Annotated in this window: 97 protein-coding genes; 46 read left to right on the plus strand and 51 right to left on the minus strand. The window is 62.0% G+C overall.

Annotated features, from left to right (window positions below; genetic code table 11):
• From CRO75_RS24690 to CRO75_RS24780, 19 genes are all read right to left on the minus strand, one after another.
• On the minus strand, window positions 1-317 hold a 317-nt coding region (locus tag CRO75_RS24690), incomplete at its 3' end, for a phage baseplate assembly protein V (RefSeq protein WP_143504051.1).
• The gene (locus CRO75_RS24695; RefSeq protein ID WP_097138836.1) at window positions 314-847 is read right to left on the minus strand and encodes a hypothetical protein; all 534 of its coding nucleotides are present in this window, start codon (window positions 845-847) and stop codon (window positions 314-316) included. The genes CRO75_RS24695 and CRO75_RS24690, both read right to left, overlap by 4 nt.
• Entirely contained in the window at window positions 840-1502 is a 663-nt protein-coding gene (locus CRO75_RS24700) for a hypothetical protein (RefSeq protein ID WP_097138838.1), read from the minus strand. Before CRO75_RS24700 ends, CRO75_RS24695 begins: the two co-directional genes overlap by 8 nt.
• Window positions 1499-1819 (minus strand): hypothetical protein, encoded by a 321-nt coding sequence (locus CRO75_RS24705; protein WP_097138929.1) that lies wholly within the window; start codon window positions 1817-1819, stop codon window positions 1499-1501. The genes CRO75_RS24700 and CRO75_RS24705 overlap by 4 nt, the downstream gene beginning before the upstream one ends.
• A gap of 1 nt (window position 1820) precedes the next feature.
• Window positions 1821-2000, minus strand: a complete 180-nt coding sequence (locus CRO75_RS24710) for a hypothetical protein (protein ID WP_097138840.1) — start codon at window positions 1998-2000, stop codon at window positions 1821-1823.
• A gap of 1 nt (window position 2001) precedes the next feature.
• Window positions 2002-3033, minus strand: coding sequence for a major capsid protein (locus CRO75_RS24715; protein ID WP_097138842.1), 1032 nt, complete (start codon window positions 3031-3033; stop codon window positions 2002-2004).
• A gap of 11 nt (window positions 3034-3044) precedes the next feature.
• Window positions 3045-3395, minus strand: a complete 351-nt coding sequence (locus tag CRO75_RS24720; protein WP_009047514.1) for a head decoration protein — start codon at window positions 3393-3395, stop codon at window positions 3045-3047.
• Between the two features lie 11 nt (window positions 3396-3406).
• Window positions 3407-4600 carry a S49 family peptidase gene (locus CRO75_RS24725; protein ID WP_097138844.1) on the minus strand — a complete coding sequence of 398 codons (1194 nt, stop codon included), beginning with the start codon at window positions 4598-4600 and terminating at the stop codon, window positions 3407-3409.
• A 2-nt stretch (window positions 4601-4602) separates the two neighbouring features.
• Entirely contained in the window at window positions 4603-6210 is a 1608-nt protein-coding gene (locus tag CRO75_RS24730; protein WP_097138846.1) for a phage portal protein, read from the minus strand.
• A gap of 2 nt (window positions 6211-6212) precedes the next feature.
• Window positions 6213-6428: a hypothetical protein gene (locus tag CRO75_RS24735; RefSeq protein ID WP_097138848.1), complete on the minus strand. Its 216-nt coding sequence runs from the start codon at window positions 6426-6428 to the stop codon at window positions 6213-6215.
• Between the two features lie 12 nt (window positions 6429-6440).
• Window positions 6441-8327, minus strand: coding sequence for a terminase gpA endonuclease subunit (locus tag CRO75_RS24740; RefSeq protein WP_177323797.1), 1887 nt, complete (start codon window positions 8325-8327; stop codon window positions 6441-6443).
• A 43-nt stretch (window positions 8328-8370) separates the two neighbouring features.
• Window positions 8371-8892 carry a terminase small subunit gene (locus CRO75_RS24745; protein WP_097138850.1) on the minus strand — a complete coding sequence of 174 codons (522 nt, stop codon included), beginning with the start codon at window positions 8890-8892 and terminating at the stop codon, window positions 8371-8373.
• 130 nt (window positions 8893-9022) lie between these two features.
• Window positions 9023-9367: a phage holin family protein gene (locus CRO75_RS24750; protein ID WP_097138852.1), complete on the minus strand. Its 345-nt coding sequence runs from the start codon at window positions 9365-9367 to the stop codon at window positions 9023-9025.
• A 207-nt stretch (window positions 9368-9574) separates the two neighbouring features.
• Window positions 9575-10033 carry a hypothetical protein gene (locus CRO75_RS24755; RefSeq protein ID WP_097138854.1) on the minus strand — a complete coding sequence of 153 codons (459 nt, stop codon included), beginning with the start codon at window positions 10031-10033 and terminating at the stop codon, window positions 9575-9577.
• A 10-nt stretch (window positions 10034-10043) separates the two neighbouring features.
• Window positions 10044-10418, minus strand: coding sequence for a hypothetical protein (locus tag CRO75_RS24760; protein WP_097138856.1), 375 nt, complete (start codon window positions 10416-10418; stop codon window positions 10044-10046).
• Window positions 10419-10673: 255 nt separating this feature from the next.
• Window positions 10674-13238, minus strand: coding sequence for a bifunctional DNA primase/polymerase (locus CRO75_RS24765; RefSeq protein ID WP_097138858.1), 2565 nt, complete (start codon window positions 13236-13238; stop codon window positions 10674-10676).
• Window positions 13235-13438, minus strand: a complete 204-nt coding sequence (locus CRO75_RS24770) for a TraR/DksA C4-type zinc finger protein (protein WP_097138860.1) — start codon at window positions 13436-13438, stop codon at window positions 13235-13237. Before CRO75_RS24770 ends, CRO75_RS24765 begins: the two co-directional genes overlap by 4 nt.
• The gene (locus CRO75_RS24775) at window positions 13431-13919 is read right to left on the minus strand and encodes a phage regulatory CII family protein (protein WP_097138862.1); all 489 of its coding nucleotides are present in this window, start codon (window positions 13917-13919) and stop codon (window positions 13431-13433) included. Before CRO75_RS24775 ends, CRO75_RS24770 begins: the two co-directional genes overlap by 8 nt.
• Window positions 13920-14045: 126 nt before the next feature.
• Window positions 14046-14270: a YdaS family helix-turn-helix protein gene (locus CRO75_RS24780; RefSeq protein ID WP_097138864.1), complete on the minus strand. Its 225-nt coding sequence runs from the start codon at window positions 14268-14270 to the stop codon at window positions 14046-14048.
• Between the two features lie 97 nt (window positions 14271-14367).
• Here CRO75_RS24780 and CRO75_RS24785 point away from each other — a divergent pair, with 97 nt between their 5' ends.
• From CRO75_RS24785 to CRO75_RS24810, 6 genes are all read left to right on the plus strand, one after another.
• On the plus strand, window positions 14368-15072 hold the full coding sequence (locus CRO75_RS24785) for a LexA family transcriptional regulator (RefSeq protein WP_097138866.1): 705 nt from the start codon (window positions 14368-14370) through the stop codon (window positions 15070-15072).
• A 300-nt stretch (window positions 15073-15372) separates the two neighbouring features.
• Window positions 15373-15882: a hypothetical protein gene (locus tag CRO75_RS24790; protein ID WP_097138868.1), complete on the plus strand. Its 510-nt coding sequence runs from the start codon at window positions 15373-15375 to the stop codon at window positions 15880-15882.
• Window positions 15879-16124, plus strand: coding sequence for a pyocin activator PrtN family protein (locus tag CRO75_RS24795; protein ID WP_097138869.1), 246 nt, complete (start codon window positions 15879-15881; stop codon window positions 16122-16124). Before CRO75_RS24790 ends, CRO75_RS24795 begins: the two co-directional genes overlap by 4 nt.
• Before the next feature lie 85 nt (window positions 16125-16209).
• On the plus strand, window positions 16210-16818 hold the full coding sequence (locus CRO75_RS24800) for a hypothetical protein (protein WP_345789171.1): 609 nt from the start codon (window positions 16210-16212) through the stop codon (window positions 16816-16818).
• 53 nt (window positions 16819-16871) lie between these two features.
• A complete protein-coding gene (locus CRO75_RS33335; RefSeq protein ID WP_345789172.1) occupies window positions 16872-17180 on the plus strand; it encodes a DNA cytosine methyltransferase in 309 nt (102 codons plus the stop codon).
• Between the two features lie 325 nt (window positions 17181-17505).
• Window positions 17506-17778: a pyocin activator PrtN family protein gene (locus tag CRO75_RS24810; protein WP_097138871.1), complete on the plus strand. Its 273-nt coding sequence runs from the start codon at window positions 17506-17508 to the stop codon at window positions 17776-17778.
• A 133-nt stretch (window positions 17779-17911) separates the two neighbouring features.
• On the opposite strand, the gene CRO75_RS32665 is transcribed toward CRO75_RS24810, so the two are convergent.
• Together CRO75_RS32665 and CRO75_RS24815 are read right to left on the minus strand one after the other, a co-directional pair.
• Complete coding sequence (locus tag CRO75_RS32665; RefSeq protein ID WP_143504054.1) at window positions 17912-18799, minus strand: hypothetical protein; 888 nt, start codon at window positions 18797-18799, stop codon at window positions 17912-17914.
• Window positions 18800-18963: 164 nt separating this feature from the next.
• Window positions 18964-20055, minus strand: a complete 1092-nt coding sequence (locus CRO75_RS24815; protein ID WP_097138874.1) for a site-specific integrase — start codon at window positions 20053-20055, stop codon at window positions 18964-18966.
• Window positions 20056-20157: 102 nt separating this feature from the next.
• On the opposite strand from CRO75_RS24815, the gene dusA reads away from it, so the two are divergent.
• The gene (gene dusA / locus CRO75_RS24820; RefSeq protein WP_097138876.1) at window positions 20158-21177 is read left to right on the plus strand and encodes a tRNA dihydrouridine(20/20a) synthase DusA; all 1020 of its coding nucleotides are present in this window, start codon (window positions 20158-20160) and stop codon (window positions 21175-21177) included.
• Window positions 21178-21366: 189 nt separating this feature from the next.
• Window positions 21367-22293, plus strand: a complete 927-nt coding sequence (gene tal / locus CRO75_RS24825) for a transaldolase (protein WP_025804199.1) — start codon at window positions 21367-21369, stop codon at window positions 22291-22293.
• Window positions 22294-22367: 74 nt separating this feature from the next.
• Here tal and rssC read toward each other — a convergent pair whose 3' ends face one another.
• On the minus strand, window positions 22368-22850 hold the full coding sequence (gene rssC / locus CRO75_RS24830; RefSeq protein ID WP_007926970.1) for an anti-sigma factor antagonist RssC: 483 nt from the start codon (window positions 22848-22850) through the stop codon (window positions 22368-22370).
• The gene (gene rssB / locus CRO75_RS24835) at window positions 22850-24031 is read right to left on the minus strand and encodes a two-component system response regulator RssB (RefSeq protein WP_062823089.1); all 1182 of its coding nucleotides are present in this window, start codon (window positions 24029-24031) and stop codon (window positions 22850-22852) included. The genes rssC and rssB overlap by 1 nt, the downstream gene beginning before the upstream one ends.
• Window positions 24032-24308: 277 nt before the next feature.
• Between rssB and CRO75_RS24840 the strand changes: the two genes are divergently transcribed.
• The gene (locus CRO75_RS24840; RefSeq protein WP_097138878.1) at window positions 24309-24608 is read left to right on the plus strand and encodes a PilZ domain-containing protein; all 300 of its coding nucleotides are present in this window, start codon (window positions 24309-24311) and stop codon (window positions 24606-24608) included.
• A 57-nt stretch (window positions 24609-24665) separates the two neighbouring features.
• Here CRO75_RS24840 and CRO75_RS24845 read toward each other — a convergent pair whose 3' ends face one another.
• Entirely contained in the window at window positions 24666-25349 is a 684-nt protein-coding gene (locus CRO75_RS24845) for a VacJ family lipoprotein (protein WP_062823091.1), read from the minus strand.
• A gap of 198 nt (window positions 25350-25547) precedes the next feature.
• Here CRO75_RS24845 and CRO75_RS24850 point away from each other — a divergent pair, with 198 nt between their 5' ends.
• Window positions 25548-26168 (plus strand): phosphatase, encoded by a 621-nt coding sequence (locus tag CRO75_RS24850; RefSeq protein WP_085530308.1) that lies wholly within the window; start codon window positions 25548-25550, stop codon window positions 26166-26168.
• Window positions 26169-26281: 113 nt separating this feature from the next.
• Complete coding sequence (locus CRO75_RS24855; protein ID WP_007926964.1) at window positions 26282-26545, plus strand: DUF4404 family protein; 264 nt, start codon at window positions 26282-26284, stop codon at window positions 26543-26545.
• 46 nt (window positions 26546-26591) lie between these two features.
• Here the strand turns inward: CRO75_RS24855 and queF are convergent, their stop codons facing one another.
• Window positions 26592-27422 carry an NADPH-dependent 7-cyano-7-deazaguanine reductase QueF gene (queF, locus tag CRO75_RS24860; RefSeq protein ID WP_053278166.1) on the minus strand — a complete coding sequence of 277 codons (831 nt, stop codon included), beginning with the start codon at window positions 27420-27422 and terminating at the stop codon, window positions 26592-26594.
• A 68-nt stretch (window positions 27423-27490) separates the two neighbouring features.
• Window positions 27491-28045 (minus strand): cupredoxin family protein, encoded by a 555-nt coding sequence (locus CRO75_RS24865; RefSeq protein WP_097138880.1) that lies wholly within the window; start codon window positions 28043-28045, stop codon window positions 27491-27493.
• Between the two features lie 155 nt (window positions 28046-28200).
• Here CRO75_RS24865 and CRO75_RS24870 point away from each other — a divergent pair, with 155 nt between their 5' ends.
• Together CRO75_RS24870 and CRO75_RS24875 are read left to right on the plus strand one after the other, a co-directional pair.
• Window positions 28201-28881: a heavy metal response regulator transcription factor gene (locus CRO75_RS24870; protein WP_007926961.1), complete on the plus strand. Its 681-nt coding sequence runs from the start codon at window positions 28201-28203 to the stop codon at window positions 28879-28881.
• Window positions 28881-30242 (plus strand): heavy metal sensor histidine kinase, encoded by a 1362-nt coding sequence (locus CRO75_RS24875; RefSeq protein WP_097138882.1) that lies wholly within the window; start codon window positions 28881-28883, stop codon window positions 30240-30242. Before CRO75_RS24870 ends, CRO75_RS24875 begins: the two co-directional genes overlap by 1 nt.
• Window positions 30243-30304: 62 nt before the next feature.
• Here the strand turns inward: CRO75_RS24875 and CRO75_RS24880 are convergent, their stop codons facing one another.
• From CRO75_RS24880 to CRO75_RS24890, 3 genes are all read right to left on the minus strand, one after another.
• On the minus strand, window positions 30305-31549 hold the full coding sequence (locus CRO75_RS24880) for a lipoprotein-releasing ABC transporter permease subunit (protein ID WP_097138884.1): 1245 nt from the start codon (window positions 31547-31549) through the stop codon (window positions 30305-30307).
• Window positions 31550-31613: 64 nt separating this feature from the next.
• Window positions 31614-32297 carry a lipoprotein-releasing ABC transporter ATP-binding protein LolD gene (gene lolD / locus CRO75_RS24885; protein WP_164485326.1) on the minus strand — a complete coding sequence of 228 codons (684 nt, stop codon included), beginning with the start codon at window positions 32295-32297 and terminating at the stop codon, window positions 31614-31616.
• Window positions 32298-32304: 7 nt separating this feature from the next.
• Window positions 32305-33555 (minus strand): lipoprotein-releasing ABC transporter permease subunit, encoded by a 1251-nt coding sequence (locus CRO75_RS24890; RefSeq protein WP_097138886.1) that lies wholly within the window; start codon window positions 33553-33555, stop codon window positions 32305-32307.
• Window positions 33556-33649: 94 nt separating this feature from the next.
• Between CRO75_RS24890 and CRO75_RS24895 the strand changes: the two genes are divergently transcribed.
• Together CRO75_RS24895 and CRO75_RS24900 are read left to right on the plus strand one after the other, a co-directional pair.
• On the plus strand, window positions 33650-34237 hold the full coding sequence (locus CRO75_RS24895) for a PilZ domain-containing protein (protein ID WP_007926941.1): 588 nt from the start codon (window positions 33650-33652) through the stop codon (window positions 34235-34237).
• Between the two features lie 61 nt (window positions 34238-34298).
• On the plus strand, window positions 34299-35021 hold the full coding sequence (locus CRO75_RS24900; RefSeq protein ID WP_007926940.1) for a glycerophosphodiester phosphodiesterase: 723 nt from the start codon (window positions 34299-34301) through the stop codon (window positions 35019-35021).
• 42 nt (window positions 35022-35063) lie between these two features.
• Here CRO75_RS24900 and sthA read toward each other — a convergent pair whose 3' ends face one another.
• On the minus strand, window positions 35064-36458 hold the full coding sequence (gene sthA, locus CRO75_RS24905; RefSeq protein WP_007926939.1) for a Si-specific NAD(P)(+) transhydrogenase: 1395 nt from the start codon (window positions 36456-36458) through the stop codon (window positions 35064-35066).
• Between the two features lie 209 nt (window positions 36459-36667).
• Window positions 36668-37636, minus strand: a complete 969-nt coding sequence (locus CRO75_RS24910) for an FAD:protein FMN transferase (protein ID WP_097138887.1) — start codon at window positions 37634-37636, stop codon at window positions 36668-36670.
• Between the two features lie 373 nt (window positions 37637-38009).
• Here CRO75_RS24910 and CRO75_RS24915 point away from each other — a divergent pair, with 373 nt between their 5' ends.
• Window positions 38010-39308, plus strand: coding sequence for an MFS transporter (locus CRO75_RS24915; protein WP_097138889.1), 1299 nt, complete (start codon window positions 38010-38012; stop codon window positions 39306-39308).
• A gap of 92 nt (window positions 39309-39400) precedes the next feature.
• Here CRO75_RS24915 and CRO75_RS24920 read toward each other — a convergent pair whose 3' ends face one another.
• Window positions 39401-40864 (minus strand): glyceraldehyde-3-phosphate dehydrogenase, encoded by a 1464-nt coding sequence (locus CRO75_RS24920; RefSeq protein WP_007921292.1) that lies wholly within the window; start codon window positions 40862-40864, stop codon window positions 39401-39403.
• Window positions 40865-41214: 350 nt separating this feature from the next.
• On the opposite strand from CRO75_RS24920, the gene mfd reads away from it, so the two are divergent.
• Genes mfd through CRO75_RS24935 form a run of 3 tightly spaced genes read left to right on the plus strand, consistent with a single transcriptional unit; the run spans window position 41215 to window position 47943 of the window.
• Complete coding sequence (mfd, locus tag CRO75_RS24925) at window positions 41215-44664, plus strand: transcription-repair coupling factor (RefSeq protein WP_007921294.1); 3450 nt, start codon at window positions 41215-41217, stop codon at window positions 44662-44664.
• Window positions 44665-44674: 10 nt separating this feature from the next.
• Complete coding sequence (locus tag CRO75_RS24930; protein WP_097138891.1) at window positions 44675-45238, plus strand: CsiV family protein; 564 nt, start codon at window positions 44675-44677, stop codon at window positions 45236-45238.
• An 11-nt stretch (window positions 45239-45249) separates the two neighbouring features.
• Window positions 45250-47943: a DEAD/DEAH box helicase gene (locus CRO75_RS24935; RefSeq protein ID WP_097138894.1), complete on the plus strand. Its 2694-nt coding sequence runs from the start codon at window positions 45250-45252 to the stop codon at window positions 47941-47943.
• Window positions 47944-48067: 124 nt separating this feature from the next.
• Here the strand turns inward: CRO75_RS24935 and CRO75_RS24940 are convergent, their stop codons facing one another.
• From CRO75_RS24940 to CRO75_RS24950, 3 genes are all read right to left on the minus strand, one after another.
• On the minus strand, window positions 48068-48811 hold the full coding sequence (locus CRO75_RS24940) for an S-methyl-5'-thioinosine phosphorylase (protein ID WP_097138896.1): 744 nt from the start codon (window positions 48809-48811) through the stop codon (window positions 48068-48070).
• Between the two features lie 11 nt (window positions 48812-48822).
• Window positions 48823-49821, minus strand: a complete 999-nt coding sequence (gene nagZ, locus CRO75_RS24945) for a beta-N-acetylhexosaminidase (RefSeq protein WP_175534822.1) — start codon at window positions 49819-49821, stop codon at window positions 48823-48825.
• A gap of 204 nt (window positions 49822-50025) precedes the next feature.
• On the minus strand, window positions 50026-50733 hold the full coding sequence (locus CRO75_RS24950) for a TetR/AcrR family transcriptional regulator (protein ID WP_009042982.1): 708 nt from the start codon (window positions 50731-50733) through the stop codon (window positions 50026-50028).
• A gap of 252 nt (window positions 50734-50985) precedes the next feature.
• Here CRO75_RS24950 and lexA point away from each other — a divergent pair, with 252 nt between their 5' ends.
• Complete coding sequence (lexA, locus tag CRO75_RS24955) at window positions 50986-51594, plus strand: transcriptional repressor LexA (RefSeq protein WP_097138898.1); 609 nt, start codon at window positions 50986-50988, stop codon at window positions 51592-51594.
• 10 nt (window positions 51595-51604) lie between these two features.
• Window positions 51605-52078 carry an SOS-induced cell division inhibitor SulA gene (gene sulA / locus CRO75_RS24960; RefSeq protein WP_097138901.1) on the plus strand — a complete coding sequence of 158 codons (474 nt, stop codon included), beginning with the start codon at window positions 51605-51607 and terminating at the stop codon, window positions 52076-52078.
• Between the two features lie 104 nt (window positions 52079-52182).
• Here sulA and CRO75_RS24965 read toward each other — a convergent pair whose 3' ends face one another.
• The 9 genes from CRO75_RS24965 to CRO75_RS25010 all read right to left on the minus strand — a co-directional run bounded on the left by CRO75_RS24965 (window position 52183) and on the right by CRO75_RS25010 (window position 62245).
• On the minus strand, window positions 52183-52416 hold the full coding sequence (locus CRO75_RS24965; protein ID WP_009042980.1) for a hypothetical protein: 234 nt from the start codon (window positions 52414-52416) through the stop codon (window positions 52183-52185).
• A 110-nt stretch (window positions 52417-52526) separates the two neighbouring features.
• Window positions 52527-53081 (minus strand): LemA family protein, encoded by a 555-nt coding sequence (locus tag CRO75_RS24970; RefSeq protein ID WP_062823098.1) that lies wholly within the window; start codon window positions 53079-53081, stop codon window positions 52527-52529.
• Window positions 53082-54116: a hypothetical protein gene (locus tag CRO75_RS24975; protein WP_097138903.1), complete on the minus strand. Its 1035-nt coding sequence runs from the start codon at window positions 54114-54116 to the stop codon at window positions 53082-53084. It lies immediately after the preceding gene.
• 51 nt (window positions 54117-54167) lie between these two features.
• Window positions 54168-54692: a DUF6586 family protein gene (locus tag CRO75_RS24980; RefSeq protein WP_097138905.1), complete on the minus strand. Its 525-nt coding sequence runs from the start codon at window positions 54690-54692 to the stop codon at window positions 54168-54170.
• 143 nt (window positions 54693-54835) lie between these two features.
• Window positions 54836-57448: a type I DNA topoisomerase gene (topA, locus tag CRO75_RS24985; RefSeq protein WP_007921310.1), complete on the minus strand. Its 2613-nt coding sequence runs from the start codon at window positions 57446-57448 to the stop codon at window positions 54836-54838.
• Window positions 57449-57562: 114 nt separating this feature from the next.
• Window positions 57563-57799 carry a DUF1653 domain-containing protein gene (locus tag CRO75_RS24990; protein ID WP_007921312.1) on the minus strand — a complete coding sequence of 79 codons (237 nt, stop codon included), beginning with the start codon at window positions 57797-57799 and terminating at the stop codon, window positions 57563-57565.
• A gap of 88 nt (window positions 57800-57887) precedes the next feature.
• Window positions 57888-59063 (minus strand): acetyl-CoA C-acyltransferase FadA, encoded by a 1176-nt coding sequence (fadA, locus tag CRO75_RS24995; RefSeq protein WP_007921313.1) that lies wholly within the window; start codon window positions 59061-59063, stop codon window positions 57888-57890.
• Window positions 59064-59092: 29 nt separating this feature from the next.
• Window positions 59093-61240 carry a fatty acid oxidation complex subunit alpha FadB gene (gene fadB, locus CRO75_RS25000; RefSeq protein WP_009042975.1) on the minus strand — a complete coding sequence of 716 codons (2148 nt, stop codon included), beginning with the start codon at window positions 61238-61240 and terminating at the stop codon, window positions 59093-59095.
• Window positions 61241-61807: 567 nt separating this feature from the next.
• Window positions 61808-62245, minus strand: coding sequence for a hypothetical protein (locus tag CRO75_RS25010; RefSeq protein ID WP_037004577.1), 438 nt, complete (start codon window positions 62243-62245; stop codon window positions 61808-61810).
• A 104-nt stretch (window positions 62246-62349) separates the two neighbouring features.
• Here CRO75_RS25010 and CRO75_RS25015 point away from each other — a divergent pair, with 104 nt between their 5' ends.
• Window positions 62350-62787 (plus strand): universal stress protein, encoded by a 438-nt coding sequence (locus tag CRO75_RS25015; protein WP_007921319.1) that lies wholly within the window; start codon window positions 62350-62352, stop codon window positions 62785-62787.
• Between the two features lie 84 nt (window positions 62788-62871).
• Here CRO75_RS25015 and CRO75_RS25020 read toward each other — a convergent pair whose 3' ends face one another.
• A complete protein-coding gene (locus tag CRO75_RS25020; RefSeq protein ID WP_007921321.1) occupies window positions 62872-64791 on the minus strand; it encodes an ATP-binding cassette domain-containing protein in 1920 nt (639 codons plus the stop codon).
• Between the two features lie 213 nt (window positions 64792-65004).
• On the opposite strand from CRO75_RS25020, the gene CRO75_RS25025 reads away from it, so the two are divergent.
• Window positions 65005-66933 (plus strand): transglycosylase SLT domain-containing protein, encoded by a 1929-nt coding sequence (locus tag CRO75_RS25025; protein ID WP_097138907.1) that lies wholly within the window; start codon window positions 65005-65007, stop codon window positions 66931-66933.
• Between the two features lie 61 nt (window positions 66934-66994).
• Here the strand turns inward: CRO75_RS25025 and CRO75_RS25030 are convergent, their stop codons facing one another.
• Window positions 66995-68770, minus strand: coding sequence for an ABC transporter transmembrane domain-containing protein (locus CRO75_RS25030; RefSeq protein WP_177409787.1), 1776 nt, complete (start codon window positions 68768-68770; stop codon window positions 66995-66997).
• A gap of 363 nt (window positions 68771-69133) precedes the next feature.
• Here CRO75_RS25030 and CRO75_RS25035 point away from each other — a divergent pair, with 363 nt between their 5' ends.
• Window positions 69134-69313 carry a PA1571 family protein gene (locus CRO75_RS25035; RefSeq protein ID WP_007921326.1) on the plus strand — a complete coding sequence of 60 codons (180 nt, stop codon included), beginning with the start codon at window positions 69134-69136 and terminating at the stop codon, window positions 69311-69313.
• 98 nt (window positions 69314-69411) lie between these two features.
• Here CRO75_RS25035 and pdxB read toward each other — a convergent pair whose 3' ends face one another.
• Complete coding sequence (gene pdxB, locus CRO75_RS25040; RefSeq protein ID WP_097138908.1) at window positions 69412-70557, minus strand: 4-phosphoerythronate dehydrogenase PdxB; 1146 nt, start codon at window positions 70555-70557, stop codon at window positions 69412-69414.
• A gap of 179 nt (window positions 70558-70736) precedes the next feature.
• Here pdxB and CRO75_RS25045 point away from each other — a divergent pair, with 179 nt between their 5' ends.
• Window positions 70737-72143 carry an MATE family efflux transporter gene (locus CRO75_RS25045; RefSeq protein WP_097138910.1) on the plus strand — a complete coding sequence of 469 codons (1407 nt, stop codon included), beginning with the start codon at window positions 70737-70739 and terminating at the stop codon, window positions 72141-72143.
• Here the strand turns inward: CRO75_RS25045 and tusA are convergent.
• Complete coding sequence (gene tusA / locus CRO75_RS25050; protein WP_007921329.1) at window positions 72140-72391, minus strand: sulfurtransferase TusA; 252 nt, start codon at window positions 72389-72391, stop codon at window positions 72140-72142. The two genes, CRO75_RS25045 and tusA, sit on opposite strands and share 4 nt — an antisense overlap.
• 79 nt (window positions 72392-72470) lie before the next feature.
• A complete protein-coding gene (gene rlmM, locus CRO75_RS25055) occupies window positions 72471-73544 on the minus strand; it encodes a 23S rRNA (cytidine(2498)-2'-O)-methyltransferase RlmM (protein WP_025804232.1) in 1074 nt (357 codons plus the stop codon).
• A 214-nt stretch (window positions 73545-73758) separates the two neighbouring features.
• Between rlmM and acnA the strand changes: the two genes are divergently transcribed.
• From acnA to CRO75_RS25070, 3 genes are all read left to right on the plus strand, one after another.
• Window positions 73759-76500, plus strand: coding sequence for an aconitate hydratase AcnA (acnA, locus tag CRO75_RS25060; RefSeq protein WP_097138912.1), 2742 nt, complete (start codon window positions 73759-73761; stop codon window positions 76498-76500).
• Window positions 76501-76663: 163 nt separating this feature from the next.
• A complete protein-coding gene (locus tag CRO75_RS25065) occupies window positions 76664-77455 on the plus strand; it encodes a CPBP family intramembrane glutamic endopeptidase (RefSeq protein WP_062823105.1) in 792 nt (263 codons plus the stop codon).
• Between the two features lie 171 nt (window positions 77456-77626).
• Window positions 77627-79192, plus strand: a complete 1566-nt coding sequence (locus tag CRO75_RS25070) for a PAS domain-containing methyl-accepting chemotaxis protein (RefSeq protein ID WP_009042966.1) — start codon at window positions 77627-77629, stop codon at window positions 79190-79192.
• A gap of 194 nt (window positions 79193-79386) precedes the next feature.
• Here CRO75_RS25070 and CRO75_RS25075 read toward each other — a convergent pair whose 3' ends face one another.
• Window positions 79387-80085, minus strand: coding sequence for an alpha/beta family hydrolase (locus tag CRO75_RS25075; RefSeq protein ID WP_097138914.1), 699 nt, complete (start codon window positions 80083-80085; stop codon window positions 79387-79389).
• A 99-nt stretch (window positions 80086-80184) separates the two neighbouring features.
• Here CRO75_RS25075 and ccoN (CRO75_RS25080) point away from each other — a divergent pair, with 99 nt between their 5' ends.
• The 18 genes from ccoN (CRO75_RS25080) to CRO75_RS25165 all read left to right on the plus strand — a co-directional run bounded on the left by ccoN (CRO75_RS25080) (window position 80185) and on the right by CRO75_RS25165 (window position 96782).
• Window positions 80185-81609, plus strand: a complete 1425-nt coding sequence (gene ccoN, locus CRO75_RS25080; protein WP_097138916.1) for a cytochrome-c oxidase, cbb3-type subunit I — start codon at window positions 80185-80187, stop codon at window positions 81607-81609.
• 10 nt (window positions 81610-81619) lie between these two features.
• Entirely contained in the window at window positions 81620-82228 is a 609-nt protein-coding gene (gene ccoO, locus CRO75_RS25085; protein WP_062823107.1) for a cytochrome-c oxidase, cbb3-type subunit II, read from the plus strand.
• Window positions 82229-82231: 3 nt separating this feature from the next.
• A complete protein-coding gene (locus tag CRO75_RS25090; protein WP_007921351.1) occupies window positions 82232-82456 on the plus strand; it encodes a cbb3-type cytochrome c oxidase subunit 3 in 225 nt (74 codons plus the stop codon).
• Window positions 82453-83406, plus strand: a complete 954-nt coding sequence (gene ccoP / locus CRO75_RS25095; RefSeq protein ID WP_097138918.1) for a cytochrome-c oxidase, cbb3-type subunit III — start codon at window positions 82453-82455, stop codon at window positions 83404-83406. The genes CRO75_RS25090 and ccoP (CRO75_RS25095) overlap by 4 nt, the downstream gene beginning before the upstream one ends.
• Window positions 83407-83883: 477 nt before the next feature.
• A complete protein-coding gene (gene ccoN / locus CRO75_RS25100; RefSeq protein WP_009042962.1) occupies window positions 83884-85326 on the plus strand; it encodes a cytochrome-c oxidase, cbb3-type subunit I in 1443 nt (480 codons plus the stop codon).
• Window positions 85326-85934, plus strand: a complete 609-nt coding sequence (gene ccoO / locus CRO75_RS25105; protein ID WP_009042961.1) for a cytochrome-c oxidase, cbb3-type subunit II — start codon at window positions 85326-85328, stop codon at window positions 85932-85934. Before ccoN (CRO75_RS25100) ends, ccoO (CRO75_RS25105) begins: the two co-directional genes overlap by 1 nt.
• A gap of 5 nt (window positions 85935-85939) precedes the next feature.
• A complete protein-coding gene (locus CRO75_RS25110) occupies window positions 85940-86125 on the plus strand; it encodes a CcoQ/FixQ family Cbb3-type cytochrome c oxidase assembly chaperone (RefSeq protein WP_003175465.1) in 186 nt (61 codons plus the stop codon).
• Window positions 86122-87099, plus strand: coding sequence for a cytochrome-c oxidase, cbb3-type subunit III (ccoP, locus tag CRO75_RS25115; RefSeq protein ID WP_062823108.1), 978 nt, complete (start codon window positions 86122-86124; stop codon window positions 87097-87099). The genes CRO75_RS25110 and ccoP (CRO75_RS25115) overlap by 4 nt, the downstream gene beginning before the upstream one ends.
• A gap of 164 nt (window positions 87100-87263) precedes the next feature.
• A complete protein-coding gene (locus tag CRO75_RS25120; protein WP_097138933.1) occupies window positions 87264-87518 on the plus strand; it encodes a type II toxin-antitoxin system Phd/YefM family antitoxin in 255 nt (84 codons plus the stop codon).
• Complete coding sequence (locus tag CRO75_RS25125; protein WP_097138920.1) at window positions 87518-87928, plus strand: type II toxin-antitoxin system VapC family toxin; 411 nt, start codon at window positions 87518-87520, stop codon at window positions 87926-87928. The genes CRO75_RS25120 and CRO75_RS25125 overlap by 1 nt, the downstream gene beginning before the upstream one ends.
• Window positions 87929-88133: 205 nt before the next feature.
• Window positions 88134-89549, plus strand: coding sequence for a cytochrome c oxidase accessory protein CcoG (gene ccoG / locus CRO75_RS25130; RefSeq protein WP_028682021.1), 1416 nt, complete (start codon window positions 88134-88136; stop codon window positions 89547-89549).
• 11 nt (window positions 89550-89560) lie between these two features.
• A complete protein-coding gene (locus CRO75_RS25135; RefSeq protein WP_085530290.1) occupies window positions 89561-90100 on the plus strand; it encodes a FixH family protein in 540 nt (179 codons plus the stop codon).
• 87 nt (window positions 90101-90187) lie between these two features.
• Window positions 90188-92638 (plus strand): heavy metal translocating P-type ATPase, encoded by a 2451-nt coding sequence (locus CRO75_RS25140; protein ID WP_097138922.1) that lies wholly within the window; start codon window positions 90188-90190, stop codon window positions 92636-92638.
• A gap of 24 nt (window positions 92639-92662) precedes the next feature.
• Window positions 92663-92893: a cbb3-type cytochrome oxidase assembly protein CcoS gene (gene ccoS / locus CRO75_RS25145; protein ID WP_009047938.1), complete on the plus strand. Its 231-nt coding sequence runs from the start codon at window positions 92663-92665 to the stop codon at window positions 92891-92893.
• Window positions 92886-93569, plus strand: a complete 684-nt coding sequence (locus CRO75_RS25150; protein ID WP_097138924.1) for a sulfite exporter TauE/SafE family protein — start codon at window positions 92886-92888, stop codon at window positions 93567-93569. Before ccoS ends, CRO75_RS25150 begins: the two co-directional genes overlap by 8 nt.
• Window positions 93570-93724: 155 nt before the next feature.
• Window positions 93725-95107, plus strand: a complete 1383-nt coding sequence (gene hemN / locus CRO75_RS25155) for an oxygen-independent coproporphyrinogen III oxidase (protein WP_097138927.1) — start codon at window positions 93725-93727, stop codon at window positions 95105-95107.
• Window positions 95108-95414: 307 nt separating this feature from the next.
• The gene (fnr, locus tag CRO75_RS25160; RefSeq protein ID WP_009042954.1) at window positions 95415-96149 is read left to right on the plus strand and encodes a fumarate/nitrate reduction transcriptional regulator Fnr; all 735 of its coding nucleotides are present in this window, start codon (window positions 95415-95417) and stop codon (window positions 96147-96149) included.
• A gap of 84 nt (window positions 96150-96233) precedes the next feature.
• Window positions 96234-96782 carry an adenine phosphoribosyltransferase gene (locus CRO75_RS25165; protein WP_007922389.1) on the plus strand — a complete coding sequence of 183 codons (549 nt, stop codon included), beginning with the start codon at window positions 96234-96236 and terminating at the stop codon, window positions 96780-96782.
• Window positions 96783-96832: 50 nt separating this feature from the next.
• On the opposite strand, the gene CRO75_RS25170 is transcribed toward CRO75_RS25165, so the two are convergent.
• Window positions 96833-97981 (minus strand): acyl-CoA dehydrogenase family protein, encoded by a 1149-nt coding sequence (locus tag CRO75_RS25170; RefSeq protein ID WP_092418177.1) that lies wholly within the window; start codon window positions 97979-97981, stop codon window positions 96833-96835.
• Between the last annotated feature and the right edge of the window lie 267 nt (window positions 97982-98248).

The raw sequence follows: 98248 nt of genomic DNA on the forward strand, positions 1-98248 counted from the left end.
CCATCGTCGAAGCGCCAGGTCTCGACGTGGTCGCGGTTGTCCGGCTGGGCACCGGCGTTGCCGTACAGCCCCGGCACGAAGGTGCCCTGAGCGGGCTCGCCGCTCGGGCTGATCAGGACACCCTGCTCATTCAGGCTTGGTGCCCGCCAGTGACGCGCCTTACCCGCCGCCTGGCTGTGCCAACGCACCCAGGCACTGGTCCAACCGCTGCCGTCCGAAACCCGGACCATGGCGGCGGCGAGGTCGACCGCGACCACCCGACAAGGAATTACCAGGCAGGCCAGCATGCGGTCGTGCATTGCCGATACATAGCTCACTCCATGGCCTCCGGTGGCAGATAGTTGCCTTCACCACCCGGGCCGGTGTCGGGAACAAAACCCCAGACAAGCGAGCCTGGTGGCTGATTGGGCCAGGGCCACTCTTCTTCACCGAGGTAGATGACCTGGGTCCACTCGACCACCCAAGCCGCCAGCCCGTCCAGCTCTGGCCTGCTCCAGTCGGGTTCAGCCCGCACCAGCTGGGCCGGCTCAACCTCTATCCCCCAGGTTTGCATACGCAGCAGCACCGCCAGCTGAGCAGCGATAAACGCCGCGACGTGTAGATGATCGTCATGCTCGGCACCGACGATAGCCCGTGCCTCGAAACGCGCCTCGATCGCTACCTCGCCCGTGCCTGGGTCATAGTCAGCGGGCTCGAACCCGGACAGCTCCAGAACAATCCCAGGGACGGCGATGGCTTGAAGCATTCCGGGCATCGTGCCCACGTAGTGCAGACCAGGAATAGCCTGAGCTATGGCCTGCTCCATCGCGGCGTACACCCTCGCCAGAGGGATCGGATCATCAGCCATTACCAGTTCTCCGTAAGAGTTTGTGCATTTCGAAGTTCAGCTCCTGTTCCATCACCACCAGCAACCGCTGGTGAGCCTTGTTCGTCCATGCGCTGAAGTGAGGCCTCACCGCCTCGAGTGAGATCTTGGCCTTGGCCAGCGGGAAACGACTGTCGTTCTCGGCGATCCAGCCCGAGCTGGCCCCACCCGCTTTCGAAACCTCGCTCTCGGGATAGTCGCTCGCTCTGAAGTGCTTGCTGGCCGTGCGGATCCAGATGTCTGGATTGCCGCCGTACACCTGCCGATAGAACGCGCCCTGATATCGCCGCCCCGCCACCGAGACGCCTGCGCGGGTCTGCCTGACCCGGCCAGCACGGCTGGCCTCGATCGGGTTGAGGCCAAACCAGAGTCTGCCCTGCCCGTTGCTGCCCACCGTGTAGGCGCGCAGGCGCTGCCGCACCGCCGCGATGGCAATGCGCTCCTGCTGGCCTACCGAACGCGCGACATGGGTCCGCAGCCAGCGCAAGGTCTTGTTGATGGCCCGCCGCTGGGCTGTGTTGATCGCCTTGGGCACCAGCCCGGCAAACTGCTCGAACCCCTTCACCTGTCGAGGGTTCGCCTGCAGTGTGATCAGGCCGGTGTCGGAGGACTGCTTGTGATAGCTGCCGACATTCATCGAACCTCCCGTAAAGCGAAATTGATCCAGCCCGTGCCGTCCGGGTCACGCTTGGCGATGACGTATCGTCCACCGCCATCCGCAGGCGCCAGATCGCAGACCAGCTGCTGACCTTCCTTGATGCCCGCGGCGTCACCCACACGCACGGAGAAGACGGGTTGACGAAGGCCGGTGTTGATCGTGCCGACCTTTGGCTGCTGCCACGGCACGGACATGAACCCCTTCACCGGCTCGTCGAAACCCTCAATCTCGACCTCATCCCCCAGCTCTTCCAGTAGCGCAGCATCCATGCCCGCCACCTGATCGCGGAAGCCCACGTCAGTCACCGCCGTCCTGATCACCTTTCGGCAGCTGGCCGCGGCGAGCGATCTTGCCTTCGGCCACCAGCAGCTCGGCGACTTCCTTGCTGGGCGGTTCGTAGACCTCACCTTGGCGGGTCACTTTGGCGCCGTCCTGAAGACAACCGTCCACCACTACGTATTCCGTTTTCGCAGCCATGTCACACCACCTTCGCGTAGAGGAAAGCATTCGGTTCCAGCATGCCGGCCAGAGGAGCCGACTGGAGCTTCAGCCAACGCACGCTCGGCTCCTTGGTGACCCAGCTCTTGGGGAAGCGCGCCGCTTCGACCAGGCCGCTCTCGATGGCTTCCAGATCCTGAACGGCCGCGTAGAGCATGGCGTTGCGGGTCGAGGTGGAACCCAGAATCAAGCCGCCAGCTGGAATCACCGGTTGCTCGTTGCCGGTTGCGTCCAGGTACCACTCGTCGTAGACGTACAGATCGATGCCCGGATCGTTGAGGTAGCCGAGGTAGGTCACCCCGTCCGGCAGTTCTTCAGGCTTGATCAGCCCCATGTCCACGCGCCGGCTGTTCAGCTGTTTCAGCACCGTCTCATTGCTTTGGAAGGCATCCTGCGCCTCGGCGCTCAACACACCTACGTTTGCCGATCGACCGGAATCCTTGGCAATCAGACGGCGCCACTGGCGCATATTGGCGATCGGGTCAGAGCCGGCGGTGTTCCAACGCCCGGTGGCAAGCGTGACCTTGTGGGTGTCTTCCATGAGGAAGTCGATGGTGTCATCCACACCGTCGCCGACTACCCGGATACGCCCGGTCGTCAGCGCTTGGGCGCACATCCACTCCTCGCGGCGAGTGATCTCGTCATCGAGGTCCACCAGGTCACGGCCGAGCAGCTCACCGGCTCGCTCAAGCGGAGTGCGTGTCGAGAATGGATTCTCGCCCGCACCGCGCTTCAGGATCAGCTCAGCACGGGTTTCGCGCTTCGGCTGAATGTACGGCGGCTTGTAGGTCGACGAGTTGATGCCGGTACGCTGCGATACGCTGCCTGGCAGGGTCGGGTGTACGAACGGCGCCATCTTGCGCTGGCCCTTCACGATGTCGATGGAGACCGTTTCAGTGCCGAAGGTCTCGGGAGCGCCGCCGTTGAAGAAAGTGTTCATGAGGAAGCGCCGCGGCGTCACCATCTGCTCGACGGCTTCCAGCATGGTCAGGGTGTCGAAAATGTCAGTCATGGGTGCTCCGATCAACGAATGAAAAGGCAGAGAGGACGCAGAGCGGCCTTCGCAGCGGCCAGGGTCAGGCCCTCGCCAAAGGTGAGTTGGCTGCCCAGCACCTGGCCGGTCAGACGGATCGGCGCGCTCTTGGCGCCGTCGGTGGTGTCGACGTCCTGGTCGAGGATCACCGCGGGCGTCTGCGAGCCGTCCTCGGCAGCGGCCTTGCACAGCAGGTACTCACTGGTGGTGGTGACCTGGCCCAGCACCGCACCGCGGGCCAGCTTCTGGCCAGCGGCAATAACGCCGGTGTCCATCACGATGGGGAAGTCGCCCGCCGAGAGCTGGCTCGGCAGGTAGGTCTTGCGTTCGGGGTTGCTCATGAAACTCTCCTTCAGCGGCGCGACGCGCCGGCCACAATGGCGCTGACAGCGGCTTTGCGGTCAGCTTGCTTGCTGTCAGTGGATGGGGAAGTGCTGGTGACGCCTTGGGCATCGCCCTTGATGGCAGCCAGCGAGATACCGCGGTCCTGGGCCGCCTTGAACAGCACCAGGGCGGTGGCTTCTACAGAGCTGCCATCGTCGATGGCCGCCCCGACTTCCTTCTCGAAGCCTTTGGCGGCCAGGGCGTTGATGCCCTTGATGCGCTCACGCTCGGCGGTGGCAGCCTCGGCCGCCTGAGCGATCTCGATGGTGTTGGGGTCGGTGCCAGCTGCAATCGCCGTGCGCAGTTCTGCCGTGGTAGTGACGGTGGTCATGGTGTGTATCCTTGGGGAGTTGAGGGCCGGCTTGGCCAGTTCAGTAATCAGGGATTCCAGCGAGCCCACGCGATGGGCCAGGCCGTGCTTGACGGCGTCGGCACCGACGCGGATCCCGCCGTGATCGCCCATCTCGGGCACCTTCTCGGCAGTCACGCCGAGGTTACGGGCAACCTTGCCCACGAAGACTTCGCCCAGGGCGTCGATGGTCTCGCCCAGCTTCGCCCGGCCTTCCTCGGTGTTGAGGTCCGGGCGCTTGTTGGGGGCATTGCGGCTGACGATCTGGTAACGAGTCCGCCCGCTCACCTTCTCGTTCTCGACTACCGCTTCAACAACGACGCCGATGCTGCCGGCCAGGCTGGCTTCGTCGATGACGATTTCGCTGGCTGCCGAGGCGATCCAGTAGGCTGCGCTGGCTCCGATACCGCCGATGTACGCGACGATGCGTTTGCGCGCGCGGCCGGCGTAGATCATCTCGGCCAGCTCGTTGATGCCCGACGCAACACCGCCGGGGCTGTCGATGTTGAGTACGATCGACCTGACCTTGGGGTCATCCAGCGCTCGCTGAATGTCCGTGGCCAGGATCTGCGTGCTGGTTGCACCGCTGATCTCGGTGAACAGGTTCGCGTAGCGGAAAATCGGCCCAACGACTGGCACCACTGCCACGCCGTTGCGCATGGTCACCCTGCGGGTGTCCTCCAACTGCTCGCCGCGCTTGGTCGCCAGCGCCACCGGATCGCCCATGCGGTCGGAGATGGTCAGCAGGTTATCCAGCGCGTCAGGCAGCATCAGCCAGGGCTGCGAGGCAGCCAGCTCAAGTGCTCGAGGCATTTCTATTCCTCTTCGGGTTTGGGGTCAGGCGGGGTTTCGAGCCCACTCTTGGGCAGGGCCTGCATGTTGTGCTCACGGCGGTAGGCAACCTCGCGAGTACGCTGGCGGATCACTTGCTGCCACGGTTCACCGGTCATGGCCGCCGTTTCCAGGGTCTCGTTGCTCACGCCGATCTCGATACGCTTGCCGGCAGCGTTGGCTTCCTTGAGCTCATCTATGGCGCCACGCGCCGGGCCGATCCAGATGGCTTGGCAATAGGCTTTGCGCCTAGCCGGAGCGTTGTATCCGGGCAGGTCAATCAGCCCCCTGGCCACGGCCTCATCGATGACCAGCTCGCGGCTCGGCTGGCAGAAGTCGCAGGCCAACCACCAGCGGCGCAAGCTGTAGAAGCGCCAGGCCTGGAGCATCGCGGCACGGGCAGCGCTGTAGCTGCTGCTGTAGTGCAACAGCAGCTCTTCCAGCGGCAGTTCCAGTGCCGCGCCGATCTCCTTCACCACCGCGGTGAAGAACGGGTCGAACTGGGCGTTGGGGCGGCCGGGGTTGGCCACCATCGGCTCCTCGCCCACGCCGAGGTCCACGATCGCGCCTTCACCCAGGGCGAGCGTGCCATCAGAGGTGTCGTCACCTCCGGGCTGTTCTTCAGTCAGAGCCGACATCGGCAGGTTGCTGGTGTTGAAGTCGTTGCTCTTCTTGATGAACACGGTGAACATCGCCGAGATCACCGCCGCCATCAGCTCGGCGCTGCTGTAGCGCTCCAGCTTCTGCAGGGGCTCCAGCACCGGGGACAGGTACGGTACTCCGCGCTTCTGCCCAGGCCGCTCCTTGTCGGCCATGACATGCAGCACGCGACGCCGCCCAGTCTCAGCACCGAACACGGTCAGCCGCTCCCAATGCAGCGCCTTACCCGCCAGATGCTCGCCGGGGTAGCCGGAGCACACGTGGTACGCCACAGGCGAACCCAGCCCGTCGAACTCGACCCCTTCCACCAGGTCCGCGCGGTCCATGCCGCCGTTCGGGTTGCCGACACGGTCGGACTCGATCAGCTGCAGCCGCGTACTGAAGATGCAACCGGGGCGCTCCTGGTCCGGACTGGCCACGAACACGTCACCCGCCACCATCGACGACACCAGCACCAGGGCTTGCAGTTGGTAATGGTTGAGCGTCGCTTCGGCATCGCACTCCCTCGGGTCATCGGCATACAGCGACCACAACCGATCCAGTTGAGCGTTGAGTTGTTCGGCCTCCTCTTCGGTCAGGCCCAGCGCTTCATGGTCGACCTGGGCGCGGCAGACCAGCCCAGTGCCGACGACATTGGTGCGTAGCCGCGTGATGGCCGCGCGGGCCACCAGGTGGTTACGCATGGCATCACGGGAGCGCGCCACCAGCATCCGGCGCTCGTTCTGATTGAAGTCGCGCCGTGGGCTGCCAAGGCCAGGCAGCCAGCTGGCTACACTGCGCAATACCCGTGACGCGCCGCGCCAACGGGTTTCAACCCCACCGCCGCCGCCCTGGGCGACGATCTGTTGCCCATCGACCGATGCCCTGGCCACGCGGATCGCTTCAGTCATCAGCTGCTCGGCAGCCGACTCCCGTTTACTGAACGGCCACATGGTCAGATCCCCACGTAGGAAATGCGGTTGCGGCCCCTGCCCTGAAGCGTTGCCTGCTCTGCGGCAACCTCTTCGGCGTACTGTTTCTCCAGCAAGCGCAAGCTGTTGAGCTCGGCCAGCTGGACCTCGCGATCCTGCCGACGCAGCCGCTGGCCGTTCTTCAGGACGCGCGAGATCGCCGCCCGGACTTCGGCAAGGCGTTGTTGTGCATCTGTCATGGTGAACCTCGGTTAGCTGACGCGGCTCCGTGTGCCCCTGCCGCGCGAAACCACGCGACGAGGAATCGGCGCCACCGCCTGTTCAGTAGTGAAGAGGGTGGGCTGCAGCAGTTGCTGCTCCAGCTGGTCCCATTCGTTGTCGCGCAGCAGGTGGGTCTTCAGGCTGCGGGCCGCGTGTAAGGCGTACACCTCGCAGTCCAGCGCCTCGTTGCGCCGGCCGGCCTTCTTCTGCCAGACCATCTTGCTGGGGTTGCGCGGGTGCGGCGCCAGGACTTCGTTGGTCACCTGCTCGTAGTAGTCCGCGCGGATCTCGCTGTACCAGTGCATACGCCCGGGCCCGCTGCCCTTGAGGCGCATCCGGCCATCGATCAGCGTCTTGGCCTTGTGGGTACCGACGATGAATACACGCAGGCCATACCTGGCGGCCTTGGTGTTGTCCTGGGTGGTGTCCGCCGACTGGGCCGGCTTGGTGAAGATCTCCCGGTCCCGGCTGTCGATGGACGCGCCCTTGATCGCCATGATGTTGAAGCGCTGGCGATCCCGTACGTAGGTGTACACCGCGTCGCTGGTGTTACCGTCGGAGCTGTCGATGCTGACCGCCGACACGGCCAGTTGCGCACCGCTCTCGGTGGGGATCGGCGTGGCGATGATCCGGTCAAGCTCGGTCCACACCCCATCATTCGGGTCGATCGGGTTGCCGGGCAGCTCGCCCCAGTACAACCGCCAGGACTCCTCCCCTCGCCCCCAACCCACGATGACCAGCGCGAGGCGGTCGCCCTGGACGTCGACACCGACCGTGACCAGCAGCGTGCCCTTCGGGGCAGTCAACTCGGCGTAGGGTTCGGCACGCTTCTCCAGTTCGTCCGTTTTCGGAGCGTTGTTCTTGTACTCATAGCTCTCGCCCATCGAGCTGTTGGTGAAGGCGATCATCGGGCCGATGTTGCCCAGCGACGCCGCGTGTTCGGCCTGCAGCTTCTTCTCCATCAGCACTTCGAAACGCGAGCCATGGAACGTGGCATACAGCTCGTTGAGGATGTAGCCGGCGATGCCGCGGAACTCGGCAGTTGCCTCCCAGCGCCCACGCTTGAGGTTGGCGTTCTTCTGGTGGTCATCCCAGATCTCGCCGCAGTGAGGGCATGCGTAGTACGCCGTTTCCGGGCGGCGCTTGCCGTACACCTCGTGGAAGTAGTGCTCGTCCTCGTCGCAGTGCAGGTGGTCAAAGCTCAGCGCATGCGCCTGGCCGCAGCCGTGGCATGGGACCAGGCCCACGCGCTTGTCCGACAGTTCCAACTCGGCATCAATCGCCGACAGCCCTTTGATGGTCGGGGTGCCGCCGATGATGATCTTCGACCGGCGGAACGTCTTGAGGCGCTCCTTGGCCAGCTTGATGCTGTCCCCCTGCCCCCGCAGGTTCAGGTTGCAGTCGTCGGGCTCTTCGATTGCAACCCGCGGAACCGGCGTCGATTTCACGCTGGCCGGGCTGTTGGAGCCGACCATTTTCAGGAAGCCGCCGGGGAAGCGCTTGAAGTCCTGGCGCTGCTGCAGCTTACGGCTGCGCAGGTCGACTTTCTTGCGCAGCCGCGGCGTGGCCTCGATCATCGGCTCGAGCTTCTCGCCGACATACTGCTTGGCCGCCTCGGCCTTGGGGAACAGCACCAGGATTGGCGAAGGATCGAGGTCGATCCACTTGCCCAGGGCATTGCCCAGCACGCCCGACGTCCAGGCCACCTGCGCCGACTTACGGCCCACAATCTCGCTGACGGTCGGATCGTCCAGCGCCTCCAGCGGGCCGCCTGGCCAAGTCAGGTGCGGCGTCACGTCGAACCGGTATTTGCCGGGACGTGCCGTTTCTTCCGGTGCGAGCCAGCGGAACTTGTCCGCCCACTCGATGATGCTCATGCGCGGGGGTGGCGCCCACTTGCGGCAGACCCGGCCCATCGCTTTACTCGCCGTCTTCCTCAGAGCCCTCCTCGTCGTCCGGCTCGTCAGGATCCCCAGCGAGATCGTCATCCTCGTCATACGCGGACAACCTCCTCAGTATTGATTCGATGGGCGCGCGGATCAGCAGGTCATCAACCTGCACGCCGTACTGCGCGGACAGGGTTGCCGCCAGCTCATCAGGGAAGGTATTCAGCAGCTCGATCTTGGCCGCGGTGATCACCGCTTCGAAGCGCTCGACCATCTCGGCTTCGATCACGACTTCACCCAAGTCCTTGGCCAACGCCAGTTCTTCGCGATCTCCGCGCAGCCTGTCGAGTCGGTCGCGGGTGGATTCCTTCTTGCCGTTCAATGCGGCCTGGCGCATCAGCCATTCGATCACCGCCTGGGTGTCGTACTGGTTTTCGTTGCCACGCCCCACGCCGAACTCGATCACCGGCATGCCTTCCTTCTGCCAACGGCTCAACGTGCGTTCGTCTCGACCGACGATCTCGCCGAGCTCGACCTTGCTGACTGTCATCCCCATTTCTAAGTCCTTGAAAAGACGGACATCCCTGCCGAAATCTCAGCTGCAGGGAACCCGCGAGTCTGCGCACCCGTGTAGGGGGCGGGCCGGGGGGAGGACCCAGAAAATCGGCCCCCTCCCCCTGGTCGGGTCATTGCCCTGCCTCGCTGCTAGGTGGCACCTGCCCGAGGCCCAGCCGCTTCGCAGCCCAGCGTTCGTAGAGGCTGATCGCGACATCGGCACCGGCCATTGCGGTTAGGCAGCCGACCGATGCTGCCGCCCACACCGAAACCCCGAGGGCATACAACAGCATGTTGGTCGACAACCCGCAGGTGACACAGGCACCCGAGCGCAAAGCCAGCCGGCGGACCAGCCCCCAACCACGAGCACCCGCCTTGTCCGCCCGCCACATCTCTCCCGATACGCCGCCGACCAGGGACAGCACGATCACCATCCAGATCGGCAGCTCGGCTAACGTTTGTTGCTCGCTATTCATGTAGGCCTCATTGGCAAAGCACGGCGCTGGAAAAAGAAAACCCCGCCGGGTGGCAGGGTTCTCGATGCCCCGACTGGTCGGAGCGGGTTGCACAGCACAGTGCTTGTGGGGGAAGCGCCTAAGCGCACTTGTCATATCGTGGCGACTTTTTACCCCTGACCGGAAAAACCGAAAAGAGGCAATTTTCGGTACGTTGCAATGTGGGGGCTATGTAGCTTCAATGTTGCACACAAGTAGCATTGGCACCCGACGAACGGTATGGGCTCGATCTGGACCTAACCGCGCCGCCAGGATGCCTTGCACCTGCAGATGCATCGCTTTGACCCAGTTGCGATAGGTGCGGTCGGCGTCTTCAGCCAACCCAACCTGGCGCATTTGTTCCCGCACCGGTGCTTCATGCAGGTAGCGAAACACCGCCAGTCGCGCCAAGACTTCGCCGCGCTTGTCGCGACGCCTCAGTTCGGCCACTGCGGCATCAACTTCAGCTGCAGCGTGATCAAGTCCAGCACCCGCCACCAGGATGCTGGAGCCAGCAGCACCACCGCGAGGCGCGGCGCCCTTCCACTCCATGATGCTGCCCATCTGACTGCCCAGGCCAGACCCGAGACCGAGCCGGGCACGCTGTTCCGCCCAATGGCGCATCAACTTCTCGACGTCAGCAAGCATATGCAGCCCCTTACTTCCGGCGACCCGAAGTCCTTTCAGCTTCGACTTCTCTTTTCAATTCCGCATTGCGGTTGCACATCGGCTCAAGCATGGCAATAACTGCCAGGTAGTCAGGCAAGTGATCACTCACCAGGATGTAGTCAATCACGCCGTCATGGGCTTGAACGTCGAAGATGTGTAGAACCTCTGGCAGTTGTTTGAAGGAGGTTTCAGCCGAACGCTGGTAGTGGCGGTACACGTCTTTAGCATCGTCCCAGAGATGAAAACCCATGGACTTCAAGTAATCGTCGCCATCCCAGGTGTCTTCCCACTGCTGCCCCGAGTACTCCTCCAACTGCTCGGCAACACGTTTCAGTTGTCCATTTTCTACGGTGTAAATAGCCATTTTTTGCCTTCCTACGCTTCTGGTTTATGTCGGAACTTTTGTCGGAACTCTGTCGGAATGTTAAATCCCTTTAAACTCAATGCTTTAACGCTAAACTCAGACAATCAGACAGGTATTTTGAGAAAGCCTTACGTATGTAGGTGTGCGCACGTGCACATGAGGACTTTCAAAAACTCTGTCGGAATGTCGGAATGCCCGATTTTATTGGGCATAACCCTGTCGGAACGTTGTCGGAATAGTGTCGGAATGTCGGAATCAGAAAGGTCCCGGCGGGGGCAGAACATGGCGGTCGAAAGCCGTCGTAAACTTACGGCATTCCAGCCCGGCCTTGCCTGCCCAATCGCGCCCCAACTCTCCCTTCTCGGCCAAGAAAGATGGCGTGACATAGATCCGCTTCGTGATGAACTGATCCCCTTTCGTGGGGTAGCGAATATCGGTTCTTGCCTGCTTCAAATCCCTCACAGCCTCCTGCGTGAAGTCGCGTTGCCTTCGCTTGAACTCGTTCGCACCGTCACACCACTTACAGAAGGCGCGCCACAAGTCGTCCTGGGTGACAGCAGCGGTCACCGGAAACTCTGTCTCCCCGGCTAGCCATCGACGCACGAAGTACCGTGGCGCCGGTAGGCTTCCATCAATCAGCCCCTGCTTTTCCTCATTGAGGGGTGGTTTTGTATGGGGGCTGAAACCTGTCAAATCAAGTCCCATCAGGTATTCATAGAACGCAGCGATACCCCCTGACTCGATCTCGTTCACCAGGGCCTCGAAGTACTCCTTGGGCGGGACCCGATCCACATACAACACCAGGTACCGACGGTCCCCATCATCAAGAGCCAGCGGCACGGTGGAGTTGGAAAGGAACACGAAGTTGAGGTGGTTCCTCTCCTCCCTCACCGGCATGTTCTTCTCATTGATCTGCAGTGTCTCTCCTGTGACCAGGTGCTTTAGCACCCCCTTGTAGTGCCGCATCTCTTCACGACTCACCACCTCTTCAGCCAAAGCGAACAGCTTACGGCTCTGCCAGCCGGTGAACTGGCTCTCCAGCTGCGCCTGCCCGATGGTAGTACCGTAGGCACCATAGATCTCACGCACCACCTTTTCCCACAGCAGGCTTTTGCCTGGTCCCTCGGCACCGAACATCACCACCGCCGTAGCCATCTTCGCGCCAGGGTTCTGCAGCGGGTAGGCGATCCACTTCAATAGGAATCGGTACTCATCCGCGCGGTTGTTGCACAGCAGCCCCAAGTGCTTGAGGATCAGCTGGCAACCCTCCTTCCCGCGCTCATCCCGCTCAGCGTGGAACCCATCGAACAGGTTCAACATCATCGGATTGCAGGTCTCAGTCGGATCAAACACCACATCCTGAGCCATGCGGCGGTGCTCGCTCTCCTGCCACCACTTGTATGTAGTACGCCCGACCGCCTCACGGATGGCGGGCAGCTTGATCATTCGCCCCCGGGCACAATCCCAGGCGACGTCAGACCCGTAGATCACCACGAAATCGCGCAACAACTCCTGCTCGCTGATCCGAAAGCCCCCCGTGCCCCCGGGGGTGTGTGAGCCGGGCTGGTAATCATCTTCCGGCCACTCCGGAGAAGGGGCGCCGGGAGGAGGTTCGTAATCCGGTACAGCAGTCGCAGGCAATGATTCCACTCCTGCCAACACCTGCTCACCGGAAGGGGCGCGGGGAAGGTCATCGGCCACTGGCCTCGCCTCTCCCAACGGGGGTGGCGAGGGAGGCCTAGACTGACCACCCAGGCCAAGCAGGCGCGCCGCTTCCTTGGTGGCGGAACGCACATCACCACCATGCTCGAGAATACAGAACACATCGAATGCATCGTTCTTGTGCCCGTTGGCCAACGGATCGGAAGTATGGTGCGAATACAGCTTGTCATCGTTGATGGTCACACCCGGTTCCCCGCTGCTGCTTTGCGGGCACAACCACTTCCCATCGATGCGCTTGTACCCATGTGCCTCGATCAACGTGGCGATGTCATGGTAGCGATTGAATTCAGGGATGACTTCGGGAAGCCGGTCGCCGGAACGAGCTGCAGCCGGTGACGTCTTGGCTGCAGGACGAGTCGGGGTCATCGCCGGCTTTGGCTTCCAGGGGCAAACGGCCTCTGCCTTGGGCTTGAATTCATCCCATCCTTGCCAGATGGCCAATAATTCAGCAGGCAACTCCGGCAAGCCATCAGCTGCTGGCGGGGTGCGCCACGTATATGGCTTACGGGTACCTGGGTGAATGGATGGTGGCAGCACGTCCTGCACCAGACCGCCCCGCAGCTCGAAAACAGTCACTTTCTTGAAGGGCTCAGCCGCCATTCGGAAAGCGGCCTCGCGTGCGGCATCGCCCTCGTCGATGGCCGCCTTTACTTGCGCCATGAGCCCTTTGTAGATGGTGCCATCAGGGTCATTCTTGTTCGGCCACACCAGCGAATGGCGGCTCAGCTCCACCCCGTCAGGAACACGAAACATGACGCGAAATCGCGCAGGATTGCCCACAGAGGTCGGGTACGCCACCGCGATTGCATCGACGTCAAGGCCCAGCGTCTGCTGCAGTACCTGCCGCGTAAACTCGACATCATCGACATCAAGCGAACAGACACGACTCGGCCCGAGCACAACGCCGAGGTTGTGGCTCGGGCTTGCATTCCAGAACGCCTCCGCCGTCGAGGCATCAGTGAAGTAGCCACCGGGTTTGTTCCAGCCGTTACCCTTTGGCCCCTTCTCACCTGGTTCAATCGGAACCAGGGCAAGACCGAAGGTTTCAATGTAACGCCGCGCCCAATCAGCTGTGGTAGGAGTTGGACGCTCGCTCATCTGCGTCGCTCCCGTAGTTCCTGGCAACTGATGCAGGTTTCACAGCCCGCAACCGACTGCTGACGGGCAAGCGGGATCGGCTCGTCGCAGTCATCGCAGAACTGTGAACTTGGCTTGGCAACCTTGCGAGCATGGCGCAGCAGCGAAACCTGCAGAAAGTATTCAGCCTGATCGTTGGCGAGATCGATAGCGTCAGCCATTGGCCTGATCCTCCATGGCTTGGCGCGCACCCGCAGTGATCGCAAGCACCTGACGGATAACGTCCATCCCGCAGGCTTCCAGCCTCTGAACTTCATGAGGCTCCCACACGTTGTCCGCGGCACCTTCGTGCATACTACTGACAAACTCCGCTGCCTCGTTGAGCAGCAAGCCAACTGCTTTCAGTTGCTCATTGGTTGCCGGAACTGGCTGCGGGCGGTACCAGACCACCCCGGCAGCCCTCCCCAAGGCATCCAGCACGCGCTTGTCAGAGGTCCACTGCAACACCTCTTCAAGCTCGTCAGGCGTAAGCCAGCGACGCTCTTCATCGTGCTTCAGCTTCTTCTGCAGGGCATCCAAATCCATGCCCATCTCAAAAGCCAGGCGGGTAATACCACCTTTGTATTCGCGACCTGCGCGCCAGAGCGCGTGCCGCAGGGAGAGAGCCGGACTGGCGTCCGGCTGATTGTCGATGCGACTCATAACCGTTAATCCTCGTTTAACGGTGTAGTCATGGGATCAGGCAAGCCCTATCCTACGACCACGACCGTACTGTGCTGTGCTGTGTCGTAGCTGGACTGGGGAGGTGAGAGTCCCCAGTCCAGCACCCTATTTTTTTACTTGTCTTAGATATGCCCAATCGATGTCCGGTCGAAGCGCTTCGCAACGAATCACCCCGCTCGTTTCCCGATCCAGGCTGACAGCCAGGCCTGCACTAGCGCGACGGTTCCCGTAGGCCACCTGCTTTAACTGGCCAACCGACGTTCCACAGTGACCCGCGAAAACCTCAAGCCCTTCCTTGTCCATCGTTTTTAAGTACTCGCTAAGCGTCATAGACACCTCCATTGGCGGCGAGATTAGCAATTGCTAATAAACAAAACAATAGCATCTCGTAATTTACTGTTTGCTAACGGAAAGCAATCATCACCGAATGGATATCAACGAAAGGCGTATCGCCTCCCTCCGCAAGATCATGGGTCCCCTGAGCCAGAAGGAATTCGCTGAGGCTCACGACCTGGATGCGTCGTACCTATCACAACTGCTGAATGGCCATCGCAAGCTGGGGGAAAAGGCTGCTCTGACTCTCGAGCTAAAGATCGGGCTCACAGCAGGGACGCTGACATCTCCCCCCTCGCAGGAGCCCCTCACCGCAACCTCAGACAACGTGGTTCGCCTACCTAGCAGGTCGGCCAAAGACAAGAACTTCGTACTGATCCCGCATCTCGACATTGCGGCATCCATGGGGCATGGCAAGGCAGCCCCGGGAATGCACATTGAAGTCATCCGCGATATGACCGTTCACCTTGATTGGTTGAGGATGCAGGGTCTCAGCTTCTCGAAGATCGACAACCTCGCGATCATCACCGGTGACGGTGACAGCATGTCCGGCACGTTCTCCGATGGGGATGCCTTGCTTGTAGATCGCGGCATCACTCAGGTGAAGACTGATGCCATCTACGTATTCACGCTTGACGGCGACTTGTACATCAAGCGCCTCCAGCGCCTGACCGGCGGACAGCTCCGAATGATTTCGGACAACCCCGTTTACCCACCCATCACTATCGACGAGTCGATGATTGATCGCATGCATATTCAGGCACGCGTACTGCTCGTCTGGAACGCAAAAAAGATATAGCCCCTCACTTGCTGTGATCAACCGGCTCAAGTGCTGGGGCACAGCCACACCCAGATAATTTAGCGTTTGCTATTGAATAACCAATTAGCTTTTGCTAATTTCAGGTCGCGTCAGCCTCTCACATCAAGGACACGGCCCCATGAAAACAGCACAGTACAACGGACCCGGAGCGGTTCTGATACGTCCCACCGCCTGCAGCAGCCTGGCTAAGATTCAGGCGTTCCAGCACCGCACTGGCATGCAGGTTGTCGTCTCTAGCACTGGCAAAGCCCACGCCATTCCCTGCACAGGGGGTGCCGTATGAGCGAGTTCAATATCCCACTCAGCCGGGTCATGGTGCTCGAACGCACTCTGGAACACGGCGGCACCGTGACCTGCAAACTGCAGCGCCCCGAGGCCACGCTGGATGCACAAATCTACGTCGAAAACGACAACACCACTCACCACGTCAAGGTGACGATGGGACCGCTCGCCAGCTCGCTGACCCTGCCTCGCAAACTGGCAACCAAGCGTCAGTCCTTGCGGGACTTCCTGCAGAACCTGGCCAATGGCCGAGCTGACTCCGGCGCCCAGTCGGAAGAGGCCCTCGCCCTCATGGAAGCGCAGGAGAGCGTGGACAATGTCCTGCTGATTGGCCAGATCGCCTACGTCATCACTACCACCAACCCTGAGCGCCCCTTCGGCGCGGTCGTGACCAACGACCAGGGCGAGGTCTGCGCTGCGGCCACCGGCTCCAGCAAAGAGCACCTCGCCGCAGCCGTGCGCGCCAAGCTCCGGCCCGGCCAAGAGGGGCCTGGGGAGCGAACATGAGCACGCTAGATCAACTGCGCAGCGAGTGGAGCACCCCATGCCCAACGCTGACCGCTGTGAGGGAGCGGTACTTTCCTCACATCGGCTCGGATCGGCGATTCAGGGAGCTGATCAACAAGGGCGAGATCGAGCTGAAGCTGAACAAGCTGCACAACTCAGCGAAGGCACAGCACGTGATCTACCTGCACAACCTCGCCCAGTACTTCGACGGCCAGGCTGAACAAGCCTCGCATACCGTTTGAATCAGGCGGCCCCGGTCATCAGGGGCAACCAGCCCACCACCGACTCTCACCTCACTCGGCGGTGGGCTAACTTGGAGCACACCAAATGCAACCGCATCAATACGCACTTTCCGCCGGGATCGCCTTGCTGTTCCTTTTGACCGCCCTACCCTACTTGTTCGGCATCGCCCGTCGACGTGCGCTCGATCAAGGTAAAGAAATCGGCCTAGCGGAACGCGACGCCGCACACTTCACCAAGGTACGGGATCTTTGCGCCGACCTCGACGAGATCGCCATTCAGCGCGAGGCCGAGAAGCGCAAGCACCTCACCACAATCGCCAACCTCAAGCGCAACATCGTCAAGCTGGAGGAGCGGATCACCTCCTACACCGGGCTGGCGGTGACCAGGGCGGACTACGAGAGGCTGCTCGGCGCCGCTGAGACTCTGCGCCTGACCCAACGCACCTTGAACGCACTGAAGTCGCAGTCCCAAGCGGCCCGAGCAGGCGCTCAAGCTGAAGCCATCGACGAACTGGCCATGCGCATCCATGCCCAGCTGCGCACCATTCCGGCCAGCGCAACCTCCGCTCAACACCTTGTAAGACAACCGATATCCATCCAGCCGCAGGGCTCATTCCGCGCCGACATATTCGCCGCCGGAGCTGTCGACGGCTGCCACACAGCATCAGACCGACCATCACCGGAAGATCAATAAATGAGCTGGCTCTTTTCGCAGGCGCTGGTGGCGGAATACTCGGCGGCCACCTGCTGGAATGGCGCACCATCTGCGCCGTTGAACGTGATGCCTGCGCCGCACAGACTCTGGCGCAACGACAAAACGATGGATTGCTCCCGCCTTTCCCAATTTGGTCTGACGTGTGCAGTTTTGACGGACGACCATGGCGAGGCCTTGTTGACGTGGTTTCGGGAGGGTTCCCTTGCCAAGACATCTCGACGGCAGGCAAAGGTCTGGGCATCACAGGAGCCCGCTCCGGACTGTGGCGGCAGATGGCACGAATTACCGATGAGGTACGACCGCGCTACGTCGACACGATGGGGTGTTATCGGAGCAGCTGACTTCGGCGCCCCTCATCAGCGGGACCGGATCTGGCTGATCGCAGAAGACACCCACCAAGCGATGGCCAACGCTAGTGGCGAGCATGGCAAAGAGATCCTCCCCTGCCGCATTGATGCGCAGATCCGGGGCCTATCGCTCGAACGATCGCCTGGATCACGCCGTCATGGCGTTGGATCGTGGTCATCTGAACCCGGAATGGGCCGAGTGGCTGATGGGCTGGCCCATCGGATGGACCGACTTAAGGCCATTGGCAACGGACAGGTTCCAGTCGTGGCTGCAAGCGCATTCAATTCACTCTACGATAGACGATAACCAGGAGGTTGCATGAACACTCTTTTCCTGTTGATGGCGCAGTACAACGGGCAAGCAGTTATCCCCCTGGATCGTGTGTGTGCCGATTACATGAATTTAACTGTGGAAAAGTTCAAGCAAAAGCGCCTGGCCGGCGAGATTGACATTCCAGTAGTGCGCTTAGGTGCCAATAGCCAAAAGGCGGGGCTGGGGATACACCTAAAAGACCTCGCTGATTACATTGATCGACAGCGTGAGAAGGCCGAGAAGGAGCAAAACCAGTTAATGGGAAGAGCGGCGCACTAAGACCTGTACGAAAATTACGTCGCAACCAAAATCTGACATAGGCAAACGGAACCACCACCGTGAAGCTTTCAGATATGACTAGAACAGTATAAAAGCTGGGGAGGCGCGGAGCCGCTCCCCACCTACTGTTCCCTCATGGTTTCTCTAAACCGACAACAGTTTCAGTCACACTCAAACCAAACCAGTTTTTTTGAATCAATTTTTGAATAGACAAAACAACCAAATTAAAGCCGACCCTACAACCATCATAAATATCGAACCTATCAGCGTCTAATCTCTTATCAAGAACTTCACTACCCATAGGATGATGCACTTCATAGCCCCCATGTACAAATGCACTTCGATAATTATACAAACTACGCAAATTATTTGTTACAGCTTTCTTTTTTGAAACATCTAGATCAATCAGCCCTATCATTCTATTAGCTATCCCTGGTACACCTTCACCGACTCGAGTAGTGTAAATTGACTCCAAAGCATGAAATATCCAGATTATGCTATTAATATCAATATCAGACTTACAAACATGCAACAGAGCGTATATCGCTCTTGCTACTTGATTGTCAGCCTTTTGCTTAACGCCAAGGCCCAAGCGCTGATACCAAGAGTTCACCTGCTCCAATGGCAACTCTATAGGAGCGAAAGTTTTACCATTCAAACAATCAAAATACCCTTCCTCGAAATTGTAAGAAGAAAGATTAAACCGCGCCACATCCCTCGACACCTGTACCGAATCAGCACTTTTATAAAACCTAACATTTAGAAATTCGCAAGAGCCAGGTACAGACATATTCATTATAAAGAAAATATCGTACAAGTATTTTTCAGCAAACAAATGAGGATGGCCTGCGCCGACCTCTCCCTCAACGCTAACTCGAAGAACGAGATCTATATCTGACATTTCCCAAAGATAGGAAACATCCACACCTGAAAAGTCAGCAGGATTCCTATGATAGCGCGCCCTATCCTTACTCAATTTATACCAGCTAACAATAGGGGTTAAATCAACACTAACCTTCACCACGCTACCGCGGTGCTCGTAAGATATCTCGTTTAGTAGCCTCTCGGCTTGACACCATATATCATAATCTTCCAGTGTTCATCCTCACCTGACGTTCGACCAATACGTCCCAGATTTATCTTTACAATGTGCTCCACGGGCCACCTTCCTGGCTATCAACGAAGTTAGTTAGAACACCTTTCCAACCATTTCCATTCAGCATATTTGTCCCCCAGCCCTCGCAAATGGGTGTATCGACGAAGTGAATTCCAATCTCTGTGTCCTGAGACACTCGACACCCTAGGGATGTCCCATTCCATCTCAAATAACCGACTCACCCCCTCGTGCCGCAGATCATGAAAATGCAAGTCCTCGATACCCAGGAGTGGGCAGGCCCGCGTAAAGGAGGCTGACACCGACTTGGCATTGTAGGGAAAGATCTCCCTCTCCACCTTAGGCATGGTGTGTATGATCGCCCAGGCCTCATCTGGCAAGTGACACCAGACGTCGTTGCCAATTTTCTGCCCCGGGTTTTTCATGTCCCTCACTAGGACCGCTTGCCGTGCACAGTCGAGATCGTCCCAGCGGATCCGCGTGATTTCTTCCTGTCGGCGCGTCGAGAAGATCGCGAAGGCAATCATCTTCGGCATGTCGATCTGAGCTTGGCGGCGCGCCTGCATCTCGAAGAAATGCACCATAAGCTTGTCCAGCTCTTCCAGCGTTGGCCGGCGGTTGCGCTCCTTGCTTTTGCTGACCATGCCGAGCTTACGCAGCACCTTACGGGCGTCAGGCATAGCCAGGGGATCCACCTCATAGCCCCACGCCGGCCGCGCCACGGACAACACCGCTCCCAGGTGCGACAAGTCGTTACCGACCGTCTGCGCCTGCACGCCGCCGCCCTCCTGGCCCATCCGCCACTGAGCGAACTCCACCAGTTTCTGACTAGAGAGCGCCGAATCGTCTAGATCCCCCAGCCAGGTGTCTTTGATCGCATTCAGCGTGGCTCTCTTGGTTTTCCCCAGCGGGCGGATCTTCTCGTACTCGTCCAGGTACTGCTCAATCATCTTCCTGACAGTCACACCCTTGCGGTTGGCGCGATCGATGGCGCCGGGCTCGGCCAGCTCCGTCTCCCGGCGCTTGATCCAGGCCTGGGCGACCTGCTTGCGGTCGAAGGTTTGGCTTTCCTGATAAACTGTCCGCCCGTCCCGATTGATCCGTATCTGCGCCGTGTAGGCCGTCGAGTTGTCCTTGCGTTTGCGTGATGTGATCGTGCCCATTTCCAGTTGCTACATTGCCGAATTCGCTTGCTACATTGTAGCAACCGACCTCGGAAAACAAGGAAAAATGGGTAAAAACTGCTGTATAAAAGATCAGTATCAATGAATTTCGAAAAACCTGAAGCGCCCGTAAACACTAGCCCTGCCCGTTCCGAGCCGTCTCGCCGCTTCTCCGTGGCGCCGATGATGGATTGGACTGACCGCCACTGCCGCTTCTTCCTGCGCCTGCTGTCCAAGCACGCCCTACTCTACACCGAGATGGTCACCACCGGTGCGTTGCTCAATGGCGATCATGAGCGTTTTCTGCGTCACGACGAGTCCGAGCATCCCCTGGCGTTGCAGTTGGGTGGCAGTACGCCGGCGGATCTGGCGGCTTGTGCGCGGATGGCGCAGGAGCATGGTTACGACGAGGTGAACCTCAACGTCGGCTGCCCGAGTGATCGGGTGCAGAACAATATGATCGGCGCCTGCCTGATGGGGCATCCAGGCCTGGTGGCCGATTGCGTGAAGGCGATGCGCGATGTGGTGAGCATTCCGGTGACGGTCAAGCACCGGATCGGCATCAATGGCCGCGACAGTTATGAGCAACTGTGCGATTTCGTCGGCCAGGTGCGCGAAGCTGGGTGCACCAGCTTTACCGTGCATGCGCGGATCGCGATTCTTGAGGGGCTGTCGCCGAAGGAAAACCGTGACATTCCTCCCCTGCGTTATGACGTGGCAGCACGCTTGAAAGCGGATTTCCCCGAGATGGAAATCATCCTCAACGGCGGCATCAAGACCCTGGAAGCCTGCCATGAGCATCTACAGACTTTCGACGGGGTGATGCTGGGCCGCGAGGCCTATCACAACCCCTACTTGCTGGCCGAGGTGGATCAGCAGTTGTTCGGCAGCACCGCACCGGTGATTTCCCGGGCCGAAGCGTTGGCGCAGTTGCGACCTTATATCGCCAGGCACCTGGCCACGGGCGGCGCCATGCACCACATCACTCGCCATGTATTGGGGCTGGGCACCGGTTTTCCGGGGGCGCGCAAGTTCCGCCAGTTGCTCTCGGTGGACATTCACAAGGCCCAGGATCCGCTGGCGCTGCTGGATCAGGCCGGGCAGTTGCTCGAAGGTCGCTAACGGTCGCTCGGGTTGAACCTGATGGGTGTTTTGGCATCGTAGTAAACGGATAGCGCCCCAGCATTCAAACACCTGTTTTTCAGGTTGTTGCCCTTGGGGCTCGTTTAGGCATCCGGTTACGCATTCGCGCCCTTGAGCGGCTGTCAGCGCTCGGGTAATGTCAACAGACCCACAGGACAGAGCACTATCATGACTTCCAAGCTGGAACAACTCAAGCAATTCACCACCGTGGTTGCCGACACCGGCGACTTCGACGCTATCGCCCGGGTCAAACCGGTAGACGCCACCACCAATCCTTCCCTGTTGCTCAAGGCCGCGGCCATTCCGGGTTACGCCGAGCTGCTGAACGCCAGCGTCAGTGACGTCAAGGGCGATATCGGCCTGGCCAGCGACCGTTTTGGCGTCGCAGTGGGCAAAGAAATCCTGAAAGTGATCCCCGGCCGCATTTCCACCGAAGTGGATGCCCGCCTGTCGTTCGACACCGATGCCATGCTCAAGCGCGCCCATCGCCTGATCGAGCTGTACGACAAGGCCGGCATCGGCCGTGACCGTGTACTGATCAAGATCGCCTCCACCTGGGAAGGTATCCGCGCCGCCGAGCAGCTGGAACGCGAAGGCATCCAGACCAACCTCACCCTGCTGTTCTCCTTCGCCCAGGCGATCGCCTGCGCCGAGGCCGGAGTGTTCCTGATCTCGCCGTTCGTGGGCCGCATCTACGACTGGTACAAGAAGGCCAGCGGCAACGACTACACCGGCGCCGACGATCCGGGCGTGCAGTCGGTGACCCGCATCTACAACTACTACAAGGCCAATGACTACAAGACCGTGGTCATGGGTGCCAGCTTCCGCAACCTGAACCAGATCGAGCAACTGGCCGGCTGCGACCGTCTGACCATCAGCCCGGACCTGATCGAGAAACTGGCCGCCGACACTGGCAAGCTGGAGCGCAAACTGGCACCAGGCCACGCTGGCGAAGCCCGCCAGAGCCTGAACGAAGCACAGTTCCGCTGGGCCTCCAATGAAGACGCCATGGCCACCGAAAAACTGGCCGAAGGCATCCGTCAGTTCGCCCGCGACCAGGAAAAACTCGAGGCACTGCTGGCCGCCAAGCTCTGATCGAGCGAGCGCCAACGCAAAAAGGGCGGACCCTCACGGGTTCGCCCTTTTTTATGTGCTGCCGCTTTATGGGATCAGTTGCGTTCCAGGGCATTCACCAGATCGTGGAAAGCCTCGCGGTTGGAGTCGTTCAAGCCCATGAGGATCTTGTGCGCCTCCAGCACCTTGAGCCGCACCACCTCTTCCGACTGGTCCTGGGATGGCAGGTCGGTCAGGCATTCCGGGCATGGGATCGGACGGTCAACGATGTTGAACACCTGATCGAAGCCCATGGACTGCAGCAGTCGGGTGATGTCTTCGTGGGTGGTGACGACGGTCGGCAACAGGCCGACCTTCTGCCGCGACAGGATCGACAGCTTGGCCAGCAGGCCCAGGGTGGTGCTGTCGATGCTGCGGGTTTCGGTCAGGTCGATCACGATCGCCGAGAAGTTCAGCGCCGTGAAGATCCGCTCAATAGTCGCATCCAGCGCCGAACACAGGGTCAGGCGCACTTCACCGATAAACTTCAGGACAAAGGTGCCGTCCTGCTCGGCGAACTGGATTCTACCGGTACTCATTAAAGATTCCTGCTCAACACCAACAGGGCGATATCATCCGGCATCTCCCCTAGCGTGGCCAATCCAAAAACCTGCCGCAGACCATCCAGGCTGCCGCCGGCCGTTCTCACCCGATCGGGTAAGGCGGCCTCTTTCTCTTTGAGTGTGGGTTCCGGCAAAAGGTCCAGAATGCCATCAGACATCAGCGTCAAGCTGAAGCTCGGAGGCAGTTCCAGAATGTGGTCTTCATAGGTGGCTTCATTGAACAAGCCTACCGGCAGACCCCGCCCTTCCAGGTAACGCACACTGTCTGGCGTGTACAACACAGGCAATGGCAGGTGTCCGCCAATGCTATAGGTCAACAAGCCCGTCTCCTCGTCGATGACGCCACCGACCATTGTCACGTGTTTGCCCAGCTTACAGCTGATCAGGCCACGGTTGATATGGCCCAGGACTTCCGACGGCTTGAATTCCGGCAAAGTGCCGTTGCGCTTGGACTCGAACAGCAAGCGCGTGGTCATGAACTTGAGCAGCACCGTGACAAAGGCCGAAGACGCGCCATGCCCGGAAACATCCGCCAGGTAAAAGGCTACGCGGCGCTCGTCGACACGAAAGTAGTCGACGAAATCGCCGGACAGGTACAAAGACGGAATGATCTGGTGCGCGAACTTGAACTCATCGATGGTCCATGGGCTCACCGGCAGCATGTTCATCTGCACCTGGCGCCCGGCGTTCTGATCTTCCTGCAGTAGGCTCAGGCTGGCTTCGAGCTCGCGGTTGGCGGCTTCCAGCTTCTCCCGGTAGCGCTGGTTTTCCAGCAGCAGGCGCGCGCGATCCAGGGCCCGGCGCACCGAGTGCTCCAGCACCGCGAGGTCTTCCAGCGGCTTGATCAGGTAGTCCGCCGCGCCCAGGCGCAAGGCCTCGACGGCATCGTTCATCACACCGGCACCGGAAACCACGATGACCGGGGTTTGCGGTTCGATGTCGGTTACCTGACGGATAAGTTCGAGGCCGCCCATCTGCGGCATGCGCAGATCGCAGATCACCAAGTCGGGCTTTTCCTGCTCGAACACCTGAAGTCCCTGCTGACCGTTACTGGCCTGCAGGACGCTGAAGCCACTGTCTTCCAAATAGGCCGCGAGGCTCGCGCGCACTACTTCGTCGTCATCGATTATCAGCAGCGTGGCACTGGTTTTTGGCATGTGGGCAAACGGCGCCAGAATTAGGTTGGCGTAGGTGGCTGGGCACGAGGCCTGGACACACACTACTGGATTCGCTTTCTAGCCACTCTGGAAATGGAGTCAGGGCCCATAGCCCTGCACGCTCGACCATCAGAGGTGCCCTTCTAAGGCGCAGACGGTACTCCCATCCGCGGGGCGTTTCAAGCTCATGCCGATGGTCGCTGGACGTCTTTACACCTCAAATCACCGGGAGTTATAAGAACAGGCAAATCCGCAACTTAAACGCAGGTTGGAGCCTATGAGCCCAAACGATCGTGACTACAGTGAAAAGCGCGATTACATCCGCATGCGGGTGGATGCAGAGGTCACGCTGATCCACCAGGGCCAGGTGATTGAGGCTGTCTGCATCGACCTTTCCAGCAGTGGCATGCAGGTCCGGGCACCACGCTCATTCAAGGTCGGCGACCAGCTCAGCGTGCGTATCGATTCCGAGCACGCCGCCCTCAGGGGACTGGAAGCGGACACCGAGGTGGTCTGGGTCACCGAGCTGGAAGGCAACGGCCAGAAACTTGGCCTTACAATCCTGAAGATGGACTGATTCTAAGATCAACAAAAAAGGCGGCCCCAAGGGCCGCCTTTTTCATGGACAGGTCGCTTAAAAATCGTCTTCGACCTTGCCGTCCTTGACCTTGAATTCGCGGTTCTGCAGGTACGCATTGCGAATGAAGGTGTACTTGTCGCCACTGATCAGCTTCTCGCTCGACAGCAGGCTGGCGCGGGTGTCGACAAGGTCCAGGGCAAACGCGCTGTTGCGCACTGGCACGTCATTCACATAACGGTAAGGTTCGGTGAAGCTGTCCACATACTTGGCCGGCGCATCGCGAAGGGTGCTCGGCCCGAAGAATGGCAGCATCACATAAGGACCGCTGCCGACGCCCCAGTAGCCCAGGGTCTGGCCGAAGTCTTCATCGTTACGCTGCAAGCCCATCTTGGTGCTCACATCGAAGAAACCCGCCACACCGATGGTGGTGTTCATCAACAGCCGCGCGGTGTCGACGGCAGCGGCATGGGGCTTGGCTTGCAGGATATCGTTGGCCAGGTTGCCGACATCACCGATGTTACGGAAGAAGTTGTGAATGCCGTCTTCGAGAAACTGCGGCGTTACTGCCTGATAACCTTGCGCCAGAGGTTTCAGCGCATAGGTGTCGATGGTGTCGTTGAACGTGAAGATCGGACGGTTGATGCTTTCCCACGGATCGTCTTCCGCAGCGTGGGCCAAAACCGGCACCAGCAGCATGCCGGCACACATAAGCTGAGCGAGACGATTGCTCCAGCGCATAGCAGAAACTCCTTGGATTGTACTGTCGCGGGCGCTATGCCCTGGCGGTAAGCGCTAGTATAAGTCGGATATATCCATTTATGCAGCACTGGTGCAGTGCTTCGCCCTCTCCCCTCGTTTGCATGGCCTGTTCACAGGGATGTCATCCAACGGTCATCTGTCGTCGATACTCTTGCAAGGTATTTCAGGGACGTCACGATGCCTCACGCCGAAGCCTTGCCTGTATCCGCCCCCACCTTGACCGCCGTGCTCTTTGGCCTCAGCGGTTGCCTGGTGGATTTCGGCGCGCGGATGCGCCTGCACAGCGCCGACCACCCGGTCCTGGAACAGGCCCACGCCACTCACGGCGCCCTGGACATTCTGCACAGCCTGCAACATCAAGGCGTGCCTTGCGCCTGGCTCGACGAGTTGCCCGCCACCCTCAGCCAGCACCTGGCAAGCTCACTACCCGACTGGCTCACCCCTTGCCCCAACACCGGCTCCCGCTGGCCAGCTCCCGATGCCTGCTGGCAGGCGCTGATGGCCCTGAATGTCAGCCGCCTGGACGGCTGCGTGCTGGTCAGCGGCGAACCGCGCCTGCTGCAATCGGGCCTCAACGCCGGCCTGTGGACCATCGGCCTGGCGTCCTGCGGTTCGCTCTGCGGCATGAGCCCGACGCAATGGCAGGCACTGAGCCAACAGGAGCGCGAGCTCAAGCGTGGCAAGGCCACCCTGCATCTATTCAGCCTCGGCGTGCACTCGGTGATCGACCATCTGGGCGAGCTGCCAACCTGCCTGGCCGACATCGGCCAGCGTCGCCAGAAAGGTGAAAAACCCTGACTTGATCAAGATCATGCACATTGCCCGCGAGTGGATTACGCTAAGGCTCAGACATGGACCTTTAGCGAATCGGCGCGGTCCATGGCTGAGCCTATCAATGAAGGGAGAACGCCATGCCTGCCCGCGAACTGCAAGAACAGCTCAATACCCTGCGCGAGCAATTGGAGCAGAACCCACCGCTTTCGGAAGCAGAACGCGCCAATCTGCAGGAATTGATGCAACAGATCGAGCTCGAGCTCAAACTGGAAAACGCCACCCAGGACACCAGCCTGGCCGACGGGGTCAACCTCGCCGTCGAACGCTTCGAGCTTGAGCACCCCGCCATTGCCGGCACCTTGCGCAACATCGTGCAAACTCTCGGCAACATGGGGATTTAACCCCTTACAGACAAAAAAAGCCCCGCTACCAGAGCGGGGCTTTTCATTACTGGCGAACCAGCCGGAAGTTGGCGAAACTCGCGGTTTCGGTGCTGCGATACGGGTTGATGTCCAGGCCACCACGACGCACATAACGCGCGTACACCGTCAGCTTCTCCGGCTGCAGCAAACGCTGCAGGTCGAGGAAGATCCGCTCCACGCATTGCTCATGGAAGTCCGAGTGCTGGCGGAAGCTCACCAGATAGGCCAGCAGGCTGGCGTGGTCCAGCGCCGGGCCACGGTACTCCACCACCACACTGCCCCAGTCCGGCTGGCTGGTGACCGGGCAATTGGATTTGAGCAGATGGCTGTGCACGCTCTCCTCGACGATCCGCGACCTGTCGCACTGCAGCAGCTCCGGACGCGGGTGTTCATAGCTACTGACGCTGATATCCAGCTCATCGATGCAGGTGCCCGGCAAGGCCACCACACCTTCCGCCTCCACTTCGCCCAGGCTGCGGATGCGCACGCCCACCGGCTTGCCGGCCGCCGCAGAGAGGTCGGCACGCAAGGTTTCTTCCAGGCTCTGGCGATCCGCGAATGGGGTCTGGTTCAGCGAGTTGAGGTACAGCTTGAACGACTTCGACTCGATGATGTTCGGTGAGTCCGCCGGAATGCTGAACTCGGCGATGGCCACCACCGGCTTGCCGGAGGGCAACAGCCAGGACAGCTCGAAGCAGTTCCAGAAGTCCACGCCTTTATAAGGCAGGGTGTCGGCGCTCAGGCCCAGCTCGGCCCATTTTGCCGCCCGCGGGATCGGGAACAGCAAGGATGGCGTGTAGGTGGAGACATATTCACTGGACTTGCCCAGCGGCGAATGTTCGGCTGCGGGATGCATGGCGGAAACCTGACTGAAGAATCAGGCGATTCTATCAGTCTTTGCCTCCGCCTTTGAGCCCCAGGCGCTTACTGGCTGACCGTCAGCTTGCCGACCATGCCTGCCTGATAGTGCCCCGGGATATTGCAGGCGAACTCCAGGCTGCCGGCCTTGCTGAAGGTCCAGGTCAGCTCAGCGGTCTTGCCTGGCTCCACCAGCACGCTGTTCGGGTCGTCGTGCTTCATGCCGGGCATCACGCCATGGCCCATGGCCGCGTGATCCATGGCCCCGGCGGGCATATTCTTCATCGCGGTGGGCGTGAGCATGCCGCTCTGCTGCATCTTCAGCATTTCCTGTTGGTGCTCGGCATGCATGGCCGCATTGCCGAGATTGAACTCGTGCAGCAACTGGCCCTTGTTGATCAAGACGAAACGCACGGTCTCGCCGGCCTTGATATCCAGGGCCTTGGGGTTGAACGACATGTCGCCCATGACCAGTTCCACCGTACGTGTCGCCTTGGCCGCCGAGGCCGCCTGACCGAAATCGTAGGTCTGCGCCGGCGACGCCCAGGCCGGCACATTCAACGCCAGCAGACACGCGGCCAACGCCAATGAACGAGGTAAAACACCCTTGGGCAAAAACATAATCGCACTCCAACAAGATGAGGTTCAGCTTGTGTGAAACTCTAAGGCCGTGCCGCTGCCAGCCATCTGACTGCTAGATTACAACTTTGTCAGCTTGTGCCCTGCGGCCGTCACCCAGGGTATAAAGCCCGCGTTCCATTTGCCATGAGCCGCCCATGAAACTGCTGATCGTCGAAGACCAACCGAAAACCGGCCACTACCTGCGCCAAGGCCTGAGCGAGGCAGGCTTCAACGCCGAGCTGGTGGCCGATGGCACCACGGGGCAACACCTGGCGTTGACCGGCGACTATTCCCTGTTGATTCTCGACGTAATGCTGCCGGGCCGCGATGGCTGGCAGATCCTGCAAGCCGTGCGCGGCGCCGGGCTGGAGATCCCGGTGCTGTTCCTGACCGCGCGCGATGCGGTGGAAGACCGGGTTCACGGCCTGGAGCTGGGCGCCGACGATTACCTGGTCAAGCCTTTCGCCTTCTCCGAACTGCTAGCCCGGGTCCGCAGCCTGCTGCGCCGCGGCAGCTCCACCCCCCAGGAAACCACCCTGCAACTGGCGGACCTGCGCCTGGACCTGATTCGCCGACGGGTCGAACGCAACGGCCAGCGCATCGACCTCACCGCCAAGGAATTCTCGTTGCTGGAAATGCTCCTGCGGCGCCAGGGCGAGGTGCTGCCCAAGACGCTGATCGCCTCCCAGGTCTGGGACATGAACTTCGACAGCGACACCAACGTCATCGAGGTGGCGATCCGCCGCTTGCGCCTGAAGATCGATGACGATTACCCGAACAAACTGATCCATACCGTGCGTGGCATGGGCTACGTGCTCGAAGAGCGCCAGGCCTGATGCGCCGCTTGTCCCTGAGCGGCCGCCTGGCCTTGTTGTTCGCCGGCTGCACCGCGGTAGTTTCGTTGCTCGCCGGGGTGCTGTTCAGCCGCGCCAGCGAGGCGCACTTCATCGAGCTCGACCAGCAACTGCTGGAAGGCAAGCTCATCGCCATGCGCAGTGCGCTGCAGGGCGCCGACACTCCGCAACGCTTTGCCGAACGCAAGGCACAGCTGCAGGATGAACTCAGCCATCAACCGGACCTGACGCTGCGGGTCACAGGGGCGGATAGCGCCGTCTGGTTCGACAGCGCCAAGGTTTTGCCGGCCACTTCGGCCCAGCCGAGCGGACTGCACAGCCTGCAACATGACGGCACCGCCTACCGTGTCTACAGTGCGGCCCTGGAGCCAGGCCAGGCCGGCTCACCAGAGCTGACCCTGATGCTCGACATCACCCACCACCAGCACTTTCTGCAGCGTATGCAGCACCTGATCTGGCTGACCGTCGGCCTCTCTGCCCTGGCCACCGCGCTGCTCGGGGCCTGGGCCGCGCGCAGCGGCTTGCGTCCGCTGCGGCGGATGAGCGAAGTCGCCGCGGGCGTGTCCGCCAGCTCCCTGACCCAGCGCCTGCCAGAGCAGCAGATGCCCGGCGAACTCGCCGAACTGGCCCATGCCTTCAATGCCATGCTCGGACGCCTGGACGACTCCTTCCAGCGCCTCTCCGCGTTCTCGGCGGACATCGCCCATGAACTGCGCACCCCGCTGTCGAACCTGCTGACCCACACCCAGGTCACCCTCACCCGCCCACGGGCGCTGGAAGACTATCGCGAAGCCCTGCACAGCAACCTCGAAGAACTGCAATGGATGGCCCAACTGGTCAACGACATGCTCTACCTGGCCAAGGCCGATCACGGCCTGCTGACGCCGAAACGCGAAGCCCTGGAGCTGGGTGAGGAAACCGACATGCTGCTGGAGTTCTATACGCCGCTGGCCGAAGACGCCGGCATCGCCCTGGGGCGCGAAGGCAGTGCGAAGATCCAGGGCGACCGCAGCATGTTGCGCCGCGCCCTTTCCAACCTGCTGGACAACGCCCTGCGCTTCACCCCGGCTGGCGGCGAAGTGCGAGTGCGGCTTGGCGAGACGGCCAAGGGATCATACCTGCGGGTAGAAAACACCGGCGAAGGCATTGCGCCCGAACGCTTGCCACGGCTGTTCGACCGCTTCTACCGCGCCGACCCGGCGCGCCATGAAGGCAGCAGTGAACATGCAGGCTTGGGGCTGGCCATCACCCAATCGATCATCCGTGCCCATGGCGGGCAGATTCATTGCGAATCGGTGCAGGGCCGGACGAGCTTCGTGATTGAGTTGCCGAGGCAGGACTAGCGGAGGGGTTGCGAGCAAGCTCCCCGGAGGAGTGAGCTTGCTCGCGATAGCGGGCTTGGGCCTTACGAGTAACGCAACGCCGTCGCCGGCTCGACCTTCGCCGCGCGCCAGGCTGGATACAGGGTCGCCAGGAAGCTCAGGACGAAACCCGCAGTACAGATCAGGGCGACGTCGCCGCCCTGCAGCTCGGAAGGCAGGTTGCTGACGAAGTACACGTCGGAACTGAAGATGTGCTGGCCACTGATTCGCTCCAGCCAACCCACCAGCGCGCTGACATTCAGCGCGGCGATCACGCCCAGTACGCCACCGATCAAGGTGCCGACGATACCGATCACCGTGCCCTGGACCATGAAGATCGCCATGATCTGCCGTGGCGTGGCGCCGATGGTACGCAGGATCGCGATGTCCGCACCTTTGTCGTTCACCACCATGATCAGCGTGGCGATGATGTTGAACGCGGCCACGGCCACGATCATCAGCAGCAACAGGCCGATCATGGTCTTTTCCATCTTCATCGCGCTGAACAGGCTGCCCTGGGTGTGGGTCCAGTCATCGGCCTTGAAGCCAGCGCCCAGGCTGACCGCGATGTCGCTGGAAACCTTGGGCGCGGCGTACAGGTCCTTGACCGCCAGGCGCACACTCTGCACCTGGTTCGGCTGCCAGTGCTGCATCTCGGCGGCATCCGCCACATGGATCAAGCCCATGGAACCGTCGAGCTCGGCCCCGACCTTGAACACCCCGACCACGTTCAAACGCTGCATGCGCGGGGTGATGCCGCCCGGCGCGGAGCTGATTTCCGGCACGATCAGGGTCAGCTTGTCGCCGACATTCAGGCGGAAGCGCCGTGCCGTGATCTCACCGATCACCACCCCGAACTCGCCCGGTTTCAAGGCATCCAGGCGGCCCTGCACGATGTGCTGGGCAACGATGGAGACCTTGCCTTCCTGGGCCGGGTCGATGCCGCTGATCTGGATCGGCTGCATCGAGCCCTTGTAGGAGAGCATGCCTTCCATCTCGGTGAACGGCACCGCGGCCGTCACCTCGGGATTTTTCATCGCCGCGGCGGCCACCGGCAGCCAGTCGTCGATCGGCTTGACGCCGACGATGGTGGCATGGGGCACCATGCCGAGGATGCGCGAGCTCATTTCGCGCTGGAAACCGTTCATCACCGACAGCACCACGATCATCGCCAGCACGCCCAGGGCGAGACCGATCATCGAGGTCATGGAGATGAAGGAAACAAAGCGATTGCGGCGCTTGGCGCGGGTATAGCGCGTGCCGATAAAGATCGATAACGGTCTGAACATTCGCTGGGGCACCGTATGGAAATTAAAGACCCGGCGCCTGTTTCAGGCCCCGGGTTGCGACCAATCAGATGGGCGTCAGGAAACCTTCCTGCAGGTGCAGGACGCGGTCCATCTGGCGAGCCAGGTTCATGTCGTGGGTCACCACCAGGAACGCGGTACGCATCGAGGTGCTGAGTTCCAGCATCAAGTCCTGGATGCCCTGCGCGGTGTGGGAGTCGAGGTTGCCGGTCGGCTCGTCGAGCATCACCAGCCCTGGCTTGTTGACCAGGGCACGGGCGATGGCCACGCGCTGACGTTCGCCACCGGACAGTTCGGCCGGCTTATGCTCCAGGCGATGGGCCAGCCCGACCCGCTCCAGCAAGGCGGTGGCCCGCTGACGGGCTTCCGGGATCGCGGTCTTGCCGATCAGCAGCGGCATGCAGACGTTTTCCAGGGCGGTGAATTCCGGCAGCAAGTGGTGGAACTGGTAGACGAAGCCGAGCGAGCGGTTACGCAGCAGGCCGCGGCCCTTTTCGCTCAGCGCCGAAAGCTCTTCGCCGTCGAGCCAGACGCTGCCCTTGGTCGGCGTGTCGAGGCCGCCCAGCAGGTTGAGCAAAGTACTTTTGCCTGAACCTGAGGTACCGACGATCGCCACGCGCTCGCCCGGGTGCAACTCCAGTTGCAGGCCGGACAACACCACCACCGATTCCGGACCTTCCTCGTAGGACTTGCCCAGGTCGCGGCAGCTCAGAATTGCTTTTTCACTCATGCCCAACTCACTCATAACGTAGCGCCTCCGCCGGCTGGGTGCGCGCGGCACGCCAGGCTGGATACAGGGTGGCGAGGAAACTCAGGACCAGTGCCGCGCCGCAGACCATCAACACATCCTCGGCCATCAGTTGCGACGGCAGGTAGTCGATGAAGTACACGTCGGCATTGAGGAATTTGTGCCCGATCAGGCCTTCGAGGGCGGAGATCGCCGCGCTCACGTTCAACGCCGCGAACATCCCGACCACGGCGCCGATCAAGGTACCGATCACGCCGATCACCGTGCCCTGGACCATGAAGGTCGCCATGATGCTGGCCGGCGTCGCGCCCAGGGTACGGAGGATCGCGATATCGCCCTTCTTGTCGTTCACCACCATCACCAGGGTGGAAATGATGTTGAAGGCGGCCACGGCGACGATCAGCAGCAACAGCAGGCCGATCATGGCTTTTTCCATGCGGATGGCCTGGTACAGGTTGCCGTGGGTACGGGTCCAGTCACGGGCGTAGTACTGGTTCTCGCCCTGTTGCTCGGCAATTTCCCAGGCGGTGCGTGGCGCCTGGAACAGGTCGTCGAACTTCAGGCGCAGGCCCTGCACCTGGTCCGGTTTCCAGCGGTGCAGGCGGCCCAGGTCGTCGAGGTTGGTCAGGCCCAGATAGCCGTCCAGCTCGCCGGCGCCGACATGGAAGATGCCGACCACGGTAAAACGCTTCATGCGCGGAAACATCCCGGCCGGGGTCACCGTGACCTCGGGCGCGACGAAGGTCAGCTTGTCGCCCAGGCCAACCCCCAGCTTGGTCGCCGCCTTGTCGCCGATCACGATGCCGAAGCTGCCGGGGGCCAGGTCGTCCAGCTTGCCCTGCTTCATGAAGTTATCGATGATCGAAACCTGGCGTTCCTTGGCCGGATCGATGGCGTTGAGCAGGACTTTCTGCACCTGGCCGTTATTGGTCAGCAACCCCTGCATCTGGGTGAACGGCGCAACCGCCAGCACCTTGGGGTTCTGCTTGACCTTGTCGGCCAGGCCTTGCCAGTCGCTGATCGGCTCACCGGATTCGATGGTCGCATGGGGCACCATGCCCAGCACGCGGGTGCGCATCTCATGGTCGAAGCCGTTCATCACCGACAGCACGACGATCATCACGACCACGCCAAGGGCGAGTCCGATCATCGAGGTCAGGGAAATGAATGACACGAAATGATTGCGGCGCTTTGCACGGGTATAACGCGTGCCAATAAATACGAAGAGAGGTCTGAACATGTCGGGGCTTGTTCGGAGGAAAAGAAGACGTCCTTGTGGCGGGTCCTGGTAAGCAGCTTTACACTCAGACCACCGCCGCTACCATGGGTTCGCCATGTCGACATTAGATGAAGAAGATCGCCGCGAATACTACCGTATCGAGGACACGATCGCACTGGAAATTAGCCCCTTGTCCGCCCACGAAGCGGCGAGCAAGGAAGTGTTGCAGGATGCGTCGCCGCTGTTCAACCTGCTCAGCGAGCTGCATCTGAGCGAATTCGAATCGCAGCACCTGCTGCGCCAGGTCAGCGAGCGCGACCGGACCCTGGCCAACTACCTCAAGTCCATGAACAAGCGCATCGACCTGCTCAGCCAGGTGGTGGCGCAGACTGTGCTCGGCAAGTTCGGCGAGCCGCAGCGGGTGATTCTCTCCGAGGGCGGCATCGAATTCGAACATCACCTGTCCTACCCGGCCGGCACCCACCTGGCGGTCAAGCTGCTGCTGATGCCCCAGGCCTTGGGCCTGTTGTTGCGGGCCAAGGTCACCCATTGCGAAACCCGCAGTTTCGGCACGTTCGAAATCGGTACCGAGTTCGAATCATTGACCGACGCCCAACGCCAGTTGCTGGCGCGCTATATCCTGCAGAAGCAAGCCCAGGAACGTCGCCAGGCCCGAGAGCAGAACGACCCGGCAGCCGATTGACCTGCGGCCCCACCGCGCAGCACTGACCATCTAATGGAAAAATTTCCGTGAAGGAGCAATCGTGACCCTGATTTATGGCCACCGCGGCGCTAAAGGCGAAGCACCGGAAAACACCCTGACCAGCTTCCAGCAGTGCCTCAAGCATGGCGTGCGCCGCTGCGAACTGGACCTGCACCTGTCCATGGACGGCGAGCTGATGGTGATCCACGACCCGACCCTCAAGCGCACCACCGACCGCCGCGGCAAGGTGGTCGAACACAGCGCCGAAGAACTGGTGTCCTATGACGCTCGCAAGGGCGGCCCGGGGTGGGTCACGCCCTGCCCGATCCCGCGTCTGGAAGAACTGTTCGAAAAATGCGACTTCGAGCACTGGCAGCTGGAGGTCAAGAGCGCCTCGCGCACCCGTGCCGCCACCACGGTGCTGGCGATTCGCGAGATGGCGCAGCGTTTCGGCTTGCTGGACAAGGTCACCGTCACCTCCAGCTCACGGGAAGTGCTCAAGGCGGCTGTCGAATTGACCCCGGATCTGTCCCGCGGACTGGTCGCCGAATACGCCTGGCTCGACCCGTTGAAGGTCGCGCAAAGCTACGGCTGCGAGATTCTGGCGTTGAACTGGACACTCTGCACCCCGGAGCGGCTGCAACGGGCGCAGCGCCAGGGCTTGCATGTGTCGGTATGGACAGTCAACGAGCCTGCGCTGATGCGCAGGCTCGCCGACTTCGGCGTAGACAGCCTGATTACAGACTTTCCCGGTTTGGCCAGCGCCACGCTCGAGAGTTACTGAAATCGGTCTCCCCGGCCGGCTCAGGCCACCGGCCGGAGTCGCTCAAAAAAGCCGGTTGAGGCCGTCGTAAGCGGCTACCCGATAGGCTTCGGCCATGGTCGGGTAATTGAACGTGGTGTTGACGAAGTACTTCAGGGTATTGAGTTCGCCCGGCTGGTTCATGATCGCCTGGCCGATGTGCACGATCTCCGAAGCCTGGTAGCCGAAGCAGTGCACGCCCAGGACTTCCAGGGTTTCGCGGTGGAACAGGATCTTCAGCATGCCTTGCGGCTCACCGGCGATCTGCGCGCGGGCCATGCTCTTGAAGAAGGCCTTGCCCACTTCGTACGGCACCTTGGCCTGGGTCAGTTCCTGCTCGTTCTTGCCGATCGAACTGATCTCCGGAATGGTGTAGATCCCGGTCGGCACGTCGTTGACGAAGCGCCAGCTGCCGTTGTCGACGATGCTGCCGGCGGCCGAACGACCCTGGTCATGGGCCGCACTGGCCAGGCTCGGCCAGCCGATCACATCGCCGGCGCCGTAGATGTTCGGCACGCAGGTGCGGTAGTTCTCGTCCACCTCGATCTGGCCACGGCTGTTGACCTTGACCCCGATGTTTTCCATGCCCAGCCGGTCGGTATTGCCAGTCCGGCCATTGCACCAGAGCAAGGCGTCGGCCTTGATCTTCTTGCCCGACTTGAGGTGCAGGATCACGCCATTGTCGAGGCCTTCGACGCGGTCGTACTCCTCGTTGTGGCGCACGGTGATGTTGTTGTTGCTGAAGTGGTAGCTCAGCGCCTGGGAGATCTCGGAATCCAGGAAGCTCAGCAACTGGCCGCGGTTGTCCACCAGCTCGACCAGTACCCCCAGGCCACTGAAGATCGAGGCGTATTCACAACCGATCACGCCAGCGCCGTAAACGATGAGTTTGCGCGGCGTGTGGCCGAGGCTGAGGATGGTGTCGCTATCGTAGATGCGCGGGTGGTGGAAATCGATATCGGCCGGGCGATATGGACGCGAGCCGGTGGCGATGATGATGTGCTTGGCCACCAGCTTCTCGACCACGCCGTTGGCGCAGACCACTTCGATGGTCTGCTCGTCGGCGAAGCTGCCGGTGCCGAAGAACACGTCGACCCGGTTACGCGCGTAGTAGCCGGTGCGCGAGGCGACCTGCTTGGAGATGACCTTCTCGGCGCTTTTCAGTACGTCGGGGAACGAGAACCAGCGTGGCTCGCCAATGGCCCGGAACATCGGGTTGGTGTTGAACTGCATGATCTGCCGGACCGAGTGACGCAAGGCCTTGGACGGGATGGTGCCCAGGTGGGTGCAGTTACCGCCGACCTGGCGACGGCTATCGACCATCGCTACCTTGCGCCCTGCTTTCGCGGCGTTCATCGCCGCACCTTCTCCAGCGGGGCCTGAACCCAGCACCACTACGTCGTAGTTGTAGACAGCCATGCGTACTCCTCAGAACAGGCCGCGGCACCCGTGTGGCACCTGCGGCTAAATCATGCCGCGGCCAGCGGCATGAAGGATCAATTTGGCTCGGTTACGAACCCGGGCACAGTCTATAGAAGCGTCAACGCCGCGCACATTAACCCTTGGTCGCGTCGCCGGCTACTTTTGCCTGCGACATCGCGCCGCGGCACCGCGCAAGATTACTGCTTTTATCCGGCAAACAGGCGATCAAACGCGCGGTTGCTGCGTGTGACGAAGCCTGTATCGGCGCGGATCACAAAAAATGCGGCGATATCGTGTTTTTCCGCGTAATCCCAACCGCGTTCGGGGCCGAGGATCAGCAGCAGGGTCGACAGACCATCGGCCATCACGGCCGCGGGATGAATCACCGTGACCGAAGCCAGCCCATGCTCGACAGGCCTGCCGGTGCGGGCGTCGAAGGTGTGGGAATAACGCTGTCCGTCGCGCTGGAAATAATTGCGGTAGTCGCCGGAAGTCGAAACCCCATAACCATCGACGGCGATGACCCGCTCGGCCAGCTGTCGATCGTCCCGCGGCTCCTCCAGGGCAATGCGCCACGCCGAACCGTCGGGTTTCCTGCCGACCGCCTTGAGTTCGCCGGTGGCTTCGACCAGGTAACTGTCGATGCCCATTTCCGCGAGTCTGGCGGCAATCCGGTCCACCGCATGACCGGCGGCGATGCTGTTGAAATCCACCGCGACCGCGGCGTCCTTGCACAGCTGGTCGCCCTCGATACGCAGATGGGTATAGCCGACTCGCTGCCGCACCTGCGCCAGCGCCGTATCGCTCGGCACCGCCTCACCGCGCCCCTGCGGACCGAAGCCCCAGAGGTTGAGCAACGGCTCGACCGTCAGATCGAAGGCGCCCTGGCTGTCCCGCGACAGCCGCTGGCCAATCTCGATCAAGCGCAGGACCGCCGCCGGCATCGCCTGGCAGCTATTGGCCGGCAGATCGTTGAAGCGTTCGATGTCCGAGTCGCTGCGATAGGTCGACATCTGCCGGTCGATCTGCGCAAGTATCCGCTCGACCTGGGCCTGCACCTCACTCGGCGCAGCCAAGCCTGCCCGCCTCACGTACTTGATCGAGTAGGTGCTGCCCATGGTCGGGCCGCCAAAACTTTCCAGCGAGTCGCCCCGACCGCATCCGGCCAGGGCCATTGCCAAAACGACAGGAAGCCCCCCTCGCACCCAAGATCCACCCAGCAAGACTTCGCCTCCCGACAATCGATTTCCCTCCCGGCTTCGTCCGACCAGGGCGGGCCATTATGCGGCAGCCAGCGCGGATTTGATGCAGGCCGAACCCGGCTCATCGCGAGCTCGTTCCTGCGGGTTTATTCCGCGAACTGGCGGGCAATAAATCCCAAGCCGTCCATCTACTTAGCAAGCAAGCTAAGAGTTTTTGTTGCCTCGGCAGACTCATACACATATTGTTACAAACTATCTGGCCTGCGGCTTAGCTACCTCAGACCGGGCAGCCAGGACAGATAACGACCAGGGATCGCTAACAAAATAGCCAAAGTGAGTGAATAAAATGTCCACGACCACGGGCAAAGGCAAGGCGATCTTTCGCGTTGTCAGCGGCAACTTTCTGGAGATGTTCGACTTCATGGTCTACGGCTTTTACGCCACGGCCATTGCCAAGACCTTCTTCCCTGCCGACAGTGCTTTCGCGTCATTGATGCTGTCGCTGGCGACCTTCGGCGCCGGCTTCCTGATGCGCCCGCTGGGCGCGATCTTTCTTGGCGCTTATATCGACCGTCATGGCCGGCGCCGGGGCCTGATCATCACCCTGCTGCTCATGGCCGCGGGCACCGTGTTGATCGCCTGCGTCCCGGGTTATGCCACCCTCGGCGTCGCCGCGCCGTTGCTGGTGCTGCTCGGCCGCTTGCTGCAGGGCTTCTCTGCCGGGGTGGAACTGGGTGGCGTCTCGGTTTACCTCGCGGAAATCTCCACCCCGGGCCGCAAGGGCTTCTTCGTCAGCTGGCAATCGGCGAGTCAACAGGCTGCCGTGGTCTTCGCCGGCCTGCTGGGCGTTGGCCTGAACCACTGGCTGAGCCCGGAACAAATGGGCGACTGGGGCTGGCGCATGCCGTTCCTGGTGGGCTGCATGATAGTGCCGGCGATCTTCATGATCCGTCGTTCGCTGGAAGAAACCCCGGAGTTCCAGGCACGCAAGCACCGCCCTACCCTGCAGGAAATCATCCGCTCCATCGGCCAGAACTTCGGCACCGTCCTGGCCGGCATGGCACTGGTGGTGATGACCACTGTGTCCTTCTACCTGATCACCGCCTACACCCCGACCTTCGGCAAGGCCGAATTGCAGCTGTCGGACCTGGACGCTCTGCTGGTCACCGTATGCATCGGCCTGTCGAACTTCTTCTGGCTGCCGGTGATGGGCGCCGTCTCGGACAAGGTCGGGCGCAAGCCGCTACTGCTGGCGGCGACCGTCCTGGCGATCCTCACGGCTTACCCGGCACTGTCCTGGCTGGTGGCCAACCCGAGTTTCAGCCACCTGCTGATCGTCGAGCTGTGGCTGTCCTTCCTCTATGGCTCGTACAACGGCGCCATGGTGGTGGCTCTCACCGAAATCATGCCGGTTGAAGTGCGCACCACCGGCTTCTCCCTGGCCTACAGCCTGGCCACTGCCACCTTTGGCGGCTTCACCCCGGCGGCCTGCACCTACCTGATCCATGCGCTGGACAACAAGGCGGCGCCGGGGATCTGGCTCAGCGGCGCGGCGGTGCTGGGCCTGATCGCGACCCTGGTGCTGTTCCGCGGCAACAAGCATGAACTGCGCACTGCGCAGGCAGCAGTAGTGGGTGGCGCCTGATCGACCGTCTTCGCGGACAATCAACTCAACCGTCAAACGCCACAAATAAAAACGCCCCGACAAGTCGGGGCGTTTTCATGTGCGGCTAAGGCTTAGCGCGGGAACGCAGGCGGGTTCACACCGGCCATGTCTTCCATCACGCGAACCACCTGGCAGCTGTAACCGAATTCGTTGTCGTACCAGACGTACAGAACAACGCGGTTATCCTGGGTGATGGTCGCTTCAGCGTCCACTACACCGGCGTGGCGCGAGCCCACGAAGTCGGTGGAAACCACTTCCTGGGAATTGACGAAGTCGATCTGCTTGTGCAGATCGGAGTGCAGCGCCATGTAGCGCAGGTACTCGTTCATCTCTTCACGGGTAGCGGCTTTCTCAAGGTTCAGGTTGAGAATGGCCATCGACACGTTTGGCGTCGGAACGCGGATCGCGTTACCGGTCAGCTTGCCGGCCAGCTCAGGCAGGGCCTTGGCGGCAGCGGTGGCAGCACCGGTCTCGGTGATGACCATGTTCAGCGCGGCGCTACGGCCACGACGATCGCCCTTGTGGAAGTTGTCGATCAGGTTCTGGTCGTTGGTGTACGAGTGAACGGTTTCGACGTGACCGTTGACGATGCCGAACTTGTCGTTCACGGCCTTGAGCACCGGCACGATGGCGTTGGTGGTGCAGGAGGCAGCGGAAACGATCTTGTCGTCAGCGGTGATTTCGGCATGGTTGATACCGTGAACGATGTTCTTCAGCTTGCCTTTGCCAGGCGCGGTCAGAACGACGCGGTCGATACCCGGGCAGGCCAGGTGCTGACCCAGGCCGTCGGCGTCACGCCATACACCGGTGTTGTCCACCAGCAGCGCGTCTTTGATGCCGTACTGGGTGTAGTCCACCTCGGTCGGATTCTTCGCGTAGATAACCTGGATCAGGTTGCCGTTGGCGGTGATGGTGTTGTTGGCTTCGTCGATGGTGATGGTGCCGTTGAACGAACCGTGCACCGAATCGCGACGCAGCAGGCTGGCGCGCTTGGTCAGGTCGTTCTCGGCGCCTTTGCGCACCACGATGGCGCGCAGGCGCAGGCCGTCGCCACCACCGGTTTTCTCGATCAGGATGCGCGCCAGCAGACGGCCGATACGACCGAAGCCGTACAGGACCACGTCGGTGCCTTTGCGGGGCGAAGCGTTTTGCTGGCCAACCACGTCAGCCAGCTCTTCGCGAACGAATTGCTCGGCGGTGCGGCCATTGCCTTCGTTACGGAATTTGAACGCCAACTTGCCCAGGTCCACCGAAGCCGCGCCGAGCTTGAGCTCGCTCATGGCCTTGAGCAGTGGGAATGTTTCGTGGACGGAGAGTTCGCTATCGTCGGAAGAGCGATGGCGAGCAAAGCGGTGAGCTTTGAGAATCGCGATGACAGACTGGTTGATCAGGCTGCGGCCATAGATCGAACTCACCACATTGTTATTGCGGTAGAGCTGACCGATAAGCGGAATCATCGCTTCTGCGAGCGCTTCACGGTCGATCCATTCACCAAGACACTGGTCGGGCTTCTGAGTCACGGGAACCTTCCACATGTAGGGGCTGAAAAAAGGGGCTACATTATGCAGCCGAGTCCCCTGCGTAGCAATGCGCGCCTGTCGCGCGCAACGTAACAAAAACCCATCCGGAAAAAATACACCCCGCTCCAGCCCAGTAAATACGCGGCTTCCAGAAAGGCCTCATTTTGCGCGGTATCCCAGCGTTGTCTGTAACCCTCCGTAACACCACCCCGATTCGGCACTACATTTTCCGCCAAAAAACGCGTTTTTTTGTCATAACCACTACATTTTCCGCAACCGCGTAATAGACACATCAGCAACTGACAGCCGGTACGCCGGACCGCTACAATTACCGACTTTGTCGCAACGCTGGAGCTCAACCTTCCGTGCCCGTTCTGCGTCTACCGCAACTCCCTGCCGCCGCCGGCAAACAGCACTGGGGCAATCTGCCCGGTGCCGCCCTCAGCCTCGCCATTGCCGAGGCTGCCAGCGCCGCCAAGCGCTTCACCCTGCTGCTGACCGCCGACAGCCAAAGTGCCGAACGGCTGGAGCAGGAGCTGAGTTTCTTCGCCCCGGATTTGCCCGTGCTGCATTTCCCGGACTGGGAAACCCTGCCCTACGACCTGTTCTCGCCGCACCAGGACATCATCTCCCAGCGGATCGCCAGCCTGTACCGGCTGCCGGAGCTGGAGCATGGCGTGCTGGTGGTGCCGATCACCACCGCCCTGCATCGCCTGGCGCCGACCAAGTTCCTGCTGGGCAGCAGCCTGGTGCTGGACATCGGCCAGAAGCTGGATGTCGAACAGATGCGCACTCGCCTGGAAGCCAGCGGCTATCGCTGTGTCGACACGGTCTACGAGCACGGCGAGTTCGCGGTGCGCGGCGCCTTGATCGACCTGTTCCCGATGGGCAGCAAACTGCCTTATCGCATCGACCTGTTCGACGATGAAATCGAGACCCTGCGCACCTTCGATCCGGAAAACCAGCGCTCCATCGACAAGGTCGATTCGGTGCGCCTGCTGCCGGCGAAAGAATTCCCGCTGCAGAAAGAAGCCGTCACCCGCTTCAAGGCCCGTTTCCGCGAACGCTTCGACGTCGATTTCCGCCGCTGCCCGATCTTCCAGGACCTGAGCAGCGGGATCACCCCGGCCGGCATCGAGTATTACCTGCCGCTGTTCTTCGAAGACACTTCGACCCTGTTCGACTACCTGCCCCAGGACACCCAGGTGTTTTCCCTGCCGGGCATCGAGCAGGCGGCCGAGAACTTCTGGAACGACGTGCGCAACCGTTACGAAGAACGCCGCGTTGATCCGTCCCGTCCTTTATTGCCGCCCGCCGAGTTGTTCCTGCCGGTGGAAGACTGCTTCGCCCGCCTGAAAAGCTGGCCGCGGGTGGTCGCCAGCCAGCAGGACATCGAGGCTGGCGGCGGCCGCGAGCGCTTCCCGGCGCAGCCCCTGCCCAACCTCGCCATCGAAGCCAAGGCCAATCAGCCGCTGGCGGCCCTGGCGAATTTCCTCGATGAATTCTCCGGACGCGTGCTGTTCACCGCCGAATCCGCCGGGCGCCGCGAGGTGCTGCTGGAGTTGCTGGAGCGCCTGAAGCTGCGGCCGAAGACCGTCGACAGCTGGCCGGACTTCGTCGCGGGCAAGGATCGCCTGGCGATCACCATCGCACCGCTGGACGAAGGCTTGCTGCTGGACGATCCGGCCCTGGCGCTGGTGGCCGAAAGCCCGCTGTTCGGCCAGCGCGTGATGCAGCGTCGGCGCCGGGAAAAACGCGCCGACGCCAACAACGATGCGGTGATCAAGAACCTCACCGAGCTGCGCGAAGGCGCGCCGGTGGTGCATATCGATCACGGCGTGGGCCGCTACCTGGGCCTGGCCACCCTGGAAATCGACAACCAGGCCGCGGAATTCCTCACCCTCGAATACGCCGAGGGCGCCAAGCTCTATGTGCCGGTGGCCAACCTGCACCTGATCGCCCGCTACACCGGTAGCGACGACGCCCTGGCGCCGCTGCACCGCCTGGGTTCGGAAACCTGGCAGAAAGCCAAGCGCAAGGCCGCCGAACAGGTGCGCGATGTCGCCGCCGAACTGCTGGACATCTACGCTCGCCGCGCGGCCCGCGAAGGCTATGCCTTTGCCGATCCAAAAGCCGACTACGCCACCTTCAGCGCCGGCTTCCCGTTCGAAGAAACCCCCGACCAGCAAACCACCATCGAAGCGGTGCGCGAGGACATGCTCGCGGCCAAGCCTATGGACCGCCTGGTCTGCGGCGACGTCGGCTTCGGCAAGACCGAAGTGGCGATGCGCGCCGCGTTCATCGCCGTGCATGGCGGCAAGCAAGTGGCGATCCTGGTGCCCACCACCCTGCTCGCCCAGCAGCACTACAACAGCTTCCGCGACCGCTTCGCCGACTGGCCAGTGACCGTGGAAGTGATGAGCCGCTTCAAGTCCGCCAAGGAAGTGAATGCCGCGGTGGCCGACCTGGCCGAAGGCAAGATCGACATCGTCATCGGCACCCACAAGCTGCTGCAGGACGATGTGAAGATCAAGAACCTCGGGCTGGTGATCATCGACGAAGAGCATCGATTCGGCGTGCGCCAGAAAGAACAGCTCAAGGCCCTGCGCAGCGAAGTCGACATCCTGACCCTGACCGCCACACCGATTCCGCGCACACTGAATATGGCGGTGTCGGGCATGCGCGACCTGTCGATCATCGCCACGCCACCGGCCCGGCGCCTGTCGGTGCGCACCTTCGTCATGGAGCAGAACAAGAGCACGGTCAAAGAGGCCCTGCTGCGCGAGCTGCTGCGTGGCGGCCAGGTCTATTACCTGCACAACGACGTGAAGACCATCGAGAAATGCGCCGCCGACCTCGCCGAACTGGTGCCGGAAGCGCGCATCGGCATCGGCCATGGGCAGATGCGCGAACGCGAACTCGAACAGGTGATGAGCGACTTCTACCACAAGCGCTTCAACGTGCTGATCGCCTCGACCATCATCGAGACCGGCATCGACGTGCCGAGTGCCAACACCATCATCATCGAGCGCGCCGACAAGTTCGGCCTGGCCCAGCTGCACCAGTTGCGCGGCCGGGTCGGTCGCAGCCACCACCAGGCCTACGCCTACCTGCTGACGCCACCGCGCCAGCAGATCACCCCGGACGCGGAAAAGCGCCTGGAGGCGATCGCCAACACCCAGGACCTCGGCGCCGGCTTCGTGCTCGCCACCAACGACCTGGAGATCCGCGGTGCCGGCGAACTGCTGGGGGATGGCCAAAGCGGGCAGATCCAGGCGGTGGGCTTCACCCTTTATATGGAAATGCTCGAGCGCGCGGTGAAAGCCATCCGCAAGGGCGAGCAACCGAACCTCGACCAGCCCCTGGGCGGCGGTCCGGAAATCAACCTGCGCCTGCCAGCGCTGATTCCCGAAGACTACCTGCCGGATGTGCACGCGCGACTGATCCTCTACAAGCGCATCGCCTCGGCCACCGACGAGGACGGCCTGAAGGACCTGCAGGTGGAGATGATCGACCGCTTCGGCCTGCTGCCGGAACCGACCAAGAACCTGGTACGCCTGACCCTGCTGAAACTGCAGGCCGAGCAACTGGGCATCAAGAAGGTCGACGGCGGCCCGCAGGGCGGTCGTCTCGAGTTCGCCGCCGATACCCCGGTGGACCCGCTGGCGCTGATCAAACTCATCCAGGGCCAACCCAATCGCTACAAATTTGAAGGCGCCACGCTGTTCAAATTCATGGTGCCGATGGAACGTCCGGAAGAACGCTTCAACACATTGGAGGCGCTGTTCGAGCGCCTCACCCCGAAAACTGCTTGAAGGACGCCCCATGCGCCTGTTTCGCTCACTGACCTTGCTCCTGACCCTGGTCGCTCCCTCGGCGTTTGCCGACATGTATCAGGTCGAAATGATTCTGGTCCGGCAGAACGCGGTTCCCGCCATCGTCAGCCGCGCCGCCCCCGAAGACTGGGCCACCGGCGCCCAGCGCCTGGGCGCCGACAGCCAGCGCACCCCGGCGCTGGGCGGCGTGGTCGAGAAACTCACCGCCAGCGGCGACTACAGCGTGCTGATGCACAAGGCCTGGCAACAGGCGCTGGGCGAAAACCCGGTGAAAGTCGCGGTCAGCGAGGGCCAGGAACAGTTCGGCCAGTTCCCGATCGAGGGCACCCTGACCCTCAAGCTCGGGCGCTTCACCGATGTGGATGCGCAGTTCTGGGTCAACCGGATCGACAGCAACGGCCTGGTGACCGCCAGCGAACGCCTGAAACAGGAAAGCCACACCAAGAACGGCCAGCTCAACTACCTCGACAACGGTCACCTGGCCCTGCTGATCAAGATCACCTCGCTGTCGGCCCCCGCGCCGCGCGAGGCGCCGCCTGAAATCGTGGACTGACAGAAGTCCCTATGCCCCCGACCCTGACCAAACCCCTGGCACCTTCCTGGGTCAGCCGATTCAAGGAACAAGCCCTGGAGCGTGGCCGCCGCTACGCCCTGGAGAACCGCGTCAGGATCGTCCAGGCCGGCGACAGCGTCATCACCGCCAGTTGCGAAGGTTCGGGGGGCAACGTCTATCGACAGACCATCAGCCTGCGCGAGTCGGCCAGGAACACCTTGCTGATGGTCGAAGCCTCCTGCACCTGCCCGGTGCGCAGCAATTGCAAACACATCGCCGCGGTACTGCTGAAAATCGAGGAGACCCTGTCCTATCCGGCGGCGGCGAAAGACGCCGAGCTGCTGGAAAAACTCCAGGCCGTCCTGGAAAACCGTAGCCCCGCCCCGCTGCCGCAACAGATCGTCGACAACGTGCAGCCAGTGCCCCGGCTGTGGCTGGCCAGTATCGAGTTCAGCGCCTTCGAACCGCGCAACGGCAAGATGCAGCGCTACATCCAGCACCGTGCCGCGCTGTCGTTCAGCTACCTGGAGGAATACGTCAGCGGCCAGAAAAACGCCGACGTGGTGATTCGCCAGGAACACCAGACCCTGCGCATCAAGCGCCAGCCGGAAGTCGAACAACGCTATCGCGAACAGCTGCGGGCGCTGGGTTTCAAGATCGCCACCCGGCAAAGCAAGGCCCTGCCGGAAAGCGCCGGCGAGCTGTATGAAATGGTCAACGACAGCGCCTGGCTGACCTTTACCCTCAACGAACTGCCCAAGCTGCGCACCCAGGGCTGGGAGCTGCAGATCGACGACGACTTCGGCTTCGACCTGACCGCCGTGGACGACTGGTACGCCACGGTGGACGAAGCGCCGGGGCGCGACTGGTTCGACCTGGAACTGGGCATCATCGTCAACGGCGAGCGCCTGAGCTTGCTGCCGATCCTGCTCAACCTGATGCGCTCCCACACCGAGATCCTCAACCCGGAACGCCTGGCCAGACGCCGGGATGACGAGCTGATCCTGGTGAACATTCCCGGGCGCCCCAACTCGCCCAACGGCCCCCTGCAAGTGGCGCTGCCCTATGGCCGGCTGAAGCCGGTGCTGGCCACCCTGGGCGAGTTCTATCTACAGGAACCCGGCGAAACCACACTGCGCCTGAGCAGTGCCGACGCGACCCGCCTCAATCCGCTGGAAGACCTGCCCCTGCTCTGGGAAGGCGGCGAACACATCCGCTCCTTCGCCCAGCGGCTGCGCGACATCAAGGACTACTCGGCCCCCGCGCCGGAGGGCCTGAACGCCACGCTGCGCCCCTATCAGCTCGAAGGCCTGAGCTGGATGCAGTCCCTGCGCCAGCTGGAAGTCGGTGGCATTCTGGCCGACGACATGGGCCTGGGCAAAACCCTGCAGACCCTGGCCCATGTGCTCAGCGAAAAGAACGCCGGGCGCCTGGACCGGCCGTGCATGGTGGTGATGCCCACCAGCCTGATCCCCAACTGGCTCGACGAGGCGGCGCACTTCACGCCGCAACTCAAAGTCCTGGCCCTGTATGGCGCCGGCCGCCATAAGCACTTCGCCCGGCTGAGCGATTACGACCTGATCCTGACCACCTACGCGCTGCTGCCCAAGGATGTCGAGCAACTCGCTGCCCTGCCCCTGCATGTCCTGGTGCTGGATGAGGCGCAATACATCAAGAACCCGTCGAGCAAGGCGGCCCAGGCTGCGCGCGCGCTCAATGCCCGGCAGCGCCTGTGCCTGAGCGGCACGCCACTGGAGAATCACCTGGGCGAGCTGTGGTCGCTGTTCCATTTCCTGCTGCCCGGCTGGCTGGGGGACGTGAAGAGCTTCAATCGCGACTACCGCGTGCCGATCGAAAGGCACGCCAGCGAAGTGCGCCTGCAGCACCTCAATGGGCGGATCAAGCCCTTCCTGCTGCGCCGCACCAAGGAACAGGTGGCCACCGAACTGCCGCCCAAGACCGAGATCATCCATTGGGTGGAGCTCAATGAAGCCCAGCGCGATGTGTACGAAACCATGCGCCTGGCCATGGACAAGAAAATCCGCGACGAGATCACCCGCAAGGGCGTGGCCCGCAGCCAGATCATCATTCTTGAAGCGTTGCTGAAACTGCGCCAGGTGTGCTGCGACCTGCGCCTGGTCAACGAAGACGCGGTGCCGGCGCGAGGCAGTTCCTCCGGCAAGCTCGACAGCCTGATGGAGATGCTCGAGGAACTGTTCGACGAGGGTCGGCGCATCCTGCTGTTCTCGCAATTCACCTCGATGCTGAGCCTGATCGAAGCCGAACTGAAGCGCCGCAATGTCGCCTACGCCCTGCTGACCGGACAGACCCGCGATCGTCGCACGCCGGTCAGGGACTTCCAGGGCGGCAAGCTGCAGATCTTCCTGATCAGCCTGAAAGCCGGCGGCGTCGGCCTCAACCTGACCGAAGCCGACACCGTGATCCACTACGACCCCTGGTGGAACCCGGCCACGGAAAACCAGGCCACCGACCGCGCCTATCGGATTGGCCAGGAGAAGCCGGTGTTCGTCTACAAGCTGATTGCCCGCGGCACGGTGGAAGAGAAAATCCAGCACCTGCAGCAGGAGAAGTCCGACCTGGCCGCGGGCGTACTGGATGGGCGCAAGGCCGGGGACTGGAAGCTGCAGAGCGAAGACATCGAAGCCCTCTTCGCCCCGCTGCCCGACAAGAAAGGCGGACGCTGATCTGGAGCCGCTGGCGCGCCTGCGATCGGCTGCGCAGCAGACATAAAGCCTCACAATGTTTCAGTAATATCGCAGGCTCAGGTTTTACGAGCGCTGCGCGCTCGATCGCAGCCTGCGGCAGCGGCTACAGGTTTGCCGCGAGGACCCGCGCCAGCGTCGCCTGCACCTTGCCCATGCCGTCCTGCAACGCCTGCTCGATCTCGGCCATGGTAATCACCGCAGCGGACTTGCCCGCCGCCGGGTTCACCACCAGCGCCAGGCAGGCGTAATCCAGCTCCAGCTCCCGGGCCAGCGCCGCTTCCGGCATGCCGGTCATACCGACGATGTCGCAGCCGTCACGTTCCAGGCGGGCGATCTCCGCCACGGTTTCCAGGCGCGGGCCCTGGGTGCAGGCGTACACGCCCTGACTGCTGAATTCGCAGCCTTCGGCGGCCAGCGCGGCAATCAATTGCTGGCGCAGCGACTCGCTGTAGGGATAGCTGAAGTCGATATGGGTGACCTGCTCCAGGTCGTCGGCAAAATAGGTGTGCTCACGACCGCTGGTGTAGTCGATCAGCTGATGCGGCACGCAGAAATGCCCGGAGCCCATCGCCGGATGAATGCCACCCACCACGTTGACCGCCAGAATCGCCTCGGCGCCAGCCTGCTTCAGCGCCCAGAGATTGGCCCGATAGTTCACCTGATGCGGCGGGAAGCGATGCGGATGGCCGTGACGCGCCAGAAACAGCACCTCGCGACCGGCGTATTCACCCTTCTGGATATCCGCCGACGGAGCGCCATAGGGCGTATCCAGGGGCAAGGATTGGTGAATGCTCAAGCCTTCGAGCCGGGTCAGGCCGGTACCGCCGATAATCGCGTAGACCGTCATCGCAACAACCCTTAATCGATCAGTTGGGCATCTTTGAGTGCGCCGAGCGCCGTCAGCCAACGCGGATCCTGACGATAGTCGGTGCAGGCAAACGCCTGGCCACGCATCCGCGCAATACGCGCCGACGGCGTCACTTTCAGACGCTGGGCCGCGCTCAGGGCCAGCTCGGCCGCCGCCCGGTCGTTGCACACCAGGCCCATGTCGCAACCAGCCGACAGCGCCGCTTCGATCCGGCTCGCGGCATCGCCCACCACATGAGCACCGGCCATCGACAGGTCGTCACTGAAGATGACACCGTCGAACTGCAATTCACCGCGCAGGATCTCCTGCAACCAACGACGGGAGAACCCGGCTGGCTGGGCATCGACCTGAGGGTAGATGACGTGGGCCGGCATCACCGCCGCCAGCTGCTTGCTCAGGCGCGCGAAAGGCACCAGGTCCTTGGCGCGAATCTCATCGAGGCTGCGCTCGTCATTGGGGATCGCCACGTGGGAGTCCGCCTCGGCCCAGCCGTGCCCGGGGAAATGCTTGCCCGTGGCCGCCATGCCGGCGCTGTTCATGCCACGGATAAAGGCGCCTGCCAGCAAGGCGGCGCGCTCGGGGTCGCCCTCGAAGGAACGGGTGCCCACCACGGCGCTGCGCTGATGATCGAGGTCCAGCACCGGCGCGAAGCTCAGGTCCAGGCCGACGGCCAGCACTTCGGTGGCCATGATCCAGCCGCACTGCTCGGCCAGGTACTCGGCATTCGGATTGTCGGCGATGGCACGCATGGCCGGCAGCCGCACGAAGCCCTGGCGCAGGCGTTGCACGCGACCGCCCTCCTGGTCCACCGCCAGCAGCAGGTCCGGGCGAATCGCCCGGATGGACGCGCTCAGCTCACGCACCTGCCGCGGATGCTCGATATTGCGGGCAAAGATGATCAGCCCGCCCACTTCGGGCTGGCGCAGGAGTTGGCGATCTTCAGCCGTCAGCCAGGTACCGGCGACATCCACCATCAAGGAGCCTTGCAGGCCTGTGGTCATAGCAATTCCTTAGTAACGAAGTACGCGCACGGCACCGCAAAGGGTGCTGGCGTGGCGCGGACGCACGAGTCCATTGCCGGCGGCAAGGCCCGGCAAGCGACGATCGGCGAAAGGTGTGAAGAGAGGTAGGAAACGAGAGTCGACATGGGCGGCTAGCTTAGCGGATGTAAGCTGCCGCGCCCACCCGGACGGTCAGGCCTTGGCGACCGCCGGAGTCGATTTGCTGCGCGGCTTGAGCTGCGCCGTGGCCATGGCATCGTCGGTGACGCCGGTTTCGGCGCGCATGCCGGCCGCGAGGAACGGCACCATCAGACGCATTACCTGCTCGATCGAGGTATTGACCCCAAAGTCGGTCTCGGCAATCGCACGCAAGGCCTTGATCCCCGACATGCTGAAAGCCGCCGCTCCCAGCATGAAGTGCACACGCCAGAACAGTTCGATCGGTGGGATACGCGGCGCGGCTTCGTTGACCAGCAGCATGTAGCGGCGGAATACCTTGCCGTACATGTCTTCCAGGTAACGCCGCAGGTGCCCCTGGCTCTGGCTGAAGGCCAGGCCCAGAAGGCGCATGAAAATGGACAGGTCGTTGCCGCTGCGAGGCTGGACCACCAAAGCCTGCTCGACGAGGATTTCCAGCAGCTCTTCGAGGCTTGGCTTGCTGTCCGGCTTGGCCGAGCGCCGCTCCAGCTCACGGTCGAGGCTGATGCAGAACGGCCCGAGGAAGCGCGAGAACACCGCCTGGATCAGGGCCTTTTTGGAACCGAAATGATAATTCACCGCCGCCAGGTTGACCCCGGCCTTGCTGGTGATCAGCCGCAATGAGGTTTCGGCAAAACCTTTTTCCGCGAACAACTGCTCGGCAGCATCGAGAATGCGTTCAACGGTTTCCGACTGGGCCATGGCTACTCCGCCTGACAAACACTTGTTTGAAACATACGTTTCAGCCCCAGCCTTGTCAAGCCTGCCTGTCCGTTCTGCGGCCGGTCAGTCAGCTATTTAATCATACCTGCCGCTTCCTGTAGCCAGCCACGCGACACCAGGCATGCGCAGCGGCGACCCGACCGTCCAGCGGCGATTGGAAAAAGGAGGATTGCCAAGCGGCATTCACTGTATATAATTCCAGTCACTGTATAAAAAGACAGAGCGATCGACATGCTAAAACTGACGCCACGCCAAGCTGAGATTCTGGCTTTTATCAAACGCTGCCTCGAAGACAACGGCTACCCACCGACCCGTGCGGAAATCGCCCAGGAACTGGGCTTCAAGTCGCCCAACGCCGCCGAAGAACACCTCAAGGCGCTGGCCCGCAAGGGCGCAATCGAAATGACTCCAGGCGCCTCCCGCGGCATTCGCATCCCGGGGTTCGAGGCCAAGCCCGACGACTCCAGCCTGCCCATCATCGGCCGGGTTGCCGCCGGCGCTCCGATTCTCGCCGAACAGCACATCGAAGAGTCCTGCAACATCAATCCGGCCTTCTTCCATCCTCGTGCGGACTACCTGCTGCGGGTTCACGGCATGAGCATGAAGGACATCGGCATTTTCGATGGCGACCTGCTGGCCGTGCATACCACTCGCGAGGCCCGCAACGGCCAGGTCGTCGTCGCCCGCATTGGCGACGACGTCACCGTGAAACGCTTCAAGCGCGAAGGCAGCAAAGTCTGGCTGATTGCCGAAAACCCTGAGTTCGCCCCTATCGAAGTCAACCTGAAAGATCAGGACCTGGTGATCGAAGGCTTGAGTGTCGGCGTCATTCGCCGCTAAAGGAGGCTGTATGCAGTTCCCTCACACACCACAGCATGCACAACTGCCACTGTTCGAAGCGTTCATGGCCCCACCCCTGGCGCCTATCCTCAAAGAGGTCGTCGAATCGCCCTGGAGCAACGAACCGGAAGCCTTCAGTGAACTGTCGTTACGCGGTGCCGCCGGGAACTGCCTGAGCCTGCTGGCGCCCATCCTCAGGGAACTGAGCCAGGACCAGGATGCGCGCTGGCTGACATTGATTGCCCCGCCGGCCAGCCTGACCCAGGCCTGGTTGCGGGATGCCGGCCTGAACCGCGAACGGATTCTGCTGCTGCACCCGCGCGGCGCCCAAAGCGCGCAACAGCTGGCTTGCGAGGCTCTGCGCCTGGGACGCAGCCACACCGTTGTCAGCTGGCTCAACCCGTTGAACAGCAGCGCCCGTCAACAGCTTATCAGCGCAGCCCGCACGGGCGACGCACAAAGCCTGAATATTCGTCTGGGCTGACCGCTAGAAGCGTCGATGGACACGCTTGAATGACACAAGGCTTCTCCAGGATTGAGAAGCCGAAAGGAGGCGACGAACGACAGCAAAAAAACCGACAAACGGACTCAGTGAAGAATCCGTGGTCCCTCTTCTTTCTCCAATTCGCCTTCAACCAGGCGACCCGCCATCTGCACACCCACGCTCAACATGGCCTTGGCCACCTCGACATGCTGGCCTTGCAAGAAGGCTTTGGCATCTTCTGAAAAGTCCAGAGTGACCAGAGAACCCTCGTCCTCGGCCCTGCGCAGCTCGATACGACCGTCTGGCAATTCGACAATTTCTAGAAAGGACGTTGGCATAAAGGTCTGTTCTCCACGAAAGGCCGGGATTATATCAGTCATCACCCCGACCTCGCGCGGGCCCAAACGGTTTTCTTTATTGGCCTGGCGTTACAAACAGGCATTTGCCATCAGAAATTCGGTTTGTAATCAAAACTCGCGGCGGCTTCCTTATCGGAAAACGGCGTAATAGCCTGCTTCTTGTTGATGACCGTGTTAACCATCGAACTGGGGAACATCTGGATGCAGTTATTGAACTCCTCTACGGTCCGGTTGAAGACCGTAACGGCGGCTGCAATGTTCGCCTGCTGTTCGACGATTTCCTTCATCAATCCACTGACGATTCCCGCCGCCTTGAGTTCCGGATAGGCCTCAAAGGCCATGTTCAGCCCCCCCACCAGTTCCCTAGTGGCCATCTGCGTCGACTTCAGCGCCTCACCACTGGCCGCCTCAGGCAACCTTCCGAGGGCCGAACGCAGGCCCACCACTTTTTCCAGCACGTTGCTTTCATAGATCTTGAAGCTGGAAGCCTGCTCCTCCAGGGCATCCAGCACCTTGATCTTCTGCCGCTCATACACGAGCACATCGGCCCATGCGCGCTGAGCGCGGTTCCCTGCGCCGACAATCTTGTTGTAGTAATACCAGAGGAGCCAGGCCACCAGTATCGCTGTAAGAAGGATGATCATTTACTGCTCCATATCCTGCGTTCTTTTCTTCGGTAGATTGAAATTGTCGTCATGCAACTCGGCAAGCTGGTGCAACAGCTCCAGCACCGGCCTCAGGCGCGGCATCGTCGCCCCCTGCATCAAGCCGGCATGAAAGGCGACCGGCTCCGCAAGGCTTACCGCCGAGGTAGCGATGCCGGCCACATCATCATTGTTGAAGCTCACGCATAGGCGACTCTGGGAGGAAAACTCGAAACTGACGTCTTTCAGCTCCTTGGCAATCTGCAGCAACTTGAGCACGGTGACCGGCGTGGCGAAAGTCGCGCAGGCCATCTCCGTCGCGCCAGTCAGGGTGAAGACAGAGTTGAATTCCCGGGTCGTGGTCTTGTAGAGATGCTCGCGATCCATGGCTCGATGCTTGTCACCACGAACGGCAACCTCGGCCGTCCAGGGAAAATCGAACACCAGGCTATAGCGGTCATACCCAACATAGCGGGTTCTGGTTTCCCTTCGAGAACCGCCCTTGCCATCGGAAACCGATACTTCGTAGGTTTCCATATCGACGTAATGCAGATGGTGGAAAGCGTAAGGCAGATCGTGCACCGCACCGTTATAAACGCCCACCAGCGTGTTCTTGAGCTCACGGGAATAGTTACCCCGACGAAAGTGCGCAAACTCATTCATCATCACGGCCAGGGTGAAAATCCCCGAAGCCGATGCATCACCTACGCCAGCGCTGAGCAGAGCCGCTTTGCGAATGATCTTCTGCGATAGCGCCTTCACCACATCCGGATGAATGAAGTGATTGGCGCCGCGTCGGCGCATCAGATAGATCCCGGGAATCAGCAACGGCCAGACCAGTATTCCGACAATGCACAGGCACCAGGCCAGTTTTTTTGAATTGGGATCTGAACGACTAAGGACAATAGGTTCGGGAAAATCGCGAATCTGCTCCACCGCCTTGAGCAGATCCCGGGACGAAGCGGCCGCGTCCGCCAGACGATCGACACGATCGAACAGCGCAGGCAGCGCATTCGTCTCTGTAGCTGAAGCCATTACTCATCCTTGAATGATTGGTCGTACTCGAAGATATCCGCTAGCGGCGGCTCAACACTCATTCAGGCCGTCACGGAAGCGAATCGCCAAAGCCTTGAGGTTCTGACGCCATTGCTCCAGCTCTTCCCGGCTCAGCTGCGGTGCCTGCTCTTCTTCATCGAGGTTCACTGCGACAATCAACGGCTGGGTGACATCGCCCTTGGGTTTATGCGGCACCCGCGGTGGCTGGAACATCGCCGAATGGGCAGCCAGCAGCTTCGCCAGCCAGGTCTCCGGGTTATGGGCCAGTTCCACCAGCTCGGCCAGCTCGGGGATGGCGATGCTTTCCATCACCTCACGGGTGAGCAGCAGCTCCGCGCGGGGCGCATTGGCCTGTGGGAGGCGATAGAAGCCGGCGATTTCATGGCACAAGCCAAGTAGCGCGCCATACAGATGAAACAACACCGACTCGCGCCCTGCCTGCACCAGCGCCTGCGCATTCATTGCCCCGCCCGCTTCGGCTCGCGCCAAGGCTTCCAGCGACAGACCGGCGAAGTAAATTTTCTGGTTGGTGCGGGTATAGAGTTCGTGGGCCATGACGGCAATCTCCACAACGAATAGATAACAGCAGGCTGGCCGTACAGTGTCGTGGAACACTCCAGCCCACCGCAAGCCCAAAAGAAAGGCCGCGTACCCTTGAGAGGTTTACGCGGCCTTTTCAGAAGCGTCCGATGCGGACTTTAACGCTTGTCTTCGACTTTCCAGCTACCGCCGTCGTAGAACGCACGCCAGCCGGTCGGCTTGCCGTCGACTTCGGTCTGCACGTACTGCTCCTTGGTCTTGCGGCTGTAGCGGATCACCGCCGGGCGACCGTCCGGGTCCTTCTTCGGCGCTTCGCAGAGGAAGTGATACTTCGGATCGATCTCGTCCTTGTGCGGGATCAGCTCGAGCACCAGCGGTGCGCGGGTTTCACGGTTTTTCGGGAACTGGCTGGCCGCCAGGAACAGACCCGATGCCCCGTCGCGCAGGATGTAGGTGTCGTTGACCTTCTCGCATTTCAGCTCGGGCATCTTCACCGGATCCATCTTCGGTGGTGCCGCGTCACCGCTCTTGAGCAGCTTGCGGGTGTTCTTGCAGGTCGGATTGGTGCACCCGAAGAACTTGCCGAAACGGCCGGTCTTGAGCTGCATCTCACTGCCGCACTTGTCGCATTCCAGGCTCGGACCTTCGTAGCCCTTGATGCGGTAGCTGCCCTCTTCGATCTCATAGCCCGCGCAATCCGGGTTGTTACCACAGATGTGCAGCTTGCGTTTCTCGTCCAGCAGATAGGCGTCCATCGCCGTACTGCAGATCGGGCAACGGTGCTTGCCGCGCAGTACCAGCGATTCGGATTCACCCTCGTCGTCCGCGGCGATCTCATCGCCCGGCACCAGGTTGACGGTAGCCTTGCAGCGTTCTTTCGGCGGCAGGCTGTAACCCGAACAACCGAGGAATACACCAGTCGACGCGGTGCGAATCTGCATCGGGCGACCACAGGTGAGGCATGGGATATCGGTCATCACCGGCTGGTTGGCGCGCATACCGCTGTCGCTGCCTTCGGCCACTTCGAGCTTCTTCTTGAAGTCGCCGTAGAACTCGTCGAGGACGTTTTTCCAGTCGCGCTCGCCCTGGGCCACATCATCGAGGTGCTCTTCCATACCGGCGGTGAAGCCGTAGTCCATCAGGTTGGAGAAGCTCTCGGACAGACGCTCGGTGACGATGTCGCCCATCTTTTCCGAATAGAAACGACGGTTGTGCAGCGCCACGTAGCCACGGTCCTGAATCGTGGAAATGATCGCCGCGTAGGTCGAAGGACGACCGATGCCACGCTTTTCCATTTCCTTGACCAGGCTGGCCTCGGAGTAACGCGCCGGCGGCTTGGTGAAGTGCTGGCTCGGGTCGAGCTTGATCAGCTTCAGCACATCGCCCTGCGCCATGTCCGGCAGGACATCGTCGTCGCCCGGCTTGCTCATCTGCGGCATGACACGGGTATAGCCGTCGAACTTGAGGATACGACCCTTGGCTCGCAGCTCGAAGCCACCAGCGGCGACGCTGACGGTGGTCGACAGGTATTGCGCCGGCAGCATCTGGCAGGCCACGAACTGGCGCCAGATCAGCTCGTAGAGGCGCTCGGCGTCACGTTCCATGCCCGACAGCTTGCTTGGATGGGTATTCACATCGGACGGACGAATCGCTTCGTGCGCCTCCTGGGCCCCTTCCTTGCTGCTGTAGAAGTTCGGCGAGGACGGCAGGTATTTGTTGCCGAACTCTTCTTCGATATAGGTCCGCGCCATCGTCAGGGCATCAGCCGAGAGGTTGGTCGAGTCGGTACGCATATAAGTGATGTAGCCGGCTTCATACAGACGCTGGGCCATCATCATGGTTTTCTTCACCCCGAAGCCCAGGCGGTTGCTCGCGGCCTGCTGCAGGGTGGACGTAATGAACGGGGCCGACGGCTTGCTGCTGGTCGGTTTGTCTTCGCGCTTGGCGATGGTGTAGGTCGACGCCTTGAGCTTCTCCAGTGCCGCCATGGCCTGGGCTTCGTTCAGCGGCTTGAAGGCCTCGCCGTTTTCCCGCGCCACTTCGAAGCGCACATTGGCGCCCTTGGCGGTGCCGAGGTCGGCATGAACTTCCCAGTACTCTTCAGGGATGAAGGCACGAATTTCGCGCTCGCGCTCCACCACCAGCTTCACCGCCACCGATTGCACACGACCGGCAGACAGGCCACGGGCGATTTTGGCCCACAGCAACGGCGAAACCATGTAACCCACCACGCGGTCGAGGAAGCGACGCGCCTGCTGGGCGTTGACCCGATCGATATCCAGCTCGCCCGGCTGGGAGAAGGCTTCCTGGATCGCCTTCTTGGTGATTTCGTTGAACACCACGCGCTTGTAGCGGCTGTCATCCCCACCAATGGCTTCCCGCAGGTGCCAGGCAATGGCCTCCCCTTCGCGGTCCAAGTCCGTTGCGAGATAGATGGTGTCGGCATCCTTGGCGAGCCGGCGCAGCTCTTCGATGACTTTTTCCTTGCCAGGAAGGATCTCGTACTTGGCTTTCCAGCCGTGGTCCGGATCGACTCCCATGCGCGAGACCAGCTGCTTGCGCGCCTTCTCCTTGGCCGACAGCGCCGGTGCTTCACCAGCAGCCGCCTTGCCACGCTTGGCGGCAGGCTCTTTGGCGGCGCTCGCCGAACCACTGGTGGGCAGGTCTCGGATATGGCCGATACTCGACTTCACCACGTATTGGTTACCCAAGTACTTGTTGATGGTCTTGGCCTTAGCCGGGGATTCCACAATGACCAGCGATTTGCCCATGGATCGGAAAATTCCTGAATTCGAGAAGTGAGAGGCGGTTGGCGCCTGACGCGGCACCGCTATATATAGTGGCAACAAGGTGAGGTCAAGCGCAGGGTTCTGCGCGACCTCAGCTTAAGGCTGCGAAAAAAGACTGGGTTCGGCCTGCACCAAAGCAAAGCGTGGCACCTGCTCGCCGTCAACCTCGACCGACTCCAGGAACATGCTCAAGGGGCGCACCCAAAAGCCGTAATCGCCATACAGGGCTTGATAGAACACTACTTCCTCTTCCGTCTCGGAATGCCGCGCCACGCTGAAAACGCGGTACTGCGGTCCCTTGTAATGCTGATAGAGCCCGGGTTGTAATTGCATGTTCTGGCCCTCGTGCAAAATAAAAAATATAAATCTTCAGAAAAACAAAAACCGGGGCACTGGGCCCCGGCTTCCATCAACGCAACGCTTAAACGCGTTCGAAGACGGTGGCAATGCCCTGGCCAAGGCCAATGCACATGGTGGACACGCCAAAGGTGCCGCCATTCTGCTTCATGACATTGAGCAAGGTGCCGGAGATACGCGCACCGGAACAGCCGAACGGGTGACCCAGGGCGATCGCGCCGCCGTGCAGGTTAACCTTCTCGTTCATCTTGTCGAGCACTTTCAAATCTTTCAGCACCGGCAGAGCCTGCGCCGCGAAAGCTTCGTTGAGCTCGAAGAAGTCGATATCGGCAATTCCCAGGCCCGCGCGCTTCAGTGCTTTCTGCGTGGCCGGTACTGGACCATAGCCCATGATCGCCGGATCCACACCCGCCACCGCCATCGAGCGGATCACCGCCAGCGGCTGGATGCCCAGGTCCTGGGCACGCTGCGCCGACATCACGATCATGCACGAAGCACCGTCGGTGATCTGCGACGAAGTACCGGCCGTCACGGTGCCGCCCTTTGGATTGAAGGCCGGCTTGAGGGCCGCCAGGCTTTCCAGGGTGGTCTCGGGACGAATGGTCTCGTCGTAGTCGAACAGTTTCAGGAAACCGTTCTCGTCGTAACCCTGCATCGGGATGATTTCGTCCTTGAACTTGCCTTCCACGGTCGCCTTGTGGGCGAGTTGGTGGGAGCGCAGGCCGAAGGCATCCTGTTGCTCACGGGTAATGCCGTGCATCTTGCCGAGCATCTCGGCGGTCAGGCCCATCATGCCCGAGGCTTTCGCCGCGTACAGGGACATGTGCGGGTTCGGGTCGACGCCATGCATCATGCTCACGTGGCCCATATGCTCGACGCCACCCACCACGAAGACGTCACCGTTGCCGGTCATGATCGCCTGGGCGGCGGTGTGCAGCGCGCTCATCGACGAGCCACACAGTCGGCTGACGGTCTGGCCGGCCGAGGTGTGCGGGATCTGGGTCATCAGCGACGCCATGCGCGCGATGTTCCAGCCCTGCTCCAGGGTCTGGTTCACACAGCCCCAGATCACGTCTTCGACTTCCGCCGGATCGACCTTGGCGTTGCGTTCCAGCAATTTGCTGATCAGGTGCGCCGACATGTCTTCGGCGCGGGTGTTGCGGTGCATGCCGCCCTTGGAGCGGCCCATCGGAGTACGACCGAAGTCGACAATCACGACGTCTCTAGGATTCAAGCTCATATATTCACTCTCGCTCTAGTAGGGGGCGCTTAACCGAAGAAGCTCTGGCCGTTCTTGGCCATCTCGCGCAGCTTCGCGGTCGGGTGGTACAGCGCGCCCAGATCGGCGTACTGGTCGGCCAGGGCAACGAACTCGGCAACACCGATCGAGTCGATGTAGCGCAGCGCGCCGCCACGGAATGGAGGGAAACCAATACCGTACACCAGGCCCATGTCGGCTTCGGCCGCGGTTTCGACGATGCCGTCTTCCAGGCAACGAACGGTTTCCAGGCACAGCGGGATCATCATCCAGTTGACGATATCCTCGTCAGTGACTTCACGCTGCTCGTACACGATAGGCTTGAGCACTTCCAGCACCGACGGGTCGGCCACTTTCTTCTGCTTGCCTTTCTTGTCGGCCTCGTAGGCGTAGAAACCCTTGCCGTTCTTCTGACCCAGGCGCTTGGCTTCGTAGAGCACATCGATAGCCGAACGGCGGTCGTCTTTCATGCGATCGGGGAAACCTTCGGCCATCACGTCACGACCGTGGTGACCGGTGTCGATACCGACCACGTCCATCAGGTACGCCGGGCCCATCGGCCAGCCGAATTTTTCCATGACCTTGTCGATGCGCACGAAGTCCACGCCGGCGCTGACCAGCTTGGCGAAACCGCCGAAGTACGGAAACAGCACGCGGTTGACCAGGAAGCCCGGGCAGTCGTTGACCACGATCGGGTTCTTGCCCATTTTCTTGGCGTAGGCAACGGTGGTGGCCACGGCCAGCTCGCTGGACTTCTCGCCACGGATGACTTCGACCAGCGGCATCATGTGCACCGGGTTGAAGAAGTGCATGCCGACGAAGTTTTCCGGACGCTTGAGGGCCTTGGCCAGCAGGCTGATGGAAATGGTCGAGGTGTTCGAAGCGAGGATAGTGTCCTCCTTGACCTGGTCTTCGACTTCGGCCAGAACCGCTTGCTTGACCTTAGGGTTCTCGACGACCGCTTCGACCACCAGGTCGACGTGGCCGAAGTCACCGTAGGACAGCGTTGGGCGAATGCCGTTGAGCACTTCGGCCATCTTCGCCGCGGTCATGCGCCCCTTATCGACACGGCCGACCAGCAACTTGGCGGCTTCCGCCAGGCCTTGCTCGATACCGTGTTCGTTGATGTCTTTCATCAGGATCGGCGTGCCTTTGGACGCCGACTGGTAGGCGATACCGCCACCCATGATGCCGGCGCCGAGTACGGCGGCCTGCTTCACGTCCTGGGCGATTTCGTCGTAGGCCTTGGCCTTTTTCTTCAGTTCCTGGTCATTCAGGAACAGGCCGATCAGGCTCTGCGCAGCAGAGGTCTTGGCCAGTTTGACGAAGCCTGTTGCCTCGACTTCCAGCGCCTTGTCACGACCGAAGTTGGCGGCTTTCTGGATGGTCTTGATGGCTTCGACCGGCGCCGGGTAGTTCGGGCCAGCCTGGCCGGCGACAAAACCCTTGGCGGTTTCGAAGGACATCATCTGTTCGATGGCGTTGAGCTTGAGCTTTTCCAGCTTCGGCTGACGCTTGGCCTTGTAGTCGAACTCGCCGGAGATGGCGCGCTTGACGGTGGCCAGGGCCGCTTCATGCAGTTTTTCCGGAGCGACGACAGCGTCGACCGCACCGACTTTCAGTGCGTCTTCAGCACGGTTTTCCTTGCCGGCGGCAATCCATTCGATGGCGTTGTCGGCACCGATGATGCGTGGCAGGCGAACGGTACCGCCGAAGCCCGGGTAGATGCCCAGCTTGACTTCCGGCAGGCCGATCTTGGCGCTGGAGGACATGACTCGATAGTCAGCTGCCAGGCACATTTCCAGACCGCCGCCCAGCGCGATGCCATTGATCGCGGCAACGGTCGGAACGTTGAGGTCTTCGAAATCGCTGAAAATCTTGTTGGCTTCGAGGTTGCCTGCGACAAGCTCTGCATCCGGCAGCTTGAAGTTGTCGACAAATTCGGTGATGTCGGCGCCGACGATGAAGACGTCCTTGCCACTGCTGACGATCACACCCTTGACCGACGCATCTGCCTTGATGGCGTCTACGGCCGAACGCAATTCGTTCAGGGTAAGACGGTTGAACTTGTTGACGGACTCACCCTTGAGGTCGAAATTCAATTCGACGATGCCACTTTCAAGAGCCTTAACCGTGATGGCTTTACCTTCGTAAATCATCAACTGATCTCCACGATATGGAAGCTGAACAGTACACGTCGGACGCTAACTTCTGACTCGGCAGCGACGTTTCCATCGATGCTACGCCAATCCGCCAGGCACACCCGCCAACGCGATAGTCGGGATTCTGGAAGAGCCGTCTGGTAATACAAACGCTCAATTCATACGCCCGTTTGATTTGGGTACGCCACATTCAGGCAAAATCCGACAATTGTCAATCGCCCAAAAGGTTGTTTAAAACGCGACTTCTTAGTCATTCCAGACGGGCACGCACCATCAACAAGCCTGCTCATCTGAGGACATTCATAGAATCAATCTTTAGAAAAGTCGCCCTAATGCGTGGCCCCCATAACCGATTCGCGGCTACGCTGGCACAATCCTGGAGCAAAAATATGGATGCCTGGCCGAAAACCAGGCGTAAGATCAGCGACAACTCTCATCCCCGCCGCTCAGAACCAGGGGATCAGAAAGGATTTACCGGCCTGCCTGGCCAACCCAGCCCGACCTTGTCGGGCTTTTTATTGCCTGCTTTTCAATAACCTGTGCCACTGCAGCGCAGGTCATGCTTCACGCCAGCGCCTTGAGCACTGCGGCAATGTCTTGCAAAACACTGGCTTCGCCACGTTCGCCCCAATACAAGACGATCATCTGCCGGTCGGCCTCGACCTTGAACACGTTGGCCGGCAGCGTGCGAAAGTGCTCGAGCAAGGCAGGATCCGCACAGACTTCCCGCCATTGGTTGACCCACACGCCCGGCGCACTTTGCCAGTAGGCCCAGCAGGCCGGTTGTGTGCCGCGCCGCGGCCGATGGTATTGCGCACAGGGGCTTGGAGGCTGCGGATCCATCCAGTGCGGCCACTCCTGAGGTGCCAGTTGCATGCCCAGGCCCATGCGGCGCGCCTCCATGCGCAGGGCGATCTGCCCGCTCTGGCGGCGCGACGGGCGCAGCCATGCCAGCGGGCTCAACACCACCGCGAGGATTGACACCACTATCCAGACCGTCATATCTGTACTCCCGATTCTTGATGAGCCGATTGATCCAGGTCGGAACCAATCCGCTTGAAACCAGCCATACTTGAAGCTATTGCAATCCTCAGGAGGAGCACCTCATGCCCTACCACCATATTCTGGTCGCCGTAGATCTAACCGAAGAGTGCGATCCTGTTATCCACCGGGCTCGCGAGCTGTCGGTCAGCAACAGCGCCAAATTGTCCCTGGTGCATATCGTCGAGCCGATGGCCATGGCGTTCGGCGGCGACGTACCAATGGACCTGTCCCAATTGCAACAGCAGCAGTTCGACCAGGCCAAGGAACGCCTCGATCGCCTCATCACCAAATACCCTGAGCTGTCCAAGGAATACAGCCACCTGACCTATGGCCAGCCACGCCAGGAAATCCATCATCTGGCCAAAGAACAGGAATGCGACCTGATCGTGGTCGGCAGCCATGGCCGGCACGGCCTGGCGCTGCTGCTGGGCTCGACCGCCAACGACGTGCTGCACGGCGCCCCTTGCGACGTGCTGGCCGTGCACCTGGTCAAACGCTGAGCCCGCCGGCGGAATTCTCCGCCCGCACCGGCCCTGCAAAAAGCCCGACATGAATGTCGGGCTTTTTTATTGCCGCCAGGTCACTCAGGCATCCAGCTCGGCCCAACGTTCGACCATCACATCCAGTTCAGCATTGAGCTGTTCCAACTGGGCGATGACCGCCGTGGTCTCGGCCGCAGGACGCTGATAGAAGCCAGCGTCGGCCATTTCCGCTTCCACGGTGGCGATCTGCTGCTCCATGGCTTCGATCTGGCCAGGCAACGCCTCGAGCTCGCGCTGCAACTTGTAGCTGAGCTTCTTCTTGGCCGCAGGCGCTTCCTGTGCCGCGGCAGGTGCCGCCGCCACAGGCGCAACCACCGCCGAGTTCAGCTCGGCCTTGCCCGACTTGTTCTCGGTCACGCCCAGCAGGCGTGGCGAACCGCCTTGGCGCAACCAATCCTGATAACCACCGACGTATTCGCGAACCTTGCCTTCGCCTTCGAACACCAGGGTGCTGGTGACCACGTTATCGAGGAATGCCCGGTCGTGGCTGACCATCAGCACGGTGCCCTGGAAAGTCAGCAGCACTTCTTCCAGCAGCTCGAGGGTTTCCACGTCCAGGTCGTTGGTCGGTTCGTCGAGCACCAGCAGGTTGGCCGGTTTGCTGAACAGCTTGGCCAGCAATAAGCGAGCACGCTCGCCACCGGACAGCGCCTTGACCGGCGTGCGGGCACGCTGCGGGCTGAACAGGAAATCCCCCAGGTAACTGAGCACGTGGCGGCTCTGGCCATCGATATCGATAAAGTCGCGACCTTCGGCGACGTTGTCGATCACGGTCTTTTCCAGGTCCAGCTGGTGACGCAGTTGGTCGAAGTAGGCCACGTCGATACGCGTGCCCTCCTCGACCTTGCCGCTGCTCGGCACCAGGCCGCCCAGCATCAGTTTGAGCAGCGTGGTCTTGCCGGTACCGTTGGCGCCGAGCAGGCCGATACGGTCGCCGCGCTGCAAGACCATGGAGAAATTCTTGACCAGGAACGGACCGCCCGGATGAGCGAAGCTCACGTCTTCAAGCACCATGACCTGCTTGCCGGACTTGTCGGCGGTTTCCAGCTGGATATTGGCCTTGCCGGTACGCTCGCGACGCTCGCTGCGCTCGACACGCAGGGCCTTGAGGGCACGCACGCGGCCTTCGTTACGGGTACGGCGGGCCTTGATGCCTTGGCGAATCCAAACTTCTTCCTGGGCCAGGCGCTTGTCGAACAGCGCGTTGGCCGTCTCTTCGGCTGCCAGCACGGCCTCCTTGTGCACCAGGAAGCTGGCGTAATCGCCGTTCCAGTCGATCAGCCCACCACGGTCCAGCTCGAGAATCCGGGTCGCCAGGTTCTGCAGGAAGGAACGGTCGTGGGTAATAAAGAGGACGGCGCCCTGGAAGTCCTTCAGGGCTTCTTCCAGCCAGGCGATGGCGCCGATATCCAGGTGGTTGGTCGGTTCGTCGAGCAGCAGCAGGTCCGGTTCGGACACCAGGGCCTGGGCCAGCAGGACCCGACGACGCCAGCCACCGGACAACTCGGCGAGGGTCTTGTCGGCCGGCAACTGCAAGCGGCTCAGGGTGCTGTCCACCAGGGTCTGCAAGCGCCAGCCGTCACGGGCTTCGAGGTCGTGCTGGACGTGCATGAGCTTTTCCAGATCGGCATCGGTGACGATGTTCTGGCTCAGGTGGTGATACTGCGCCAGCAATTCGCCAACGCCATCGAGGCCCTGGGCGACCACGTCGAACACCGTCCGCTCGTCGGCCACTGGCAATTCCTGCGGCAATTCGCCGATTTTCAGACCGGGCGCGCGCCATACGGAACCGTCGTCGGGCTTCTGATCGCCCTTGACCAGCTTCAGCATGCTGGATTTGCCAGTGCCGTTACGGCCGATGATGCACACCCGCTCACCACGGGCGATCTGCCAGGACACCTTGTCCAACAACGGCATAGCGCCGAACGCAAGGGACACATCGCTGAATTTGAGCAGGGTCATGAGCTTCTCCAAAAACCGGGCGCGCATTCTACCTGAGTTGAGGCCTCAGAAGGCCGGCATTTTCATTCCTGAAGCACCCTGAACAACATTTGCAGCGAACTGGCGACAAGAGGCCGGCAAAGCTTTCACCCGCTGCTGGCAAAAGGCTAAGCTAGGGAATAATCAGTGTTGGCATTGTCGGCACTTGTCATGATTTCTCTGCCCGGATGTCTCATGCGCAGTCGCCTTTTCAGTCTTTTGTCCTGCCTGCTTCTTTCTGCCTCTGCCGTGCACACCGCTCAGGCCGCAGACCTCTCACTCCAGCGTCAATATTACGATGAAGCCAAGCGCGCCCTGGCCAAGGGCGACTCCGGCCCGTATTTCCGCTACAGCCAGGTCCTGGCCGACTACCCGCTCGAGCCCTATCTGGCCTATGACGAACTGACCGCCCGGCTAAAGACCGCCAGCAACGCCGAGATCGAAAAGTTTCTCCGTGAACACGGCGACCTGCCCCAGGCCAACTGGATGAAACTGCGCTGGTTGCGTTGGCTGGCCGAACGCGGCGACTGGACTACCTTCGTCAAGTATTACGACCCCAAGCTCAACTTCACCGAGCTGGATTGCCTGAACGCGCAATACCAGCTGGGCCACAACCTCAAGGCCGAAGGTTACGCCGCCACCGACAAGCTCTGGCTCAGCGGCAAATCCCTGCCCGCCACCTGCGACGCGCTGTTCGCCCAGTGGGCTGCCGAAGGCCAGTTGACCGAACAGAAGCGCTGGCAGCGCGCCAAGCTGGCCGCCGAGGCCCGCAACTATCCGCTGGCCAATAGCCTAGTCAAAAGCATGACCACCCTCGCCCCTCAGGGCCGGCTGCTAGTAGACGTTGCCCAGAAGCCCGAGCTGCTCAGCCAGCCGTCGCGCTTCACTCCGGCCAGCGAAGCCATGTCCGACGTGGTTGGCCTGGGTCTGCGCCGCCTGGCCCGCCAGGATCCGGACAGGGCCATGGCCCTGCTCGACGGTTATGCCAGCAGCATGCACTTCTCCCGTGACGAAAAAGTGGCGATCGCCCGGGAAATCGGCCTGACCCTGGCGCGGCGCTTCGACAGCCGTGGCCTTGAAGTGATGACCAAATACGATCCCGAGCTGCGCGACAACACGGTTTCCGAATGGCGCCTGCGCCTGCTGTTGCGCCTAGCTCGCTGGGAAGACGCCTACCAGCTGACCCGCAAGCTGCCCCAGGACCTGGCGACCACCAACCGCTGGCGCTACTGGCAAGCGCGCAGCCTGGAACTGGCCCAACCGCAGAACCCTCAGGCCCAGACCCTCTACAAAGGCTTGGCCAACGAGCGCGATTTCTATGGTTTCCTCGCGGCCGACCGTACCCAGTTGCCTTATCAGCTGAACAACAAACCGCTGGTGCTCAGCCAGCAAGTGATCAACAAGGTGCGCAATACGCCCGGCGTGCGGCGCGCCCTGGAGTTTCATGCCCGTGGCCAGATCGTCGATGGCCGGCGTGAGTGGTACCACGTCAGCCGTCATTTCAACCGTGACGAAATGGTCGCCCAGGCCAAGCTGGCCTATGACCTGAAATGGTACTTCCCGGCCATTCGCACCATCAGCCAGGCGAAGTACTGGGACGACCTGGACATCCGTTTCCCGATGGCCCACCGCGACACCCTGGTGCGCGAAGCCAAGGTCCGTGGCCTGCACTCGAGCTGGATCTTCGCGATCACCCGCCAGGAAAGCGCGTTCATGGACGACGCTCGTTCGGGCGTCGGCGCGGCCGGCCTGATGCAACTGATGCCCGGCACCGCGAAGGAAACCGCACGCAAGTTCAGCATCCCGCTGGCCTCGCCGCAGCAAGTGCTGAACCCGGACAAGAACATCCAGCTCGGCGCCGCCTACCTGAGCCAGGTACACAGCCAGTTCAACGGCAACCGGGTGCTCGCCTCCGCCGCCTACAACGCCGGCCCCGGACGCGTGCGCCAATGGCTCCGTGGCGCCGACCACCTGAGCTTCGACGTCTGGGTGGAGAGTATTCCGTTCGACGAAACCCGCCAGTACGTGCAGAACGTGCTGTCCTATTCGGTAATCTACGGCCAGAAGCTCAATTCGCCACAGCCACTGGTGGATTGGCATGAGCGGTATTTCGACGATCAGTAAGCGATAACGCCTCATAAAAAATGCCCGCAGCGATGCGGGCATTTTCGTTTCCAGCGCAAGGTCAGGACACAGACTGGCCATCGCTGAACTGCAAGGCCGCCAGGCGCGCATACAGTGGATTGCTGGCGATCAGCTCCTGATGGGTGCCCACCGCTACCAGCCGGCCCTGATCCATCACCGCGATGCGGTCGGCGTTTTTCACCGTGGCCAGGCGATGGGCGATCACCAGGGTGGTGCGATTCTTCATCAGGCTCGGCAAGGCTTGCTGGATCAAATGCTCGCTCTGGGCATCCAGGGCGCTGGTGGCTTCATCCAGCAACAGGATCGGCGCATCCACCAGCAGGGCCCGGGCAATCGCCAGGCGCTGGCGCTGGCCGCCGGAAAGTCCCAGCCCCGCATCGCCAAGATGGGTCCGGTACCCCTCGGGCATGTTCTCGATGAAGTCATGGGCGTAGGCGATCCTTGCCGCCTCCCTGACCTGCTCCGGGGTGGCCGAGGGTTTGCCATAACGAATGTTCTCCTCGATGCTGCCGAAGAACAGCGCCGGGCTTTGCGACACCAGGGCAAAACAGCGCCGCACATCCTGCGGGTCGAGCTGGGTCAGGGGCACGCCATCGAGCAGGATGCGCCCCTGCTCCGGGTCGTAGAAGCGCAGCAGCAAATCGTAGAGGGTCGACTTGCCCGCCCCCGACGGCCCGACCAGCGCCAGGGTTTCCCCCTCGTGGATAGTCAGGCTCAAGCCGTCGACGGCGTAACTGTCCGGACGCGACGGATAAGAGAAGCGCAAGTTCTCCAGCACCAGCTCGCCCCGCACCCGCCCAGGCAAGCTGGCCGGGCCGTCGCTCGGCGGCTGGATCAGGTTTTCCGAACGCAGCAACTCGGCAATCCGCTCCGCCGCGCCGGCGGCCCGTTGCAGCTCGCCGATCACCTCGCTCAGGGTGCCGAAGGCACTGCCGACGATCAGGCTGTAGAAGACAAAGGCCGCCAGCTCGCCACTGGAAATGCGCCCGGCGATCACATCCATGCCGCCGACCCAGAGCATCACCCCGACCGCCCCCAGCACCAGCACGATCACCAGGGTGATCAGCCAGGCACGCTGGACGATACGCCGCCGGGCGGTGTTGAATGCCTCTTCCACCGTCTGGGCAAAGCGTTGCTCATCCTGGGGCTGGTGGTTATAGGCCTGGACGGTCTTGATCTGGCCCAGGGTTTCCGCCACGTAGCTGCCGACATCAGCGATACGGTCCTGGCTCAAGCGCGACAGGCTACGCACCCGGCGGCCGAAAATCAGGATCGGCACCAGTACCAGGGGCAAGGCGATCACCACGATGCTGGTGAGCTTGGGATTGGTGACAAACAGCAGCACGATGCCGCCGATGACCATCAGCGCATTACGCAAAAACAGCGAGAGCGACGAGCCGATCACCGATTGCAGCAAGGTGGTATCGGCGGTCAGCCGCGACTGGATCTCCGAGCTGCGATTGTTCTCATAGAAGCCCGGGTGCAGGTAGATCAGATGATTGAACACCTGCCGACGGATATCCGCGACGCAACGCTCGCCAATCCACGACACCAGGTAGAAACGCACGAACGTCCCCACCGCCAGCCCCAGCACCAATAACAGAAACAGGCCGATGGACTGGTTGAGCAAATCCGGCGACCCGGTCATGAAGCCCCGGTCCACCAACAGGCGGATGCCCTGCCCCATGGACAGGGTGATGCCCGCGGTCACCACCAGCGCCAGCAACGCCCCCAGGGCCTGCCAGCGATAAGGCGCGATGAAACGACTGGCCAGGCGTATCGCCCGGCGTTGACGCGAAGAAAGCATGAAGTTCATCCGGGAGCACACCTGGGAACGGCCCCGCCCCATTCACCGCCGCATCATCCAGCAAGGCGATGAGGTTGAGCCCTGTTTGTCGGAACCGATTTTCCTGGAACCGATTTTCCTGGAACCTGCATTTCCTGGAACCTGCATTTCCTGGAACTTGGGTAAATCAAAATGAGTCAGGTTAATTATGTCCGCCAACACTAGAGCCTAGATGCTATTGGTCTAAGGTCCGAGTGGAAGTCCACAGACATTTCTGTTGGACTGAGGACTCCCCGGATAGAAAACGCCGTAGTGGGACCTTGCAGGGAGTTGTCACAGCTTGGTCACCTGGCGGTTTTAAAGTAAGCGCACAACCTGATGAGGAGACAGGCCATGTCCTTGCAAAACAGCAGCAATGACAAGATTGAAGTGATTCGTACCCACCCCGACCAGTCTCTGGGATGCGCCATCATCGACGCTCAGGGTCGCGAAGTACCGATCACCGAAGACATGATCCAGAACGCCTGCCGCGAACTGGAAAAGCGACTGGTCAAGCCTGCGCAGCAAGATTGACACATAGCCTCACGTCCTCTTGACCCGGCCCTGAAGCCGGGTTTTTTATGCCTGCCGGATTCCTTGTCGCCCCGTCACAAACGACCGGGTTCGAGCCATCAACGAACCGACACCGCGCCCAAGGCCGAGACGATCTGCTGCAAGCCTGGCGCTTCGCCCTGGATGCGCACGGCCAACCCGTCGATTTCACGGCGCGGCGGATAACTCTTGCGCAACGCATCGAAGGCCGCGCGCTGCTCGGCCACGCTGCCCACCAGGCTGCGGCGGAAATCCGCATCGTCGCGCCGCGGGTCGTAGACCGCTCGGCAGATCATCGCCAGGGACCAGGCCGGGTCGCTATGGGCATCGAGGCTCACCTCCGACAACCATGGCCGGGGCAGCAGGTCGCGCAAATGAATCGCTTGCGGCTGCCCAAGGTAATCGCACAGCGCCTGATAGATCTGCGCCGTCCCACGCTGCCGGCCATCGAGGCTGTAACCGGCGATGTGCGGCGTGGCCAGCACGCACAGGTCGGCCAGGGCCACGTCGACCTGGGGCTCGCCCTCCCAGACATCCAGCACCGCTTGCAGGTCTTCACGCTCGAGCAGCACTTCACGCAGGGCAGTGTTATCCACCACCGCGCCACGGCTGGCGTTGATCAGCCAGGCGCCGGGGCGCAGTTGCCGCAGGCGCTGCTTATCCAGCAGGTGCCAGGTCGGCAGCTCGCCGGCTTTGGTCAAGGGGGTATGCAGGCTGATGACATCGCACTGGGCGAGGATCTGTTCCAGGCTGACGTAGTCGCCACCTTCCGCCACCTGCCGTGGCGGGTCGCAGACCAGGACCTTCCAGCCCAGGCCGCGCAGCACCTCGATCAGCCGTCCACCGACCTCGCCCGCGCCCACCACGCCGTAGGTGCGTTGCGTCAGGTCGGCGCCTTCGATTTCCGCCAGGGTCAGCAGGCTGCCCAGCACATAGTCGACCACCCCGCGCGCATTACAGCCCGGCGCACTGGACCAGCGGATGCCCGCCTCCTGGAAATACTCGAGGTCCAGATGGTCGGTGCCAATGGTGCAGGTCCCGACAAACCGCACCTGGCTACCTTCGAGCAAGGCGCGGCTGACCTGGGTCACCGAACGCACCAGCAGCACATCGGCGCCCTCGATGGCGGCGCGGTCGATGGCCCGCCCCGGGAAACGGCGGATCTCGCCGAAGCCGGCAAAAAAGGCATCAAGCAGGGGAATATTTTCGTCGGCAACAATCAGCATGGCAGGCTCCTTTCGCGGAGCCGCAGTTTAGGCGTAGAAGGCCGTTTGGGGCCAGCAAGCAATCCACTCCGTCAACTGCCGCCAGCACTTACAAATCGACAACAGAGGTTTTTTCCTGACTCATCCGTCAATGCGTAGAATACGCCGCCCTGCGCATCAACCCTGTGGACGCTTCGCCTGTGAATTCCTTGACCGATACCCCTGCCACCTCCCTCAACCGCCCGGCCCGGGTGCGCCTTGAACTGCGCAGTCTGCTGGCCCTGGCCTTGCCGATCATGATCGCGCAACTGGCGACCACGGCCATGGGCTTCGTCGATGCGGTGATGGCCGGACGGGTCAGCCCACGGGACCTGGCGGCGGTGGCGCTGGGTAACTCGATCTGGATCCCGGTGTTCCTGTTGATGACCGGCACCCTGCTGGCCACCACGCCCAAGGTGGCCCAACGGGTCGGCGCCGGCACCTATGGCGAGATCGGCCCGATCGTGCGCCAGGCGCTGTGGCTGGCCCTGGCGGTCGGCCTGAGCGCCAGCCTGATTCTGGTGAGTGCCGAGCCGGTGCTGCACCTGATGAAGGTCGACCCGACGCTGATCGGCCCCTGCATGGAATACCTGCACGGCATCGCCAGCGGCCTGCCGGCGGTGGCGCTGTATTACGTGCTGCGTTGCTGCAGCGATGCCCTGGGCCGCACCCGGCCAAGCATGGTCATCGGCCTGTTCGGCCTGGCCCTGAACATCCCCATCAACTACGTGTTCATTTATGGCCACCTCGGCGTACCGGCCATGGGCGGCGTCGGTTGCGGCTGGGCCACGGCCATCGTGATGTGGGCGATGATGCTGGCCATGGCCGGCTGGACCCGCTGGGCCCCGGCCTACCAGAGCAGCCAGCTGTTCAAGCGTTTCGACTGGCCGCAATGGACGGTGATCAAGCGTTTGCTGAGCGTCGGCCTGCCGATCGGCATCGCGGTGTTCGCCGAATCGAGCATCTTCGCGGTGATCGCCCTGCTGATCGGCAGCCTCGGCGCCACGGTGGTGGCCGGGCACCAGATCGCCCTCAACATCAGCTCCCTGCTGTTCATGATTCCGTATTCCCTGGGCATGGCGGTCACGGTGCGGGTCGGCCAGGCCCTGGGCGCCGGCAACCCGCATCAGGCGCGCTTCGCCGCCGGCGTCGGCCTGGGCGCGGCGCTGGCCTTCGCCCTGTTCTCCGCAAGCCTGATCCTGCTGCTGCGCGAGTCCATCGCCTCGATCTACACCCCGGACACCGCGGTGATCCAGGTGGCGGCGATGCTGATCGTGTATGCCGCGCTCTACCAGTTCTCCGACGCGATCCAGGTGATCTGCGCCGGCGCGCTGCGTGGCTACCAGGACACTCGGGTGACCATGGTCCTGACGCTGCTCGCCTACTGGGGCATCGGTTTGCCGGTGGGTTATGTGCTGGGGCTGACTGACTGGTTCGGCCCTGCCAGCGGCCCGAGCGGGCTGTGGGAAGGCTTGATCGCCGGCCTGAGTTGCGCGGCGCTGATGCTGTCGATCCGCCTGGCGCGCAGCGCGCGCAAGCGGATCCGCATCAGCCGGGCGGCGGGTTAACCGGACTTCTTGCGAATCCAGTACAGATAGGTGCCGGCCTCTTCCTGCTGAGCAACCAGCTCATGGTCGAGGAACACGCAGAACTTGGGGATGTCGCGGCGGGTCGAGGGATCGGTGGCGATCACCTTGAGCAGGCCGCCGGGCTGCAGGTCACGAATATGCTGGTGCAGCATCATGACCGGCTCCGGGCAATTGAGCCCGGTGGCATCCAGCGTGCCGTCGACCGGCGTATCGATGATTTGACTCATAACTCACTCCTGAAACTGGCCGGCATTGTCGCGCAATGCCGGCATCGACGCTATCTGTGGCATTGCGCCGCAACCACGATCAACGGGCCTTGGGCTTCTTTTCATCCAGCCGGCGCAGGTGGCAGGTCACTTCTTCGCGGTCGTGGTACAGCTGCTTGCAGCCAATGGCCACACGAATGCCACGCGCCTTGAAGCCGTCCTCGATCCGCTCGAGCAAGCGCTTCACTTCCGCGTAACGCTGCTTCATCGGCAGCTTCAGGTTGACCACCGCTTCGCGGCAGTGCCCTTCGCCGATCCAGGTTTCCAGCAAGGCCGCGTTGCGCGCCGGTTTCTCGACGATGTCGCAGACCATCCAGTCCACCGGCTGCTTGGGCTTGAAGGTGAAACCGTCGGCCATCAGGTGCTGCACCAGGCCGGTGTCCATCAGGCTTTCGGCCATTGGCCCGTTATCGACAGCAGTGACCAGCATGCCGCGGTTGACCAGTTGCCAGGTCCAGCCACCCGGGGCGGCGCCCAGGTCGACGCCAGTCATGTCGCCATGCAGACGCTCGTCCCACTGATCGCGAGGAATGAAATGGTGCCAGGCCTCCTCCAGCTTCAGGGTCGAGCGGCTAGGCGCCTCACGGGGGAACTTCAGGCGCGGAATGCCCATCGGCCACATGGCCGAATTGCCTGCGTCCGCCAGGCCGACAAACACCTCGCGGCCGCTTTTGAAGGTCAGCAGCAAACGTGGCTTGCCGGCATCGTCCACCAGCTTGCCGGCCGCTGTCAGGGCCTTGCGCAGCGGTGCTTCGAATTTCTTGCAGAAGTTCGACAGCTCCTTGCCGTCATTGGTATCCAGCACTTCCAGCCACAGGCTGCCGCAGGTCGGGAAGCTCGCCAGGTGGGCCAGGATCACGCTGATGCGGTCGGTTTCCGGCAGATCGACGAAGACGCCCCGCGCCCATTGCCGCGGGAAGATCAGCTCGGCGAAACGCAGCTCGCGCATCAGGCGCTCGGCGCCGTCTTCTTCGCTGCACACAAACTCGGCACAGGCGGTGCTCGGCTTGGCCTTGGCGTACCCGGCCACGTTCAGGCGCGCGGCATGGTCGGCGATCTCGGAACAGACTTCGCCTTCGAAGCCCGGCCGGCAGTGCATAAAGAGGGTGTTCATCGAATCTCCTGGGCAATGGGCAATGAATCATGCGCAAACCTGCCCGAAGTGCGCGCAAAGCCTGTCACGAAAACCGGCGCATGATAGCCGAGTTCGGAACCTTGGACTTGTCCATAGAGTCCAGTTATTAGCCAGCTACTGAAAACAGGGCTAGCTTAAGAGCTCTGCCCTTCCCGTCAGGTCCGTAGCCGTGCGGACCAAAAGGAGCCATGCAATGCCGTCCCTCGATAGCCTGAAAACCCTTAAAACATTAAAAGTCGACGACAAGACCTACCACTATTTCAGCCTGCCGGAAGCCGCCAAGCGTCTTGGCGATCTCGACAAACTGCCGATGTCGTTGAAAGTCCTGCTGGAAAACCTGCTGCGCTGGGAAGACGAAAAGACCGTCACCGGCGCCGACCTCAAGGCCCTCGCCGCCTGGCTCAAGGAGCGCCGCTCGGATCGCGAGATCCAGTACCGCCCGGCGCGGGTGCTGATGCAGGACTTCACCGGCGTGCCGGCGGTGGTCGACCTGGCGGCCATGCGCGCGGCCATGGCCAAGGCCGGCGGCGACCCGCAGCGCATCAACCCGCTGTCGCCGGTGGACCTGGTGATCGACCACTCGGTGATGGTCGATAAGTTCGGCAGCAACACCGCCTTCGAACAGAACGTCGACATTGAAATGCAGCGCAACGGCGAGCGTTATGCCTTCCTGCGCTGGGGCCAGAGCGCCTTCGACAACTTCAGCGTGGTGCCGCCCGGCACCGGGATCTGCCACCAGGTCAACCTGGAATACCTGGGCCGCACGGTCTGGACCAAGGACGAAGACGGCCGCACCTACGCCTTCCCCGACACCCTGGTCGGCACCGACTCCCACACCACCATGATTAACGGCCTTGGCGTGCTCGGCTGGGGCGTGGGCGGCATCGAGGCCGAGGCGGCGATGCTCGGCCAGCCGGTGTCGATGCTGATCCCGGAAGTCATAGGTTTCAAACTGACCGGCAAGCTCAAGGAAGGCATCACCGCCACCGACCTGGTGCTGACCGTCACCCAGATGCTGCGCAAGAAAGGCGTGGTCGGCAAATTCGTCGAGTTCTATGGCGACGGCCTGGCCGACTTGCCGCTGGCCGACCGCGCCACCATCGCCAACATGGCCCCGGAATACGGCGCCACCTGCGGCTTCTTCCCGGTGGATGACGTCACCCTGGAATACCTGCGCCTGTCCGGCCGCCCGGACGCCGTGGTGAAACTGGTGGAGGCCTACAGCAAGACCCAGGGCCTGTGGCGCCTGCCGGGCAAGGAGCCGGTATTCACCGACAGCCTGGCGCTGGACATGGGCACGGTGGAAGCCAGCCTGGCCGGGCCGAAGCGGCCGCAGGACCGGGTCTCCCTGCCGAACGTCGGCCAGGCCTTCACCGACTTCCTCGATCTGCAGTTCAAGCCCACCAGCAAGGAAGAAGGCCGCCTGGAAAGCGAAGGCGGTGGCGGCGTGGCCGTGGGCAGCGCCGACCTGATCGGCGAAGTCGATTACGCCCACAATGGCCAGACCTACCGCCTGAAAAACGGTGCGGTGGTGATCGCCGCCATTACCTCCTGTACCAACACCTCCAACCCCAGCGTGATGATGGCCGCCGGCCTGGTGGCGAAAAAGGCCGTGGAAAAAGGCCTCAAGCGCAAGCCCTGGGTGAAGAGTTCGCTGGCCCCGGGTTCGAAAGTGGTCACCGACTACTACAAGGCCGCCGGGTTGACCCAATACCTCGACGCCCTGGGCTTCGACCTGGTGGGTTATGGCTGCACCACCTGCATCGGCAACTCCGGCCCCTTGCCGGAGCCGATCGAGAAAGCCATCCAGAAAGCCGACCTGACCGTCGCCTCGGTGCTGTCCGGCAACCGCAACTTCGAAGGCCGCGTGCACCCGCTGGTGAAAACCAACTGGCTGGCCTCACCGCCGCTGGTGGTGGCCTATGCCCTGGCCGGCAGCGTGCGCATCGATATCAGCAGCGAGCCGCTGGGCGAAGGCAAGGACGGCAAGCCGGTCTACCTGCGCGACATCTGGCCGAGCAGCCAGGAAATCGCCGAGGCCGTCACCCAGGTCAACACCCGGATGTTCCACAAGGAATACGCCGAGGTGTTCGCCGGCGATGCCCAGTGGCAAGCCATCGAAGTACCGCAAGCCGCGACCTACGTGTGGCAGGCGGATTCCACCTATATCCAGCATCCACCCTTCTTCGACGATATCGCCGGCCCGCTGCCGGTGATCAAGGATATCGAAGGCGCGCGGGTCCTGGCGCTGCTGGGCGACTCGGTGACCACCGACCACATTTCCCCGGCCGGTAACATCAAGGCCGACAGCCCGGCCGGCCGCTACCTGCGCGAGCAGGGCGTGGAACCGCGGGACTTCAACTCCTACGGTTCGCGTCGCGGCAACCATCAGGTGATGATGCGCGGCACCTTCGCCAACATCCGCATCCGCAACGAAATGCTCGGCGGCGAAGAAGGCGGCAACACGATCTACATCCCCACCGGCGAGAAACTGGCGATCTATGACGCGGCCATGCTGTACCAGCAATCGGGTACGCCGCTGGTGGTGATCGCCGGCCAGGAATACGGCACCGGCTCCAGCCGCGACTGGGCCGCCAAGGGCACCAACCTGCTGGGGGTCAAGGCGGTGATCGCCGAGAGCTTCGAGCGCATCCACCGCTCCAACCTGGTGGGCATGGGCGTGCTGCCGCTGCAGTTCAAGCTCGATCAGAACCGCAAGAGCCTGAACCTCACCGGCAAGGAAACCCTGGATATCCAGGGCTTGACCGGCGTCGAGCTGACGCCGCGGATGAACCTGACCCTGGTGATCACCCGCGAGGATGGCAGCCAGGAAAAGGTCGAGGTGCTGTGCCGCATCGACACCCTGAACGAAGTGGAATACTTCAAGTCCGGCGGGATCCTGCACTATGTCCTGCGGCAACTGATCGCCGCGTAACGCCATGCCGCAACATCGACACCGCCTACGGGCGGTGTTTTTTTGTTTCACTTATTCATCGCCCGCGCCTCGTTATACTGGCCGCCCGCTCGTTCTATCCAGTAACCGCCCCGACGCAGGTTGCGCGAGCGGCTGATTCCATTCTTCGCAACAAGGATTTCACATGACTGTTCTGCCATGGATGTACCTGGCACTTCTCTCCATTGGTTACGCCCTGGCCCTGAGCTACGGCCAACTGGGCCTGCTGGCGGCGGTTTCCGTCGCCTTGCTGCTATGCGCGGGCTTTGCCGTGCGCCAACAGAAAAGCCCTTACGCGCGCTACCTGGGACACGGCCTGTTCGTGGTGCTGGCCCTGGCGCTGGCCATGCACTGGCTCCCCGGCTTCTACAATGGCCGGGCGATCGGCCCGCAACGCTTCACCGCCGATGCCGTGCCGTTTTCCATGTACCTGAACCAGGACAAGCCGCTGATCGGCTTCTGGCTGTTGCTGGTCTGCCCCTGGATCATCGGGCGCCGCTCGCTGCGCCTGTCCCTCTACACCACCGCCCTGGCCTTGACCCTGACCGCCCTGGCGGCCCTGGGCGGCGCAGTGTTGCTGGGCATCATCAGTTGGGCGCCGAAATGGCCGGACCAGGCCTGGCTATGGGTGCTGAACAACCTGCTGCTGGTCACCCTGGTGGAAGAAGCGCTGTTTCGTGGCTACATCCAGGGCGGCCTGAGCCGTCGCTTCAAGCACCTGCCCTATGGTGAAAACCTGGCGCTGATGTGCGCGGCCCTGCTGTTCGGCCTGGTGCATGTGGGCGCCGGCTGGCAATGGTGGCTGCTGGCGAGCATCGCCGGGGTCGGCTACGGCCTGGCCTACCGCTTTGGCGGCCTGGGCGCCGCGGTGGCCACCCATTTCGGCTTGAACCTGCTGCACTTCGGGCTGTTCACCTACCCGATGCTCGCGGGTTGACCCTGGCCAAGCCGGGGCTCCCTGGACGGGCCTCGGCTTCGCCGCTTCCACTCGCCCCTCCTTGCAGAATCAGGTCTCTGTCAATGAGGCACTTCTCAAATTACTGAAAAAAACTTCAACAATTGGCGAAGGCCGCCGACAACCTACCAAAGCCTTGCGGATTGAAAAACCATGCGTAACAACCAGCCCGTCACCCAGCGCGAACGTACCTTTCCAGCTCAGCAACGGTTGATCTCCACCACCGATGCCAAAGGCGTGATCACCTACTGCAACGATGCCTTCGTTGAAATCAGCGGGTTTTCTCGTGAGGAACTGGTCCGCGCACCGCACAACCTGGTCCGTCACCCCGACGTCCCGGCCGCGGTGTTCGCGCATATGTGGGCCACCCTGAAACAAGGCTTGCCATGGATGGGCATTGTCAAGAATCGCTGCAAGACCGGTGACCACTACTGGGTCAACGCCTACGTGACACCGGTCTTCGAAGGCCAGCAAGTGGTCGGCTACGAGTCGGTGCGGGTCAAGCCCACCGCCGAGCAGATCCGCCGTGCCGAAGCGCTTTACCAACGCATCAACCAGGGCAAGTCGGCCATTCCGAAACGCGACAAATGGCTGCCGATACTTCAGGACTGGCTGCCATTCATCCTGATCAGCCAGTTGAGCTTCCTGATTGGCGCCTGGCTCAACTCTTCCTGGGGCTTTGCCCTCGCCGCCGGCCTTTGCGTGCCGCTCGGCCTGCTCGGGCTGAGCTGGCAACAGCGCGGCCTCAAGCGTTTGCTGCGCCTGGCCGAACAGACCACCTCCGACCCGCTGATCGCCCAGATGTACACCGACAGCCGTGGCGCCCAGGCGCGCCTGGAGATGTCGATCCTCAGCCAGGAAGCCCGCCTGAAAACCTGCCTGACCCGCCTGCAGGATACCGCCGAGCACCTTAACGAGCAGGCGCGGCAGTCCGACACCCTGGCGCACAACAGCTCCAGCGGCCTGGAACGCCAGCGCGTGGAAACCGAACAGGTGGCCACCGCGGTCAACCAGATGGCCGCCACCACCCAGGAAGTGGCCAGCCACGTGCAGCGCACCGCCGATGCCACCCAGGAAGCCAACCGCCTCACCGGGCGCGGGCGCGATATTGCCGGGGAAACCCGCGAAGCGATCCAGCGCCTGTCGGTGGTGGTGGGCGAAACCGGCCTGACCGTGACCCAGCTGGCCAAGGACAGCGACGAAATCGGTGGCGTGGTCGATGTGATCAAGGGCATCGCCGACCAGACCAACCTGTTGGCATTGAACGCCGCCATCGAAGCGGCTCGCGCCGGGGAAATGGGCCGCGGTTTCGCGGTGGTGGCCGACGAGGTTCGCCAACTGGCGCAACGCACCAGCGAATCCACCGGGCAGATCCACACCCTGATCGCCAAGCTCCAGCAAACCGCCAGCACGGCGGTGCAAACCATGGACGCCGGCCACCGTCAGGCCGAGGAAGGCGTGGCCCGGGTGCTGGAAGCCGACCAGGCGCTGGTGGGCATCAGCGAAGCGGTGGCCAACATCACCGACATGACCACCCAGATCGCCGCCGCCACCGAAGAGCAAAGCGCCGTGGCCGAGGAGATCAGCCGCAACATCAGCACCATCGCCCAACTGGCCGACCAGACCTCGGAACAGGCGCAGCATTCGGCGCAACTCAGCGAAGAGCTGACCCGCACCGCCAATACGCAGTACTCGTTGGTCGAACGCTTCAACCGCTAAGCCGAAGCCAGAAAAAAAACCCGGAAGGTTGGCCTTCCGGGTTTTTTATTGCCTGTTTTCAAGCACCACGCGTGCATTTTCTGTAGAAGCAGCCGGTCGACGCTCGATTGCTCGCGATTGTTTTTCAAGGCGACAACGATGGCGACTGCCAGGCCGCATCGCGAGCAAGCTTCGCTCCGACAGTGAAACAGCGTTCAGCCATTCAACTGGCGCAAGACCTCGGCAACTTTCTGCGCCGCCGCTTCCAGGTGCTGCTCATGGGTGAAGCCTGAGGCTTTGAGCGGTTTCAGGTCATGGTCGGCCGCCGCCAGCCAGAACAGCTCGATAGCCGGCGCCAGCGCATAGGCTTCGACCGCCGCACGGTTGCCCAGGGCATCGCGCTCGCCCTGGACGATCAGGGTCGTGGTGCGTAATTCGGCCAGGTGGGCGACCCGCGGTTTCTCCGGCTTGCCGGCGGCATAAAACGGATACCCCAGGCACACCAGCGCATCGGCGCCCAGCTCGTCGGCGAGCAAACTGGCCATGCGCCCGCCCATGGACTTGCCGCCGATGGCCAACCGCCCAGCGACATGAGGTCGCACCTGGGCATACACCTCGCGCCAGCACTCCAGCAGCTTCGGCGCCGGGTTAGGCGGCCGTTTGCCACCATCGAGGCGACGCTGGGCCATGTAGGGAAACTCGAAGCGCAGGACGTTGACCCCATGCGCCGCAAGGCGTGCGGCCATATCGCTCATGAAAGCGCTGTCCATCGGCGCGCCAGCGCCATGGGCCAGGATCAGGGTCAGCGGTTCGCCGGCCAGCGACTGCTGCGCGACATCCCAGAGCCAGCCCCGTTCCCGCACGCACTGCGCCCATTGATCCCCGTCAATAACAGCCCCTTGCCGTTTGCCCATGCTTACCTCGCTTTTAGTCTGCCTATAACTCCAGAAGAAGTGAGCGCGCCTTGCCGTGCGCAGTCGCTTTCACTTCAGCTGAACCGTGGATGGGGAACCATGAACACTTCTATCAGTACCGCCTACAACTACAAGGTGGTCCGCCAATTCGCCATTATGACGGTGGTGTGGGGCATCGTCGGCATGGGGCTCGGGGTTTTTCTCGCTGCCCAGTTGGTCTGGCCCGAACTCAACTTCAACCTGCCCTGGACCAGTTTCGGTCGCCTGCGCCCGTTGCACACCAACGCGGTGATCTTCGCCTTCGGTGGCTGCGCACTGTTCGCCAGCTCCTTCTACTCGGTGCAACGCACCTGCCAGACCCAGCTGTTCGCGCCGAAAATCGCCGCGTTCTGCTTCTGGGGCTGGCAGCTGGTAATCCTCCTGGCGGCCATCAGCCTGCCGCTGGGCTATACCAGCTCCAAGGAATACGCCGAGCTGGAATGGCCGATCGACATCCTCATCACCATCGTCTGGGTGGCGTACGCCATCGTGTTCTTCGGCACGGTGATGAAGCGCAACACCAAGCACATCTACGTCGGCAACTGGTTCTTCGGCAGCTTCATCATCACCGTGGCCATCCTGCACATCGTCAACAACCTGGAACTGCCCGTCAGCCTGACCAAGTCCTACTCGGTGTATGCCGGTGCGACCGACGCCATGGTCCAATGGTGGTACGGCCACAACGCGGTGGGCTTCTTCCTGACCGCGGGCTTCCTGGGGATGATGTACTACTTCGTGCCCAAGCAGGCCGAGCGTCCGGTGTACTCCTACCGCCTATCCATCGTGCACTTCTGGGCGCTGATCACCCTGTACATCTGGGCCGGTCCGCACCACCTGCACTACACCGCGCTGCCGGACTGGGCGCAGTCCCTGGGCATGGTGATGTCGCTGATCCTCCTGGCACCGAGCTGGGGCGGCATGATCAACGGCATGATGACTCTGTCGGGGGCCTGGCATAAGTTGCGCAGCGATCCGATCCTGCGGTTCCTGGTGGTGTCCCTGGCGTTCTACGGCATGTCGACCTTCGAAGGTCCGATGATGGCGATCAAGACCGTCAACGCCCTCTCCCACTACACCGACTGGACCATCGGCCACGTCCACGCCGGCGCCCTGGGCTGGGTGGCGATGATTTCCATCGGCGCGCTGTACCACATGATCCCGAAAGTCTTCGGTCGCCAGCAGATGCACAGCATCGGCCTGATCAATGCGCACTTCTGGCTCGCCACCATCGGCACCGTGCTCTACATCGCCTCGATGTGGGTCAACGGCATCGCCCAGGGCCTGATGTGGCGCGCCGTCAACGAAGACGGGACGCTGACCTACTCCTTCGTCGAAACCCTGGTGGCCAGCCACCCAGGCTTCATCGTGCGGCTGGTCGGTGGCGCGATCTTCCTCTTCGGCATGTTGCTGATGGCCTACAACACCTGGCGCACCGTGCGCGCGGCCCAGCCTGCCGAAATCACCGCCGCTGCGCAGATGGCCTGAGGAGTCCGCCATGAAACACGAAGTCATCGAGAAAAACGTCGGCCTGCTGATGCTGCTGATGGTATTCGCCGTGAGCATCGGCGGTCTGACCCAGATCGTCCCGCTGTTCTTCCAGGACGTCACCAACAAGCCGGTGGAAGGCATGAAGCCCTACACCGCCCTGCAGCTGGAAGGCCGCGATATCTACATCCGTGAAGGCTGCGTCGGCTGCCACTCGCAGATGATCCGCCCGTTCCGCGCCGAGACCGAACGCTACGGCCACTACTCGGTCGCCGGCGAAAGCGTCTGGGATCATCCGTTCCTGTGGGGCTCCAAGCGTACCGGTCCGGACCTGGCCCGGGTCGGCGCCCGCTACTCCGACGACTGGCACCGCGCGCACCTGTACAACCCGCGCAACGTGGTGCCCGAATCGAAGATGCCGGCCTACCCATGGCTGGTCACCCAGCCGGTCGACAGCAGCCACACCGAGACCAAGCTGCGCGCCATGCGCACCCTCGGCGTGCCGTACAACGACGACGATATCGCCGGTGCCGTCGCCTCCCTCAAGGGCAAGACCGAGATGGATGCCCTGGTCGCCTACCTGCAAGTGCTTGGCACTGCGATCAAGAGCAAGAGGTGAGCCATGGTTCTTGAACTCGATAGCGGCATGATCCGCGGGCTCGGCACGCTGGTGGTGATGATTGCCTTCATCGGCCTGTCGATCTGGGTCTTCAACGCCAAGCGCAACCCGGAGTTCGCCCAGGCGCGCCTGCTGCCCTTCGCCGACGAACCTTCGCCGCAAGTGCACGGCAATCCATCTGATGACGCTCAATCCGAAGAGCATGCGACAAGGAGCATTCGGCCATGACCACCTTCTGGAGTACGTACATCTGCGTACTGACCATAGGCAGCCTGATCGGCCTGACCTGGCTGTTGATCGGCACGCGCAAGGGCGAGACCAAGGGCAGCGTCGACCAGACCATGGGCCACAGCTTCGACGGCATCGAGGAGTACGACAACCCGCTGCCGCAGTGGTGGTTCATGCTGTTCGCCGGCACCCTGGTGTTTTCCGTCGGCTACCTGATCCTCTACCCGGGCCTGGGCAACTGGAAAGGCATCCTGCCCGGCTATGAAAATGGCTGGACCGGCGTGCACGAGTGGGAAAAGGAAATGGACAAGGCAGACGCCAAGTTCGGCCCGATCTTCGCCAAGTTCGCCGCCATGCCCGTGGAAGAAGTGGCCAAGGACCCCCAGGCGCTGAAAATGGGCGGGCGCCTGTTCGCGTCCAACTGCTCGGTGTGCCACGGCTCGGATGCCAAGGGCGCCTTCGGCTTCCCTAACCTGGCCGACAACAACTGGCGCTGGGGCGGCAACGCCGACGCTATCAAGGCCACCATCATGGGCGGTCGCATGGCGGCCATGCCGGCCTGGGGTGAAGTGCTGGGCGAGGATGGGGTGAAGAACGTCGCGGCCTATGTGCGTCACGAACTCGCCGGCCTGCCGTTGCCCACCGACAGCAGCGCCGACCTGGTCGCCGGCAAGCAGGCGTTCAGCACCACCTGCGTCGCCTGTCACGGCGCCAACGGCCAGGGCACGGAAATCATGGGCGCGCCGAACCTGACGCAACCGGCCGGCTTCATCTACGGCACCAGCCTGACCCAGCTGCAACAGACCATTCGCCACGGTCGCCAGGGCCACATGCCGGCGCAGAGCGAACTGCTGGGCAACGACAAGGTGCAGCTGCTCGCGGCCTACGTCTACAGCCTGTCCCACAACACGGCCAGCCAGCCGCAGACCGAAACCCCAAGCGAGCAATAACCGCTCCACCCACTGCCGCATCGCTCGATGCGGCAGTTCCCTGCCTCTGCGCGACCAAGTGTCGCACCCTCTCTACCCTCTGCCTTTCCACTCTCCGGATTCAGGTCTAAGCTGCTTCGCAGTGGACTGGCAATGGCCGGTCACAGACCAGAAGTAGCCGTTCCATTCGAAGCCGTCGTTCGAGGACAGGCCGCAAAGGCTGGTGTATACCGGCTGTCGTGCCACTTACCGTCTGTCGCTCGTTGAATGGCTTTCCACACACCCGGTTACAACTGACCTGTACCCCTCGCCTTTTTCATCCGCTGCGACATTTTGTCCCGGGCCGATTTTGTCCTTACTCCGCGCATGGAAAGGCCGCAGAATCAGCTTTTGAAAGCATTGACCCAGGTCATGGCGCGTTGCAATGACCCCCTGCTTTCTCCATACTTGCGGCCGATTTTTACTCCTAATAAAACACCCAAACCGTGGAACCTTAGAATGAGCACAGCAATCAGTCCGACTGCTTATAACTATAAGGTAGTCCGCCAGTTCGCCATCATGACGGTGGTCTGGGGGATCCTTGGCATGGGGCTCGGTGTCTTCATCGCCTCGCAACTGGTCTGGCCGGAGTTGAACTTCGGTCTGCCATGGACGACCTTTGGACGCCTGCGCCCGCTGCACACCAACTTGGTGATTTTCGCCTTCGGTGGATGTGCGTTGTTTGCCACTTCTTACTACGTCGTGCAGCGAACCTGCCAAACGCGACTGATTTCCGACAGCCTGGCGGCCTTCACCTTCTGGGGTTGGCAAGCCGTGATCGTCGGCGCGATCGTTACCTTGCCGCTGGGTTACACCACCACCAAGGAATACGCGGAGCTGGAATGGCCCCTGGCTATCCTGCTGGCCATCGTCTGGGTCACCTACGGTCTGGTGTTCTTCGGCACCATCGTCAAGCGCAAGACCAAGCACATCTATGTGGGTAACTGGTTCTACGGTGCCTTCATCGTGGTCACCGCGATGCTGCACATCGTCAACCACGCTTCCCTGCCGGTCAGCTTCTTCAAGTCCTACTCGGCCTATTCGGGCGCGACCGATGCCATGATCCAGTGGTGGTACGGCCACAACGCGGTGGGCTTCTTCCTGACCACCGGCTTCCTGGGGATGATGTACTACTTCGTGCCCAAGCAGGCCGAGCGTCCGATCTACTCCTATCGCCTGTCCATCGTGCACTTCTGGGCGCTGATCACCCTGTACATCTGGGCCGGTCCGCACCACCTGCACTACACCGCGCTGCCGGACTGGGCGCAGTCCCTGGGCATGGCCATGTCGATCATCCTGCTGGCGCCAAGCTGGGGCGGCATGATCAACGGCATGATGACCCTCTCGGGCGCCTGGCATAAGCTGCGCACCGACCCGATCCTGCGGTTCCTGGTGGTGTCCCTGGCGTTCTACGGCATGTCGACCTTCGAAGGTCCGATGATGGCGATCAAGACCGTCAACTCGCTGTCGCACTACACCGACTGGACCATCGGCCACGTCCACGCCGGCGCCCTGGGCTGGGTAGCAATGATCTCGATCGGCGCCCTGTACCACATGATCCCGAAAGTCTTCGGTCGCCAGCAGATGCACAGCATCGGCCTGATCAACACCCACTTCTGGCTGGCAACCATCGGTACCGTGCTGTACATCGCCTCGATGTGGGTCAACGGCATCACCCAGGGCCTGATGTGGCGTGCAATCAACGATGACGGCACCCTCACCTACTCCTTCGTCGAAGCCCTGCAGGCCAGCCACCCTGGTTTCATCGTGCGCGCCCTGGGCGGTGCGTTCTTTGCCGCCGGCATGCTGTTCATGGCGTACAACGTGTTCCGCACCGTTCGCGCCTCGAACCCGGCTGAAGCTGAAGCCGCCGCTCAGATCGCTGTAGTTGGAGCTCACTGATGAAGCATGAAGCAGTAGAGAAGAATATCGGCCTGCTGGCCTTCTTCATGGTCATCGCCGTCAGCATCGGCGGCCTGACCCAGATCGTCCCGCTGTTCTTCCAGGACGTCACCAACAAGCCGGTGGAAGGCATGAAGCCGCGCACCGCCCTGGAACTGGAAGGCCGCGACGTCTATATCGCCAATGGCTGTGTCGGCTGCCACTCGCAGATGATCCGTCCGTTCCGTGCCGAAACCGAACGCTACGGCCACTACTCGGTCGCCGGTGAAAGCGTCTGGGACCACCCGTTCCTGTGGGGTTCCAAGCGTACCGGTCCGGACCTGGCCCGCGTCGGTGGTCGTTACTCCGATGACTGGCAGCGTGCGCACTTGTACAACCCGCGCAACGTTGTACCCGAGTCGAAAATGCCGGCTTACCCGTTCCTCGTAGAAAACAAGCTCGACGGCAAAGACACCGCGAAAAAAATGGAAGTCTTGCGCACGCTCGGCGTCCCTTACACCGACGAAGACATCGCCGGTGCCAAGGATGCCGTGAAGGGCAAAACCGAAATGGACGCGCTGGTGGCCTATCTGCAAGGCCTGGGCACCATCATCAAAAGCAAACGGTGATTTAGATGGATATCGGGATGATTCGTGGCCTGGGCACCGTAGTGGTGATGGTGGCCTTTATCGGCCTGGCGCTGTGGGTATTCAGCCCCAAGCGCAAGTCCGAGTTCGAAGACGCGACCTTGCTGCCGTTCGCGGATGATCCCGAAGCCATCAAGCACGTCGAGCAAGCTTCTAGGAGTAACAAAGAATGACTACGTTCTGGAGTCTGTACGTCACAGTCCTCAGTCTGGGTACCATTTTCGCCCTGACCTGGCTGCTGCTGTCGACCCGCAAGGGCCAGCGCGCCGAGCAGACCGACGAGACGGTCGGCCACGCCTTCGACGGGATCGAGGAGTACGACAACCCGCTGCCGAAATGGTGGTTCATGTTGTTCGTCGGCACCATCGTCTTCGCCCTGGGTTACCTGGTGCTCTACCCGGGCCTGGGTAACTGGAAAGGCCTGCTGCCAGGCTACAACTACCTGGACACCGAAAAGCAGACCCCCTTCGCCAACGGCCAGACCGGCTGGACCGGTGTGCACGAGTGGGAAAAGGAAATGGCCAAGTCGGACGCCAAGTTCGGTCCGATCTTCGCCAAGTTCGCCTCCATGCCGATCGAAGAAGTCGCCAAGGACCCGCAAGCCCTGAAGATGGGTGGCCGCCTGTTCGCCTCCAACTGCTCGGTCTGCCACGGTTCCGACGCCAAGGGCGCCTATGGCTTCCCGAACCTGACCGACGCCGACTGGCGCTGGGGCGGCGAGCCGGAAACCATCAAGACCACCATCATGGGCGGTCGTCACGCGGTGATGCCGGCCTGGGCGGAAGTCATCGGCGAACAAGGCGTCAGCGATGTGGCCGCCTATGTGCTGACCAACCTCGATGGCCGCAAGCTGCCGGAAAGCGCCAAGGCCGACCCGGCCAACGGCCAGAAGATCTTCGCCGCCAACTGCGTGGCGTGCCACGGTCCGGCCGGTAAAGGTACCCCAGCCATGGGCGCGCCTGACCTGACCCACCCGGGCGCGTTCATCTACGGCTCGAGCTTCGCCCAACTGCAGCAGACCATCCGTTACGGCCGCCAGGGCCAGATGCCTGCCCAGGAACAGCTGCAAGGCAACGACAAGGTTCACCTGCTGGCCGCTTACGTCTACAGCCTGTCCCACAGTGACAAGCCGGCGGACGCCGAGTAAGGCAGACACCTTCGGGTAACCGAAAAGGCCCCGCCAATGTCCATTGGCGGGGCCTTTTTATTTTCCTCTCCCCTCACGTCCGTCGCTCTGCCCCCGCTTGAGATTGCCGCCCCCCGCCAAGAGTAGTAACGTTGCTACATGAAATTTTTGTCGAGGGTATGACGATGCCTACCACCACCATCTCCAGTCGCGAATTCAATCAGGACACAAGTGGTGCCAAAAAAGCCTCAAGAAACGGCCCGGTCATCATCACCGACCGTGGCAGGCCCGCCCATGTGCTGCTAAGCATTGAGGACTACGAAAAACTGAGCGGCCTGAACACCAGCATCGTCGACATGCTGGTCATGCCTGAAGCGCTTGAAATCGATTTCGAAACAGAGCGCGCAACCATCATTCCTCGCGAGATCGATCTGTCCTGATGTTTTTGCTCGATACCAACGTCGTGTCCGAATTACGTAAGCCCAACGCTGATCGCAAGGTAGTGGCCTGGGCTCAGACCGTGGCGCCAACCAGCCTGTTTTTGTCAGTCATTACGTTATTGGAACTGGAAACCGGCATCCTGCGGTTGGAACGCCGCGACCGCACCCAAGGGGCGCTGCTGCGTGCCTGGCTGGAACTGCGCGTGATGCCCGCTTTCAACGGACGAATACTGGCCATTGACCCTGCTGTCGCGATGCGCTGCGCCCGATTGCACGTTCCGGATCGCAGTAATGAATGCGATGCCCTGATTGCGGCAACCGCCCTGGAACATGGGCTGACAGTCGTTACCCGCAACATCGCCGACTTCCAGTCCAGCGGTGTGCAACTGCTCAACCCGTGGAACGATTGAACGCGGTCGCGGCGAAAAGCGTCCATAATTCACAAGTCAATTGATTCAAGTCATTACACCATCATTTGATTTCCCCCAACGCGACCAAAGGTCGCACCCTTGAGCTAGAGCGACAGGCGTATCATTGCGCCACTGCAACACCCCTACTTGATCGCGGTCGGCACGTACTGACCGGGGCATTTCTCCACTGCCGTGGGATGCAATGATGAGCAACCAGATTCCGGTACATGACGTCACCCCTCCTGCCAAGAATTCGAACAACAGCGTAGACCTCTACGCCTCTCGGGAAAAAATCTACACACGCGCTTTCACCGGCCTCTTCCGCAACTTGCGGATGGTGGGCGGTGCGGCCCTGTTCCTGCTGTATTTCGGTACGGTGTGGCTCAACTGGGGCGGCCACCAGGCCGTCTGGTGGAACCTGCCGGAGCGCAAGTTCTTCATCTTCGGCGCCACCTTCTGGCCCCAGGATTTCATCCTGCTGTCGGGGCTTTTGATCATCGCCGCCTTCGGCCTGTTCTTCATCACCGTGTATGCCGGGCGCGTCTGGTGCGGCTATACCTGCCCGCAAAGCGTCTGGACCTGGATCTTCATGTGGTGCGAGAAGGTCACCGAAGGCGACCGCAACCAGCGCATCAAGCTCGACAAGGCGCCGATGAGCGCCAACAAGTTCCTGCGCAAGTTCAGCAAGCACAGCCTCTGGCTGCTGATCGGCTTCGTCACCGGCATGACCTTCGTCGGTTACTTCTCGCCGATCCGCGAGCTGGTCATCGACTTCTTCACCGGCCAGGCCGATGGCTGGTCGTATTTCTGGGTCGGCTTCTTCACCCTCGCCACCTATGGCAACGCCGGCTGGCTACGCGAACAGGTGTGCATCTACATGTGCCCGTACGCCCGCTTCCAGAGCGTGATGTTCGACAAGGACACCCTGATCGTCTCCTACGACCCGCGTCGCGGCGAAGGTCGCGGCCCGCGCAAGAAAGGTGTCGACTACAAGGCCATGGGCCTGGGCGACTGCATCGACTGCACCATGTGCGTGCAGGTCTGCCCGACCGGCATCGACATCCGTGACGGCCTGCAGATCGAATGCATCGGCTGCGCCGCCTGTATCGATGCCTGCGACAACATCATGGACAAGATGGACTACCCGCGCGGCCTGATCAGCTACACCACCGAACACAACCTGTCCGGGCAGAAAACCCATAAACTGCGTCCACGCCTGATCGGTTATGCGCTGGTGCTGCTGGCGATGATCAGCCTGCTGGTCACGGCTTTCTTCATGCGTTCGCTGGTGGGCTTCGATGTCAGCAAGGACCGCGTGCTCTATCGCGAGAACGCCGAAGGCCGGATCGAAAACGTCTACAGCCTGAAGATCATGAACAAGGACCAGCGCGACCATACCTACGTCCTGGACGCCGCCGGCCTGCCGGACCTCAAGCTGCAAGGCCGGCGCGAGATCAAGGTGGCGGCCGGCGATATCGTCAGCATGCCGGTCGAACTGTCGAGCTCGCCGGAACAACTGCCGTCGAGCACCAACGAGGTGAAATTCATCCTCAAGGACGCCGACGACGAAAGCGTCCACGTTGAAGCCAAGAGCCGGTTCATCGGCCCACAAATTCGTTAAGAGAAGTCATCATGCCCGCAGCGACCGCCACAAGCCCCTGGTACAAGCACCTCTGGCCCTGGATCATCATCGGTATCCTGGCCTGCTCGGTGACCTTGACCCTGTCCATGGTGACCATCGCGGTGAACAACCCGGACAACCTGGTCAACGACAACTACTACGAGGCCGGCAAAGGCATCAACCGCTCCCTGGACCGCGAGCTGCTGGCCCAGACCCTGCAACTGCGCGCCAGCGTGCACCTGGATGACCTCACCGGCGAAGTCGACCTGCGCCTGAGCGGCAACAGCGCGCCCGCCACCCTGGAGCTGAACCTGATCTCGCCGACCCAGCCGGAAAAAGACCGCAAGATCACCCTCGCCCGCAGCGAAACCGAACAAGGCCGCTACATTGGCCAGTTGAGCGACAAGGTCGATGGCCGCCGTTTTGTCGAACTGCTGGGTGTCGAAGGCGACAAGACCTGGCGCCTGTTCGAAGAAGAACAGGTCAGCCACGACAAGGACCTGCTGCTGGGTGATGAACCGCTGCAAGGCGCGGAACACCTGGACAAGTAAGCGCCCTCCGAACATCGCCGGCAGGCTGCTGCTTCCCAGGCAGCGGCCTGCCGGCGATGAGGTCCGCCCCTGGAACAAAGACCCGCGATGACCACGCCACTGCCCTGCTACCACTGCGCCCTGCCCGTCCCCGCCGGCAGCCGCTTCACCGCCGTCGTGCTCGGCGCTCCCCGCGAGTTCTGCTGCCCGGGCTGCCAGGCGGTGGCCGAAGCCATAGTCGCCGGCGGCCTGGAGAGCTACTACAGCCATCGCAGCGAAGCCTCGGCCAACCCGGAGGCGCTGCCGGTGCAACTGGTGGACGAACTGGCGCTGTACGACCGGGCGGACGTGCAGCAACCCTTCGTCCGGCATGAGGGCGAGCTGGCCGAAACCACCCTGCTGATGGAAGGCATCAGCTGCGCCGCCTGTGGCTGGCTGATCGAGAAACACCTGCGCAGCCTGCCGGCGGTGGCCGAGGCGCGGCTGAACCTGTCCAACCATCGCCTGCATGTGCGCTGGGCCGACAGCCAGTTGCCACTGAGCCAGGTGCTCAGCGAGCTGCGCCTGATCGGCTACGCCGCGCACCCCTATCAGGCCGACCGTGCTTCCGAGCAACTGGCCAGTGAAAACCGCCTGGCCCTGCGCCAGCTGGGCGTGGCCGGGCTGCTGTGGTTCCAGGCGATGATGGCGACCATGGCCACCTGGCCGGAATTCAATATCGACCTGAGCCCCGAGCTGCACACCATCCTGCGCTGGGTCGCGCTGTTTCTCACCACGCCGATCGTGTTCTACAGCTGCGCGCCGTTTTTCAAGGGCGCCCTGCGCGACCTGCGCACCCGCCACCTGACCATGGACGTTTCCGTGTCGCTGGCGATTGGCGCCGCCTACATCGCCGGGATCTGGACCTCGATCACTGGCGTCGGCGAGCTGTACTTCGACGCCGTGGGCATGTTCGCCCTGTTCCTGCTGGCCGGGCGCTACCTCGAACGCCGCGCCCGCGAGCGCACCGCCGCCGCCACCGCGCAACTGGTGAACCTGCTGCCGGCCTCGTGCCTGCGCCTGGGCGCCGACGGCCAGAGCGAACGCATCCTGCTCAGCGAACTGCGCTTGGGGGACCAGGTGCTGGTGCACCCCGGCGCCATCCTGCCGGCCGACGGCAAGATCCTCGATGGCCAGTCGAGCATCGACGAATCCCTGCTCACCGGTGAATACCTGCCGCAACCGCGCAGCATCGGCGATGCAGTCACCGCCGGCACCCTCAATGTCGAGGGCGCGCTGACCGTGGAAGTCCTGGCGCTGGGGCAGGACACGCGCCTGTCAGCCATCGTCCGCCTGCTGGACCGGGCCCAGGCGGAAAAACCGCGCCTGGCGGAGATCGCCGACCGCGCCGCCCAATGGTTCCTGCTGTTCTCCCTGATCGCCGCGGCCGCCATTGGCCTGCTCTGGTGGCAGCTGGACGCCTCCCGAGCCTTCTGGATCGTCCTGGCCATGCTGGTCGCCACCTGCCCCTGCGCGCTGTCCCTGGCCACCCCGACCGCTCTGACCGCCGCCACCGGCACCCTGCACAAACTCGGCCTGCTGCTGACCCGCGGCCATGTACTCGAAGGCCTGAACCAGATCGACACGGTGATTTTCGACAAGACCGGCACCCTCACCGAGGGGCGCCTGGCCTTGCGCTCGATTCTTCCTGTGGGCGACCTCGACAGCCAGCAGTGCCTGGGCCTGGCCGCCGCCCTGGAAAACCGCTCCGAACACCCGATTGCCCGAGCCTTCGGCCGTGCGCCGCTGGCCGCGGAAGAAGTGCTGAGCATGCCCGGGCTGGGCCTGGAAGGGCGGGTGGGCGAACAACGCCTGCGCATCGGCCAGCCCGCCTTCGTCTGCGAGCTCAGCGCCTGTGCGGTCCCGGCGATGCCGGACGAAGCCGGCCAATGGCTGCTGCTGGGCGATAGCCAAGGGCCGCTGGCCTGGCTGGTCCTCGACGATCGCCTGCGCAGCGATGCTCCGGCACTGCTGGCCGCCTGCAAGGCGCGCGGCTGGAACACCCTGCTGCTCTCGGGCGACAGCTCGCCGATGGTCGCCAGCGTCGCCGCCGAACTGGGCATCGACGAAGCCCACGGCGGCCTGCGTCCGGACGACAAGCTGCAGGTGCTGCAGCAACTGCATCGCCAGGGTCGCAAAGTGCTGATGCTCGGCGATGGGGTCAACGATGTGCCGGTGCTGGCCGCCGCCGATATCAGCGTGGCCATGGGCTCGGCCACCGACCTGGCCAAGACCAGCGCCGATGCGGTGCTGCTGTCCAACCGCCTGGATGCGCTGGTGCAGGCCTTCGGCCTGGCCCGTCGCACACGCCGGATAATCATCGAGAACCTGCTGTGGGCCGGGCTGTACAATGGCCTCATGCTGCCGTTCGCCGCCCTCGGCTGGATCACTCCGGTATGGGCCGCCATCGGCATGTCCATCAGTTCGTTGACCGTGGTGCTCAATGCCCTGCGCCTGACTCGCCTGCCGGGCCAGCCCCAGGCCGAGGGCACGACCCAAACCCGCCCGCTGCCGGCCTGAGCCGCGCGGGCATGGAGCCTACCCATGCCAGCTCTCTACGTGATGATTCCGGCGGCGCTGCTGATCGTGGCCATCGCCATCTACATCTTCTTCTGGGCGGTCGACAGCGGTCAGTACGACGACCTCGACGGCCCCGCCCACAGCATTCTGTTCGACGACCAGGACCCCAAGCACACCGCTGCGATCGACGAAGCCAAGGGCCAGCCAGCGGCCGAGCAGCCGCCGCATAAAGACCAGGCGCCGCCCCATGCTTGAGCTGGCACCGATGCTGGTTTCCGCCGTGATTCTCGGCCTGCTCGGCGGCGGTCACTGCCTGGGCATGTGCGGCGGCCTGATGGGCGCCCTGACCCTGGCCATTCCCCAGGAGCAGCGCAGCCGGCGTTTTCGCCTGCTGCTGGCCTACAACCTGGGGCGCATCCTCAGTTACGCCACCGCGGGCCTGCTGATCGGCCTGGCCGGCTGGGCCGTGGCCAGCAGCCCGGCGGCCATGGCCCTGCGTGTGCTGGCTGGCCTGCTGCTGATCGCCATGGGCTTGTACCTGGCCGGCTGGTGGAGCGGCCTGACCCGCATCGAAAGCCTCGGACGCGGCCTGTGGCGCCATATACAGCCGGTGGCCAACCGCCTGCTGCCGGTGTCGAGCCTGCCACGCGCCTTGCTGCTGGGCGCACTCTGGGGCTGGCTGCCGTGTGGCCTGGTCTACAGCACCCTGCTGTGGTCCGCCAGCCAGGGCAATGCCCTCGACAGCGCCTTGCTGATGCTGGCCTTCGGCCTGGGTACCTGGCCGGTGCTGCTGGCGACCGGACTGGCAGCGGAACGGGTCACCGCGCTGCTGCGCCGGCGCAGCGTGCGCATGGCCGGTGGCCTGCTGGTGATCCTGTTCGGCATCTGGACCTTGCCCGGTCCGCATCAGCATTGGTTGATGGGGCACTGAGGCAACCCTTCCCGCTGCTTCCGCCCTTCGGCAGCGACGACGCAAGACTCGTATGACAGGCTCCGCGCCCCGCCAGCCTTGATGCAAATCAAGATGGTCCGGGCGCTAACCCCCTAGACTCGCGCACACTGCCTGCCTACCGGGGGAATTCCCGCATGCTCGACGCCATTCGTTGGGACACCGATCTGATCCGCCGTTACGACCTGGCGGGACCGCGCTACACCTCCTACCCCACCGCTGTGCAATTCCACAGCCAGGTGGGCACCTTCGACCTGCTCCACGCCCTGCGCGAGAGCCGCAAGGCGCTGCGCCCGCTGTCGCTGTACGTGCATGTGCCGTTCTGCGCGAACATCTGCTACTACTGCGCCTGCAACAAGGTCATCACCAAGGACCGCGGGCGCGCCCTGCCCTACCTGCAGCGCCTGGAACAGGAAATCCAGCTGATCGCCTGCCATCTCGACCCCGGGCAGAAGGTCGAGCAACTGCACTTCGGCGGCGGCACCCCGACCTTTCTCAGCCACGACGAACTGCGGCAGCTGATGAGCCACCTGCGCCAGCACTTCAACCTGCTGGACGACGATTCGGGCGACTACGGCATCGAGATCGACCCACGCGAAGCAGACTGGTCGACCATGGGCCTGCTGCGCGAGCTGGGCTTCAACCGCGTCAGCATCGGCCTGCAGGACCTCGACCCGGCGGTACAGCGCGCGGTCAATCGCCTGCAGAGCCTGGAGGAAACCCGGGCGGTGATCGAAGCGGCGCGCACCCTGCAGTTTCGTTCGATCAACATCGACCTGATCTACGGCCTGCCAAAACAGACACCGGACAACTTCGCCCGCACCGTCGAGGAAGTCATCAACCTGCAGCCGGACCGGCTGTCGGTGTTCAACTATGCGCATCTGCCGGAGCGCTTCATGCCGCAACGGCGGATCAACAGCCACGAGCTGCCGGAACCGGCGGAAAAACTGCAGATGCTGCAGCGCAGCATCGAACAACTGACGGCCGCCGGTTACCGCTACATCGGCATGGACCATTTCGCCCTGCCCGACGACGAGCTGGCGATCGCCCAGGAAGAGTCGACCCTGCAACGCAATTTCCAGGGCTACACCACCCACGGCCACTGCGACCTGATCGGCCTGGGCGTCTCGGCCATCAGCCAGATCGGCGACCTGTACTGCCAGAACAGCAGTGACCTGACGCAGTACCAGAATCTGCTGGGTGGCGCGCAACTGGCCACCAGTCGCGGCCTGGTGTGCAATCAGGACGACCGCGTCAGGCGCGCGGTGATCCAGCAGTTGATTTGTAATTTCAGCCTCGACTTCGAGGCCATCGAGCAGCAGTTCAACATCGACTTTCGCGGTTACTTCGACGACCTCTGGCCGCAACTGCAAGCCATCGCCGAAGACGGCCTGATCACGCTGAGCAACGAAGGCATTGAAGTGCTGCCTGCCGGGCGCCTGCTGGTGCGTTCGGTGTGCATGGTGTTCGACACGTATCTGGAGCAACAGAATCGACAGCGTTTTTCCCGGGTCATCTAGGGCGTCATGAGCAGCGAGCCGACCGCTCAGCGCGACAACTTGTCGCAGGTGACGAGCAAAAACTGTCGGGGCAGACAAGGCGCAAACAAGCCTGATACTTGACGCTGGGATAATCGGCGGCTGCAAGTGACGGTCAGCGCTGGAATTACCCTGAATGGACTGCACGAGCGCATTTTCCCGCAGTGGCCTGGAGGCTACAAACGGACAGCTTTACGACTAAGCGCCAATACGGCACGGACTGGCCGGAACCTCCTCCCGTGAGTTACCCTTACGGCTTATGTGTGTTTTCCCACAAGGATTCTATTGAATGTCCGAGCCAGTAAAACTGCGCGCTCACAACCAGGCCCATTGCAAGGATTGCAGCCTGGCCCCCCTCTGCCTGCCACTTTCTCTGAATCTGGAAGACATGGATGCGCTGGACGAAATCGTTAAACGTGGCCGCCCGCTGAAAAAAGGCGAGTTCCTGTTTCGCCAGGGCGACGCCTTCGACTCCGTCTATGCAGTGCGCTCCGGTGCGCTGAAGACCTTCAGTCTCAGCGACGGCGGCGAAGAACAGATCACCGGCTTCCACCTGCCCAGCGAACTGGTCGGCCTGTCCGGCATGGACACCGAGATCCATCCGGTTTCCGCCCAGGCCCTGGAAACCACGTCGGTCTGTGAAATCCCCTTCGAACGCCTCGACGAACTGGCCCTGCAGTTGCCCCAACTGCGCCGCCAGCTGATGCGGGTGATGAGCCGCGAGATCCGCGACGACCAGCAGATGATGCTGTTGCTGTCGAAAAAGACCGCCGACGAGCGCATCGCCACCTTCCTGGTCAACCTGTCGGCACGCTTCCGCGCCCGCGGCTTCTCGGCCAACCAGTTCCGCTTGAGCATGTCGCGCAACGAGATCGGCAACTATCTGGGCCTGGCGGTGGAAACCGTGTCCCGGGTGTTCACCCGCTTCCAGCAGAACGCGCTGATCGCCGCCGAAGGCAAAGAGGTGCACATTCTCGATCCGATCCAGCTATGCGCCCTCGCCGGCGGCTCCCTGGAAGGCTGAGGCAGAGCCCCCCGCCCGAGCCAAGCGGCTCGGTCGGGGCTATACTGGCGCGCTCCACTTCATGCCCGCCAGGACACCGCCACGATGGCCTTCGACTCCTTCGACATCAAATCCCTGATCCGCCCAGTCATCGACTTCCCCAAGCCGGGCGTGATCTTCCGTGACATCACTCCCCTGTTCCAGTCGCCCAAGGCCTTGCGCCTGGTCGCCGACACCTTTGCCCAGCGTTATGTCGAAGAAGACTTCACTCACGTCGGTGCCATGGACGCCCGCGGCTTCCTGATCGGCTCGATCATCGCCTACCAGCTGAACAAACCGCTGATCCTGTTCCGCAAGCAAGGCAAGCTGCCGGCCGATGTGCTTGCCGAGGGTTACCAGACCGAATACGGCGAAGCCTTCCTGGAAGTGCATGCCGACAGCCTGTGCGAAGGCGATTCGGTGCTGATGTTCGATGACCTGATCGCCACCGGCGGTACCTTGATCGCCGCGGCCAACCTGGTGCGCCGCATGGGGGCAAAAGTCTACGAGGCCGCCGCCATCATCGACCTGCCTGAGCTGGGCGGTTCGCAACGCCTGCGAGACATGGACATTCCAACCTTCTGCCTGACGCAGTTCTCGTTGAGCGAGCGATAAATCACTCCTCCCTTGAGTAGTCAGGCCCGACGCTATCGCGAGCAATAGCCCTACAGCCCCATCTGCTTGCTGATGATTTCGTTCATCACTTCCCGGGTGCCACCGCCGATGGACAGGATGCGGTTGTCGCGATACAGCCGCTCCACCAGGCTTTCGCGCATGTAACCCAGCCCGCCGAGAATCTGCACGGCATCGTGGGTGATACGGTCGGCGGTATCAGTGGCGAAGTTCTTGGCCATGGAAATCTCCTTGATCACGCTCTGGCCCGCCGCCATCTTCGCCGCCTGGCGATAAGTGAATTCGCGGGATACCTCTAGCGCGGTCGCCATCTCCGCCAGACGATGCTTGATCACCTGGAACTTGCCGATGGGCTTGCCGAAGGCCTCGCGCTCCCGAGCCCACTTCAGGCTCTCTTCCAGCGCCAGCTGCGCGGTCATGTTGGCCATCAGGGCCAGCGCCAGCCGCTCGCTCTGGAAGTTGCCCATGATGCAGGCGAAGCCCAGGTTCTCGACGCCGATCAAGTGGCTGGCCGGCACCCGGCAATCGTCGAAAAACAGCTCGGCGGTATCCGACGCCCACCAGCCCATCTTCTTCAGTTGCCGGCCGACGGTGAATCCCGGCGTGCCCTTGTCGATCAGCAGCAGGCTGATGCCGCCGAAACCGGGCTCGCCGGTACGCACCGCCACCGTGTAGAAATCGGCACGCACGCCACTGGTGATAAAGGTCTTGCTGCCGCTGACGCGGTAGAAGTCGCCGTCACGCAGCGCCCGGGTCTGCAGATTGGCCACGTCCGAACCGCCGCCGGGCTCGGTGACCGCCAGGGCGCTGATCTTCTCCCCCGCCAGTACCTGCGGCACCACTCGCTCGCGAACCTCGGGGCGCGCCCATTTGACGATCGGCGGCAAACCGATGTCCAGCGAGCCCAGGCCCGCCACCAGGCCGCCGGAGCCACAGCGCATCAGCTCCTCGCTGGCGGCAATCTTGGCGAACAGGTCGCCCTCGTGGCTGCCACCCAGGGCTTCTGGATAGCCGATACCGAGGATGCCGGCCGCGCCAGCCTTGAGGTACAGCTCGCGGGGGAAGCCTTGCGCCTCCTCCCATTGATCGATGTCCGGGAGGATTTCCCGCTCGACGAAACGTCGAACGCTGTCGCGGACCAACTGATGGCTAGGGTCGAAGTATTCCTGGCAGGCAGACATCGGCAAGCTCCTCTGAAGGTTGAGGAAACTTACCTAGCGCTTGCTTGGTTTTCAAGAAGGACCGCACGAACCACCTGTAGGAGCCAGCTTGCTGGCGATGCAGGCGACGCGGCGCGTCAGGTCGGGCGGCCATCGCGAGCAAGCTCGCTTGTATGTCTTAAGGTGGGCCTGTCGGGGTGGAGGGACTTAACTCGCTTCTGCAAGCCAGACGGTAGGAGAATTCCCCCACTCTCGCGTTCATCACAAGCGCCGATAAGGAATCCATCG

Source organism: Pseudomonas sp. LAMO17WK12:I10 (assembly GCF_900215185.1).
Lineage (GTDB): Bacteria > Pseudomonadota > Gammaproteobacteria > Pseudomonadales > Pseudomonadaceae > Aquipseudomonas > Aquipseudomonas chlororaphis.

Coding starts and splice junctions, on each gene's coding strand:
- CRO75_RS24760 (WP_097138856.1), bottom strand. CDS start 10,418: ATGGCTATTTACACCGTAGAAAATGGACAACTGAAACGTGTTGCCGAG.
- ccoO (WP_062823107.1), top strand. CDS start 81,620: ATGAAACACGAAGTCATCGAGAAAAACGTCGGCCTGCTGATGCTGCTG.
- fnr (WP_009042954.1), top strand. CDS start 95,415: ATGTCCGAGCCAGTAAAACTGCGCGCTCACAACCAGGCCCATTGCAAG.
- CRO75_RS25140 (WP_097138922.1), top strand. CDS start 90,188: ATGACCACGCCACTGCCCTGCTACCACTGCGCCCTGCCCGTCCCCGCC.
- CRO75_RS24850 (WP_085530308.1), top strand. CDS start 25,548: ATGCCTCACGCCGAAGCCTTGCCTGTATCCGCCCCCACCTTGACCGCC.
- CRO75_RS25120 (WP_097138933.1), top strand. CDS start 87,264: ATGCCTACCACCACCATCTCCAGTCGCGAATTCAATCAGGACACAAGT.
- ccoO (WP_009042961.1), top strand. CDS start 85,326: ATGAAGCATGAAGCAGTAGAGAAGAATATCGGCCTGCTGGCCTTCTTC.
- CRO75_RS24715 (WP_097138842.1), bottom strand. CDS start 3,033: ATGACTGACATTTTCGACACCCTGACCATGCTGGAAGCCGTCGAGCAG.
- CRO75_RS24950 (WP_009042982.1), bottom strand. CDS start 50,733: ATGGCCCAGTCGGAAACCGTTGAACGCATTCTCGATGCTGCCGAGCAG.
- ccoG (WP_028682021.1), top strand. CDS start 88,134: ATGAGCAACCAGATTCCGGTACATGACGTCACCCCTCCTGCCAAGAAT.
- CRO75_RS24815 (WP_097138874.1), bottom strand. CDS start 20,055: ATGGGCACGATCACATCACGCAAACGCAAGGACAACTCGACGGCCTAC.
- CRO75_RS24720 (WP_009047514.1), bottom strand. CDS start 3,395: ATGAGCAACCCCGAACGCAAGACCTACCTGCCGAGCCAGCTCTCGGCG.
- CRO75_RS24875 (WP_097138882.1), top strand. CDS start 28,881: ATGCGCCGCTTGTCCCTGAGCGGCCGCCTGGCCTTGTTGTTCGCCGGC.
- ccoP (WP_062823108.1), top strand. CDS start 86,122: ATGACTACGTTCTGGAGTCTGTACGTCACAGTCCTCAGTCTGGGTACC.
- CRO75_RS25125 (WP_097138920.1), top strand. CDS start 87,518: ATGTTTTTGCTCGATACCAACGTCGTGTCCGAATTACGTAAGCCCAAC.
- CRO75_RS24770 (WP_097138860.1), bottom strand. CDS start 13,438: ATGGCTGACGCTATCGATCTCGCCAACGATCAGGCTGAATACTTTCTG.
- CRO75_RS24980 (WP_097138905.1), bottom strand. CDS start 54,692: ATGGCCCACGAACTCTATACCCGCACCAACCAGAAAATTTACTTCGCC.
- fadB (WP_009042975.1), bottom strand. CDS start 61,240: ATGATTTACGAAGGTAAAGCCATCACGGTTAAGGCTCTTGAAAGTGGC.
- CRO75_RS24775 (WP_097138862.1), bottom strand. CDS start 13,919: ATGAGTCGCATCGACAATCAGCCGGACGCCAGTCCGGCTCTCTCCCTG.
- CRO75_RS24735 (WP_097138848.1), bottom strand. CDS start 6,428: ATGACAGATGCACAACAACGCCTTGCCGAAGTCCGGGCGGCGATCTCG.
- acnA (WP_097138912.1), top strand. CDS start 73,759: ATGCCGTCCCTCGATAGCCTGAAAACCCTTAAAACATTAAAAGTCGAC.
- CRO75_RS24935 (WP_097138894.1), top strand. CDS start 45,250: ATGCCCCCGACCCTGACCAAACCCCTGGCACCTTCCTGGGTCAGCCGA.
- CRO75_RS24910 (WP_097138887.1), bottom strand. CDS start 37,636: ATGGCCCTGGCCGGATGCGGTCGGGGCGACTCGCTGGAAAGTTTTGGC.
- queF (WP_053278166.1), bottom strand. CDS start 27,422: ATGCATCCCGCAGCCGAACATTCGCCGCTGGGCAAGTCCAGTGAATAT.
- CRO75_RS25090 (WP_007921351.1), top strand. CDS start 82,232: ATGGTTCTTGAACTCGATAGCGGCATGATCCGCGGGCTCGGCACGCTG.
- lexA (WP_097138898.1), top strand. CDS start 50,986: ATGCTAAAACTGACGCCACGCCAAGCTGAGATTCTGGCTTTTATCAAA.
- CRO75_RS24810 (WP_097138871.1), top strand. CDS start 17,506: ATGAACACTCTTTTCCTGTTGATGGCGCAGTACAACGGGCAAGCAGTT.
- CRO75_RS24895 (WP_007926941.1), top strand. CDS start 33,650: ATGTCGACATTAGATGAAGAAGATCGCCGCGAATACTACCGTATCGAG.
- CRO75_RS24785 (WP_097138866.1), top strand. CDS start 14,368: ATGGATATCAACGAAAGGCGTATCGCCTCCCTCCGCAAGATCATGGGT.
- tal (WP_025804199.1), top strand. CDS start 21,367: ATGACTTCCAAGCTGGAACAACTCAAGCAATTCACCACCGTGGTTGCC.
- rlmM (WP_025804232.1), bottom strand. CDS start 73,544: ATGAACACCCTCTTTATGCACTGCCGGCCGGGCTTCGAAGGCGAAGTC.
- CRO75_RS25010 (WP_037004577.1), bottom strand. CDS start 62,245: ATGACGGTCTGGATAGTGGTGTCAATCCTCGCGGTGGTGTTGAGCCCG.
- CRO75_RS25150 (WP_097138924.1), top strand. CDS start 92,886: ATGCTTGAGCTGGCACCGATGCTGGTTTCCGCCGTGATTCTCGGCCTG.
- pdxB (WP_097138908.1), bottom strand. CDS start 70,557: ATGCTGATTGTTGCCGACGAAAATATTCCCCTGCTTGATGCCTTTTTT.
- CRO75_RS24975 (WP_097138903.1), bottom strand. CDS start 54,116: ATGGCTTCAGCTACAGAGACGAATGCGCTGCCTGCGCTGTTCGATCGT.
- CRO75_RS24890 (WP_097138886.1), bottom strand. CDS start 33,555: ATGTTCAGACCTCTCTTCGTATTTATTGGCACGCGTTATACCCGTGCA.
- ccoN (WP_009042962.1), top strand. CDS start 83,884: ATGAGCACAGCAATCAGTCCGACTGCTTATAACTATAAGGTAGTCCGC.
- CRO75_RS25170 (WP_092418177.1), bottom strand. CDS start 97,981: ATGTCTGCCTGCCAGGAATACTTCGACCCTAGCCATCAGTTGGTCCGC.
- CRO75_RS25025 (WP_097138907.1), top strand. CDS start 65,005: ATGCGCAGTCGCCTTTTCAGTCTTTTGTCCTGCCTGCTTCTTTCTGCC.
- ccoN (WP_097138916.1), top strand. CDS start 80,185: ATGAACACTTCTATCAGTACCGCCTACAACTACAAGGTGGTCCGCCAA.
- CRO75_RS25110 (WP_003175465.1), top strand. CDS start 85,940: ATGGATATCGGGATGATTCGTGGCCTGGGCACCGTAGTGGTGATGGTG.
- CRO75_RS24930 (WP_097138891.1), top strand. CDS start 44,675: ATGCGCCTGTTTCGCTCACTGACCTTGCTCCTGACCCTGGTCGCTCCC.
- ccoS (WP_009047938.1), top strand. CDS start 92,663: ATGCCAGCTCTCTACGTGATGATTCCGGCGGCGCTGCTGATCGTGGCC.
- sulA (WP_097138901.1), top strand. CDS start 51,605: ATGCAGTTCCCTCACACACCACAGCATGCACAACTGCCACTGTTCGAA.
- CRO75_RS25135 (WP_085530290.1), top strand. CDS start 89,561: ATGCCCGCAGCGACCGCCACAAGCCCCTGGTACAAGCACCTCTGGCCC.
- sthA (WP_007926939.1), bottom strand. CDS start 36,458: ATGGCTGTCTACAACTACGACGTAGTGGTGCTGGGTTCAGGCCCCGCT.
- CRO75_RS24855 (WP_007926964.1), top strand. CDS start 26,282: ATGCCTGCCCGCGAACTGCAAGAACAGCTCAATACCCTGCGCGAGCAA.
- CRO75_RS24725 (WP_097138844.1), bottom strand. CDS start 4,600: ATGCCTCGAGCACTTGAGCTGGCTGCCTCGCAGCCCTGGCTGATGCTG.
- CRO75_RS24920 (WP_007921292.1), bottom strand. CDS start 40,864: ATGTGGAAGGTTCCCGTGACTCAGAAGCCCGACCAGTGTCTTGGTGAA.
- CRO75_RS25015 (WP_007921319.1), top strand. CDS start 62,350: ATGCCCTACCACCATATTCTGGTCGCCGTAGATCTAACCGAAGAGTGC.
- CRO75_RS25065 (WP_062823105.1), top strand. CDS start 76,664: ATGACTGTTCTGCCATGGATGTACCTGGCACTTCTCTCCATTGGTTAC.
- CRO75_RS25070 (WP_009042966.1), top strand. CDS start 77,627: ATGCGTAACAACCAGCCCGTCACCCAGCGCGAACGTACCTTTCCAGCT.
- CRO75_RS24700 (WP_097138838.1), bottom strand. CDS start 1,502: ATGAATGTCGGCAGCTATCACAAGCAGTCCTCCGACACCGGCCTGATC.
- CRO75_RS24800 (WP_345789171.1), top strand. CDS start 16,210: ATGCAACCGCATCAATACGCACTTTCCGCCGGGATCGCCTTGCTGTTC.
- CRO75_RS24970 (WP_062823098.1), bottom strand. CDS start 53,081: ATGATCATCCTTCTTACAGCGATACTGGTGGCCTGGCTCCTCTGGTAT.
- lolD (WP_164485326.1), bottom strand. CDS start 32,297: ATGAGTGAAAAAGCAATTCTGAGCTGCCGCGACCTGGGCAAGTCCTAC.
- CRO75_RS24780 (WP_097138864.1), bottom strand. CDS start 14,270: ATGACGCTTAGCGAGTACTTAAAAACGATGGACAAGGAAGGGCTTGAG.
- hemN (WP_097138927.1), top strand. CDS start 93,725: ATGCTCGACGCCATTCGTTGGGACACCGATCTGATCCGCCGTTACGAC.
- fadA (WP_007921313.1), bottom strand. CDS start 59,063: ATGAGCTTGAATCCTAGAGACGTCGTGATTGTCGACTTCGGTCGTACT.
- CRO75_RS24740 (WP_177323797.1), bottom strand. CDS start 8,327: ATGAGCATCATCGAGTGGGCGGACAAGTTCCGCTGGCTCGCACCGGAA.
- CRO75_RS25020 (WP_007921321.1), bottom strand. CDS start 64,791: ATGACCCTGCTCAAATTCAGCGATGTGTCCCTTGCGTTCGGCGCTATG.
- CRO75_RS24990 (WP_007921312.1), bottom strand. CDS start 57,799: ATGCAATTACAACCCGGGCTCTATCAGCATTACAAGGGACCGCAGTAC.
- CRO75_RS24745 (WP_097138850.1), bottom strand. CDS start 8,892: ATGGGGATGACAGTCAGCAAGGTCGAGCTCGGCGAGATCGTCGGTCGA.
- CRO75_RS25035 (WP_007921326.1), top strand. CDS start 69,134: ATGTCCTTGCAAAACAGCAGCAATGACAAGATTGAAGTGATTCGTACC.
- CRO75_RS24840 (WP_097138878.1), top strand. CDS start 24,309: ATGAGCCCAAACGATCGTGACTACAGTGAAAAGCGCGATTACATCCGC.
- CRO75_RS24730 (WP_097138846.1), bottom strand. CDS start 6,210: ATGTGGCCGTTCAGTAAACGGGAGTCGGCTGCCGAGCAGCTGATGACT.
- CRO75_RS24790 (WP_097138868.1), top strand. CDS start 15,373: ATGAGCGAGTTCAATATCCCACTCAGCCGGGTCATGGTGCTCGAACGC.
- CRO75_RS24750 (WP_097138852.1), bottom strand. CDS start 9,367: ATGAATAGCGAGCAACAAACGTTAGCCGAGCTGCCGATCTGGATGGTG.
- CRO75_RS24795 (WP_097138869.1), top strand. CDS start 15,879: ATGAGCACGCTAGATCAACTGCGCAGCGAGTGGAGCACCCCATGCCCA.
- tusA (WP_007921329.1), bottom strand. CDS start 72,391: ATGAGTCAAATCATCGATACGCCGGTCGACGGCACGCTGGATGCCACC.
- topA (WP_007921310.1), bottom strand. CDS start 57,448: ATGGGCAAATCGCTGGTCATTGTGGAATCCCCGGCTAAGGCCAAGACC.
- CRO75_RS24940 (WP_097138896.1), bottom strand. CDS start 48,811: ATGACGGTCTACGCGATTATCGGCGGTACCGGCCTGACCCGGCTCGAA.
- CRO75_RS24710 (WP_097138840.1), bottom strand. CDS start 2,000: ATGGCTGCGAAAACGGAATACGTAGTGGTGGACGGTTGTCTTCAGGAC.
- CRO75_RS25030 (WP_177409787.1), bottom strand. CDS start 68,770: ATGAACTTCATGCTTTCTTCGCGTCAACGCCGGGCGATACGCCTGGCC.
- CRO75_RS25165 (WP_007922389.1), top strand. CDS start 96,234: ATGGCCTTCGACTCCTTCGACATCAAATCCCTGATCCGCCCAGTCATC.
- CRO75_RS24695 (WP_097138836.1), bottom strand. CDS start 847: ATGGCTGATGATCCGATCCCTCTGGCGAGGGTGTACGCCGCGATGGAG.
- CRO75_RS24845 (WP_062823091.1), bottom strand. CDS start 25,349: ATGCGCTGGAGCAATCGTCTCGCTCAGCTTATGTGTGCCGGCATGCTG.
- CRO75_RS24755 (WP_097138854.1), bottom strand. CDS start 10,033: ATGCTTGCTGACGTCGAGAAGTTGATGCGCCATTGGGCGGAACAGCGT.
- CRO75_RS24965 (WP_009042980.1), bottom strand. CDS start 52,416: ATGCCAACGTCCTTTCTAGAAATTGTCGAATTGCCAGACGGTCGTATC.
- CRO75_RS24880 (WP_097138884.1), bottom strand. CDS start 31,549: ATGTTCAGACCGTTATCGATCTTTATCGGCACGCGCTATACCCGCGCC.
- CRO75_RS24870 (WP_007926961.1), top strand. CDS start 28,201: ATGAAACTGCTGATCGTCGAAGACCAACCGAAAACCGGCCACTACCTG.
- ccoP (WP_097138918.1), top strand. CDS start 82,453: ATGACCACCTTCTGGAGTACGTACATCTGCGTACTGACCATAGGCAGC.
- dusA (WP_097138876.1), top strand. CDS start 20,158: ATGAATTTCGAAAAACCTGAAGCGCCCGTAAACACTAGCCCTGCCCGT.
- CRO75_RS25075 (WP_097138914.1), bottom strand. CDS start 80,085: ATGGGCAAACGGCAAGGGGCTGTTATTGACGGGGATCAATGGGCGCAG.
- rssB (WP_062823089.1), bottom strand. CDS start 24,031: ATGCCAAAAACCAGTGCCACGCTGCTGATAATCGATGACGACGAAGTA.
- CRO75_RS24915 (WP_097138889.1), top strand. CDS start 38,010: ATGTCCACGACCACGGGCAAAGGCAAGGCGATCTTTCGCGTTGTCAGC.
- CRO75_RS24865 (WP_097138880.1), bottom strand. CDS start 28,045: ATGTTTTTGCCCAAGGGTGTTTTACCTCGTTCATTGGCGTTGGCCGCG.
- CRO75_RS24765 (WP_097138858.1), bottom strand. CDS start 13,238: ATGAGCGAGCGTCCAACTCCTACCACAGCTGATTGGGCGCGGCGTTAC.
- rssC (WP_007926970.1), bottom strand. CDS start 22,850: ATGAGTACCGGTAGAATCCAGTTCGCCGAGCAGGACGGCACCTTTGTC.